The sequence below is a fragment of the Arthrobacter sp. UYEF3 genome (assembly GCF_040546245.1).
Classification (GTDB): domain Bacteria; phylum Actinomycetota; class Actinomycetes; order Actinomycetales; family Micrococcaceae; genus Arthrobacter.
On sequence record NZ_JBEPNK010000003.1, the window covers coordinates 1 to 112238 of the forward strand.

At 65.2% G+C, this 112238-nt stretch carries 118 protein-coding genes, 1 tRNA gene and 1 pseudogene (1 of these 120 running past the window's edge); 73 read left to right on the forward strand and 47 right to left on the reverse strand.

The features are described 5' to 3' along the window. A partial coding sequence (locus ABIB14_RS02540) for a M43 family zinc metalloprotease (RefSeq protein WP_354233855.1) occupies positions 1-2139 on the reverse strand: 2139 nt, incomplete at its 3' end. A gap of 205 nt (positions 2140-2344) precedes the next feature. Beyond that, the gene (locus ABIB14_RS02545; protein ID WP_354233856.1) at positions 2345-3574 is read right to left on the reverse strand and encodes an ROK family protein; all 1230 of its coding nucleotides are present in this window, start codon (positions 3572-3574) and stop codon (positions 2345-2347) included. 76 nt (positions 3575-3650) lie between these two features. Between ABIB14_RS02545 and ABIB14_RS02550 the strand changes: the two genes are divergently transcribed. The 4 genes and pseudogenes from ABIB14_RS02550 to ABIB14_RS02565 all read left to right on the forward strand — a co-directional run bounded on the left by ABIB14_RS02550 (position 3651) and on the right by ABIB14_RS02565 (position 7459). Beyond that, positions 3651-5357, forward strand: coding sequence for a glycoside hydrolase family 13 protein (locus ABIB14_RS02550; protein ID WP_354233857.1), 1707 nt, complete (start codon positions 3651-3653; stop codon positions 5355-5357). After that, positions 5354-6172, forward strand: a pseudogene (locus tag ABIB14_RS02555) (aldo/keto reductase). Before ABIB14_RS02550 ends, ABIB14_RS02555 begins: the two are co-directional and overlap by 4 nt. A gap of 119 nt (positions 6173-6291) precedes the next feature. After that, positions 6292-7155, forward strand: coding sequence for an HpcH/HpaI aldolase/citrate lyase family protein (locus ABIB14_RS02560; RefSeq protein WP_354233858.1), 864 nt, complete (start codon positions 6292-6294; stop codon positions 7153-7155). Between the two features lie 79 nt (positions 7156-7234). Beyond that, positions 7235-7459 (forward strand): DUF3188 domain-containing protein, encoded by a 225-nt coding sequence (locus ABIB14_RS02565; RefSeq protein ID WP_354233859.1) that lies wholly within the window; start codon positions 7235-7237, stop codon positions 7457-7459. Here the strand turns inward: ABIB14_RS02565 and ABIB14_RS02570 are convergent. After that, positions 7449-9128: a SulP family inorganic anion transporter gene (locus tag ABIB14_RS02570; RefSeq protein WP_354233860.1), complete on the reverse strand. Its 1680-nt coding sequence runs from the start codon at positions 9126-9128 to the stop codon at positions 7449-7451. The genes ABIB14_RS02565 and ABIB14_RS02570 overlap by 11 nt on opposite strands. Next, positions 9125-9502, reverse strand: a complete 378-nt coding sequence (locus ABIB14_RS02575; protein ID WP_354233862.1) for an ArsR/SmtB family transcription factor — start codon at positions 9500-9502, stop codon at positions 9125-9127. Before ABIB14_RS02575 ends, ABIB14_RS02570 begins: the two co-directional genes overlap by 4 nt. A 148-nt stretch (positions 9503-9650) precedes the next feature. On the opposite strand from ABIB14_RS02575, the gene ABIB14_RS02580 reads away from it, so the two are divergent. Genes ABIB14_RS02580 through ABIB14_RS02595 form a run of 4 tightly spaced genes read left to right on the forward strand, consistent with a single transcriptional unit; the run spans position 9651 to position 12973 of the window. Then, a complete protein-coding gene (locus ABIB14_RS02580; protein ID WP_354233864.1) occupies positions 9651-10148 on the forward strand; it encodes an FAS1-like dehydratase domain-containing protein in 498 nt (165 codons plus the stop codon). 2 nt (positions 10149-10150) lie between these two features. Next, a complete protein-coding gene (locus ABIB14_RS02585) occupies positions 10151-10588 on the forward strand; it encodes a MaoC family dehydratase (protein WP_354233866.1) in 438 nt (145 codons plus the stop codon). Between the two features lie 15 nt (positions 10589-10603). After that, entirely contained in the window at positions 10604-11881 is a 1278-nt protein-coding gene (locus ABIB14_RS02590; protein ID WP_354233867.1) for an MFS transporter, read from the forward strand. A gap of 24 nt (positions 11882-11905) precedes the next feature. Continuing rightward, on the forward strand, positions 11906-12973 hold the full coding sequence (locus ABIB14_RS02595) for a UDP-N-acetylmuramate dehydrogenase (RefSeq protein ID WP_354233868.1): 1068 nt from the start codon (positions 11906-11908) through the stop codon (positions 12971-12973). On the opposite strand, the gene ABIB14_RS02600 is transcribed toward ABIB14_RS02595, so the two are convergent. Both ABIB14_RS02600 and ABIB14_RS02605 read right to left on the reverse strand, forming a co-directional pair. Then, positions 12970-13281: a hypothetical protein gene (locus ABIB14_RS02600; RefSeq protein ID WP_354233869.1), complete on the reverse strand. Its 312-nt coding sequence runs from the start codon at positions 13279-13281 to the stop codon at positions 12970-12972. The genes ABIB14_RS02595 and ABIB14_RS02600 overlap by 4 nt on opposite strands. 89 nt (positions 13282-13370) lie before the next feature. Beyond that, positions 13371-13856: a hypothetical protein gene (locus tag ABIB14_RS02605; RefSeq protein ID WP_354233870.1), complete on the reverse strand. Its 486-nt coding sequence runs from the start codon at positions 13854-13856 to the stop codon at positions 13371-13373. Positions 13857-13986: 130 nt separating this feature from the next. Here ABIB14_RS02605 and ABIB14_RS02610 point away from each other — a divergent pair, with 130 nt between their 5' ends. Then, positions 13987-15102: a winged helix DNA-binding domain-containing protein gene (locus ABIB14_RS02610; RefSeq protein WP_354233871.1), complete on the forward strand. Its 1116-nt coding sequence runs from the start codon at positions 13987-13989 to the stop codon at positions 15100-15102. A gap of 6 nt (positions 15103-15108) precedes the next feature. Here the strand turns inward: ABIB14_RS02610 and asd are convergent, their stop codons facing one another. From asd to ABIB14_RS02650, 8 genes are all read right to left on the reverse strand, one after another. Then, a complete protein-coding gene (asd, locus tag ABIB14_RS02615) occupies positions 15109-16251 on the reverse strand; it encodes an aspartate-semialdehyde dehydrogenase (protein ID WP_354233872.1) in 1143 nt (380 codons plus the stop codon). Between the two features lie 68 nt (positions 16252-16319). Beyond that, positions 16320-16538, reverse strand: coding sequence for an NF038396 family protein (locus ABIB14_RS02620; protein ID WP_354233873.1), 219 nt, complete (start codon positions 16536-16538; stop codon positions 16320-16322). 2 nt (positions 16539-16540) lie between these two features. After that, complete coding sequence (locus ABIB14_RS02625; RefSeq protein WP_354233875.1) at positions 16541-17131, reverse strand: dihydrofolate reductase; 591 nt, start codon at positions 17129-17131, stop codon at positions 16541-16543. After that, positions 17128-17931 (reverse strand): thymidylate synthase, encoded by an 804-nt coding sequence (locus tag ABIB14_RS02630; RefSeq protein ID WP_354233876.1) that lies wholly within the window; start codon positions 17929-17931, stop codon positions 17128-17130. The genes ABIB14_RS02625 and ABIB14_RS02630 overlap by 4 nt, the downstream gene beginning before the upstream one ends. Before the next feature lie 80 nt (positions 17932-18011). Further along, entirely contained in the window at positions 18012-18977 is a 966-nt protein-coding gene (locus ABIB14_RS02635; RefSeq protein ID WP_354233877.1) for an NUDIX hydrolase, read from the reverse strand. 11 nt (positions 18978-18988) lie between these two features. Next, entirely contained in the window at positions 18989-21253 is a 2265-nt protein-coding gene (locus ABIB14_RS02640; RefSeq protein ID WP_354233878.1) for an RNA degradosome polyphosphate kinase, read from the reverse strand. A 104-nt stretch (positions 21254-21357) separates the two neighbouring features. Beyond that, positions 21358-22401, reverse strand: a complete 1044-nt coding sequence (mshD, locus tag ABIB14_RS02645) for a mycothiol synthase (protein WP_354233880.1) — start codon at positions 22399-22401, stop codon at positions 21358-21360. A gap of 294 nt (positions 22402-22695) precedes the next feature. Next, complete coding sequence (locus tag ABIB14_RS02650; RefSeq protein WP_354233881.1) at positions 22696-23394, reverse strand: winged helix-turn-helix transcriptional regulator; 699 nt, start codon at positions 23392-23394, stop codon at positions 22696-22698. Between the two features lie 365 nt (positions 23395-23759). Between ABIB14_RS02650 and ABIB14_RS02655 the strand changes: the two genes are divergently transcribed. The 6 genes from ABIB14_RS02655 (at position 23760) to ABIB14_RS02680 (ending at position 29239) form a co-directional block, all read left to right on the forward strand. Continuing rightward, positions 23760-24494 (forward strand): permease, encoded by a 735-nt coding sequence (locus ABIB14_RS02655; RefSeq protein WP_354233882.1) that lies wholly within the window; start codon positions 23760-23762, stop codon positions 24492-24494. A 180-nt stretch (positions 24495-24674) separates the two neighbouring features. Then, positions 24675-25289 carry a nitrobindin family protein gene (locus tag ABIB14_RS02660; protein ID WP_354233883.1) on the forward strand — a complete coding sequence of 205 codons (615 nt, stop codon included), beginning with the start codon at positions 24675-24677 and terminating at the stop codon, positions 25287-25289. Positions 25290-25330: 41 nt separating this feature from the next. Continuing rightward, the gene (locus ABIB14_RS02665) at positions 25331-26095 is read left to right on the forward strand and encodes a flavodoxin family protein (protein ID WP_502909587.1); all 765 of its coding nucleotides are present in this window, start codon (positions 25331-25333) and stop codon (positions 26093-26095) included. Positions 26096-26117: 22 nt separating this feature from the next. After that, on the forward strand, positions 26118-27200 hold the full coding sequence (ygfZ, locus tag ABIB14_RS02670; protein ID WP_354233885.1) for a CAF17-like 4Fe-4S cluster assembly/insertion protein YgfZ: 1083 nt from the start codon (positions 26118-26120) through the stop codon (positions 27198-27200). Further along, the gene (locus tag ABIB14_RS02675) at positions 27197-27586 is read left to right on the forward strand and encodes an ankyrin repeat domain-containing protein (RefSeq protein WP_354233886.1); all 390 of its coding nucleotides are present in this window, start codon (positions 27197-27199) and stop codon (positions 27584-27586) included. The genes ygfZ and ABIB14_RS02675 overlap by 4 nt, the downstream gene beginning before the upstream one ends. Before the next feature lie 117 nt (positions 27587-27703). Beyond that, complete coding sequence (locus ABIB14_RS02680; protein WP_354233887.1) at positions 27704-29239, forward strand: DHA2 family efflux MFS transporter permease subunit; 1536 nt, start codon at positions 27704-27706, stop codon at positions 29237-29239. Here ABIB14_RS02680 and ABIB14_RS02685 read toward each other — a convergent pair. The 5 genes from ABIB14_RS02685 to ABIB14_RS02705 all read right to left on the reverse strand — a co-directional run bounded on the left by ABIB14_RS02685 (position 29236) and on the right by ABIB14_RS02705 (position 33077). Further along, complete coding sequence (locus ABIB14_RS02685) at positions 29236-29949, reverse strand: GNAT family N-acetyltransferase (RefSeq protein ID WP_354233888.1); 714 nt, start codon at positions 29947-29949, stop codon at positions 29236-29238. The genes ABIB14_RS02680 and ABIB14_RS02685 overlap by 4 nt on opposite strands. A gap of 41 nt (positions 29950-29990) precedes the next feature. After that, positions 29991-31016 (reverse strand): 6-phosphofructokinase, encoded by a 1026-nt coding sequence (locus ABIB14_RS02690; RefSeq protein WP_354233889.1) that lies wholly within the window; start codon positions 31014-31016, stop codon positions 29991-29993. Positions 31017-31276: 260 nt separating this feature from the next. Next, positions 31277-31531, reverse strand: a complete 255-nt coding sequence (locus ABIB14_RS02695; protein WP_354233890.1) for a PspC domain-containing protein — start codon at positions 31529-31531, stop codon at positions 31277-31279. 3 nt (positions 31532-31534) lie between these two features. After that, positions 31535-31807 (reverse strand): hypothetical protein, encoded by a 273-nt coding sequence (locus tag ABIB14_RS02700; RefSeq protein WP_502909588.1) that lies wholly within the window; start codon positions 31805-31807, stop codon positions 31535-31537. Position 31808: 1 nt separating this feature from the next. Continuing rightward, positions 31809-33077 carry a PspC domain-containing protein gene (locus ABIB14_RS02705; protein ID WP_354233892.1) on the reverse strand — a complete coding sequence of 423 codons (1269 nt, stop codon included), beginning with the start codon at positions 33075-33077 and terminating at the stop codon, positions 31809-31811. A gap of 367 nt (positions 33078-33444) precedes the next feature. On the opposite strand from ABIB14_RS02705, the gene ABIB14_RS02710 reads away from it, so the two are divergent. Both ABIB14_RS02710 and ABIB14_RS02715 read left to right on the forward strand, forming a co-directional pair. Next, positions 33445-34794 (forward strand): ATP-binding protein, encoded by a 1350-nt coding sequence (locus ABIB14_RS02710; RefSeq protein WP_354233893.1) that lies wholly within the window; start codon positions 33445-33447, stop codon positions 34792-34794. Beyond that, entirely contained in the window at positions 34791-35480 is a 690-nt protein-coding gene (locus ABIB14_RS02715) for a LuxR C-terminal-related transcriptional regulator (protein WP_354233894.1), read from the forward strand. Before ABIB14_RS02710 ends, ABIB14_RS02715 begins: the two co-directional genes overlap by 4 nt. Before the next feature lie 87 nt (positions 35481-35567). On the opposite strand, the gene ABIB14_RS02720 is transcribed toward ABIB14_RS02715, so the two are convergent. Then, positions 35568-36785 carry a pyridoxal phosphate-dependent aminotransferase gene (locus ABIB14_RS02720; RefSeq protein WP_354233895.1) on the reverse strand — a complete coding sequence of 406 codons (1218 nt, stop codon included), beginning with the start codon at positions 36783-36785 and terminating at the stop codon, positions 35568-35570. 285 nt (positions 36786-37070) lie between these two features. Here ABIB14_RS02720 and ABIB14_RS02725 point away from each other — a divergent pair. The 9 genes from ABIB14_RS02725 to rplL all read left to right on the forward strand — a co-directional run bounded on the left by ABIB14_RS02725 (position 37071) and on the right by rplL (position 43725). Further along, positions 37071-37143, forward strand: a tRNA-Trp gene (locus ABIB14_RS02725). An 81-nt stretch (positions 37144-37224) separates the two neighbouring features. Further along, the gene (secE, locus tag ABIB14_RS02730; protein WP_354233896.1) at positions 37225-37509 is read left to right on the forward strand and encodes a preprotein translocase subunit SecE; all 285 of its coding nucleotides are present in this window, start codon (positions 37225-37227) and stop codon (positions 37507-37509) included. 113 nt (positions 37510-37622) lie between these two features. Continuing rightward, positions 37623-38450, forward strand: coding sequence for a transcription termination/antitermination protein NusG (nusG, locus tag ABIB14_RS02735; RefSeq protein ID WP_354233897.1), 828 nt, complete (start codon positions 37623-37625; stop codon positions 38448-38450). Between the two features lie 129 nt (positions 38451-38579). Continuing rightward, positions 38580-39011 (forward strand): 50S ribosomal protein L11, encoded by a 432-nt coding sequence (gene rplK, locus ABIB14_RS02740; RefSeq protein WP_003803853.1) that lies wholly within the window; start codon positions 38580-38582, stop codon positions 39009-39011. 188 nt (positions 39012-39199) lie between these two features. Continuing rightward, the gene (gene rplA / locus ABIB14_RS02745) at positions 39200-39907 is read left to right on the forward strand and encodes a 50S ribosomal protein L1 (protein WP_354233898.1); all 708 of its coding nucleotides are present in this window, start codon (positions 39200-39202) and stop codon (positions 39905-39907) included. 81 nt (positions 39908-39988) lie between these two features. Then, complete coding sequence (locus tag ABIB14_RS02750) at positions 39989-41101, forward strand: GNAT family N-acetyltransferase (protein ID WP_354233899.1); 1113 nt, start codon at positions 39989-39991, stop codon at positions 41099-41101. Positions 41102-41271: 170 nt separating this feature from the next. Next, a complete protein-coding gene (locus ABIB14_RS02755; protein ID WP_354233901.1) occupies positions 41272-42381 on the forward strand; it encodes a GNAT family N-acetyltransferase in 1110 nt (369 codons plus the stop codon). A gap of 294 nt (positions 42382-42675) precedes the next feature. Beyond that, on the forward strand, positions 42676-43272 hold the full coding sequence (gene rplJ, locus ABIB14_RS02760; protein WP_354233902.1) for a 50S ribosomal protein L10: 597 nt from the start codon (positions 42676-42678) through the stop codon (positions 43270-43272). A 75-nt stretch (positions 43273-43347) separates the two neighbouring features. After that, entirely contained in the window at positions 43348-43725 is a 378-nt protein-coding gene (rplL, locus tag ABIB14_RS02765) for a 50S ribosomal protein L7/L12 (RefSeq protein ID WP_354233903.1), read from the forward strand. Positions 43726-43977: 252 nt separating this feature from the next. On the opposite strand, the gene ABIB14_RS02770 is transcribed toward rplL, so the two are convergent. After that, positions 43978-44475 (reverse strand): aminoacyl-tRNA deacylase, encoded by a 498-nt coding sequence (locus tag ABIB14_RS02770; RefSeq protein ID WP_354233904.1) that lies wholly within the window; start codon positions 44473-44475, stop codon positions 43978-43980. Continuing rightward, a complete protein-coding gene (locus ABIB14_RS02775; RefSeq protein WP_354233905.1) occupies positions 44475-45674 on the reverse strand; it encodes an acetyl-CoA C-acetyltransferase in 1200 nt (399 codons plus the stop codon). Before ABIB14_RS02775 ends, ABIB14_RS02770 begins: the two co-directional genes overlap by 1 nt. A gap of 400 nt (positions 45675-46074) precedes the next feature. Between ABIB14_RS02775 and rpoB the strand changes: the two genes are divergently transcribed. The 7 genes from rpoB to ABIB14_RS02810 all read left to right on the forward strand — a co-directional run bounded on the left by rpoB (position 46075) and on the right by ABIB14_RS02810 (position 58766). Next, positions 46075-49590, forward strand: coding sequence for a DNA-directed RNA polymerase subunit beta (gene rpoB / locus ABIB14_RS02780; RefSeq protein ID WP_354233907.1), 3516 nt, complete (start codon positions 46075-46077; stop codon positions 49588-49590). Positions 49591-49709: 119 nt separating this feature from the next. Next, positions 49710-53609 (forward strand): DNA-directed RNA polymerase subunit beta', encoded by a 3900-nt coding sequence (locus tag ABIB14_RS02785; RefSeq protein ID WP_354233909.1) that lies wholly within the window; start codon positions 49710-49712, stop codon positions 53607-53609. 391 nt (positions 53610-54000) lie between these two features. Beyond that, complete coding sequence (gene rpsL, locus ABIB14_RS02790) at positions 54001-54375, forward strand: 30S ribosomal protein S12 (protein ID WP_011692814.1); 375 nt, start codon at positions 54001-54003, stop codon at positions 54373-54375. 1 nt (position 54376) lies between these two features. Continuing rightward, positions 54377-54847, forward strand: a complete 471-nt coding sequence (gene rpsG, locus ABIB14_RS02795; RefSeq protein WP_214960735.1) for a 30S ribosomal protein S7 — start codon at positions 54377-54379, stop codon at positions 54845-54847. A gap of 69 nt (positions 54848-54916) precedes the next feature. Further along, positions 54917-57031, forward strand: a complete 2115-nt coding sequence (fusA, locus tag ABIB14_RS02800; protein WP_354233910.1) for an elongation factor G — start codon at positions 54917-54919, stop codon at positions 57029-57031. A gap of 268 nt (positions 57032-57299) precedes the next feature. Then, the gene (gene tuf, locus ABIB14_RS02805) at positions 57300-58490 is read left to right on the forward strand and encodes an elongation factor Tu (protein WP_354233912.1); all 1191 of its coding nucleotides are present in this window, start codon (positions 57300-57302) and stop codon (positions 58488-58490) included. A 141-nt stretch (positions 58491-58631) separates the two neighbouring features. Beyond that, a complete protein-coding gene (locus ABIB14_RS02810; protein WP_354233913.1) occupies positions 58632-58766 on the forward strand; it encodes a hypothetical protein in 135 nt (44 codons plus the stop codon). 19 nt (positions 58767-58785) lie between these two features. Here the strand turns inward: ABIB14_RS02810 and ABIB14_RS02815 are convergent, their stop codons facing one another. Beyond that, a complete protein-coding gene (locus tag ABIB14_RS02815; protein WP_354233915.1) occupies positions 58786-60213 on the reverse strand; it encodes a GH1 family beta-glucosidase in 1428 nt (475 codons plus the stop codon). Positions 60214-60631: 418 nt separating this feature from the next. Between ABIB14_RS02815 and rpsJ the strand changes: the two genes are divergently transcribed. The 23 genes from rpsJ (at position 60632) to map (ending at position 73657) form a co-directional block, all read left to right on the forward strand. Beyond that, positions 60632-60940 carry a 30S ribosomal protein S10 gene (gene rpsJ, locus ABIB14_RS02820; RefSeq protein ID WP_038464699.1) on the forward strand — a complete coding sequence of 103 codons (309 nt, stop codon included), beginning with the start codon at positions 60632-60634 and terminating at the stop codon, positions 60938-60940. A 17-nt stretch (positions 60941-60957) separates the two neighbouring features. Then, positions 60958-61608 (forward strand): 50S ribosomal protein L3, encoded by a 651-nt coding sequence (rplC, locus tag ABIB14_RS02825; protein WP_024366134.1) that lies wholly within the window; start codon positions 60958-60960, stop codon positions 61606-61608. A gap of 4 nt (positions 61609-61612) precedes the next feature. Beyond that, on the forward strand, positions 61613-62233 hold the full coding sequence (rplD, locus tag ABIB14_RS02830) for a 50S ribosomal protein L4 (RefSeq protein ID WP_354233916.1): 621 nt from the start codon (positions 61613-61615) through the stop codon (positions 62231-62233). Next, positions 62230-62535: a 50S ribosomal protein L23 gene (rplW, locus tag ABIB14_RS02835; protein WP_018773664.1), complete on the forward strand. Its 306-nt coding sequence runs from the start codon at positions 62230-62232 to the stop codon at positions 62533-62535. Before rplD ends, rplW begins: the two co-directional genes overlap by 4 nt. A 29-nt stretch (positions 62536-62564) precedes the next feature. Continuing rightward, on the forward strand, positions 62565-63404 hold the full coding sequence (gene rplB / locus ABIB14_RS02840) for a 50S ribosomal protein L2 (RefSeq protein ID WP_354233917.1): 840 nt from the start codon (positions 62565-62567) through the stop codon (positions 63402-63404). A gap of 12 nt (positions 63405-63416) precedes the next feature. Beyond that, the gene (gene rpsS, locus ABIB14_RS02845; protein ID WP_354233918.1) at positions 63417-63698 is read left to right on the forward strand and encodes a 30S ribosomal protein S19; all 282 of its coding nucleotides are present in this window, start codon (positions 63417-63419) and stop codon (positions 63696-63698) included. 38 nt (positions 63699-63736) lie between these two features. Beyond that, positions 63737-64102 carry a 50S ribosomal protein L22 gene (rplV, locus tag ABIB14_RS02850; RefSeq protein WP_003803798.1) on the forward strand — a complete coding sequence of 122 codons (366 nt, stop codon included), beginning with the start codon at positions 63737-63739 and terminating at the stop codon, positions 64100-64102. Further along, positions 64103-64948 carry a 30S ribosomal protein S3 gene (gene rpsC / locus ABIB14_RS02855; protein WP_354233919.1) on the forward strand — a complete coding sequence of 282 codons (846 nt, stop codon included), beginning with the start codon at positions 64103-64105 and terminating at the stop codon, positions 64946-64948. Then, on the forward strand, positions 64949-65365 hold the full coding sequence (rplP, locus tag ABIB14_RS02860; protein ID WP_354233920.1) for a 50S ribosomal protein L16: 417 nt from the start codon (positions 64949-64951) through the stop codon (positions 65363-65365). 2 nt (positions 65366-65367) lie between these two features. Then, complete coding sequence (rpmC, locus tag ABIB14_RS02865) at positions 65368-65697, forward strand: 50S ribosomal protein L29 (protein ID WP_354233922.1); 330 nt, start codon at positions 65368-65370, stop codon at positions 65695-65697. Continuing rightward, entirely contained in the window at positions 65694-66002 is a 309-nt protein-coding gene (rpsQ, locus tag ABIB14_RS02870; RefSeq protein WP_354233924.1) for a 30S ribosomal protein S17, read from the forward strand. Before rpmC ends, rpsQ begins: the two co-directional genes overlap by 4 nt. Before the next feature lie 497 nt (positions 66003-66499). Next, positions 66500-66868, forward strand: coding sequence for a 50S ribosomal protein L14 (rplN, locus tag ABIB14_RS02875; protein ID WP_003803789.1), 369 nt, complete (start codon positions 66500-66502; stop codon positions 66866-66868). A gap of 3 nt (positions 66869-66871) precedes the next feature. After that, complete coding sequence (gene rplX, locus ABIB14_RS02880) at positions 66872-67231, forward strand: 50S ribosomal protein L24 (RefSeq protein ID WP_018773671.1); 360 nt, start codon at positions 66872-66874, stop codon at positions 67229-67231. Continuing rightward, positions 67231-67812, forward strand: a complete 582-nt coding sequence (gene rplE, locus ABIB14_RS02885) for a 50S ribosomal protein L5 (protein WP_354233927.1) — start codon at positions 67231-67233, stop codon at positions 67810-67812. Before rplX ends, rplE begins: the two co-directional genes overlap by 1 nt. An 81-nt stretch (positions 67813-67893) precedes the next feature. Then, entirely contained in the window at positions 67894-68292 is a 399-nt protein-coding gene (gene rpsH / locus ABIB14_RS02890) for a 30S ribosomal protein S8 (RefSeq protein WP_024366123.1), read from the forward strand. Between the two features lie 18 nt (positions 68293-68310). Continuing rightward, positions 68311-68847 (forward strand): 50S ribosomal protein L6, encoded by a 537-nt coding sequence (rplF, locus tag ABIB14_RS02895; protein ID WP_354233929.1) that lies wholly within the window; start codon positions 68311-68313, stop codon positions 68845-68847. A gap of 2 nt (positions 68848-68849) precedes the next feature. Continuing rightward, positions 68850-69233, forward strand: a complete 384-nt coding sequence (rplR, locus tag ABIB14_RS02900; RefSeq protein WP_018773674.1) for a 50S ribosomal protein L18 — start codon at positions 68850-68852, stop codon at positions 69231-69233. Positions 69234-69259: 26 nt separating this feature from the next. Beyond that, positions 69260-69946: a 30S ribosomal protein S5 gene (rpsE, locus tag ABIB14_RS02905; protein WP_354233931.1), complete on the forward strand. Its 687-nt coding sequence runs from the start codon at positions 69260-69262 to the stop codon at positions 69944-69946. 3 nt (positions 69947-69949) lie between these two features. Further along, a complete protein-coding gene (rpmD, locus tag ABIB14_RS02910; RefSeq protein WP_056626615.1) occupies positions 69950-70156 on the forward strand; it encodes a 50S ribosomal protein L30 in 207 nt (68 codons plus the stop codon). Further along, positions 70157-70651, forward strand: coding sequence for a 50S ribosomal protein L15 (gene rplO, locus ABIB14_RS02915; RefSeq protein ID WP_354233934.1), 495 nt, complete (start codon positions 70157-70159; stop codon positions 70649-70651). It abuts the gene before it with no gap. Positions 70652-70834: 183 nt separating this feature from the next. Then, the gene (gene secY / locus ABIB14_RS02920; protein ID WP_354233936.1) at positions 70835-72145 is read left to right on the forward strand and encodes a preprotein translocase subunit SecY; all 1311 of its coding nucleotides are present in this window, start codon (positions 70835-70837) and stop codon (positions 72143-72145) included. Between the two features lie 5 nt (positions 72146-72150). After that, positions 72151-72720 (forward strand): adenylate kinase, encoded by a 570-nt coding sequence (locus ABIB14_RS02925; RefSeq protein WP_354233938.1) that lies wholly within the window; start codon positions 72151-72153, stop codon positions 72718-72720. 109 nt (positions 72721-72829) lie between these two features. Continuing rightward, entirely contained in the window at positions 72830-73657 is an 828-nt protein-coding gene (map, locus tag ABIB14_RS02930; RefSeq protein ID WP_354233940.1) for a type I methionyl aminopeptidase, read from the forward strand. Positions 73658-73743: 86 nt separating this feature from the next. Here map and ABIB14_RS02935 read toward each other — a convergent pair whose 3' ends face one another. From ABIB14_RS02935 to ABIB14_RS02945, 3 genes are all read right to left on the reverse strand, one after another. Next, entirely contained in the window at positions 73744-75090 is a 1347-nt protein-coding gene (locus ABIB14_RS02935) for an ABC transporter substrate-binding protein (RefSeq protein WP_354233942.1), read from the reverse strand. A gap of 73 nt (positions 75091-75163) precedes the next feature. Further along, positions 75164-76102 (reverse strand): carbohydrate ABC transporter permease, encoded by a 939-nt coding sequence (locus tag ABIB14_RS02940; protein WP_502909591.1) that lies wholly within the window; start codon positions 76100-76102, stop codon positions 75164-75166. Beyond that, positions 76099-77049: a carbohydrate ABC transporter permease gene (locus ABIB14_RS02945; protein WP_354233944.1), complete on the reverse strand. Its 951-nt coding sequence runs from the start codon at positions 77047-77049 to the stop codon at positions 76099-76101. Before ABIB14_RS02945 ends, ABIB14_RS02940 begins: the two co-directional genes overlap by 4 nt. Before the next feature lie 234 nt (positions 77050-77283). On the opposite strand from ABIB14_RS02945, the gene ABIB14_RS02950 reads away from it, so the two are divergent. From ABIB14_RS02950 to ABIB14_RS02985, 8 genes are all read left to right on the forward strand, one after another. Next, positions 77284-78252, forward strand: a complete 969-nt coding sequence (locus ABIB14_RS02950) for a P1 family peptidase (protein WP_354233946.1) — start codon at positions 77284-77286, stop codon at positions 78250-78252. 169 nt (positions 78253-78421) lie between these two features. Then, complete coding sequence (infA, locus tag ABIB14_RS02955) at positions 78422-78643, forward strand: translation initiation factor IF-1 (protein ID WP_009358723.1); 222 nt, start codon at positions 78422-78424, stop codon at positions 78641-78643. A gap of 69 nt (positions 78644-78712) precedes the next feature. Further along, positions 78713-78826 carry a 50S ribosomal protein L36 gene (rpmJ, locus tag ABIB14_RS02960; RefSeq protein ID WP_009358722.1) on the forward strand — a complete coding sequence of 38 codons (114 nt, stop codon included), beginning with the start codon at positions 78713-78715 and terminating at the stop codon, positions 78824-78826. 183 nt (positions 78827-79009) lie between these two features. Then, a complete protein-coding gene (rpsM, locus tag ABIB14_RS02965) occupies positions 79010-79384 on the forward strand; it encodes a 30S ribosomal protein S13 (protein ID WP_024366110.1) in 375 nt (124 codons plus the stop codon). A 101-nt stretch (positions 79385-79485) separates the two neighbouring features. Beyond that, on the forward strand, positions 79486-79887 hold the full coding sequence (gene rpsK, locus ABIB14_RS02970) for a 30S ribosomal protein S11 (protein WP_018773682.1): 402 nt from the start codon (positions 79486-79488) through the stop codon (positions 79885-79887). A 125-nt stretch (positions 79888-80012) separates the two neighbouring features. Further along, entirely contained in the window at positions 80013-81023 is a 1011-nt protein-coding gene (locus ABIB14_RS02975; protein WP_307034754.1) for a DNA-directed RNA polymerase subunit alpha, read from the forward strand. A gap of 75 nt (positions 81024-81098) precedes the next feature. Further along, positions 81099-81710: a 50S ribosomal protein L17 gene (gene rplQ, locus ABIB14_RS02980; protein WP_354233949.1), complete on the forward strand. Its 612-nt coding sequence runs from the start codon at positions 81099-81101 to the stop codon at positions 81708-81710. 31 nt (positions 81711-81741) lie between these two features. Beyond that, entirely contained in the window at positions 81742-82632 is an 891-nt protein-coding gene (locus tag ABIB14_RS02985; protein WP_354233951.1) for a tRNA pseudouridine synthase A, read from the forward strand. A 38-nt stretch (positions 82633-82670) separates the two neighbouring features. On the opposite strand, the gene ABIB14_RS02990 is transcribed toward ABIB14_RS02985, so the two are convergent. After that, the gene (locus ABIB14_RS02990; protein WP_354233953.1) at positions 82671-84353 is read right to left on the reverse strand and encodes a sensor histidine kinase; all 1683 of its coding nucleotides are present in this window, start codon (positions 84351-84353) and stop codon (positions 82671-82673) included. A 245-nt stretch (positions 84354-84598) separates the two neighbouring features. On the opposite strand from ABIB14_RS02990, the gene ABIB14_RS02995 reads away from it, so the two are divergent. Continuing rightward, the gene (locus tag ABIB14_RS02995) at positions 84599-85363 is read left to right on the forward strand and encodes a response regulator transcription factor (RefSeq protein WP_354233955.1); all 765 of its coding nucleotides are present in this window, start codon (positions 84599-84601) and stop codon (positions 85361-85363) included. Here the strand turns inward: ABIB14_RS02995 and ABIB14_RS03000 are convergent. The 18 genes from ABIB14_RS03000 to ABIB14_RS03085 form a co-directional block, all read right to left on the reverse strand. Beyond that, on the reverse strand, positions 85360-85833 hold the full coding sequence (locus ABIB14_RS03000) for an Hpt domain-containing protein (protein ID WP_354233957.1): 474 nt from the start codon (positions 85831-85833) through the stop codon (positions 85360-85362). The genes ABIB14_RS02995 and ABIB14_RS03000 overlap by 4 nt on opposite strands. Positions 85834-85940: 107 nt before the next feature. Beyond that, positions 85941-86822 (reverse strand): type II secretion system F family protein, encoded by an 882-nt coding sequence (locus ABIB14_RS03005; RefSeq protein WP_354233959.1) that lies wholly within the window; start codon positions 86820-86822, stop codon positions 85941-85943. A gap of 7 nt (positions 86823-86829) precedes the next feature. Continuing rightward, positions 86830-87762: a type II secretion system F family protein gene (locus ABIB14_RS03010; protein WP_354233961.1), complete on the reverse strand. Its 933-nt coding sequence runs from the start codon at positions 87760-87762 to the stop codon at positions 86830-86832. 7 nt (positions 87763-87769) lie between these two features. Further along, positions 87770-89269, reverse strand: a complete 1500-nt coding sequence (locus tag ABIB14_RS03015) for a TadA family conjugal transfer-associated ATPase (protein ID WP_354233963.1) — start codon at positions 89267-89269, stop codon at positions 87770-87772. Position 89270: 1 nt separating this feature from the next. After that, on the reverse strand, positions 89271-90461 hold the full coding sequence (locus tag ABIB14_RS03020) for a CpaE/TadZ family protein (RefSeq protein ID WP_354233965.1): 1191 nt from the start codon (positions 90459-90461) through the stop codon (positions 89271-89273). Continuing rightward, positions 90458-91234, reverse strand: a complete 777-nt coding sequence (cpaB, locus tag ABIB14_RS03025; RefSeq protein WP_354233967.1) for a Flp pilus assembly protein CpaB — start codon at positions 91232-91234, stop codon at positions 90458-90460. Before cpaB (ABIB14_RS03025) ends, ABIB14_RS03020 begins: the two co-directional genes overlap by 4 nt. Positions 91235-91277: 43 nt before the next feature. Beyond that, positions 91278-92315, reverse strand: coding sequence for a pilus assembly protein TadG-related protein (locus ABIB14_RS03030; RefSeq protein WP_354233969.1), 1038 nt, complete (start codon positions 92313-92315; stop codon positions 91278-91280). Next, on the reverse strand, positions 92303-92677 hold the full coding sequence (locus ABIB14_RS03035) for a TadE/TadG family type IV pilus assembly protein (RefSeq protein ID WP_354233972.1): 375 nt from the start codon (positions 92675-92677) through the stop codon (positions 92303-92305). The genes ABIB14_RS03030 and ABIB14_RS03035 overlap by 13 nt, the downstream gene beginning before the upstream one ends. A 103-nt stretch (positions 92678-92780) precedes the next feature. After that, complete coding sequence (locus ABIB14_RS03040) at positions 92781-93011, reverse strand: Flp family type IVb pilin (protein WP_354233974.1); 231 nt, start codon at positions 93009-93011, stop codon at positions 92781-92783. Between the two features lie 250 nt (positions 93012-93261). Beyond that, positions 93262-94143: a type II secretion system F family protein gene (locus ABIB14_RS03045; RefSeq protein ID WP_354233976.1), complete on the reverse strand. Its 882-nt coding sequence runs from the start codon at positions 94141-94143 to the stop codon at positions 93262-93264. Positions 94144-94160: 17 nt separating this feature from the next. Continuing rightward, positions 94161-95108: a type II secretion system F family protein gene (locus ABIB14_RS03050; RefSeq protein WP_354233978.1), complete on the reverse strand. Its 948-nt coding sequence runs from the start codon at positions 95106-95108 to the stop codon at positions 94161-94163. 2 nt (positions 95109-95110) lie between these two features. Next, on the reverse strand, positions 95111-96583 hold the full coding sequence (locus ABIB14_RS03055; RefSeq protein WP_354233980.1) for a TadA family conjugal transfer-associated ATPase: 1473 nt from the start codon (positions 96581-96583) through the stop codon (positions 95111-95113). Next, positions 96580-97782 carry a CpaE/TadZ family protein gene (locus ABIB14_RS03060; RefSeq protein ID WP_354233982.1) on the reverse strand — a complete coding sequence of 401 codons (1203 nt, stop codon included), beginning with the start codon at positions 97780-97782 and terminating at the stop codon, positions 96580-96582. Before ABIB14_RS03060 ends, ABIB14_RS03055 begins: the two co-directional genes overlap by 4 nt. Then, positions 97779-98573, reverse strand: coding sequence for a Flp pilus assembly protein CpaB (gene cpaB / locus ABIB14_RS03065; protein WP_354233984.1), 795 nt, complete (start codon positions 98571-98573; stop codon positions 97779-97781). Before cpaB (ABIB14_RS03065) ends, ABIB14_RS03060 begins: the two co-directional genes overlap by 4 nt. Before the next feature lie 17 nt (positions 98574-98590). Continuing rightward, complete coding sequence (locus tag ABIB14_RS03070; protein ID WP_354233986.1) at positions 98591-99622, reverse strand: pilus assembly protein TadG-related protein; 1032 nt, start codon at positions 99620-99622, stop codon at positions 98591-98593. Then, positions 99610-100017 (reverse strand): TadE/TadG family type IV pilus assembly protein, encoded by a 408-nt coding sequence (locus tag ABIB14_RS03075; RefSeq protein WP_354233988.1) that lies wholly within the window; start codon positions 100015-100017, stop codon positions 99610-99612. Before ABIB14_RS03075 ends, ABIB14_RS03070 begins: the two co-directional genes overlap by 13 nt. Positions 100018-100132: 115 nt before the next feature. Beyond that, positions 100133-100339 (reverse strand): Flp family type IVb pilin, encoded by a 207-nt coding sequence (locus ABIB14_RS03080; protein ID WP_354233990.1) that lies wholly within the window; start codon positions 100337-100339, stop codon positions 100133-100135. A gap of 268 nt (positions 100340-100607) precedes the next feature. Continuing rightward, positions 100608-101273 carry a prepilin peptidase gene (locus ABIB14_RS03085; RefSeq protein ID WP_354233992.1) on the reverse strand — a complete coding sequence of 222 codons (666 nt, stop codon included), beginning with the start codon at positions 101271-101273 and terminating at the stop codon, positions 100608-100610. Between the two features lie 308 nt (positions 101274-101581). On the opposite strand from ABIB14_RS03085, the gene rplM reads away from it, so the two are divergent. From rplM to glmM, 3 genes are all read left to right on the forward strand, one after another. After that, positions 101582-102025: a 50S ribosomal protein L13 gene (gene rplM, locus ABIB14_RS03090; RefSeq protein ID WP_050684363.1), complete on the forward strand. Its 444-nt coding sequence runs from the start codon at positions 101582-101584 to the stop codon at positions 102023-102025. Positions 102026-102060: 35 nt separating this feature from the next. After that, on the forward strand, positions 102061-102570 hold the full coding sequence (gene rpsI, locus ABIB14_RS03095) for a 30S ribosomal protein S9 (RefSeq protein WP_354233995.1): 510 nt from the start codon (positions 102061-102063) through the stop codon (positions 102568-102570). A gap of 130 nt (positions 102571-102700) precedes the next feature. Then, positions 102701-104062 carry a phosphoglucosamine mutase gene (gene glmM / locus ABIB14_RS03100; protein ID WP_354233997.1) on the forward strand — a complete coding sequence of 454 codons (1362 nt, stop codon included), beginning with the start codon at positions 102701-102703 and terminating at the stop codon, positions 104060-104062. Between the two features lie 16 nt (positions 104063-104078). Here glmM and ABIB14_RS03105 read toward each other — a convergent pair whose 3' ends face one another. Next, complete coding sequence (locus tag ABIB14_RS03105; RefSeq protein WP_502909592.1) at positions 104079-104720, reverse strand: M15 family metallopeptidase; 642 nt, start codon at positions 104718-104720, stop codon at positions 104079-104081. A 251-nt stretch (positions 104721-104971) separates the two neighbouring features. After that, positions 104972-105937, reverse strand: coding sequence for a type I pantothenate kinase (coaA, locus tag ABIB14_RS03110; RefSeq protein ID WP_354233999.1), 966 nt, complete (start codon positions 105935-105937; stop codon positions 104972-104974). Between the two features lie 121 nt (positions 105938-106058). Between coaA and glmS the strand changes: the two genes are divergently transcribed. The 5 genes from glmS to treY form a co-directional block, all read left to right on the forward strand. Further along, positions 106059-107951, forward strand: a complete 1893-nt coding sequence (gene glmS, locus ABIB14_RS03115) for a glutamine--fructose-6-phosphate transaminase (isomerizing) (protein ID WP_354234001.1) — start codon at positions 106059-106061, stop codon at positions 107949-107951. 4 nt (positions 107952-107955) lie between these two features. Then, on the forward strand, positions 107956-108303 hold the full coding sequence (locus ABIB14_RS03120) for a holo-ACP synthase (protein ID WP_354234003.1): 348 nt from the start codon (positions 107956-107958) through the stop codon (positions 108301-108303). Positions 108304-108308: 5 nt separating this feature from the next. Next, a complete protein-coding gene (locus ABIB14_RS03125) occupies positions 108309-109862 on the forward strand; it encodes an NAD(P)H-hydrate epimerase (protein WP_354234005.1) in 1554 nt (517 codons plus the stop codon). Positions 109863-109953: 91 nt separating this feature from the next. After that, entirely contained in the window at positions 109954-112194 is a 2241-nt protein-coding gene (gene glgX, locus ABIB14_RS03130) for a glycogen debranching protein GlgX (protein ID WP_354234008.1), read from the forward strand. Beyond that, positions 112191-112238, forward strand: the 5' end (the start) of a protein-coding gene (gene treY / locus ABIB14_RS03135; RefSeq protein ID WP_354234010.1) for a malto-oligosyltrehalose synthase. The gene runs 2277 nt beyond the window's last position; 48 of the gene's 2325 nt are visible here — the first part of the coding sequence; it begins with the start codon at positions 112191-112193; the stop codon falls past the right edge of the window. The genes glgX and treY overlap by 4 nt, the downstream gene beginning before the upstream one ends.

Here is a 112238-nt window from a genome sequence, read left to right on the forward strand (position 1 = left end):
GATGGAGTTTCCGGGTGTTCCCGGGTCAACGGACCAGCCGCGGGCGGTTATGGTGCCTCCGGAGGCAGTGGTTTCGTCCAGCGATCCGATGGGCGAGGGTGTGGCTCGGGCTTGTACGGTTTGGCATCCGAGGAGGGTGTTGCCGTTGGAGAGTGGGGTGACGGGGATGCCGTAGGCGCAGACTTTGTAGGTGCCGGGCTGGGTGATGGGGATTGTGGCGGTGTAGCCGTGGGGGCCGGGGGCGCCGAGGGCCTGGTTGACGTCGGGGCGGGCTTGGTTGGCGGTGAAGGCGGTTCCTTTGGTGGTTCCGTCGGGTGCGGTGACGTAGATGTGGACGGGGATGGAGTTTCCGGGTGTTCCCGGGTCAACGGACCAGCCGCGGGCGGTTATGGTGCCTCCGGAGGCAGTGGTTTCGTCCAGCGATCCGATGGGCGGAGATACACCGACGATAGTTTTTGACTTACAGCCGAGCTGCGGATTGCCGAATTTTCCGATGGCATATACACAGACCTTGTACGTCCCGGCGGTCGAAACACTAAACGACTGGCTGAAGCCGTGATTTGGACCGACCTGCAAGACCTGGTCTACGTCGGGGCGGGGTCCGTCGGCCGGTATCCCGTAACCCGTAGTCGACCCGTCTGGCCCGGTAATGTAGACGTGCGCCTGGGCCGAGACGCTCGTGTCTGCCATGTCGACTGCCCAGCCCCGTACCCCTAGGGACCAGTTGGAACCCGACGTAACGATGGCGAGATCATCGAAGCTTCCCCGCGGCAGTTGCATCGCCGTAACCGTGACTCCGGCCGCTGACCCTGAGATCCAGTCAATAGATACCCTGGTGCCGGCATGGGTGGTGAATGTCGTGCCCGGCTGCCATGCTTGACGGGGACTGTAGTAGCCAGCTAGTGGCGTCGAGTCTGGTCGAAGGATCAGTGAACCGGCGCCCAACTGTTGAACAATCTTGACACCACGGTTCAGGTTCACGGCTGTCGCTGCGTCATAGCCGACCGGAAGGCGCAGCTCGAGAAAATAGACTTCACCGCTTATTGAATCCGTGAACTTAACGGCGCGGTTGGCGTCGGTGCCGCCCCATGCCGTCAGGGTAAAACTCTTGCGGTCCCTTATTGTGCCCGCGTTGAATATCTCGTCTCCGCGGCCGAAGCCGCCGAAGTCCCAGAGCGACGAACTGATAGTTGGTTGGCTCGTTTGAGAAATGCCCATCAGGTCCATGCTGTCGCCGTATTCACGGATGCTGCAGCTCGCGTCGGCGAAGGTTCCGTCGGGGTTGGTTCCAACGTCTTGGGCACCGCTTCCGCATTCCAGGCTGTTTGCGTGCATGAGTCCCAGGACATGTCCGAATTCGTGCGTCAATACGCTCTTGCTCAACGACCCCGGAAGCGGCATGAGCACGCGTCCGCTGGTTCCGTTGTAGCTCCAGCCCGCACCATAAGCGCCGTCGGAGAGCGTCGGTGACGAAACGAAGACTACAAGGGCGGAATATGAACTAGGCACCCACCCCAGTTCGCCGGCGATAGTGTTCATCATGTCGGGGTACCTCTGGGTCGAGGTGGCCTTGCTGGTGAAATTCTCGGCGCTAGCTACGTTGACGGATATCCGCCCCCCGGGCAACGCTGTCGTGGCAGACATTGTCTGCCAATATGCGCTGGTGGTACTCACAGCCGCCCTAGCATCGGCCTCCGAGATGGCGGCCTTCTTGTCCGCCAGTTGAACCATGACCAGCCGGACCTGGATGGTGCCGGTCCTGGCCGTTGAGTAGGCCTCCGTCGAGACACTTGGGCGCACCATGCCCTTGGCCGTCCGCAGCGGGGGCGTTTGGAAGGTATGAACGTCCATCGGCATGCCGCCGATGACTTCGGGTGCAGTGGTGGCGTCGGGAGACGGGCTATTGCCGCCGAGGACTTCAGTGAAGACAGCCGGGTCGACGGGAGCAGGCCGTGTCGTTGGCGCGGGAGTTGGCGCGGGAGTCGTCGTCGGGGTGCCTGACGGCGCGGCCGGCGCCGGGGATGTACTCGCCGTGGCCGTGGGTGCCGGTGCTGGTTCGGCCCAGGCCGCCGAACCTGCGACTGCCGGCAATGACGCCAGAGAAAGGACCAGCGCCGCGATCCACGCTGTCCTCTTCATTGTTGAATTCACTGTGTGTCTTTCATGAGACAGCCGCCCTGCTGAACGCTCAGCAAGGCGGCCGGGAGACCGGGAAGTGAGGCCAGTCTACGGACGGCAGTCGAACGGACCCGGCAAGCTGCAGCAAACTTTTGGCAAAGATCGAGAATCGTTGCCTAATCTTGAGCAGATCCTGCGGCGTCACCGGCAGGATGCCGTAGGAACCCTACGGGGCTACTGCGAGTTCCAGGGCATTCGCCTCGACGAAGTCCAGGGCATGCCGGATGGCGCCGACGGTGACGACCGTGTCGCCCAGCGGCGAGACCGTCACGCGCGGGGGAGTCGCGGTAAAGCGCGGCAGCGCTGCGGTGATGCCGGGCAGCAGCGCGTCCGCGGAATCCGCGACGGCGCCCCCGATCACCACGAGTTCGGGGTTGATCAGGCTGGCGATGGCAGCGATCACGCGCGCCATCCGCTCCGCGAGCCGGTCCAGGATCGCCAGCGCCGTGGCATTCCCGGCCGCGGCGTCCTCAAACACGCGCCGGGCGTTTACTTTGCCGCCACCGGCCGGTCCGCCGGCCTCGGCCAGCCATTGACGGGCCAGGCTCGCGATACCGTCGCTGGAGCCAACCCCCTGAACCATGTCCAGGAAGCCCATTTCGCCGGCTCCGCCGCCGCGTCCGTGCAACAGCCGGCCGGACTCGAGTACGCCCGCCCCGAGACGCTCACCGGCCAGGAGCACGACGAGGTCATCCACGCCGGGCGCGGACCCGCGCCAGCGCTCGCCGAGTGCGGCCAGGTTCGCGTCGTTTTCCAGCAGCACCCGCCAGCCGTGGAGGTCCGCCAGCGCCGAACGAAGGTCGACGTCGAACAGGCTCCAGAAGTGCTGGGCAGACAGCACGTTGCCGTCACGGTCCACCGGCGCGGCGATGCCGGCGCCCACGGCCAGGACCTTGCCCGGTCTTTCGCCCGCCGCTTCCAGCGCCTGCAGGCAGACCCGGTCCACCAGGCTGATCCGCTCGCCGGCCGGGATGTCCGCCGCGCGGAAGCTGGCGCCGGCGCGGGCGAGGACCGTGCCCCGGAGATCAGCGACGACGGCGGTCGTGGTGGCCGCGCCGATGTCGAGACCCAGGACGACGCCGGCGCGGGCGCTGAGTTCGAAGCGTCGGGCGGGCCGGCCTTTCTGCGGGCTGCCTGCGACCGGGGGGTTCTTCCGCGGTGCGTCCAGTTCACGGATCCAGCCCCGTTGGATGAGCTCCTCGCAGACGGCTATCACTGAAGCCCGGGTGAGTCCGGTGCCAGCCATCAGTTCGGTTCCGGTGGCCACGTCGGCGCCGCGGATGGCCGAGAGCACCGCCTGGGAGTTCACCCGGCGCAGCAGTTGGGGTGTGGCGGCTCGCTGCGGCTTCCGAATCTTGACCTCCCCGTGGAGCCGGACCCATAATTGTTCCGGCAATAGATTTACCTTCTATCTAAATTCTAAGACACACTGTTACCTGACCCAGACACCGCACCCGCCTAAAGGATTCCCCTTGTCGAACACCGCCACGCTGGCAACCCTGTCCGGTTCCGACCTCGCTGCCGACCCCAACTGGTGGCGGCAGGCCGCCGTGTACCAGATCTACCCGCGCAGCTTCTTCGACTCCAACGGTGACGGCCTTGGCGACATCAAGGGCATCTCCGCCAAGGTCCCGTACCTGAAGGCCCTCGGGATCGACGCAGTCTGGCTCTCCCCGTTCTATCCGTCAGCGCTCGCCGACGGCGGCTACGACGTCGACGACTACCGCGCCGTCGACCCTAAGCTGGGCACGCTGGCCGACTTCGACGAGCTGTCCGCCGCGCTGCACGCCGCCGGCATCAAGCTGATCGCGGACATCGTGCCGAACCACTCCTCCAACCGCCACGTTTGGTTCCAGGAAGCACTCGCCTCGCCGCGGGGCTCGGCCGCGCGGGAACGTTACATCTTCCGGGACGGCAAGGGCGAGCACGGCGAGATCCCGCCGTCGGACTGGGAATCCGTATTCGGCGGCCCGGCCTGGGAGCGAATCACCGAGCCGGACGGCACCCCAGGCCAGTGGTACATGCACATCTTTGCCAGGGAACAGCCGGACCTGAACTGGTCCAACCGCGAGGTCCGCGACGACTTCCTCACGACCCTGCGTTTCTGGTCCGACCGGGGCGTGGACGGCTTCCGCGTCGACGTGGCGCACGCCCTGACCAAAGACCTGACCGAGCCGCTGCTGTCCCGGCTGGAATTGGGTGGAGCCAGCGACGGCGCCGACGGCTTTGATGACGGCTCGCACCCGTTCTGGGACCGCGACGAAGTCCACGAGGTCTACCTCGAATGGCGCGAGGTCTTCAACGAGTACAACCCGCCGCGCACCGCCGTCGCCGAGGCCTGGGTGCATGCCAACCGCCGCGCTCGCTACGCCAGCCCGACCGGCCTGGGCCAGGCGTTCAACTTCGACCTGCTGCAGGCCGACTTCAAACCTGACGAGTTCCGCGAGATCATCACCCGCAATCTCGCCGAGGCGACCGATTCCGGCGCCTCGTCCACCTGGGTCTTTTCCAACCACGACGTCGTCCGGCACGCCACCCGCTACGGCCTGCCCCAAGGCGCGGGCCGTCACGCCAAAGGCCAGGACGGCAAGGGCTGGCTGCTGGCCGGCGCCCCGGCCGAGGAACTCGACATCGAACTGGGTCTGCGCCGTGCCCGCGCCGCGACCCTGCTGATGCTGGCACTGCCCGGTTCCGCCTACCTGTACCAGGGCGAGGAACTGGGTTTGCAGGAAGTCGGTGACATCCCGGACGCCCAGCGCCAGGACCCGACCTTCTTCCGCAACAAGGGCGTGGAGATCGGCCGCGACGGCTGCCGGGTACCGCTGCCATGGGCCGCGGAGGGTGCCTCCTTCGGCTTCGGCGCCGGCGGCGCCCACCTGCCGCAGCCGGCCTGGTTCGGCCGCTACGCCGTCGCGGCCCAGGACGGCACCGAGGACTCCACCCTGGAGTTCTACCGGAAGGCCCTGACGCTGCGCCGCGAACTGCAGAGCTCGGAGGACCTGGAATGGCTGGAGACCGGCCACGCTGAGGTGCTGCACTTCCGCCGGCACGGCGGCTGGCAGTCCGTGACCAACTTCGGGGATAACGCCGTCGAGCTGCCCGCCGGCGAGGTGCTGATCAGCAGCGAACCGCTCGACGGGCGGCTGCTCCAGGGCAACACCACCGTCTGGCTGCGGTGACTTTCCTCTCCGGTGAGCCCTCGGGCCGGCCGGGGCAGGAGCTGATTTATGGCTGCATAGGCCTGGGCGGCGGCTGGTCGGCGGTGCCGTACTCGTCCGCGCACGTGGACGAGGCGGCCGCAGCCGTCGACGCCGCACTTGACACCTGCATCACCCTCTTCGACCATGCCGACATTTACCGCAACGGCAAAACCGAGGCGGTCTTCGGCGGGGTGCTGGCCCAAACCCCGGGCCTGCGCGAGCGGATCCGGCTGCAGACCGACTAAGCGGACGTGCTGATGCTGCACCGGCCGGACCCCCGACTGGAGCCGGCGGAGGTGGCCTCCGCCGTACGGCAGCTCATGGCCGAAGGCAGAGTCCGCGCGGTGGGCGTTTCGAATATGTCGGCGCCGCAGATCGAGTTGCTGCGGGACCGGCTCGGGACGCCGGTGGTGGCCGATCAGCTGGAAATGCGCCTGTCCGCGCGGAGCTGGCTGGAAAGCACCGTGCAGGTCAACCATGCCGAGGGCACGGACTAGAGTTTCCCGCACGGCACCATGGAGCACTGCATCAGGCACGGGATCACCCCGCAGGCCTACATGGCGCTGTCCCGCGGACTGTACTCGGACGCGCCGCCCGCGGCGCCGTCGGCCGCAGAGGAGTCGACCGCCGCCCTCGTGGCCGGGATGGCCGCGGAGAAGAAGACGCCCGGGGAAGCGGTCCTGCTCGGCTGGCTGATGAAGCATCCGGCGGGGATCGCCCCGGTGATCGGCACCGCCAAGCCGAAACGGATCAGGGCCTGCGCCGCCGACGTCGCCGCCGCCATGACGTTCTGAGCCCTGAAAACGCGAACTAATGCGCGTCAGATCGTGCCGGAGGTGATTTTGGTCGTATTGGTCGCCCGAAAAGGGATATCGCTTGGCGGCGGACACCCCCGCGCGGCTAGCGTAGAGGCATGACCTCTACAACCACCGCCGGGATTGTCCGGCCCCAACGCAACATCCCGGCCGAAATTGCCCGCTCGTGGCTGCTGGTCAACGCCATGAAGCCGGAGATATTCGGACAGTCGGCAGAGTCCCGCGCCGACGCCATCATCCTGGACATCGAAGACGCGGTGGATCCCTCCCAGAAGGATGCAGCCCGCGAGCACGTCGTGGATTGGCTGACGGCCGGCGGCAGCGCCTGGGTCCGGATCAACGACGCCACCAGCCCCTTCTGGGCCGACGACCTTGCCGGCCTCCGCGGCACGCCGGGACTGCTCGGCGTGATGCTCGCCAAGACCGAGTCCGCTGACCAGGTCACCGAGAGCTTCCACCGCATGGACGGCAAAGTCCCGGTCATCGCGCTGGTCGAGTCCGCGGTCGGCATCGAGGAAGCCAACCAGATCGCCAAGGCCCAGGGCGCCTACCGGCTGGCCTTCGGTTCCGGCGATTTCCGCCGCGACACCGGCATGGCCGCCACGCCCGAGGCGATGGCCTACCCTCGGGCCAAACTCGTCGTCGCCAGCCGTGTCGGCAACCTCCCCGGCCCCATCGACGGCCCCACGGTCGGCACCAACCACCCGATCCTGCGCGAGCAGACCGGCATCACGGTGATGATGGGCATGACCGGTAAGCTCTGCCTCCAGATTGACCAGACCCACATCATCAACGAGGTCATCAGCCCCACGCCCTCCGACGTCGCCTGGGCCACCGACTTTATGGCCGACTTCGAGGCCAACGGCCGAGTCATCCGCGACGGCTCCGACCTGCCCCGCCTGGGCCGCGCCGAGAAGATCATGAAGCTCGCGGTAGCCTTCGGCGTGCAGCCGGCACTGTAGCCGGTACCGGCCCCGGCCCCGGCCCCGGCCCGGCCCGGCCCCGGCCCGGGGGCCGCCCGGCGCCACGTAGAATGGCACAGTGCTGAACGAATTCTGGGCCGCCGCCTCAACCACCTACAAGTTGCTCGTTTTCAGTGCCATGGGCCTGATTGCCGCCGGCATCATCCTGAACCTGGTAGGCAACAACACCGGCAACCAGGGCCTCGCCTTGGCCTCGCTGGCCGTCATCGGGCTCGGACTCGTGCTGCACATCGCCGGGATCGTAGTCCGCGGCCAAACGATCCGGAAACAGCTCAAGCGTTAGCGGCGGCGTTCCGTGACACGTGGCTCCGGGCGTGCCCCACGGCGTCTACCAGGCTGCTGAACAAATGCTTGTGGTGCCGCAGCGACCGGATCACGCCCACGTTGGTCACGAGATCCAGGTGCTGCGGCTGGACGCCCTTGAGCAGCACGGTGACGCCGCGCAGCTCCAGCGCGGAGATCACTTCGACCAGCGTGTGGGCGCCGGTCGCGTCGAGCATCCGGACCTGCGAGAGCCTGATGATCGCGACCTGGATGTCCTTGACCTGACTGATCTCCTGCAAAACCCGTTCAGCGGCGCCAAAGAACATGGCGCCGTCCAGCCGGAAGATGGCGATGTGCCCGTCGCCGGCCGCGGGAGGCCCGGGGATGTCTTCGCGCTGGACCCCGCTGAGTGAGGCGAACTTGCGTAGCGTGAAGAGCGCCGCGGCCACCAGCCCGATCTCGATTGCCACGATCAGGTCGAATGCCACGGTGATCAGCGCGGTCAGGACAAAAACGAACGCATCCGCCCGGGTGGAGCCCAGGACCGCCGCCACGGTCTGCCGTGAGACCATGCGGGTGGCCGTGACCATCAGGACTCCGGCCAGTACCGCCAGCGGTATCCTGCCCACCAGCCCTGCCGCCAGGTAGATGATGGCCAGCAGCACGAGGGCGTGGACGATCGCCGCGAGCCGGGTCCTGGCTCCGGAACGGACGTTGACGGCGGTTCGGGCGATCGCGCCCGTGGCCGGCATGCCGCCGAAGAACCCCGCCGCCACCGAGGCCAGCCCTTGGCCGGTGAGTTCGCGGTCGGGGTTGTACCTTCCGGTGGGCCGGCCGCCGGGACCGGCCGTGCCGGCGGCCACCCGTGCTGAAAGTAGGGACTCAATCGCCGCGAGCGTGGCGATGGACACCGCGGGCATCAGCAGGCCGCCCAGGGCCGACGGGTCCAGGGAAGGCAGCGCCGGCGCGGGCAGGGAATGCGGGAGTGCGCCGATCCGTGGGATCTGCAGATCCATGAGTTCGGCGGCCACGGTGGCGATCAGCACGGCGGTCAGGCTTGCCGGGATGGCCTTGCTGAGCCGGGGAAGCAGGAGCATCACCGCCGTGACGCCGGCCACCACAGCCAGGGTTTGCAATACGGTGGGAGCGGTGGCCCTGGACGCGCTTTCCACCGCTGCCAGCAGGGTGTTATGGCCGGGCGCCCCCGCCGTGCCCGTTGCCATCGGCACCTGCTGTAGAAAGATGATGGCGGCGATGCCCAGGGTGAAGCCCTCGACGACGGGCCACGGGATGAAGGCGACGGCGCGGCCCAGGCCGCTGAGTCCAAGTATGATGACCAGCAGCCCGGCCAGCACGCAGACCACGGCAATGCTGCCGACGCCGTGGGAGGCGACGACCGGGGCCAGGACCACCACCATGGCGCCGGTTGGCCCGGAAACCTGGACGTGGGAGCCGCCCATGACGGCGGCCACCAAGCCGGCCACTACCGCTGTGATGAGACCTGCCTCGGCACCCACCCCGGAGCTCACCCCGAAGGCGAGGGCCAGCGGGAGGGCCACGATGCCCACGGTGATGCCCGCGAGAAGATCCGTCCGCCACGAGGTGCGCAGACCGTCATAGTCGCGGCCGGAGGGCAAAAACCGGGCAAGGTAGCCGCGGGCGCCGCGGGCTGCTGTCCCGGCCGTCATGAGGCGGAGCCCGGGAGGTGCGCGGCCGGCAGTTCCTGCGCGAGCCGGAGTTGTTCGCCGGAATCCGCCAGGCTGTCCAGCAGGAACGTCCGGGAAATGGCGAGCAGTTCCGCAATTTTCGGGTGGGCCAGCCGGTAGGTCACGACGTTTGCGGTCCGGACCGAAGTCACCACCCGGTGCCGGCGGAGTGTGGCCAGATGTTGGGACAGATGCGAGGCTTCCAGCCCGGTCTCGGCCAGCAGATAGCTGACCTGCGCGGCGGTGTCCGGCGCGGCTGCCAGCAATTCCAGAACCCGGATCCGGGCCGGGTGGGCGAGGGCCTTGAACAGGTTGGCCTTGATTTCGTACAAAGGGGTTTGCGCTGCGGAAATCACGGCTGGCCTGCGCTTTCTCGGCATACGACGGAAATACGGCCGCATGAATTTATGAATTGATGTTTCCATCATATCAAGCGTGGGCAACGGGCCGCCGCCAAGCTGACACGCGGAGGGCCGGCCGGAGGCAGGGCGCTAGGCTGGAACCATGACTATAAATCCGGATCTGCAGGGCCGCAGTTACCCTGCCGCAGAGGTGTACGACGTTGGCCGCGAGAAGATCCGCGAGTTCGCGCGGGCGGTCAAGGCGACCCACCCCGCCCACTTTGAGGTCGACGCCGCCATGGCGCTGGGCCACCGTGACCTCGTGGCCCCGCCCACCTTTGCGATCATCGTGGCGCAACGCGCCGATGCGCAGCTGATCGAGGACCCGGAATCCGGTATTGACTTCTCCCGCGTGGTCCACGCCGACCAGCGCTTCGTCCATCACCGCCCGATTGTCGCGGGGGACCGGCTCGTCGCCGAACTGCACGTCGACGGCGTCCGCGCCATGGGCGGCGGCGCCATGATCACCACCCGCTCCGAAATCTTCGCCCTTTCCGGCACCGCGGCCGGCACCGAAGCGGGCAACGAGCCCGGTACCGTGGCGCGCGAAGCCGTCGCCACCGCCACCTCGTCCATTCTTGTCCGCGGAGAGGAACAGTAGCCATGCGCCCCACACTTTCAGACCTGACCGTCGGTCAGGCCCTCGGCAGCCGAAGCATCGAGGTCACCCGCACCGACCTGGTCAAATACGCCGGTGCCTCCGGCGACTTCAATCCGATCCATTGGAACGAGGGGTTCGCAACAGACGTGGGCCTGCCCGGCGTGATCGCCCACGGCATGTTCACTATGGGGGTGGCCGTCCAACTTGTGACCGACTGGGCCGGCGACCCGGCAGCGGTGGTGGACTTTCAGACCCGCTTCAGCAAGCCTGTCCCGGTGGCCGACACGACGGGGAACGCTGCCGCCGGTGCGGTGATCGAGGTCAGCGGCGCCATCGGAGCGCTCGACGCCGACGCCGGCACCGCCCGCGTGGACCTCGCCGTCGTCGTGGGCGGGGCGAAAGTTCTCATGAAGGCCCAGGCCGTCGTCAGGCTGGCCTGACCGGAGGAGGCTGCCGTGAGGGTGCGTGACGCGCCGTCCGACGAGGTTAGACGGTGGCGCAACGCCGTCGTGGTCGCCTATGGCTCCAGCGGCATCGCCTTCGCCAGCTGGGTGTCCCGGCTGCCGGCTATCCGTGACGGGCTGGACCTGACCCCCGGCAACGTCGGGCTACTGCTGTTGTGCATGACGCTGGGTTCCTTTGTCTCGGTGTCAGCGTCCGGGTTGATCGTTTTGCGTTTCGGGTCCAAGCAGACCATTCGGATCGGCAGCATCATGGTCGGTGCCGGGCTGGTTCTCGCCGGGTTCGGGACGTCGGTCCTGGTCAACCCGGTGGCGGTCGCGGCCGGACTGGCCGTGGTGGGTCTCGGCACCGCCAGTTGGAACACGGCCTCGAACGTGGAAGGCGCCGCCGTCGAGCGAGCGGTGCGACGGCACATCATGCCCCGGCTGCACGGCTCGTTCAGCCTGGGAACGGTCGCCGGGGCAGGAGCGGGCGCCTGGGCTGCCGGCGCGGGGGTGCCGGTCTTCTGGCACCTGGCCGTGGTCGGACTCCTGGTCGCGTGCTCCGTGGCCACGGCCGCCGGCTGGTTCCGTGCCGACATCACCCCGGTCTATGCGGAGAAGGCCTTCAGGCCGGCCGGCCCGGACACCTTCGATGATCCCTCCACCGGTCCGTTACCCATTGTCAGCCAGGCCACGCAGGGCCCTGAAGCGCCGCTGGATAACAAGCGGCAGATCGCACAGGCTTGGCGCGACCGCCGGACCCTGCTGCTGGGCGTCCTGGTGCTGGGGCTGGCACTGGCCGAGGGGGCAGCCGGGGACTGGGTGGCGCTGGCGCTCGCCGACGGCCACGGCCAGTCCGATGCCGCCGGAGCCGCCGGCTACGGTCTCTTCGTCACGTTCATGACAGTCGGCCGCTTTGCCGGCACCTTGGTCCTTGACCGCTACGGCCGGGTCCCGGTGATGCGCTGGTGCGCGGCGCTGGCCGTGGCGGGGCTGGGTCTGTTCGTCTTCGCGCCGGTTCCCTGGCTGGCGTACGTGGCGCTGGCCATCTGGGGGCTGGGCGCCTCGCTGGGCTTCCCGGTGGGCATGTCCGCCGCAGCGGACGATCCGGTCAAGGCCGCGGCGCGCGTCTCCGTGGTCTCCACCATCGGATACGGGGCGTTCCTCTGCGGACCGCCCCTGCTGGGCCTGCTGGCCGAACACGTCGGCATCCTGCATTCGCTACTGGCAGTCATGGTGATGCTTCTGGTCAGCTTCGTGCTCTCGCCGGTGGCCCGCAAGGCCGGCTGACCCGAACCCGGCTAGGCTGGAGAGGTGACCCAGACCCTGCTTTCCACCCTGACTACGGCCCGCGTCGGCGGCCCCGCCGCCAACTACATCGAAGCCGTGACCGAGGCGGGGATCATCGACGCCGTCCGTGAGGCCGACGCCGGCGGCGAGCCACTGCTGATCATCGGCGGCGGCTCCAACCTGCTGGTCGCCGACGCGGGGTTCCCCGGCACCGTCTTGAAAATCGCTTCGACGGGCTTCGCGGTCAACGCGGAGGACTCCTGTGGCGGGGTCGCCGTCGTGGTCCAGGCGGGCCACAACTGGGACGCCCTCGTGGAGCACGCCGTCAAGCATGCCTGGTCGGGCATCGAGGCGCTATCCGGTATTCCCGGTGCCACCGGCGCGACCCCGGTGCAGAACGTTGGTGCCTACGGCTCAGACGTGTCGCAGACCATCGCTGCTGTACGCACCTGGGACCGCGAACGCAATGCGATGCAGACGTTTACCAACTCGGAGCTGAAGTTCGGGTACCGCGATTCCATCCTCAAGCAGGCGACGTCCGGCGGGTCCCCGCGTTATGTGGTGCTTACGGTGGAATTCCAGCTGCCGCTGGGCCGGATGAGCGCGCCGATCCGCTATGCGGAGCTGGCCCGGACCCTCGGCGTCGAAGTCGGCAAGCGGGCCTACGCCAACGACGTCCGGCGCGAGGTGCTCCGGCTGAGGGCGTCCAAGGGCATGGTCCTGGACCCGGCGGATCGGGACACCTGGTCCACCGGCTCGTTCTTCACGAATCCGATCGTGCCGGCGGAGGTCGCCGCCGGTCTGCCGGAGGACGCCCCGCGCTACCCCGCTGGCCCCGACGGTTTGACCAAACTCTCCGCCGCCTGGCTGATCGACCACGCCGACTATCGAAAGGGCTTCGGGCTGGAAGCCGGGAGCGTCTCCGGAGGCCGGGCCTCGCTGTCGACCAAGCACACCCTGGCCATCACTAACAGGGGCGGGGCCAGCGCGGAAGACCTGCTGGCGATCGCCCGCGAGGTGCGCCGCGGCGTCGTCGAGCGTTTCGGCGTTGAGCTGCAGCCCGAGCCGCTGCTGATCGGCATGGAGCTCTAAATAAGACGCCCGGGTGCGCCGGCGGCAGCCATGAGCATGGCCGTTGCCGACGTCAGCGCCCCGAGAGCGGCAAGCAGCACGCGAATCCGGACAAGGCGTGGGTGCGTCCGCCAGTCGCGCAGCAGCCGGACCCTGACCGCCAGTCGGTTTGCCGTGCTGCCGCCCATAGCTGCCACCGCGCAACCTCCGGCCAGCCCAACTAGGCCGGCGGCCAGATAGGGTTCCGTATCCCGGCCAGCGGCCTGGCTGAGGAGTGCTCCGACCATTGCGGCAGCCCCGGCCAGCACGGCCAGGGTTGCCAAGGCCATCCAGCGGGTCCTGGCTCGATCTAACATCCTCAGCAAACTCCGCAAAATCATCCGGACAGCCTAATAGGCCGGACGTCGCTGTTGGAACCCTAGTTCCTACCTCGGCGCGGGGCCACCTTGCTGAAAAGCATGAAGGTGAAGCCGGACGCCGCCGCGCCAAGGAGGAAAACCTGGCAGAACGCCACCGACTGAGCGCTGGGGCCGCTGCGCAGCACGAGCCCGGCACAGGCGAAAGCCACCGCCCCGGCCAGCAGCACCACGGAGCCCAGCAGGAAACTCTGAACGGTGGCCGGGAACTCCGCGGCGGTGTCAAGCTCGACGTCGGGGGCTTCGGCCTCGTGCGGTGCCGGGGGTCGCGGCTGGAGCGTGGCCGCCGTGACGAAACTGGCAACCGCGACGGCCATGCAGACCGCGGAAAGCATCTGGAACGTCGCCATCAGGGACGAAAGGCGGGTGCCGCCGGCAATAGCGACGGCGAGGCCGGCCGCCATCCCGGCCGCGCTGGAAGCCCAGCCCAGCAGGGCCAGCCTCCTGCACAGAGGCCGCAGGCGCGGCCACACATCACCCAGAGTCATGCATCCACCTTAAGGAACCCGGCTGGGCACATGCTGGGAAGGCCCCGGGCACTTACCGGGCACTTACGGGCAGGTACCGGACCGGACCGGACCGGATCGGAAAGTCGGGGGACGGACCTAGGATGTTCCCATGGCAGCAGTGAGGCGTACGCGGCTGAGCCGGGCCGTCATGGGCCGGCTCCGCCTGGCCTCGCATGGGCTCGCCGGCCCCGGTTTCGGGTCCGCCCCTGGAGCCGTACGGTCGATGACCGCCCTGCAGGCACAGGACCTTCAGGCCTCGCTCTGGGCCGTGGGGCAGCGCGTCCCGGGCTCCCGCGTGTCCGACGTCCGTTCCGCCCTGGACCGCGGCGAGATCGTCCGTTCCTGGCCTATGCGCGGCACCTTGCACCTGCTCGCTCCGGAGGACCTGCGGTGGATCTTGGACATCACCTCCGGCCGTTTGATCAGGGCCCTTACCGGACGCCACCGGGACCTCGGCATCTCAGCCGCGGATGTTGACGCTGCCGCCGAGGCTGCGCTGCTGCGGGTCGCCGGACGGGCGGCCGCCAGCCGGGCGGAGCTGTTCCAGGCTTTCGAACAGGCCGGCCAGTCCACGGCCGGCCAGCGCGGCATCCATCTGCTGGCGGTGCTGTGCCAGCGCGGGCTGCTGGTTCAGGGCCCGCTGGCCGGGAACCAGCAGCTGATGGTGGCCTTTGACGACTGGATCACCGAGTCGCGGAGCTTGGGGCGCGCGGAAGGCATTGCAGAGTGGCTGTTGCGCTATTTCCGCAGCCACGGCCCCGCCACCGAACGCGACTTCGCCTGGTGGTCCGGAATTCCGCTGACGGAAACCCGGGCAGCACTCGCCGAGGTCCGGCACCAGCTGGCGGAGTTGCAATTCGAGGGGACGCGGTACTGGCTCTCGCCGGAGACGGCGGCCCTGCTCGACGAGGGCGTGCCCGGTGCGCGCACCGTGCTGGCCCTGCCCGGATTCGACGAATTCCTGCTGGGCTACACCGACCGGTCCATCGTGCTGCCCGCACAGCACGCGGACAGGATCGTCCCCGGCGGCAACGGGATATTCAAAAAAACCCTCGTGGCCGGCGGCGAAGTGGTCGGCACCTGGGCGGGCCCAGCAAAGGGCCGCGGCGCCGCCGTCGTGCCGGAGCCCTTTGACGGCGTTAACGGACTGCGGCCCGCGGCTCTTAAATCCTTCGAGCTGCAGGCCGCAAAATACCGCCGGTTCCTGGGAATTGATGCTCCCTAGCTGCGCCTAGAGCGTGCCGGTGGCGATGTTGAGCATACGCCGCAGCGGCTCCGCGGCGCCCCACAGGAGCTGGTCGCCCACGGTGAAGGCGCTGATGTATTCCGGGCCCATCTCCAGCTTGCGGATTCGGCCCACCGGGATGTCCAGGGTGCCGGACGCCGCCACCGGGGTGAGGTCCGCCATCGAGGCTTCCTTGGTGTTGGGCACCACCGTGGCCCATTCATTGTCCGCGTCGAGCAGCTTCTCGATCTCGGCGACGGAAAGGTCCTCGCGGAGCTTGAGCGTGAGCGCCTGGGAATGTGAGCGCATGGCGCCGATCCGGACGCACAGGCCGTCCATGATCACCCGGTCCGCGCCAGAGGTGCCCAGGATCTTGTTGGTTTCCACCCCGGCCTTCCACTCTTCCTTGGACTGGCCGTTGCCGAGGTCCGCGTCGATCCAGGGGATCAGCGAGCCGGCCAGCGGCACGCCGAACTGGGTGGCGTCGATCTCGGTGCGCTGGTGGGCCAGGACCTTGCGGTCGATTTCCAGGATGGCCGACGCCGGGTCCTCCAGTTCGCTGCTGACCTCGGCGTTGAGCGTGCCGAACTGGCTCAGCAGTTCGCGCATGTGCCGGGCGCCGCCGCCGGACGCGGCCTGGTAGGTCATGGAGGTGCCCCATTCGACCAGGCCGTTCTTGAACAGGCCGCCGAGGCCCATCAGCATGCAGGAGACCGTGCAGTTGCCGCCGATGTAGTCCTTCACCCCGCCGGAGAGGCCGGCGTCGATGACATCGCGGTTGATCGGATCGAGCACGATGATCGAGTCGTCGCTCATGCGCAAGGTGGAGGCGGCGTCGATCCACAGGCCGTCCCAGCCGCGGCCGCGCAGTTCGCCGTGGACTTGCTTGGTATAGTCGCCGCCCTGGGCGGTGACGATGATCGGCAGCTTCGCCAGCGTTTCAACGTCGAACGCGTCCTCGAGACGGCCGGCCGCGCCTGCCGCCGCGCCGGCAATGTCCGGGGCGGCGCCGCCGGCGTTCGAGGTGGAGAAGAAGACCGGGTTGATGTTGGCGAAGTCGCCCTCGTCCTGCATACGCTGCATCAGGACGGAGCCGACCATGCCACGCCAACCGACCAGTCCGACGGACGGGGTAGCTGCTGTAGTCATTGGGCCAGTTTAGACTTTGCGGCGGCGGGCCCGCAGTCGGTTACGTCACGGTCTGGTGGCCGGTACCGCTACTGGCCGTCGTGCTCCGCCAGCAGCGCGCTCTTTCGCCGACGCAGCGCGAATACCGCACCGAAAGCGAACACCTGGGTGACGATGACGAGCACCAGCGCGCCGGCGATCTTGTTGCCGCCGAGGATCATGGTCAGTCCCACGATCGCAGACAACAGCGCCAGCAGGGGCAGCAGCATGTAGCCGAGGACAAAGAGGGTTTCAGGCTTCCGAAGCACTATTACCCCTCCGTCCGGCGCCACAGGGTGACGCGGTAGCGGGTGCCGTTCGCGGCGGTCAGCCAGCCGTCCGCCGGCAGGCTGGCCTCAGCGGTCCAGTCGTAACCGAGTTCCGGCGCGAAGGTGTCGCCTTCCGTGGTGGCGTCGATGGTTGTTACCACGGCGACGTCGGCCAGGTCGAGGGACTGCGTGAAGATTTCGCCGCCGCCAATGATCCAGACCATTTCCTGGCCCGGCGCGAACTGGGACTCCAGCAGGGCGTCGTCGAGCGACCGGACCGCGACCGCACCTTCTGCCTCGGGCTTCCCGGCCCAGTCTTCCTGCCGGGTGATGACGAGGTTCGTCCGGCCGGGCAGCGGCCGGTACCTGTCCGGGAAGGAGTCCCAGGTCTTGCGGCCCATGACGACGGGGTGCCCGGCCGTGAGCCGGCTGAAGTGCGCCATGTCTTCGGGTAGGTGCCAGGGCATGGAACCGGCCAGGCCGATCACGCCCGTGTTCGTCTGCGCCCACAACAGTCCGAGCCCGGTGAGGGTGGCTCGGAGCTGTTCGGTGAAATCGACCGGTTCGATGGGGGGGCTGGTTTCGTTGTTCATACGGCTATCGGCGCCTTAATCGTGGGGTGGTGCTGGTAGCCGACCACCTCGAAATCCTCGAGGGTGTAGTCGAAAATGGACTCGGGTTTGCGGGTGATTTTCAGCTGCGGATAGTCGTACGGTTCCCGGCGCAGCTGGGTGAGGACCTGGTCCAGGTGGTTTTCGTAGATGTGGACGTCGCCGCCGGTCCAGACGAACTCGCCTGGTTCCAGCCCGGTCTGCTGGGCCAGCATGCAGGTCAGCAGTGCGTAGGAGGCGATGTTGAAGGGTACGCCCAGGAAGGTGTCCGCCGAGCGCTGGTACAGCTGGCAGGACAGTTTGCCGTCGGCGACGTAGAACTGGAAGAAGGCGTGGCACGGCGGCAGGGCCATGTTCTTGAGCTCGGCCACGTTCCAGGCCGAGACGATGTGGCGGCGTGAGTCGGGGTTGCTCTTGAGGTTTTCCACCAGCTCCGCGATCTGGTCGATGTGTCCGCCGTCGGGGGTGGGCCAGGAGCGCCACTGCACTCCGTAGACCGGGCCGAGTTCGCCGTCGGCCCCGGCCCATTCGTTCCAGATGGTGACGCCCTGGTCCTGCATCCACTTCGCGTTGCTGTCCCCGCGCAGGAACCATAGCAGCTCCACGGCGACGGACTTGAAGTGCACGCGCTTGGTGGTGATCAGCGGGAAGCTTCTGCCCAGATCGAAGCGGAGCTGCCGGCCGAACACGCTCCGGGTGCCCGTTCCGGTGCGGTCCGATTTGTGCGTGCCCTGCTCCAGGACATCGCGCAGCAGGTCTTCATAGGGCGTTGGGATGCTCACGCCCCCAGTCTACTGAAAACTGCCAGTCTGTTGAGAACTGCCAGCTACGCCGTGCTCAGACGGCGCCGGGGCCGAGGACCCTAGTCGTCGAACGGCCGGAACTGCTCCACGGCCACGATCTTACCCTTGGCACGTGAAACGTGGCAGACCAGGATTTCGCCGGGCGAGAGATATGGGTCGGTGGCCGGCAGGAGCGCCCGCAGCCGCGAGTTCATGTGCTTGCCCAGCTGTGCGAAGACCGTGGGCAGGACGGGACGGTGGGTGCACAGGGCCACGGCACGTTCTTTGTCGATAAGGGTCTCGATGACGTTCGCGGCTTTGTGCGGGGTCCGGCCATGCCGGTGCTCCGTCAGGGAATCGTCCAGCTTGACCTTCGCGTCGACGGCCTTGGCATACGGCGCGACGGTGGCCACGCAGCGAAGCCACGGGCTGGTCACCACCCGCGAGGGCCGCCAGGCCTGCAACAGCCGCCCCGCGGCCTGGGCCTGCCGGGTCCCCGTGGCAGCCAGCGGACGGTCGCCCTCGGCCTTGGACCAGGATGAGCGCGGCTTGGCCTTCGCGTGGCGGATGACCAGCAACGGCCAGGTCGTCAGTTCTCCGCGGGAATGGGCGGCGACGAGGTGCTCCAGCGGGACACGGTCGCCGGGGTTGCTCAGCAGGCCGGCTGCTCTCTCCGGCGAACACCACAGAACGCTGTCCACCTCCTTGCCGTCCGGGTGGAGCGGGGCGCCGTCGACGTCGACAGCCCAGTAGTGCACCACCTTCAACCCCGCCTGCACGTGGTAGTGGATCGGCGGCAGCGGGATGCCGAGGGGTGCCTGGAGGCCTATTTCCTCCTCCACCTCCCGGGCAGCGCACTCGGGAACGGTCTCGCCCGGGTCGAGCTTGCCCTTGGGCCAGGACCAGTCGTCATATCGGGGACGGTGGATCAGCAGGACCTCAAGCTCGTCCTTGTTGACACGCCACGGCAGGGCGCCGGCGGCCACGACCGCAATCGCCTCGCCGGGATGGTCCGTCTGGTCCGCAATCAGTGAATCGCTACTCACAACCGGCGGCCCTAACGCAGGCTCGTCGAGCGCTGCCGCGAACGGGACGCGAGCAGCCATGACTGGATGTCCAGCAACGGGGTGCCGTCCTCGGCGAGGTGGTGTCGGATCCAATCCCCGCTCGTGTCCAGATGCCAACTGGCGGTGCCCGGATCCATGTAGCGGCGCAGCAGGTCCAGCACGTACGAAGTGTCGTCCCCGCTGCGGAGTTGCACGAGGGCCTCCACCCGGCGGTCCAGGTTCCGGTGCATCATGTCCGCCGAGCCGATGTAGACCACCGGATCACCGGCGTTGGCGAACGCAAAGACGCGGGAGTGCTCCAGGAAACGGCCCAGCACGGAGCGAACGGTGATGTTATCGCTGAGACCCGGCACGCCGGGGCGCAGGGAACAGATCCCGCGGACAATGATGTCCACCGGCACTCCGGCCTGCGAGGCGCGGTAGAGGGAGTCGATGATGGCTTCATCCACCATCGAGTTCACCTTGATCTGGACCCGGGCGGGGATCCCGGCCCGGGCGTTGCGGATTTCCGTTTCAATCCTGTCGATCAGCCCTGAGCGCACCGACCGCGGGGCTACCAGCAGCCGCTTGAAGGTGGACTTCGGGGCGTAGCCGGAAAGCTGGTTGAAGAGCTTGGACAGATCCTCGCCCACCTGCTCATTGGCTGTGAGCAGGCCGAGGTCCTCGTAGTAGCGGGCAGTGCGGGGATGGTAGTTGCCGGTGCCGATGTGGCAGTACCGGCGCAGCCCGTCCACTTCCTGGCGGACAACGAGGGAGAGTTTGCAGTGGGTCTTCAGGCCCACGATCCCGTACACCACATGCACGCCGGCCTGCTCCAGTTTCCGGGCCCAGGAGATGTTGGCCTGCTCGTCGAAGCGGGCCTTGATCTCCACCAGGGCGAGCACCTGCTTGCCGGCCTCGGCGGCGTCGATCAAGGCATCGACGATGGGCGAGTCGCCGCTGGTGCGGTACAGGGTCTGCTTGATGGCCTGCACCTTCGGGTCCGCGGCCGCCTGTTCGAGGAAGGCCTGCACGGAGGTGGAAAAGGAATCGTAGGGGTGGTGCAGAAGGATGTCACGCCGGCGCATGGCCGCGAAGACGTTGGCCGGCTTTGCGGTCTCCGACTCGTTGAGGTGGCGGGAGGTGTGCGGGACGTGCTTGGGGTAGTGCAGGTCCGTCCGGTCGATCCCGGCGATGACCGAGAGCCCGCGCAGGTCCAGCGGGGCCGGGACGGAGTAGACCTCGGATTCCTCCACGCCAAGCTCGCGGATCAGCAGCGCCCGGATATTGGGGTTGATGTCGTTGGTCACCTCGAGCCGCACCGGCGGCCCGAAGCGGCGGCGCAGGAGTTCCTTTTCCAGCGCCTGCAGCAGGTTTTCGGCGTCGTCCTCTTCGACCTCGACGTCCTCGTTGCGGGTAACGCGGAAGCTGTGGTGTTCCAGCACCTCCATGCCGGCGAACAGCTGGTCCAGGTGGACTGCGATGACTTCCTCGAGCGCGATGAACCGTGCAACCCTGCCGGGCACCGAGCCGGCACGGGGGCCGTCGATGGAGATCAGCCGCGGCAGCTGGTCCGGGACCTTGAGGCGGGCGAAGAGCTCCTTGTCGCTGACCGGGTTGCGGACCACCACGGCGAGGTTCAGCGACAGACCAGAAATGTACGGGAAGGGATGGGCGGGGTCTACGGCCAGCGGCGTCAGGATCGGGAACACTTTCTCGGCGAACATGGCGCTGAGCTGGTCCTTGGCCTGGTCGTCAAGCTCTTGCCAGTGCATCAGGTGGATGTGTTCGTAGGCCAGCGCCGGGCGGATCTGTTCCGCGTAGACGCGGGCATGGCGTTGCTGGAGCCGGTGGGCCTCCTCGCCGATCTGCTCCAGGACCTGGATGGGACTCCGGCCGGCGGGGGAGGGGACCGCGAGGCCCGTGGCGATGCGGCGCTTCAGCCCGGCGACGCGGACCATGAAGAACTCGTCCAGGTTCGAGGCGAAGATGGAGAGGAAGCTGACGCGTTCGAGCAGGTAGAGGTCGGGATCTTCGGCCAGTTCCAGGACGCGCGAGTTGAATGCCAGCCAGCTCAGTTCCCGGTCAAGGAAGCGGTCGGGGCTAATGTCGCCTTCCGGTTCCAGGTTGGGAGCGAACTCGGGGATGTCGATCCGGTCCTGGGTGGCCCGCGAGGCCGGCACCTCGGAGGAGCCAAACTGTGCACGCGCCGGACGCGCCGCCTTGCCCTGGACAGCGGTCTCAGACGTGGCCGTCCCGGCAGATTCCCGTTGCATGGTCTCTCCTAATGCTGGCGCGATTTAGCTTCAACCTTACAAGCAATCGGGGCAGGACAAGCCGGGATTTCGCGCGTTCCCGGGCACCCGGGCGGTCGGTCCGACTACTGTCCGCCCGCCGGTGCGTACATGACGTCCACGTCCCAGCGGGAAAATCCGAGCCGCCGGTAGAGCGCGACGGCGGGGATGTTGTCGGCGTCGACGTACAGCATCACGGCGTGCAGCCCCTGCTGCTGGAGGTATTTGATGCCGGCGACGGTCAGGGCCTTGCCCAGGCCGGTGCCCTGCGCCTCTGGGGCGATGCCGACGACGTACACCTCGCCGATCGCCGGATGTCCGCCGTGCCCGGGGTGGACCTTGGTCCAGTGGAAGCCGAGGATCCTGCCCGTGGCGTCGACCGCGAGCAGGAAGCCGGCCGGGTCAAACCACGACTCGGATATGCGGGCGTCCAGATCGGTGCGGCTCATGTTTCCTTGTTCCGCGTGGTGGGCGAACGCGGCCCGGTTCACCGCCAGCCAGGCCTCCTCGTCAGCGCCGGGCACAAAGCTGCGCAGCGAGGTGCCCTCCGGCGGGGCGATGTCTGGCAGTTCCGAGGCCGCCGTGGCGAGCCGCATCTTCCACAGTTCGCGGACCGGGGCATAGCCGTAGCGGGCGGCCAGGTCCGCGGCGGCCTCGTGGTTGCCATGCGACCAAGCCTTGAGGCCCGCGAAGCCGCGCACCCTCCGCAGCTCGCCGACAAGTCGGTCGGCGACACCCTGGTTGCGGTAGCTCGGATGGACGGCCACCTCCAGAACCCCGGTGCCGTCCGGTTCTTCGACAACGACGGCGAAGCCCGCCAAATCGTTGCCCCGGACCCGCGCCCTGGGCGGAGCAGCGGCGCTGGCGGGACGAAGGAAGGCGGACTCATTCCCTGAATCCTCGGCGGCATCGTCGCCGGCGTAGTCAGGGGAGTACAGGGCCAGGGCCAGCACGGTGTGCGGCCCGACGTCCGCGGCGCGGAGCGTCACGAGGGTCTGCTCCGAAAGCGGCGGGTTCCCGTCGGACTCCTCGGCGGCTGCCACAAGGGTCTTGACGTCCCGCAGCAGCCGTTCGTCGACAGCCCCCTGCAGGGTGAGTACGGGCCAATTCTCCGGATGCGCGGGACTCATGGTGCAAGGCTATACGCCCGCGGCCTGCCGGCGCGTGGATCTCCGCCGGATTTGATGCACCCGGGCCGGGGACGTATAGTCGTTACGTCATCCGGCTCACCGGGTGCAAGGGGGATCCACCACTGGGGTGGCCTCGATACGTTCGACCCGTATGTCCTCCACCAAACCGCCTCGCGGCAGAGCAAAGCCCCGGACTCCTGAGTCCGGGGCTTTGTCGTGTCCTGGCGGCTGCGTCCAAGGGAAGGTAGCGGGCAACCGGAGGGCTCGACGGCGGGGGTTCCGGGACGGTGCCGCTCAGGCCTCGGAGAGTTCCTCGTCCGGCTGCCGTGCCAGCGTCAGGCGGTACCCGACGTTGCGCACCGTTCCGATCAGGTTTTCGTGGTCGGCACCGAGCTTGGCCCGCAGCCTCCGGACGTGCACGTCCACGGTGCGGGTGCCGCCGTAGTAGTCGTAGCCCCACACTTCGGTGAGGAGCTGCTGGCGGGTGAAGACGCGGCCGGGGTGCTGGGCCAGGTACTTGAGCAGCTCGAATTCCTTGAACGTCAGATTGAGCACGGCCCCGTTGACCCGGGCCGTGTAGCTTGCCTCGTCGATGACGACGCCGGCAGCCCTGATCTCCGAGGGCGTCTCGTCGTGGTCCGGCAGGGCGCGGGCCATGCCGAGTCGGATCCGGGCTTCGACTTCAGCGGGACCGGCGGATTCCAGCACGATGTCGTCCACGGCCCAGGCCGAGGAGACGGCCGCCATGCCGCCTTCGGTCAGGATCAGCATCAAGGGCGCGCTCAGTCCTGTCGCCTTGAGCAGTTGGGTGAGGGAGCGCGCACCGACGAGGTCCTTGCGGGCGTCGAGCAGCACGATGTCGCAGGGATCGGTTTCGAGCAGGGCCGTGGGCTCGGCCGGAAGGATGTGGACGCGGTGGTTCAGTAATTCCAGCGCAGGCAGGACGTCCACCGATGACCCGGTGCTGTTCGTCAATAGCAGGATGTGCGACATGATTCCTCCAAGGGTGTCCGCGCATCGTTGGGCGTCTGAGCCTGGCTTCCACCGGCGGGTACGACGCCTCGGGACGGCGCCCTGGCCGCCGCTGCCGGAGGAAACCTAGCTGAGTCTTGAGTATACCTAAACACCATTTCCCGGACACTGTTTCGCCCTTCCAACTTGGTTCTTTTGCGACACAAAACATTCAGATAGGGCAGGATTGACCCGTCGGGGCCTGCAGTCCCGGCGGAGTCGAGCAGGCCGAGTCAGGTCCGCAGTGAGCGAAGGTGCCGGTTGATCGTGGCTATGTTGAGCGTGGGGGACTGCGGCGTGGGCGCCCTCCCGGTGCGAGCGCCGGGGCAAATCGTGGGGGAAACGTCGTGAAGTCGTGGAGCGTCGGTGCCATCGGTCTGGCCGGACTCGCCGCTATCGTTGCCGGGACCTACTCCACGCCGGAGGTCCTGCTGGCCGTCGCCATCGTCACCGCCGCCTGCGTCGGCGTCGGCTGGCCGCACTTCCTTGGCATCCCCGCCAAGAAGACCCTCGCCGCCCTGATCGGATTGCCCGGGATCGGCTCGGCCGTGGCGGCCACCTACCTGCCCGCCCCGGGCTTCCTGAACTGGACCCCTGCGTTTATGGCGGCGGGCGTGATGGCCATCTTCGTCATGCAGCTGATCCGCGGCACCGGCCAGGCGCAGCGCCTCGAGTCCACGCTGGGATCCTGCGCCGGGGTCCTGCTTTCCTGCCTGGGCGCCGGCTGGATCGCGGGCTCGCGCTTCAACGGCGTCCGGGAAATGCTGCTCATCGCCGCTATCAGCGCCGCGATCGCCCTGATGGCGGGCCTGATCCGCTGGCCGGACCGGATCGTCGCGCCGCTGGGCATCGTCGGGGCGGGGCTCGCCGGTCCGATGGCCGGCCTCGTGCTCTCCGATATCGCCGTGCTTCCCGCCGCCATCGTCGGAATCGTCGTTGGGGCCGTCTTGGTCAGCTTCCGCAGGCTGGTGATTATCCGGGGTGAAACCTTGAACCTGCCGGCCGTTCTGGGCATGGGCCTGGGGCCGGTCTCCGCGGTCGGTTCACTGGCCTACTTCATAGACAAACTACTCATTCACTGAAGCGTTAGGATGGCATCATGTCCGTACTTGCATTTGAAATTTTCTTCCTTGTTCTGCTCGCCGTCGCCGGCCTCTCCATGGCCTGGTTCGCCGGGTTCGTGGTGTACCGGCTCTTCAAGGGCCAGAGGTAGGCCGCCAGGGCCCACACCGTCCAACCCGTAGTTCCCAGAGGTAGTTGCTGTGCCGATTGAAATTCCTAGCGATCTAACCCCGGAAATCGTTCCGCTGTCCTGGCTCATCGGTGAGTGGGAGGGAGCGGGACGCCTGGGCGCCGGGGACGAAGACTCCGAGCACTTCCTGCAGCACGTCTCCTTCACCCACAACGGCCTGCCGTACCTGCAGTACCGGGCCGAATCGTGGCTGACGGACGACCAGAAGACCAGGCTCCGTCCGCTGACCGTGGAAACCGGCTTCTGGGCCCTTGAGCGCAAACAGCGCGAGGAGGACGGCGGCCCCGGGCTCATTCCGGCCGACATCGTCCCCGTGCTCAAGAGCGCGGACGAAGTCGAGGAGTTGCGCAACAGCGACGGCGGCTTCGATATCTCCGTTTCCATCGCGCATCCGGGCGGCATTTCCGAGCTGTACTACGGCCAGATCAAGGGCCCGCAAATCCAGCTCAGCACCGACATGGTGATGCGCGGCAGCCATTCCAAGGAATACACAGCGGCCACGCGGATCTTCGGCCTGGTGGACGGGAATCTGCTCTGGCGCTGGGACGTGGCTGCCGCCAAGGGCTCGGCGCCGGGCGGTGGCCTGGAGGCCCACGCCTCCGCGATCCTCAGCAAAGTCGGCTGAACCGTCGGTCCGGCCGGAAACCGAGTCGCGCTGAATTTCCGATGTCCGCAGCGAACGCAGGGAGCACCCAAGTGAACGACACAGCAGACCGTACGAAGAAATCCGGCGATTTCAGCGGACTCAAGGCGGTCTTCTTCAACGGTACCCTGAAGAAGTCGCCGGAGACTTCTAACACGGATGGACTGATCGAGATCAGCCGCCGACTCATGGAGAAGCAGGGCGTGGCCACCCGCGTCATCCGGACGGTGGACCACGACATTGCCAGCGGCGTCTACCCGGACATGCGCGAGCACGGCTGGGCTATCGACGATTGGCCTGCACTGTACCCGGCCGTGCAGGAAGCGGACATCGTGGTGGTCGCCGGGCCCATCTGGCTAGGTGACAACTCGTCCCAGACCAAGAAATTGATCGAGCGGCTGTACGCCCACTCGGGCGAGCTGAACTCCAAGGGCCAGTGGGCGTTCTATCCCAAGGTGGGCGGCTGCCTCATCACCGGTAACGAGGACGGAATCAAGCACTGCGCCATGAACGTGCTCTACAGCCTCCAACACATCGGCTTCACGATCCCGCCGCAGGCCGATTCCGGCTGGATCGGCGCCGTCGGGCCCGGGCCCAGCTACCTGGACGAAGGCTCAGGCGGCCCCGAAAGCGACTTCACCAACCGCAACACCACCTTCATGACCTGGAACCTGCTGCACCTGGCCCGGATGCTCAAGGATGCCGGCGGCATCCCCGCCTACGGCAATCTCCCGGCTGAGTGGAAAGCCGGCACCCGATTCGACTTCGAAAATCCGGAATACCGCTGAGCGCTGAGGACTTCTACTTCATATGACTACCAAGAGCCCCCTGCTGTCGCGCCCGGGCGCCGTCGAAGCGGCCGGAGCGGACGCCGGCGTCGCAGCCCACTACGGCGAGCCGCTGCCGGAACAGCGCGCGCTGGCCGCCGGGACCGCCGTCGTTGATCTCTCCCAACGCGGCGTGGTCACCGTCACCGGGCCGGACCGGCTGAGCTGGCTGAACACCCTGTCCTCCCAGCAGCTCACCGCACTGGCTCCCGGCCAGTCCACCGAATTGCTGCTGCTCAGTGTGCAGGGCCGGATCGAATTTGATGCCCGGGTGCTGGATGACGGCGCCACTACCTGGCTGATCGTGGAGGCTGCCGAGGCCGCGCCGCTGGCCGAATGGCTCACCCGGATGAAGTTCATGCTCCGGGTCGAGGTCGCCGACGTGTCGGCGGACTGGGCCGTGCTGGGCAGCACCCGGCAGGTTCCGGAGTGGTCCGGGCTCCAGGTCTGGGAAGACCCATGGCCGCACGTCGGCGCCGGCGGATACTCCTACGCCGTGGTCGGCGAGGACTCACACCCCGGCCTGGAGCGGCCGTGGCTCGAGTACCTCGTGCCGGCCGCCGCCCTTGAGGCGACCGTGGCGGGACGCCCGCTTGCCGGCGTTTTGGCCGCCGAGGCGTTGCGCATCGCGGCCTGGCGGCCCCGCTGGGGAGCGGAGACGGACGACAAGACCATCCCGCACGAGCTGGACCTGCTGCGCACCGCCGTGCACCTGGCGAAGGGCTGCTACAAGGGCCAGGAAACAATAGCCCGGGTACACAACCTGGGCCATCCGCCGCGGCGGTTGGTTTTCCTCCAGCTGGACGGTTCGCAGCACACTATGCCAGCCGTCGGCAGTGAGGTCCGGGCCGGCGAGCGGAAGGTAGGAACGGTGACCTCCGTGGCGCAGCATTACGAGATGGGTCCGGTGGCCCTGGCCGTCATCAAGCGATCCGTCGCCCCGGGCGAAGTGCTGACGGTGATGGACGGCGAGGAACCGTACACCGCGGCGCAGGAGCTCATTGTGGCGCCCGACGCAGGGCAAGTCGTGGGGCGCCAGTCCGGATTCCTCCGGGGGACCCGATGAACGGCGGAGCGCCCGACGACGAGACTCTCGCCTTGGCCCACGCCCTGTTCGACGCCGCCCGCGAGGGCAACTCCGCGTTGCTCGGCGACTATCTGGCTGCCGGCGCACCGGCCACGCTGACCAACACGGCAGGCGATTCGCTGCTCATGCTTGCGGCCTACCATGGCCATGCCGACACCGTCGGGTTGATTCTGGCCCACGGCGGCGACGCCAACACGGCAAACGACCGGGGCCAGACGCCGCTGGCCGGGGCCGTGTTCAAGGGCTACGCGGACGTCGTGAAGGTGCTGATCGACGCCGGCGCCGACCCCGACGCCGGCAGCCCGTCCGCCCGGGCGGCCGCCCAAATGTTTGCCCGGCACGATATTCTTTCTCTCCTCGGATAGTTCAGCCGCCGGCCTACCGGCCAATGGCTGAACCACCGCCCACAGGCTGTACCACGGCCAGGGCGCCCCTGTTTCACCCCACCTCCAGCCCGGTAACACGCACGGTAAGGACCCCCGATGGAAAACGTAGCGAGGCCGTGGGCCGCCCTGTGGTCCCTGGTGATCGGATTCTTCATGATCCTGATCGACACCACCATTGTCTCGGTGGCCAACCCGCGGATCATGGAAGGCCTGAACGCCGACATCAACTCGGTGATCTGGGTGACCAGCGCGTACTTGTTGGCGTATGCCGTCCCCTTGCTCATCACGGGCCGGCTGGGGGACCGGTTCGGGCCGAAGAAGCTCTACCTGGCCGGCTTGGTCGTATTCACCGCGGCATCCCTGTGGTGCGGGCTGTCCGGCGATGTCCAAACCCTGATTGAGGCCCGCGTGCTGCAGGGCCTTGGAGCTGCGATGATGACGCCGCAGACCATGGCCGTCATCACGCGGATCTTCCCGCCGGACCGCCGCGGCGCGGCCATGGGCATCTGGGGTGCGACGGCGGGCGTGGCCACTTTGGTCGGACCGATCCTGGGCGGCGTCCTGGTGGATGGACTGGGCTGGGAATGGATCTTCTTCATCAACATTCCGGTGGGGGTCATTGGCTTCATCCTCGCCCTGCGCTTCGTGCCCTCACTCAGCACGCATCCGCACAAGTTCGACATCCCCGGCGTGCTGCTCAGCGCCGTCGGCCTGTTCCTGTTGGTGTTCGGGATCCAGGAAGGGGAGACTTACAACTGGGGCACTATCACCGGCCCCATCACCGTTTGGGTCCTGATCATTGGCGGCATCGTCGTCCTCGCGGCATTCGTTGCCTGGCAGCGGGTCAACAAGGGGGAACCGCTGCTGCCGTTGGGGCTGTTCAAGGACCGCAACTTCTCGCTGGCCAACGTGGCCATCACCGCCGTGGGATTCTCCATCACAGCCTTCACCCTCCCGCTGATCTTCTACTACCAGATTGTCCGGGGTCTTACCCCGACGCAATCCGCGCTCATGATGATCCCGATGGCCGTGATCTCCGGCGGCCTGGCCCCGGTCGTGGGCCGGATCATCGACAGGGTCAACCCGAAGTTCATCACGGCCGGGGGCCTGACCCTGATGTCCGTGGCGCTATTCTGGAACGCCGCGCTGATGCACACTGACACCCCCATCTGGCTCTTCCTGCTCCCCAGCGCCGTGCTGGGCGTCGCGAACGCCGGCATCTGGGCGCCGTTGAGCTCCACCGCCACCCGCAACCTGCCGCCGCGCCAGGCCGGGGCCGGTTCCGGCGTCTACAACACCACCCGCCAGATCGGCGCGGTTTTGGGCAGCGCCGCTATTGCCGTGCTGATCCAGGCCCGGCTTGCAGCGGAACTCACTGCGGCCCCGGGTTCGGCCGGGGGAGCGAGCCCGATGGCCTTCGGCGGCCATCTGCCCGAGGCGCTGCACGACGGATTCTCGGCCGCAATGAGCCAGTCGATTCTGCTGCCCGCGGCCGTGATCCTGCTCGGCACGGCCGCGGCCCTGTTCTTCGCCAAGCCCCAGCCTCCACGGGGCTGGGGCACCCCGGGCGCGGTTCTGGCGGCGGACAGCGGACAGGCCGTGGCGGACGGCGCCGAGGCCAAGCGCAGCTAGGCGCCCAGCAGCACGCTGGTCTGGATCCCGCCGGCGGTAAAGCCCAGGCTTCGCGCCAGGGCCAGCGAGCCCTTGTTGCTGACGTCGGAGCGCCACTGCAGTGTGAGGCCGGACGCCAGAGCCTCGTGCGACGCTATCGAGGCGGCCAGTGCGCCGACGCCGCGGCGCCGCCACTCCGGCGCCACCAGCACCCCCAGTTCCGCCAGGATGCCCTCCCGTTCGGTGTAGGCGCCGCACGCGACCGGCGTCCGGCGGCCGTCGTCCACGTGGATGATCGTGAAGCGGTGTTCGAGGTCCGCGAGGCCCGCCTCGTTGACGTCGTCCGGCGGGCAGAGCGCTTCGAGTTCGATCGCTTCCGGGTTTCCGTGCGAGACGGTCAGCTCCTGAGCAGGCTGTTGCAGCGGCAGGTCGTCGGCGAAGAACAGCGCGGCGGCGCCCAGCCCGTGGCCGCCGTGCCCGCGGGTGATGGTCAACAGCGTGACATGCTGCGCCAGCTCCTCATCGGAATAACCGGCGGCCGCGTCCAGAGCCCACTGCGGCCCGACCAGGGCGGAGCTGCCAAACAGGCGGACAAACTGCAGAGTACGGGCCGCCTCATGGGTGCGGGTCAGGCGGCGTCCCGCGGCGGTGCCGAAAGCGCCGTCGTCGAAGCCCATCCGGCGCGCCCACGCGAGCTGGATAATTTCAGCGGAACCGGGCTCAAGAGTCATGATCCAACCCTACCCAGCACGGGACCGCCGGCCGGGACGCCTCAGCCGAAGAGGACCGCCGCTTCGTCATAACGGTTCTGCGGCACGCTCTTAATGTTGCCCAAGGCGGCGTCGAAGCCGACGTGGACAATGTCGGTGCCGTTCAGCGAGACCATGGTTCCCCAGCGCTGCTCAACGACCGAATCGATCGCGGCCAGGCCGAGCCGGGTCGCGAGTACCCGGTCAAAAGCCGTCGGAACACCGCCGCGCTGGATGTGTCCCAGCACGGTGGCCCGGGTTTCGATGCCGGTCCTGGCCTCCAGCTCGGGCGCCAGGAGCTCGGCGATGCCGCCGAGGCGCGGCCGGCCGAAGGTGTCCAGTCCGCGCTCGGAGTGCGGGGACACCTGCCCCTCGGGGACGAAGCCCTCCGCGACGACCACCAGCGGGGCCCGGCCACGGTCCCGGGCCGAGAGGACCCACTCGGTGATCTGCTCCATTGAGGCCTTCTGCTCCGGGATCAGGATGGCATGGGCGCCGGAGGCCATGCCGGCATGCAGCGCGATCCAACCGACATGGCGGCCCATCACTTCGGCGATCATGGTGCGGTGGTGCGATTCCCCGGTGGTCCGGAGCCGGTCGATTGCCTCGGTGGCGATCTCGACGGCGGTATCGAAGCCGAAGGTGTAGTCGGTGGCGTCGAGATCATTGTCGACGGTCTTAGGCACGCCGACGATCTTCAGGCCGGCGTCGGTCAGCCGCTTCGCGGCCGCAAGGGTGCCTTCGCCGCCGATGGCGATGATGGCGTCGATGCCGAGCCGCTCCATGTTGGCCTTGATAACCTCGGGGCCGCCCTTGTTCTCAAAAGGGTTGGTCCGGGACGTGCCAAGGATGGTTCCGCCCTGCTTGGCGATGCCGCGGACCAGGGTGCGGGGGATGCCGATCACATCGCCCTCGACCACGCCGCGCCAGCCGTCCAGGAACCCCACGAATTCCTGGCCATGGACCGCAATACCTTTAAGGACGACGCCGCGGATGACGGCGTTCAGCCCCGGGCAGTCCCCGCCGCTGGTGAGGATTCCAATTTTCATGTGTCGGCTCAAATCCTGGTTCGAAGGGGTACAGGCAGAGCGCCACGCTGAGCTCACCTGGAAGTCTACTGGCGGATGTGGGGCAGCGCACAACCGTTTCCCAGACCCAAGATCCCAGACCCAAGATCCCAGACCCCAGACCCCAGACCCCAGACCCCAGATCCCAGACCCAAGACCGAAGACCCCACACCCACGACCCAAGGCCCGGCCGCGGCATTGGGTCTTGGGGCGTTTGGCGGTGTGGCTTTCGGCGGCCCGGCTCAGGGCCGCCCGGCGCGCCGGGCGAGCAAGGACTCCGCGATGATCGCAGTCCGCTGGTCCGGCAGGAGCAGCCAGGCTGCCAGGTAGAACACGAAGGCGGGGCCGGGGAGCAGGGCGAACAGCAGAAACGCGATCCGGACGTACGCGACGTCGACGTTCAGCTTGGCGGCGATGCCACCGCAGACGCCGCCCAGCCAGCGCTGCGGACCGCGTTTCAGGCCGAGGCCCCGGACGATGCTGAAGAACTTTTCCATGGGTCAAGACTTCCCTGTAATAGTGTCTTTGTCACGCCCGCGGGCGGACAGCAGGCCGCCGATCACCAGGGCAGCGCCGGCCCCGATCATCAAGCCGATCAGCACGTAGGTTCCGTTCAGGGCGATGAGGCCGAGCCGGGAGATGATGATCAGCGCGGCTAGGGCCAGCACTATCAGCCCCCAAACGACCGTGCCCACGCGGGCCCGCGGGTTGCCGGACATGAAGGCTCCCCCGGGGGATTCCTTCGATTCCGCCGCTGGATCGTAGCTGCTCATATCAGTTCCCTTCCTTCACAGTGATATTGCTGAAAGTTCCGGAGACCTTGACGATCAGTCGTCCGCCGGCCTTGTCGGTGTTGTAGTTGCTCTGTTGGGTCGTCGTGCCGCTGTGGTCGCCGCGGCCGTCATTGAAGTTGCCCATCGTCATGTCCGCCTGGACCTGGACCGGGACGGTGCTGGGGATGGCCACGGTGACGTTGCTCGCGGTGGTATCAAGCCGGACCACGACGTCGGAGCCCAGCGGCGCACTCAGGTTCAGTTTGGTCAGGTCCACGGTGCCGGCGCCGCCGGTGAGGTCGAAGCCGTCCCGGGCCTGCTCAATGCTCACCGGACTCCAGTCGACGTTCTGGAAACGGGCCCGGTCGGCATTGGGAACCAGGTTGAAGATTCCCCCGATGATCAGTGCGACGACGGCGAAGAAGCCCAGGATGCCGGCCGTACGTCCACGGAGCCCGGAAACGAGGATGCCCAGCCCCAGCACGGCCGCGCCGCTGGCCCACACCACGGCATTGCCGGCCGTGCCGAGATTGATCGCGTGGGCCGCATCGAGTGCCTTGATGCCGCCACCCGCCAGCAGGGCAAGACCGGCGGTGACGGCCACCGTGGGGGTACCGGGACCCAGGTGGCGGGTCTTTGGGGCGGGCACGGGGGGCGGGGCCTGGCCATAGCCGCCACCGTACCCGCCGCCGAAAGGCGGAACGGTGTCCGACGGGGGAGGTGCAGACCAGCCGGGCGCGCCGAACTCGGTGGTGCCGTAGCTGGTGGCGTTGGCGGTGTCTCCGCCGGGGCCGCTGTAAGGGCCGGTTCCCCCGCCGGACACGGCGCGCGCGGACAGGGGGGTTCCGTGCCGGGCCTTGTTGCGGTGGGTCAGGTAGTAGATGACGTAGATCGCGCTGCCAACCCAGAACACCGTCCAGACAAAAGCACCAAAGCCGTAACGGTCCCAGCCCCACACGCCGCCGCTCAGGCTGGGGAACCCGATCACGGTGGTGATCAGGGCGCCCGTCATTCCCGAGCTCCAGCGTCCCGCAGCCGCCTCCTGGACGTGGATGCGTCCGTCGGGTTCCGGCAGCAGGGCCCATGCCAGCCCGTAGAGCAGGACGCCGACGCCGGCGAACACCGCCAGGACAATCAGGATGCCGCGCACGATCAGCGGGTCGATGCCGAGCCGCCGGGCGATGCCGCTGGCGACGCCGCCGACCCAGCGCTCGCGCCCCCGGTAGATGCCGTGGCTGCGGATCCAGTCGAAGAAATTCTGCGGCTGCACGGCCGGGCCCGGGGCTGCGCTGCTGTCGGGCCAAGGGGTAGAGGGCGGTGGCGTGGGCCCGGTCTGGGACGGGTACGGACCGCCCGGCGGGTAGAGCGGCGGCGCCTCTCCGGACGCCCCGCCTGGCGCCTCGCCGGCCGGTGTGGGGTTTTCTGCGGAGCTGCCGGATACGGCGTCCTGAGTGACTTCCGGACGGCCTGGAGGGCTCGGTTGTTCATTAGGGCGCGGAGTGTGCGGGTTCATACTTTGATCCTCCTGCCTTAGGGGGCGACGCTCTACCGGGGAAGACCCTGAATGACCCCTGAGTGGCCCCCGGTTCAGGCCGACCGGGGCTCCCGGAAGCCCCGGTCCATGTTTGGATTGACTTATGACAACAGCCGCTTTCCGCCCGCCGTTGGCCCGAAGCAGCGACCGTTTGATTGCCGGTGTCTGCGCGGGCCTCGCCCACCACCTGGGCTGGCCGGTGCGGATGGTCCGGATCGGAATGGTGGTGGCGGCGCTCGCAGGCGGGGCCGGCGTCGTCTTTTATGCGTGGCTCTGGATCATGGTCCCCACCGCGGACGAGAGCGCCAAACGCAATGCCCGGCAGCCGGCGTCGCCGATCGCCCCGGCGGTGAGCGACCCGGCAGCGGCTGAGAGTTACGCCGGCGGCCGCGCCGGCGCACCGGCCGGCTCCTGGCGGACGCGGTTCCGGGGCATGCCGTTCGGCAAGGAAATCCTGCTCGGCGCGGGGCTGCTGCTGGCGGCCGGCATCCTGATCGCCAGGCTCTTTGGCTTGGACGTCCCGCTGGGCACCCTGATCCCGGTCGCGGCGATCCTTGGCGGCGCCGCGATCGCCTGGATGCAGCTGGACGAGACCCGGCGCGCGGGCATTGTGGATAAAACCAAGGCGGATCAAGCCGGCGGGTGGGCCAGGCTCGCGGCGGGACTCGGCCTGGTGGTGGCCGGGGTGCTGCTGATGGTCTCCGGCTCGGGCTCCTGGGAGCAGACCTGGCTCGCGCTGCTGGCCTCCGTCGCCGTCCTGGGCGGCGTGGTGCTGGTGCTGCTGCCCTGGGGGCTGAAGTTCTGGCGCGACCTGGAGGCCGAACGTGCCGGTCTGGTGCGCGCCACCGAAAGGGCCGAGATCGCCGCCCACCTGCACGACTCGGTGCTCCAGACGCTGGCGTTGATCCAGCGGCGGGCCGGCAGTGAACACGACGTCGTCCGGCTCGCCCGTGCGCAGGAACGGGAGTTGCGGGGTTGGCTCTACCGGGACCCGGGCCGGGACTCGGGACTTCTCTCGGACGGGCTCCGGGCCGCGGCCGCGGATGTGGAGGACTCGCTGGGGCACGCCGTGGAGGTCGTGACCGTGGGGGACTGCGCCATGACCGAACGCCTCGAAGCCCTGGTCCAGGCGGCGCGCGAGGCCATGCTCAACGCGGCCCGTCACGGTGGCGGCGGCGTCTCGGTGTACCTGGAGATCACCGACAACGCCGCCGAGGTCTTCGTCAAGGACCGCGGTCCGGGCTTCGATCCGGCGTCCATCCCCGCCGACCGCCTGGGCGTCCGGCAATCTATGATCGGACGGATGCGGCGCCACGGCGGCACCGCAACCATCGTCAGCAGTCCCGACGGTACCGAAGTCCGGCTCCGGCTGCCGCTCGCGGCCGCCGGCGGAGCCAGTGGAACCACCGGCGCCGGCGGACCCAACGGACCCAACGGAGAGGACAAGCAGTGAGCAGCCAGCCACTCGGCAGCAGCGGGGCGGGACCCGCACCCGGGGCCACCCGCGTCGTAATCGTCGATGACCACGCCATCTTCCGTTCCGGGCTGAAGGCCGACCTGGATCCCGCGATCCTCGTCGTCGGCGAGGCAGGAACAGTGGAAGAAGCGGTAGCCGTCATCGCCCGGACGCAGCCCGACGTGGTCCTGCTGGATGTCCACCTCCCCGGCGGGCTGGGCGGCGGCGGGCGCGAGGTCCTGGCCGGCTCCGCGCCGCTATTGGGGAGCACCAGGTTCCTGGCGCTGAGCGTTTCGGACGCCGCCGAGGACGTCGTAGCAGTGATCCGCGCCGGCGCCCGGGGCTACGTCACCAAGACCATTTCCGGGGCCGAGATCAGCGACGCGGTACGCCGTGTGGCCGGCGGCGACGCCGTCTTCTCCCCCCGGCTGGCCGGCTTTGTCCTCGACGCCTTCGGCACCGCCCCGGCGGACATCGCCGACGACGAACTGGACCGGCTTTCGGCCCGCGAACTCGAGGTGATGCGGCTGATCGCACGCGGCTACAGCTACAAGGAAGTGGCCAAGGAGTTGTTCATCTCAATCAAGACTGTCGAGACCCACGTCTCCGCCGTGCTGCGCAAACTTCAGCTCTCCAGCCGGCACGAACTGACCCGCTGGGCGGCGGAACGCCGCCTCCTCTAGGCCACCAGGAGATCGGAAGTTCCCGCAGCACCGGTAGGCATCCGACGGACGCTCTCGCAGCCGAAGGCGACGGCTGCGGGAGGATTCCTACTTGGCCTTGCCGAGGAAATCCTGGAGGCGGCCGACGCCGGTGGCGAGGTCCTCATCGCCCAACGCGTAGGACAGCCGCAGGTAGCCGGAGGGGCCGAAGGCCTCGCCCGGTACCACGGCGACCTCAACCTCATCGAGGATCAGGGCGGCCAGTTCGGCCGACGTCGAGGGCCGGACCGGGCCGTTCGCGGCGGGAAACTCCCTGCCCAGCAGCGCCCGGACGTCGGCGTACACGTAGAACGCACCCTTGGGCGTGGGGCAGTCCACGCCCTCGATGGCGTTGAGCCCGGCCACAATGGCCTTCCGGCGGCGGTCGAAGGCCACCTTCATCTCATCGACGGCAGTGAGCGGACCGGATACCGCCGCCAGGGCAGCGATTTGCATGATGTTGGAAACGTTGGAGGTGGCATGTGACTGCAGGTTGGTGGCGGCCTTGATGACGTCGGCCGGGCCGATCATCCAGCCCACCCGCCAGCCGGTCATGGCGTAGGTCTTCGCGACGCCGTTGAGGATGACTACCTTGTCGCCCAGTTCGGGAACCGCGGTCGCGATCGAGGTGAAGGGCACGCCGTCGTACGTCAGGTGCTCGTAGATCTCGTCGGTGACCACCCAGAGGCCCTTGGCGGCAGCCCACTGGCCGATTTCCTTGACCTGTTCGGGGGAGTACACGGCGCCGGTGGGGTTGGACGGGGAGACGAAGAGCAGGATCTTGGTGCGGACCGTGAGCGCCGCTTCCAGCTGCTCCACGGTGACCAGATAACCCTGCTCCGGGCCGGCGAAAACCTCGACCGGAACACCGCCGGCCAGCCGGATCGCTTCCGGGTAGGTGGTCCAGAACGGCGTCGGGACAATCACCTCGTCGCCCGGATCCAGCAGCGTCGCGAAGGTGTTGTACACGGCCTGCTTGCCGCCGTTGGTCACCAGCACTTGGGAGGCCTGGGCCCGGTAGCCGGAGTCCCGGAAGGTTTTGTCCGCGATGGCCTGCTTCAGCTCGGGCAGGCCGCCGGCAGGGGAGTAGCGGTGGAACTTCGGCTGGCTGGCGGCCTCGATGGCGGCCTGGACGATGTAGCCGGGAGTCGGGAAGTCAGGTTCGCCGGCGCCGAAGCCGATGACCGGCCGGCCGGCCGCCTTCAACGCCTTAGCCTTGGCATCGACAGCCAGTGTGGCGGATTCGGCTATGGCGGAAATGCGCTGGGAAATGCGGGCGGCGGGCATTGCGGGTCCGTTCTTCGCGGCAGCTCGTAGCTGGTTGTGGGATTCGACGGAATCTACTCTATGCTGTTCAGCGGATCCTCCGGGGTGCCGGGGTCGTGAATGCGACCCGATGCGGGAAAGTGGCTGCAGAGTCCGCCGACTTCCGCGTACGGCCCGGGATCTGCGAGGCCGGTTCGACGTGGACGCAGTTGTTGCGTAGACTGGATCTCCGGTGTTGAAAACACGATGATGGCGTGCGCCTCAGGGAAGCCTGCGGATAAGCGCAGCCATCGGTTTTCGATCCATAGGGTAGTGGCGCAATTGGTAGCGCAGCGGTCTCCAAAACCGCAGGTTGCAGGTTCGAGTCCTGTCTGCCCTGCGCAAGCTGTTTCGGGGGTATCACCGGAACAGGCGCAGCAACCATGGTTCAGTTCAGAGCCGGGTATCCGACATCGCGAGGATGAGTGAGGATCAGGTGACCGAAACAGCTGCCAGCAGCTCCAAAGGCCGCCCCGCCAAGAATGCCCCCAAGGCAGGATTCTTCGCTCGGATTGCACTCTTCGTCCGTCAGGTCATCGGTGAACTGAAGAAGGTCGTCGCACCGACCCGCAAAGAACTGATCAACTACACGCTCGTGGTGCTGGTGTTCGTGGTCATCATGATGGTGATCGTCACCCTGCTGGATCTGGCCTTCGGGACCGGAGTGAGCTGGGTCTTCGGCGGAACAGGCGCCACGAACCGCTAAGGCGACCGGTCCGCAGACTGCGTGGATTTCCGGCAAGCCCGGTGCTTCCGTGGGGTCTGCGGAATTGAGTCATTTAAATAGGCATGTTAGGCAATGAGGAAGCAGGAGACCAAGTGTCTGAGCAGGAGCTCGAGGTAACTGAGACTGAGCCGGATAAGGGCCAGGACGCCGCGGTGGAAGCCGCGGAAGAGTCCGGGGCTGTGTCTGCTGCGCCCGAATCCGACGCCGACGATGACGACGCCGACGATGACGCCGCCGATGAGGCGGTAGTTGCCGAGGAGACCGAGGCCGGCGAAGGCGAAGAGGGCGACGCACTGGCGGCGGCCGCCGCCGCGGCTGAGGTCGACCCTGCCGATGAGTTCAAGGCCAAACTGCGCCGCCAGGAAGGCGACTGGTACGTCATCCACTCCTACGCAGGCTACGAGAACCGCGTCAAGGCCAACCTTGAAACCCGCATCCAGACGCTGGACATGGAAGATTACATCTTCGAGATCCAGGTCCCGATGGAGGAAGTCGTTGAGATCAAGAACGCTCAGCGCAAGGTCATCAACCGCGTCCGCATCCCCGGCTACGTGCTGGTCCGCATGGACCTGACGGATGCCTCCTGGGGCGCCGTCCGCCACACCCCCGGCGTTACCGGCTTCGTGGGCAACGCCCACGACCCTGTGCCGCTGCGCCTCGACGAGGTCTTCTCCATGCTCGCGCCGATCTTCGAAGAAGAGCAGGCCGAGAAGGGCAAGCCGGTCAAGCACGCCGCCGCTGCGGTCGACGTCGACTTCGAGGTCGGCGAGTCGGTCATCGTCAAGGAGGGACCCTTCGAGACCCTTCCCGCCACGATCTCCGAGATCAAGGTGGATTCGCAGACCCTCGTGGTGCTGGTCTCCATCTTCGAACGCGAGACCCCGGTCACCCTGGCGTTCAACCAGGTCAGCAAGATCTAGGTTTATTCACAGAATTCGCCCCGGGCTGCCCGCTTAGCAGCCTTGGTGCGGTCGGCCGCCTCGCCATGGCGGCCAACAACCTGAGGCACGCTCCTGTGTCCCAGGACGTAATTGAGAGAAGGACCTACATTGGCTCCCAAGAAGAAGGTCACCGGCCTCATCAAGCTGCAGATCCAGGCAGGCGCCGCTAACCCGGCCCCGCCGATCGGTCCTGCGCTTGGCCAGCACGGTGTCAACATCATGGAATTCTGCAAGGCGTACAACGCTGCAACGGAAGCCCAGCGCGGCAACGTTATTCCGGTTGAAATCACGGTCTACGAAGACCGTTCATTCACGTTCATCACCAAGACCCCGCCGGCTGCAGAGCTCATCAAGAAGGCTGCAGGCGTCGCCAAGGGTTCGGCTACCCCGCACACCGTCAAGGTAGCCAAGCTGACCCAGGCCCAGGTCAACGAGATCGCGTCCACCAAGATGGAAGACCTCAACGCCACCAGCCTGGAAGGCGCCGCGAAGATCATCGCCGGCACCGCCCGCTCCATGGGTATCACCGTCGAGGGTTAATCGCCCCCCGCTGATGCGGCGACGGGTTCGGGAAACCGAGCACGACGCCGGGCAGCACCGCCGGGCAACCGGCACCACCTAAACACTGAAATGTTGGAAACCCCGGACGGATAAACCGGCCGGAACCCCAACTGTGGCAGGGCCCAGCGCGGTCCGCAGACCACAACTGCACAAGGAGAATAAGCAGCATGGCAAAGCGCAGCAAAGCATATGAGGCAGCCGCCGCCAAGATCGACGCGGAGAACTTCTACGCGCCGATCGAGGCACTGACCCTCGCCAAGGACACCAACCCGTCCAAGTTCGACGCCACCGTTGAGGTCGCCTTCCGCCTCGGCGTCGACCCGCGCAAGGCAGACCAGATGGTGCGCGGCACCGTCAACCTGCCGCACGGCACCGGCAAGGTTGCCCGCGTCCTGGTCTTCGCCACGGGCGAAAAGGCTGAAGCCGCAATCGCCGCCGGCGCCGACTTTGTTGGTTCCGACGACCTGATCGAAAAGATCGCAGCCGGCTGGACCGACTTCGACGCCGCGGTCGCCACCCCCGACCTCATGGGCAAGGTTGGCCGCCTCGGTAAGGTGCTCGGCCCGCGTAACCTGATGCCGAACCCGAAGACCGGCACCGTGACCGCTGACGTCACCAAGGCCGTCAACGACATCAAGGGCGGCAAAATCGACTTCCGCGTCGACAAGCACTCGAACCTGCACTTCATCATCGGCAAGGTGTCCTTCGACGTCGCCAAGCTGGCCGAGAACTACGCAGCCGCACTGGAAGAGGTTCTTCGCCTCAAGCCGTCCGCTTCCAAGGGCCGCTACATCCAGAAGGCCACCGTCGCGACCACGTTTGGCCCGGGCATCCCGGTTGACCCCCAGGTCACCAAGGTCCTGACCGAGGCGTAAGCGTCCCCAGGCACCGAGAAGGCCGTCCCGCTTGCGCGGGGCGGCCTTTTCTGCGTGGCGGCCGGCGGTTAGGCTGTCCCGGTGACCGCAGCGACGCAAGGCATTGAACCTCTATCCGTCCCGGGCGCCATCGACGGCCCGGACGCTGCGGAATTCCTCGAATTCGGCAGGCTCTATGACGCGCTCACCCTTGAGATCTGGGGAGATCTTGACCGGGCCACCGACGCCGCAACGCGGCTGTGTTTTTGGCGGGACGACGCCTACACCAGGATGAAGCTCTTCTTCGTCCGCATCGACGGTGCCATGGTGGCGCGTTCCTGGATCCGCTTCGAGCAGAAGGAGAACCTCGGCCGCGCGCTCCTGCACGTTGCAGTGCTGGAGGCCTACCAAGGCCGTGGGATCGGGCGGGCGCTGCTGGATCACGCCGAGGCGTTGGCCGCGGGCGAGGGCCGCACCTTACTACTGACGTTCACGGAACATCCGGCGGCCTTCGACGTCACTGGTCCGGGCGTGATCACCCCGCTGACCGGCGCCGGCGCCCTGCCGGCGGCCGACCGCAGCGTTCGCTTCGCCGCTGCGGCCGGTTACCGGCTCGAACAGGTAGAGCGGTACAGCAGCCTGGACGCCGTCGCGGCTGCAAAGGAGCTGGACCGCTTGGAGCGCGAAGCGATGAGCAAGGCTGCCGGGTATGAGCTGCTGTCCTGGACAGACCGCTGTCCGGACAACTACGTGGAGCAGCTTGCCGCCCTAATGGCGCGGATGAGCACTGACGCGCCGACGGGCGGCCTCAGCTATGACGAGGAAACCTGGGACGCCGCGCGTGTCCGCCACGTGGAGGACACCTGGCAGCGGGCCGGCAACATCTCGCTCGTCACGGTGGCGCGCCACCGGAACAACGGCCAACTGGCGGCATACACCGTGCTCGAACTGGCTCCCAGGAAACCGTGGCTGGCCGAGCAGGACGACACGCTGGTAGCCGCAGGGCACCGCGGCCACCGCCTCGGCATGTTGCTCAAGATCGCCAACCTCCGGCGCCTGGCGGATTACCCGGAGGTGAAACGCGTCACCACTTTCAACGCGGCCGAAAACGATCACATGTTGGCCATTAACGGCGCCCTTGGATTCCGGCCCGCCGGTTGGGACGGGGAATGGCAGCGGTCCTTCTGGGCGGCCGGAACCGCGCCGTCCGGGTGATGCCCGCCCATGGCGCGGGAGGGCACGAATCCCCCCGGCGCCGGCCATGGAATGCGGCCCGAAACAGGCATATGCTGACGCTTGAAACACGGTCTGAGCCGGGCCATACATTGGGCAGAACATTGGGGGGCAGAGCCGTGAGCGGCAGGATGGCTGGGAAGATGTCCGCTATGGCAAACGAAGTACGGGTTGAGCAACTTTGGATCCCGGATTCGGTGGACGGGCCGGATGCGGCGGACTTCCTTGCCGCCGTCGAAGTAGGGCGCAAGGTGCGGATGCAGACCTGGGGGAGTGACGACCTCGCCTACGCCCCGCTGGAGAAACTGCTGGAAATGGCCGACCCCTACGAACGCCAAGTAATTCTGGTAGCCAAGGTAGACGGCGAGATCGTCGGAACCGTGGACATAGCGCTGCCCCTCGCGGATAACCTTGACGTCGCCGAATTCGCCCTCGACATCCTGCCGGAGTTCCAGGGCCAGGGTGTCGGCCGGCAGTTGCTGGAGGCCGCTGAGCATTTCGCCCGGGACGAAGGCCGGAGCACCATCCTGATCGACACGAACCACCCCGGCGCGACGCTCGCGGACGGCATGGCCGGGCAGTTGATACCTGGCTCGGGACTCGGCTTCGTACCGCTCAAGAGCAGGGAGGTGGAGTTCGCACAGCACACCGGCTACACCCTGCAGCACATCGAACAGTTCAGCTCCTGCGCCCTTCCGCTCGACAGCAAGCTTGTCGCCGACCTGCAGGCCGAGGCCGAGGCGGCCAACGCCGGACGATACCGCGTGCATCACTGGACGGACCGTTGCCCCGAGCAGTGGGTTGAGGCGGTCGCGGCATTGGAGAACCATGCCCGGGAGGACGGTATTCCGGGCGCAGACGACGGGGATATGGTGTTCGATGCCCACCTCCTTCGCGAAGCCGAAGAGGCTGCCATCGCGCAGGGCCGCCGAACGGTGGTGACCGCCGTCGAACACCTTCCCAGTGGCACGCTGGCCGGGTTGACGACCATCAGCGTCCTGGCCCTGCGCCCCGACGTCGTCTTCCAGGATGACACCGTGATCCTGGAAGAGCACCGCGGTAACAAGCTGGGCCTCCTGATCAAGGTGGCCAACATGGAACGACTCACCGAGCAGTTCCCGGACGCGCGTGTGCTCTACACCTGGAACGCCCCGGAAAACCGCTACCTTCTGACCGTCAACCAGCAGCTCGGGTTCACCACCGCCGGCGTGACGGGCATCTGGCAAAAGGAGCTGCCGGACTTCGGGCCCACCGTCAGCTAGGCCGATTTGGAGCACCCGGTCCCTTTCACGTAAGCTGGAGAAACCAAAGACCGTCGGTTGTTGGAAATCCACTCTCCCAAGCAAGGCTCAATTCTGCAGCCGCGCCGGGAGAACCAGTGGATTTCCGGACGAAGGACCCTGAACATAGGGCGGCCGGCGCAGGTGAACGAAGCAAAGCTCCGCGGCATGGCCGCGTTGAGACAAGCCCCGTGCATCTGCGCGGGGCGTTTTTAGTTTTTAGCTCATCCGAGCGGGGACCCGGAACAAACCGGCACTATCCCCGGAAGGAGGGTTATGGCAACGCCTAGCAAGGTTTCAGCAGTAGCTGAGATCACTAACGATTTCAAGGAATCGAACGCCGCTGTCCTGACCGAATACCGCGGGCTCACCGTTGCACAGCTCAAGCAGCTGCGTGTCTCTCTCGGCCAGGAAACCAAGTTCTCGGTCGTCAAGAACACCCTGACCGCCATTGCAGCCAAGGAAGCTGGCGTCGAAGCATTCGACGGTCAGCTCGCCGGCCCCACTGCAATCGCGTTCATCAAGGGTGACGCAGTTGCCGCTGCCAAGAGCCTGACGGATTTTGCCAAGGCCAACAAGCAGCTGGTCATCAAGACCGGTTTCTTCGAGGGCAAGGCACTGAACGCCAGCGAAGTTGCTGCCCTGGCAGCACTCGAGTCCCGCGAGCTGCAGCTCGCTAAGGTTGCAGGCATCCTCAAGGCTCCTGCTGCCGCTGCTGCACGCACCATTGACGCACTGCGCCTCAAGCTTGAAGAAGAGAACGGTGCACCGGCAGCTGCCGAAGCGCCCGCCGCTGAAGAAGCCGAAGCCCCCGCAGCTGAGGAAGCCGCAGCAGCAGCTCCGGCCGAAGCCGCAGCTCCCGAAGAGAACTAACTCTCTTTCAAACCAGACTCCGGTGCGAAGGCACGGCCCAGGCCGCCAAGCACCACTATAGGAAGGACGCCAACCATGGCGAAGCTCACCAACGAAGAGCTCATTGAAGCTTTCAAGGAACTGACCATCATCGAGCTCTCCGAGTTCGTCAAGCTCTTCGAAGAGACCTTCGAAGTTACCGCTGCTGCTGTTGCTGTTGCCGGCCCCGCCGGCGGCGGCGCAGCTGAAGAGGCTGAAGAGCAGACCGAATTCGACGTCATCCTCGAATCTGCTGGCGAAAAGAAGATCGCAGTGATTAAGGAAGTTCGCGCCATCACCTCCCTCGGCCTCAAAGAAGCCAAGGACGTTGTCGACAGTGCACCGAAGGCTGTTCTCGAAGGCGCCACCAAGGAAGCCGCAGAGAAGGCCAAGGCCCAGCTCGAAGAGGCCGGCGCGACGGTTACTCTCAAGTAACTCGCCTGCCCGGGAAGCTCGACGCGTTCGAGTGACCGAGTCTTTCCAGGAAAACCCCGTCCACTCCGGTGGACGGGGTTTTCCTGCGTTCCGCCCCGACGCCCAGCCGCTGACGGTCACGGCCTGACCCGGCGCGACGCCGTCGATTGCTCAGTAACCGCCGTTTTCAGCTCCAATAGCGGCAGTTACGGAGCAATCGACGGCCCTGCAACGCCAAGGCGGGTGTTCCTTTAGCCGGGCTGGGGTACTCTGTCAGTCCGATTGCGCCGGTTCGGTGATGTCCGCGACGACGGCACCGAGGGCAGCGGTGAGGGCGTCGGCCTCGACGAAGGCGCTGCAGCCGTGGTCACCGGCACCCATCGAAATCCGGCGGCCGGTGATGCTGCTGTCGGCGTAGACGGGCCAGGCGGAGGTGCTGCCGAGCGGGGTGATCGTGCCGCGTTCGTAGCCGGTGGCAGCAAAGGCCGCGTCGGCGCTGGGTAGCGAGAGCTTGTTGACCCCGAGCAGCTGGCGGAGTTTGGGCCATGAAATTTGGCGGTCGCCGGGGACGAGCGCGAACAGGAAGCTGCCGTCCTTGTGCTTTACCACGAGGGATTTCACGATGTCGGCGGGGCGGATGCCGAGGATGCCGGCGGCTTCGGCCAGGCTGTCCGCGGCCTGCCGTTCCACCAGCTCCACCGTGATCCCGCGCGCGGCGGCGTCGGCCAGGAACCGATGCCTGCCGGCACCGTCGCGTGCTTGGTCGCCCATCAGTCGCGGTACAGCAGCAGGGCCTCGCCTTGGCCGCCGCCGCCGCAGAGCGACACGGCTGCCTTGCCGCCGCCGCGCCGCTTCAACTCGTGGGCCGCATGCAGGGCCAGTCGGGCTCCGGAAGCGCCGATCGGGTGTCCCATGGCGATCGCGCCGCCGTGGATGTTGCACTGCTCCAGCGGGTAGTCCAGGTCCTTGAGGGACTGGACTGCCACCGAACCGAAGGCCTCGTTGATCTCGATGAAATCCAGGTCCGCGGTGGACCAGCCGGCCTTCTCCAGAGCGCTCTTGATCGCGTTGGAGGGCTGGGAATGCAGCGAATTGTCCGGTCCTGCGACCTGCCCGGTCCGGCCGACCACGGCCAGGTATTCCAGTCCGTTGTCCTCGGCGAACTTCCGGGAGGTCAGAACCAGCGCGGCGGCGCCGTCGGAGAGCGGGGAGGAGTTGCCGGCGGTGATGGTGCCGTCGGTGGCGAAGGCCGCGCGCAGGCGGGTTAGGGAGGAGACGGACGTGTCCGGACGGACACCCTCGTCGGTGCCGACCTGGATCGGATCGCCCTTGCGCTGCTTGACGCTGATTGGAGCAATTTCGCCGTCGAACACCCCGTCCTTGGCAGCGGTGGCGGCACGCTGGTGGGAGGCAGCGGCCACCTCGTCCTGGGCGGCACGGTCGATGCCGAGCGAAACGTTCCTGTTCTCCGTGGACAGCCCCATGGACTGCCCGTCGAAGGCGTCGGTGAGGCCGTCGTGGGCGGCGGCGTCGAGCGCCTGGACCGAGCCGTAGGTCCAGCCCTGGCGTGAGCCGGGCAGGAGGTGCGGTGCCCGGCTCATGGATTCCTGGCCGCCGGCGATGACGACCGTGGCGTCGCCGGCGCGGATCGTCCGGGCGGCGTCGATCACGGCGGTGAGGCCGGAGAGGCAGACCTTGTTGATGGTGACGGCGGGGACGTTCCAGCCGATGCCCGCTCCGATGGCGCTCTGCCGGGCCGGGTTCTGGCCCGCGCCGGCCTGCAGGACCTGGCCCATGATGACCGAGTCAACCTGGTCCGCCTTCACTCCGCTGGCAGCCAGGGCGGCGCGAATGGCATGGGCGCCCAGTTCGACGGCGGTGAAACTGGCCAGTTGCCCGTTGAGCCGGCCCTGCGGGGTGCGTGCGGCGGCGAGGATGACAACATCATTGTTGTCCGTGGAGTTGCTCATGGTTGTCTCTTCCGATCTCTATGGACGTGTCTTCAAGGTTATCGTGAGCCAAGTCACGGGCCTATTCGGCGGAGGGGGGCTGTGCGGCGTAGTCGCCCTGGGGGAGCCGGGGCGGGCGGCCGTCGTGCTTGCAATAAGCACTGAAGTGGGGTAGACAAGTAGGTTACTTTGCCGTAGTGTGGATATTTGCGTCTTCCCTGTTTACCTTCAGCCTTCATATAGCGGTGGGCTTAGCCTGACAGCTGCTCCATCAATGTGCCGTCTACAACGTGCACCAGCATGGACAATGCGGGTTCCGGGTCATATAGCGGAACCGGACTGGTAGCACTGCGGAGTCACTTCGCAGGGTGCATAGCGGGGGAGATCTGAAAACGCCTGAAGGTCTGTGGAAGGATCCCTCTTGGTCGCCTCGAGCACCTCTAATGTAAACAACGCTACCGCTATCAATGCCGACAGCACCGACGGTGCAACCCGCCGGCTCTCCTTCGCAAAGATTCACGAACCGCTTGACGTTCCGAATCTGCTTGCCCTGCAAACCGACAGTTTTGACTGGCTGGTCGGAAACGAACGCTGGCAGGCACGCGTCGCGAAGGCCGTCGAAGAAGGCGACCTCAGCGTCGCCACCTCGTCGGGTCTGTCTGACATCTTCGAAGAGATCTCCCCGATCGAGGATTTCCAGGGCACCATGTCCCTGAGCTTCTCCGAGCCGGAGTTCGCTGATCCGAAGTACACCATGGCCGAATGCAAGGACCGGGACGCCACGTACTCCGCTCCGCTGTATGTCAAGGCCGAATTCATGAACAACAACACGGGCGAAATCAAGCAGCAGACCGTGTTCATGGGTGACTTCCCGCTGATGACCGAAAAGGGCACCTTCGTCGTTAACGGCACCGAGCGTGTCGTCGTGTCCCAGCTGGTCCGTTCCCCGGGCGCCTACTTCGAGCGCACCGCGGACAAGACCAGCGACAAGGACATCTTCACCGCGAAGATCATCCCGTCCCGCGGCGCCTGGTTCGAACTAGAAATCGACAAGCGCGACCAGGTCGGCGTTCGCCTCGACCGGAAGCGCAAGCAGTCCGTCACGGTGCTGCTGAAGGCCCTCGGCTGGACCGAAGGCCAGATCCTCGAAGAATTCGGCCAGTACGACTCCATGCGCGCGACGCTGGAGAAGGACGCCACCGAAACCCGCGAAGACGCCTTGCTGGACATCTACCGGAAGCTGCGACCGGGCGAGCCGCCCACGGTCGAGGCTGCCCAGTCCCTGCTGGACAACCTGTACTTCAACTCCAAGCGCTACGATCTGGCCAAGGTTGGCCGTTACAAGATCAACCGCAAGCTCGGCATCGACCGCTCCCTTGGCGACAAGGAAGCATCCGTGCTGCACGTTGAAGACATCGTTGCCATGATCAAGTTCCTGGTTGCCCTGCACGCCGGTGAGAAGACGCTCACGGGCAAGCGCGACGGCCAGGACCACGAGCTGCGTGTCGAGATCGATGACATCGACCACTTCGGCAACCGCCGCATCCGCGCCGTCGGCGAGCTCATCGAGAACCAGGTCCGCACCGGCCTGTCCCGTATGGAGCGCGTTGTTCGCGAGCGTATGACCACCCAGGACGTCGAGGCCATCACGCCGCAGACGCTGATCAACATCCGCCCGGTGGTGGCAGCCATCAAGGAGTTCTTCGGAACCTCCCAGCTGTCGCAGTTCATGGACCAGAACAACCCGCTCTCGGGTCTGACCCACAAGCGCCGCCTGTCCGCGCTTGGCCCGGGCGGCCTGTCCCGTGACCGTGCAGGTATGGAAGTCCGAGACGTGCACCCGTCCCACTACGGACGCATGTGCCCCATCGAAACTCCTGAAGGCCCGAACATTGGCCTGATCGGTTCGCTGGCTTCCTACGGCCGCATCAACCCGTTCGGCTTCATCGAGACCCCGTACCGGCTCGTCTCCGAAGGCGTTGTTGCCGACGAGGTCCAGTACCTCACGGCCGACGACGAGGCGGAGGTCCTGATCGCACAGGCCAACGCCCCGCTGGATGAGAACAAGCGGTTCGCCGAAGAGACCGTCCTGGTCCGCGCCCGTGGTGGTGGAGGCGAGCCCGTGCTGGTTCCCGCTGCCGAGGTCGAGTTCATGGACGTTTCCCCGCGCCAGATGGTGTCCGTGGCTACGGCCCTGATCCCGTTCCTCGAGCATGACGATGCCAACCGCGCCCTCATGGGTGCCAACATGCAGCGCCAGGCCGTGCCGCTGGTCCGTTCCGAGGCACCGTTTGTGGGCACCGGCATGGAGCGCGCCGCCGCTGTCGACGCGGGGGACGTCACCATCGCGAAAAAGGCCGGTGTGGTCACCGAGGTCTCCGCTGAGCTGGTCATCATGCTCAACGATGACGGCACGGAAACCAACTACCGCATCAACAAGTTTGCCCGCTCCAACCAGGGCAACTGCTATAACAACCGCGTGCTGGTCAACGAAGGCCAGCGCCTTGAGGTCGGCGGCATCATCGCCGACGGTCCGGCAACGGACCAGGGTGAACTTGCCCTCGGTAAGAACCTGCTTGTGGCATTCATGTCATGGGAAGGCCACAACTTCGAGGATGCCATCATCCTGTCCCAGCGGATCGTGGCCGAGGACGTCCTGTCCTCGATCCACATCGAGGAGCACGAGATCGATGCCCGCGACACCAAGCTTGGTGCCGAGGAAATCACCCGTGACATCCCGAACGTGTCCGAGGAGGTCCTGGCAGGCCTGGACGAGCGCGGCATCATCCACATCGGTGCCGAGGTTGAGGCCGGCGACATCCTGGTCGGTAAGGTCACCCCCAAGGGCGAGACCGAGCTGACCCCGGAAGAGCGCCTGCTGCGCGCCATCTTTGGTGAGAAGTCCCGCGAAGTGCGTGACACCTCCCTGAAGGTTCCGCACGGCGAGTCCGGCACCGTCATCGGTGTCCGCGTCTTCGACCGCGACAACGACGACGAGCTGCCCCCGGGCGTGAACCAGCTGGTCCGCGTCTACGTGGCCGCCAAGCGCAAGATCACCGACGGCGACAAGCTCGCCGGCCGTCACGGCAACAAGGGTGTTATCTCCAAGATCCTGCCGATCGAGGACATGCCCTTCCTTGCCGACGGTACCCCCGTTGATATCGTCCTGAACCCGCTGGGTGTTCCGGGCCGTATGAACGTCGGCCAGGTGCTGGAAACGCACCTCGGCTGGGTTGCCAAGACCGGCTGGAAGATCGAAGGCGAGCCCGAGTGGGTCAAGCAGCTGCCGAACCTGCCGCGTGAGAGTGGCCAGACCACTGTCGCGACGCCGGTCTTCGACGGTGCTCGTGAAGAGGAAATCACGGGCCTGCTGGACTCCACCAACGTCACCCGCGACGGCGACCGCCTGATCAACTCTTCGGGCAAGACCCGCCTGTTCGACGGCCGCTCCGGCGAGCCGTTCCCGGATCCGATCTCGGTCGGCTACATGTACATCCTGAAGCTCCACCACCTGGTGGACGACAAGATCCACGCACGCTCCACCGGCCCGTACTCCATGATCACCCAGCAGCCGCTGGGCGGTAAGGCACAGTTCGGTGGCCAGCGCTTCGGTGAAATGGAAGTGTGGGCGCTCGAAGCTTACGGCGCCGCCTACACGCTCCAGGAACTCCTCACGATCAAGTCGGATGATATCCATGGTCGTGTGAAGGTCTACGAAGCCATCGTCAAGGGCGAGAACATCCCCGAGCCGGGCGTTCCTGAGTCATTCAAGGTCTTGATCAAGGAAATGCAGTCGCTGTGCCTGAACGTGGAAGTGCTGTCCACGGACGGAACCACAATTGAAATGCGTGACTCTGATGACGCAGTCTTCACGGCTGCGGAAGAACTGGGCATCGATCTGTCTCGTGCAGAGCCCAGTTCCGTAGAAGAGGTCTAGCAGGTGACGTCCCGGGAAAACCACACGGCCCCGCCGCGCTGCTTTTCCCGGGGCGCTACCTCCCTCTTCCCGTAACCCAAGACTTCAGAATTTAGAGAACAAGAGAGAACAGGGACCCTATGTCCAGCGAATCCTCCTTCGGCCTCATGCAGATCGGCCTCGCCACCGCGGAAGACATCCGTGGCTGGTCTTACGGCGAGGTTAAGAAGCCGGAAACCATCAACTACCGCACGCTCAAGCCGGAGAAGGACGGACTCTTCTGCGAGAAGATCTTCGGCCCGTCCCGCGACTGGGAATGCTACTGCGGCAAGTACAAGCGCGTGCGCTTCAAGGGCATCATCTGCGAGCGGTGTGGCGTTGAGGTCACCCGAGCCAAGGTGCGCCGTGAGCGCATGGGCCACATTGAGCTGGCCGCCCCGGTAACGCACATCTGGTACTTCAAGGGTGTTCCGTCCCGCCTGGGCTACCTCCTTGACCTGGCACCGAAGGACCTTGAGAAGGTCATTTACTTCGCCGCCTACATGATCACCAGCGTTGATGCTGATGCTCGCCACGAAGAACTGCCCAACCTCCAGGTTGAGCACGACATCGAGAAGAAGCAGCTGATCGACAACCGCGACTCGGACATCGCCACGATCGCCCGCGACCTTGAGAACGAGCTTGCCCGTCTCGAAGGCGAAGGCGCCAAGGCTGCCGACAAGAAGAAGGCCCGCGACTCGGCGGACCGCCAGATGGCCAACGTCCGCAAGCGCGCGGATGCCGAAATTGAGCGCCTTGAGCAGGTCTGGGACCGCTTCAAGAACCTCAAGGTCGCCGACCTCGAAGGTGACGAGGGCCTGTACCGGGAACTGCGTGACCGCTACGGCATGTACTTCGAAGGCTCCATGGGTGCCGAGGCCATCAAGAAGCGCCTTGAGGGCTTCGACATGCAGGCCGAGTCCGACCTGCTGCGCGACATCATCGCCAACGGCAAGGGCCAGCGTAAGACCCGGGCGCTGAAGCGGCTCAAGGTTGTCAACGCGTTCCTGACCACCGACAACAGCCCGCTCGGCATGGTGCTGGACGCCGTCCCGGTGATCCCGCCGGAACTGCGCCCGATGGTCCAGTTGGACGGCGGCCGCTTCGCGACTTCCGACCTCAACGACCTGTACCGCCGTGTGATCAACCGCAACAACCGTCTCAAGCGCCTGCTGGACCTCGGCGCCCCGGAGATCATCGTCAACAACGAGAAGCGCATGCTTCAGGAAGCCGTTGACAGCCTCTTCGACAACGGCCGCCGCGGCCGTCCGGTCACCGGGCCGGGCAACCGTCCGCTGAAGTCCCTGAGCGACATGCTCAAGGGCAAGCAGGGTCGTTTCCGCCAGAACCTCTTGGGTAAGCGCGTTGACTACTCCGGCCGTTCCGTGATCGTCGTCGGCCCGCAGCTGAAGCTGCACCAGTGCGGCCTGCCCAAGCAGATGGCTCTGGAGCTCTTCAAGCCGTTCGTGATGAAGCGCCTGGTTGACCTCAACCACGCACAGAACATCAAGTCGGCCAAGCGCATGGTCGAACGCTACCGCCCACAGGTCTGGGACGTTCTCGAGGAGATCATCACCGAGCACCCCGTGCTGCTGAACCGTGCACCTACCCTGCACCGTCTCGGCATCCAGGCGTTCGAGCCGCAGCTCGTCGAAGGCAAGGCCATCCAGCTTCACCCGCTGGTTTGCGGCGCCTTCAACGCCGACTTCGACGGCGACCAGATGGCAGTCCACCTGCCGCTGAGCCCCGAAGCGCAGGCCGAAGCCCGGATCCTGATGCTGTCCTCGAATAACATCCTGAAGCCGTCCGACGGCCGCCCGGTGACGCTGCCTTCACAGGACATGATCATCGGTCTCTACCACCTGACCACCAAGCGCGTCGGATCAGCTGGCGAAGGCCGGATCTTCTCCTCCGTGGCGGAAGCCATCATGGCGTTCGACCTGCACGAGCTGCACCTGAACTCCAAGATCAAGCTCCGGCTCGAGGGCTTCGTGCCCTACGCCGGCTGGGAAGCCCCCGAAGGCTGGGAGCCCGGTCAGGTCGCACTGGTCGAGACCTCCCTGGGCCAGGTCGTCTTCAACCAGACCCTGCCGGCCGATTACCCTTGGGTTGAGAACGTTGCGGACAAGGGCGAACTGTCCACGATCGTCAACGATCTCGCCGAGCGCTACCCGAAGGTTGTGGTGGCGGCAACGCTGGACAACCTGAAGGATGCCGGTTTCTACTGGGCGACCCGCTCGGGCGTCACCGTCGCCATCTCCGATATTGAGGTCCCGAAGAACAAGCCGGAGATCCTTGCCGGCTACGAGACCATGGCTGCCAAGATCCAGGGCCAGTACGACAAGGGCCTGATCGACGACGACGAGCGTCGCCAGGAACTGATCGAAATCTGGAACAAGGCAACCAACGAGATCGCCCAGGCGATGCGTGACAACCTGTCCCCGATGAACACCATCAACCGCATGGTGTCCTCCGGCGCCCGTGGAAACTGGATGCAGGTCCGTCAGATCGCGGGTATCCGTGGCCTGGTGGCCAACCCTAAGGGTGAAATCATCCCGCGCCCCATCAAGTCCTCCTACCGCGAGGGCCTGTCGGTGCTGGAATACTTCATCGCCACGCACGGTGCCCGTAAGGGTCTGGCCGACACCGCGCTGCGTACCGCCAACTCGGGTTACCTGACCCGTCGCCTGGTGGACGTGTCGCAGGACGTCATCGTCCGTGAAGAGGACTGCGGCACCGAACGCGGTCTCGTCACCCCGATCGCGGTGGCCGACGCCAACGGCGAGCTGGTCCTGGACGAAAATGTCGAGAACAGCGCCTACGCCCGCACGCTGGCCGTGGATGTCGTTGACTCCAAGGGCAAGGTCCTGGCCGAGGCCGGCACCGACTGCGGCGACGTCGTCATTGCCGAACTGTTCGCAGCCGGCGTCACCGAGGTCAAAGTCCGCTCCGTACTCACCTGCGAGTCCAGCGTCGGTACCTGCGCCCTGTGCTACGGCCGTTCGCTGGCCACCGGCAAGACCGTGGACATCGGCGAGGCCGTGGGCATCATCGCCGCACAGTCCATCGGTGAGCCGGGTACCCAGCTGACCATGCGTACGTTCCACACCGGCGGTGCAGTTTCCGCCGGCGGTGGCGATGACATCACCCAGGGCCTGCCCCGTATCCAGGAGCTCTTCGAAGCCCGTACTCCGAAGGGTGTCGCACCGATTGCTGAAGCAGCCGGCCGCATCACCATTGAAGAGTCCGAGCGCCAGATGCGCCTGGTTATCACCCCGGATGACGGATCCGAAGAGATCGCCTACCCGGTGCTGCGCCGTTCACGTCTCCTCATCGAAGACGGCGATCACGTCAGCGTCGGACAGAAGCTCATCAACGGACCGGTCGACCCCAAGCAGGTTCTGCGCATCATGGGCCCCCGTGCCGCGCAGAAGTTCCTGGTTGATGAAGTCCAGGGCGTATACCGCAGCCAGGGCATCGGTATCCATGACAAGCACGTCGAGGTTATCGTCCGGCAGATGCTGCGCCGCGTCACGGTCATCGAATCCGGTGAATCGGATCTGCTGCCCGGCGAGCTCGCCGAACGCAGCCGCTTCGAAGATGCCAACCGCCGCGTGGTTTCCGAGGGCAAGACGCCGGCCTCCGGCCGTCCCGAGCTTATGGGTATCACCAAGGCGTCCCTGGCGACCGAGTCCTGGCTGTCCGCAGCTTCCTTCCAGGAGACCACCCGCGTCCTGACGCAGGCCGCTATGGAAGGCAAGAGCGATCCGCTGCTTGGCCTCAAGGAAAATGTCATCATCGGTAAGCTCATCCCGGCCGGCACGGGTCTCCCGCGCTACACCGAGGTCACGGTCGAGCCGACTGAAGAAGCGAAGGCCAATCTGTTCACCGGCCCGAGCGCGTTCAGTGACTTCTCCTACGATTCCCTGGGCGGCGACGGAGCTCCTGAGTTCCACGCCATTCCGCTGGATGACTACGACCTGGGCACCGACTTCCGCTGACGGATCGTTCGGCTAGGTGACAAGGCCCCGTTCCCGCCTCGGTGGGGGCGGGGCCTTTCCCGTGGACGGCCCCGCGGATTAAGGGGCGGGGCCTGCCGTGGTAGACTTGAGACTAATTGTTATTGTGGCAGTGGATGAGGGCGCCGGTTGCAGCTGAAAAGCTGAACTAGGACGACGTTTCCGGTTTGCAGGGTTCTTGTGCAACGTATGCCACATTTTCGCATGCCTAGGGGCTATTCCGGACGGAAATACGGAGCCCCGGCACGCGGTCCGACTATTAAGGCTTCGCCTCAGCTGCTTTGGAGAGAACTTCAAGGCTCGAGCGGCGGGGCGCAGCGACAAGAGAGCGGTCGCCTAAACGGCCGCTCCGGATAAAACGGAGAACACGAGAGTGCCTACGATCAACCAGCTGGTCCGTAAGGGCCGCACGCCGAAGGTCAAGAAGACCAAGGCCCCCGCTCTTAACGGCAGCCCGATGCGCCGCGGTGTTTGCACCCGCGTGTACACGACGACCCCGAAGAAGCCGAACTCGGCTCTGCGTAAGGTTGCACGTGTACGCCTGAATGGTGGCGTTGAAGTCACCGCGTACATCCCCGGTGTTGGCCACAACCTGCAGGAGCACTCCATTGTGCTCGTCCGTGGCGGCCGTGTTAAGGACCTTCCCGGTGTCCGTTACAAGATCGTCCGTGGCGCCCTCGATACCCAGGGTGTGAAGAACCGTAAGCAGGCCCGCAGCCGCTACGGCGCAAAGATGGAGAAGAAGTAATATGCCTCGCAAGGGTCCGGCCCCCAAGCGGCCGCTAGTCATTGATCCCGTTTACGGATCCCCGCTGGTCACGCAGTTGATCAACAAGGTTCTCGTTGACGGCAAGAAGTCCACGGCAGAGCGCATCGTTTACGGTGCACTTGCCGGCGCGCAGGAAAAGTCCGGCGGCGACCCCGTTGCCGCGCTGAAGAAGGCTATGGAGAACATCAAGCCGAGCCTCGAGGTTAAGTCCCGCCGCGTCGGCGGCGCCACCTACCAGGTTCCTGTCGAAGTCAAGCCGGGCCGCGCAACGGCGCTGGCTCTGCGCTGGCTCGTCGGCTACTCCAAAGCGCGCCGTGAGAAGACGATGACCGAACGCCTCCGGAACGAAATCTTGGATGCCTCCAACGGTCTTGGCGCCGCCGTGAAGCGCCGCGAAGACACCCACAAGATGGCCGAGTCCAACAAGGCCTTCGCACACTACCGCTGGTAATACTTCCCGGACGCCGCCGGCTCAACCGAGTCGGCGGCGAACGTGCAGTCCATCCGAAAGGGAGACACCGTGGCACAGGACGTGCTTACCGACCTCAGCAAGGTCCGCAACATCGGCATCATGGCCCACATTGATGCTGGCAAGACCACAACTACCGAGCGCATTCTGTTCTACACAGGTGTGAACCACAAGATCGGCGAAACGCACGACGGCGCGTCGACCACCGACTGGATGGAACAGGAGAAGGAGCGCGGCATCACCATCACGTCTGCCGCCGTGACCTGCTTCTGGGAAAACAACCAGATCAACATCATTGACACCCCCGGTCACGTGGACTTCACGGTTGAGGTTGAGCGCTCGCTGCGCGTCCTCGACGGTGCAGTCGCCGTGTTCGACGGCAAGGAAGGCGTGGAGCCGCAGTCCGAGACTGTCTGGCGCCAGGCTGACAAGTACAACGTCCCGCGGATCTGCTTCGTCAACAAGATGGACAAGCTCGGCGCTGACTTCTACTTCACCGTCGACACCATCATCAGCCGCCTCGGTGCCAAGCCGCTCGTCATGCAGCTGCCGATCGGCGCCGAGAACGACTTCGTCGGCGTCGTCGACCTGTTGTACATGCGCGCACTGGTCTGGCCCGGCGACTCCAAGGGTGACGTCACCATGGGTGCCAAGTACGAGGTCCAGGAGATTCCGGCCGACCTCAAGGAAAAGGCCGAGGAGTACCGCGCAAAGCTCGTTGAGACCGTTGCGGAGGCCTCCGAAGAGCTGATGGAGAAGTACCTCGAGGGTGAAGAAATCTCCGAGGACGAGCTCAAGGCCGGCATCCGCAAGATGACGATCAGCTCCGAGCTCTACCCGGTCTTCTGTGGCTCCGCGTTCAAGAACCGCGGCGTGCAGCCGATGCTCGACGCCGTCGTGGACTACCTGCCGAACCCGCTCGACGTTCCCCCGATGATCGGCCACGATCCGCGCGACGAAGAGAAGGAACTGACCCGTAAGCCGTCCGCTGACGAGCCGTTCTCCGCACTGGCGTTCAAGATTGCTACGCACCCGTTCTTCGGCCAGCTCACCTTCATCCGCGTGTACTCCGGTCACGTGGAAGCAGGCACCCAGGTGGTCAACTCCACCAAGGGCAAGAAGGAGCGAATCGGCAAACTGTTCCAGATGCACGCCAACAAGGAGATGCCGGTCGACGGCGCTACCGCCGGCCACATCTACGCGGCGATTGGCCTCAAGGACACCACCACGGGCGACACCCTGTGCGATTCGGCCAACCAGATCGTCCTCGAGTCCATGAGCTTCCCGGAGCCCGTGATCTCGGTTGCGATCGAGCCGAACACCAAGGGTGACCAGGAGAAGCTCTCCACGGCCATCCAGAAGCTCTCCGCTGAGGACCCGACCTTTCAGGTCTCCCTCAACGAGGACACCGGCCAGACCATCATCGCCGGCATGGGCGAGCTCCACCTGGACATCCTGGTGGACCGCATGCGCCGCGAATTCAAGGTCGAGGCCAATGTCGGCAAGCCGCAGGTTGCTTACCGCGAAACCATCAAGCGTGCTGTAGAGCGTCACGACTACACGCACAAGAAGCAGACCGGTGGTTCCGGCCAGTTCGCTAAGATCCAGATTGCGATCGCGCCCTTGGACACGTCCGAAGGCGAGCTGTACGAGTTCGAGAACAAGGTCACCGGTGGCCGTATTCCGCGCGAATACATCCCGTCGGTGGACGCAGGTATTCAGGATGCACTGAACGACGGCGTCCTGGCCGGTTACCCGGTTGTCGGCATCAAGGCCACGCTGATTGACGGCGCCTACCACGATGTTGACTCCTCGGAAATGGCGTTCAAGATCGCCGGCCGTATGGCTTTCAAGGAAGCCGCACGCAAGGCGAACCCCATCCTGCTCGAACCGCTGATGGATGTCGAGGTCCGCACCCCTGAGGAATACATGGGTGAAGTTATCGGTGACCTCAACTCCCGCCGTGGCCAGATGCAGTCCATGGAAGATGCCCAGGGCGTCAAGGTCATCCGCGCACACGTCCCGCTGTCCGGCATGTTCGGCTACATCGGTGACCTGCGCTCGAAGACCCAGGGCCGCGCTGTGTACTCCATGACGTTCCACAGCTACGCGGAGGTCCCGAAGGCATTTGCCGACGAGATCATCCAGAAGAACCGCGGCGAGTAGCCCCCAGGGTCTCCCGTAGCAGCGACATAAAACTCGGGTGCTGTCCCCTAACGGGGCTCCACTTGGTGCTGGCGGCCGGTTTCCGGTCAGATGCAGTCCGGTCAAGCCGGGCACCGTCCGCCAGCACGACCAGGCACTAGGCACTAGTATTAGTACCTGAATCAGCAATTTCACCAATCCAAAGCCCCCCAAGTAGACTTGCTGAAGTTTCGGCCGCGACAAGCGCGGGCGGAGGGTAAGTCATTTGAAAACGTTCTAGGAGGAACCTGTGGCAAAGGCAAAGTTCGAGCGGACTAAGCCGCACGTTAACATCGGCACCATTGGTCACGTTGACCACGGTAAGACGACGCTGACGGCCGCCATTTCCAAGGTGCTGTACGACAAGTACCCGACTCTCAACGAGAAGCGTGACTTCGCGTCTATTGACTCTGCTCCCGAAGAGCGTCAGCGCGGCATCACCATCAACATCTCCCACGTTGAGTACCAGACCGAAAAGCGCCACTACGCACACGTAGACGCCCCCGGTCACGCTGACTACATCAAGAACATGATCACCGGTGCTGCTCAGATGGACGGCGCGATCCTCGTGGTTGCCGCAACTGACGGCCCGATGGCTCAGACCCGTGAGCACGTTCTGCTCGCCCGCCAGGTTGGGGTTCCCTACCTGCTGGTCGCACTGAACAAGGCTGACATGGTTGACGACGAGGAACTCCTCGACCTCGTTGAAATGGAAGTTCGTGAGCTGCTCAGCTCGCAGGGCTTCGATGGCGACAACGCACCGGTCGTTCGCGTTTCGGGCCTGAAGGCTCTGGAAGGCGACCCGGAGTGGGTCAAGTCTGTCGAGGAGCTCATGGCTGCCGTCGACGAGTCCGTTCCGGACCCGGTTCGTGACCGTGACAAGCCGTTCCTGATGCCCATCGAAGACGTCTTCACGATCACCGGCCGTGGCACCGTTGTTACGGGCCGCGCTGAGCGTGGAACCCTCGCCATCAACTCCGAGGTCGAGATCGTCGGTATCCGTCCGATCCAGAAGACCACGGTTACCGGTATCGAGATGTTCCACAAGCAGCTCGACGAAGCATGGGCCGGCGAGAACTGTGGCCTGCTGCTTCGCGGTCTGAAGCGCGACGATGTCGAGCGTGGCCAGGTTGTCGTCAAGCCGGGTTCCATCACCCCGCACACCGACTTCGAGGCCAACGTCTACATCCTTTCCAAGGACGAAGGCGGGCGTCACAACCCGTTCTACTCCAACTACCGCCCGCAGTTCTACTTCCGCACCACGGACGTAACCGGCGTTATCACCCTGCCGGAAGGCACGGAAATGGTTATGCCCGGCGACAACACTGAGATGAGCGTTGCGCTGATCCAGCCCATCGCCATGGAAGAGGGCCTCGGCTTCGCAATCCGCGAAGGCGGCCGGACCGTTGGTTCGGGACGTGTCACAAAGATCGTCAAGTAATTACTTGCCGACCTAGCTTGAATCCTCGGCCCGTTTGACGGCCGCCATGAGGATGGAACAGCCTCGCTGCACTGCAGCGGGGCTGTTCCTTTTAACCTGGCTACCCCCTGCTACGGTTGCAGTTGACGAAGGGAGGTCGACATGGAGTGGGTCTTTTTCCTGATTTTGGCTGTCTCAGTTGTCGCCGCTATCGCGGCCGGTCTGTGGGCCAGGAAGTATTTTTGGCACGAGATTAAGCGCGCTAAGCGGATCGACCGGGCCAACAAGAACCAGTAGTGCGGGCGGCGTAACCGCGCTAGCGCAGCCTGGCCCGGCTTAATGCCTGATACCAGTAGAAGGACTCCTTGGGGGTCCGTTCCTGGGTCTCGAAGTCGACGTGCACCAGGCCGAAGCGCTGGGAGTAGCCAGCGGCCCATTCGAAGTTGTCCATCAGGGTCCAGACGTAATAGCCGAGGAGTTCGACGTCGTCGGCGACACCGCCGGGCGCGGTAGCCGCAAGGGCCTGGCCGAGATGGCTGGCCAGATAGCTGATCCGGTCCGTGTCGGCGATCGGGCCGTCGACGTGGTCGGGCTCGGGGAAGCTTGCCCCGCTCTCGGTGATGTAGAGCGGCGGGAGCGCGTCGCCGTACCGGTCTTTCAGCTCCCGCAGCAGCGGACCCAGATGGTCCGGCGCCACCGGCCAACCGAACCCCGTAGTCTCATATTCCGGGAAGGCCGCTAAGTGGAACGGCAACCTCACCATGGCTTCCGCCGAGCCGACCGGGCTGTCAGCCGGTCCGCGGCCCGTGGCCACCTTCACCGGGTAGTAATAATTTACGCCATAGAAGTCCAGCGGCTGGTGGATGGTGCGCAGGTCCGCGTCGGAGATTTTCCCCAGCGAACGGAACCAGGGGCGCGCCAGCAGCGGAGGCTTGGGGTAGTTACCCAGCAGGATCGGATCGGCGTAAATCCGGTTCAGCGCCAGATCGAAAACTTTCGCCAGCATTCGGTCCGTGACCGAGCCCGTTGCCGGACTAACGGGGGAGTGCAGGTTGGTGACGCCGACCCCGCCGCTGACCCCCGCTGCCCGCAAGGCCTGCACCGCGAGTCCATGGGCGAGCAGTTGATGGTGCACGGAAGGCAGGGCGTCGAAGAGCAGATCGTGCCCCGGGGCGTGCACGCCGAGGGCGTACCCATTGAGGGTGACGGAGGCCGGTTCGTTCAGCGTCACCCACTGTGTGACGCGGTCACCGAACCGGGCGCCGGCCGCGGCGCTGTACTCGGCGAAGCGCTCCGCGGTCGTCCGGTTCATCCAGCCGCCGCGGTGCTCGAGCGGAAGCGGGGTGTCCCAGTGGTACAGGGTCGCCATCGGCGCAATGCCGGACTCAAGTAGCCGGTCGATCAGCCGGTCGTAGAAGTCGAGGCCTTCGGCGTTGAACGGTCCGGTGCCGTCCGGCTGGATCCGCGGCCAGGAGATCGAGAAGCGGTAGGAGTCGATGCCCAGCTCGCGCATCAGCCGGACGTCGTCGTCCGAGCGGTGATAGTGGTCGCAGGCGACGGCGGGGGAGTGGCCGTCCAGGATGCTCCCGGGCTTTTCGGCGAAAGCGTCCCAGCCGGAGGGCCCGCGGCCGCCGGCCGCGAGGGCGCCCTCGATTTGGAAGGCCGCCGAGGCAACTCCCAGCATGAAGCCGTGCGGCAGGCGCGCTGCGAGGTCCTGGACGGCTGGGGTTTCCTGCACGGTCATGCCCCTATCTTCGTATTGACCGTTGCTGAAGGCAATGAGCAGGGCAATCTTCCGGGGGCACCGGGCGGGCGCCGTCGACGGCTGATTCGCTTCTGCCGATTAATTCCGGCATACTAGATGAGTTGTTCAAGCGCTCTTTCGTGTCCCGACCCGGATAATGCCGGGTGCCAGGGTCCAAGTTGGAGCCCAAACATAACCCACTTCCCAAGGAATAGCGGGCGAGTATGCGCGGAATGCGCGACACGCCCGACCGCGGGGGTCGGTTACGCTGGCAGGTTGAGGAACCCGGATTCATCCGGATTCAGTTTGTGCAGCGGGTGGTAGTTACGACTTCAAATGCTTCGGCAGCCGCACAACAGGTAAGTGAACAGGGCAGCCCTAACCAGGGGAAGCACAGACTGAAAGAGAGTCAGGCGACATGGCGGGACAAAAAATCCGCATCCGGCTGAAGTCATACGACCACGAGGTCATTGACGTTTCAGCACGGAAGATCGTTGAGACGGTCACGCGCGCAGGCGCAACGGTAGTTGGCCCCGTGCCGCTGCCGACGGAGAAGAACATTTACTGCGTAATCCGCTCTCCGCACAAGTACAAGGACAGCCGCGAGCACTTTGAAATGCGCACGCACAAGCGTCTTATCGACATTATCGATCCCACGCCCAAGGCTGTTGATTCGCTCATGCGTCTCGACCTGCCGGCCGACGTGAACATCGAAATCAAGTTGTAGGGAGGTGCTGAGAGACTATGACCGCAACCCGTAACGTAAAGGGACTGCTGGGCACGAAGCTCGGCATGACCCAGGTCTGGGACGAGAACAACAAGCTCATCCCCGTCACTGTGGTCCAGGCTGACTCAAACGTCATCACCCAGCTGCGCAACGCAGACACTGATGGCTACGTCGCCGTTCAGATCGGCTACGGCCAGATCGACCCCCGCAAGGTCACCAAGCCGCTGGCTGGCCACTTTGAAAAGGCAGGCGTCACGCCTCGCCGCCACGTCGTAGAACTGCGTACCGCAGATGCTGACTCTTACGAGCTGGGCCAGGAGCTCTCCGTAGAGCTCTTCGAAGCCGGCCAGAAGATCGACGTCGTTGGCACCACCAAGGGTAAGGGCTTCGCCGGTGTTATGAAGCGTCACGGCTTCCACGGCGTCGGAGCTTCCCACGGTGCCCACAAGAACCACCGTAAGCCCGGTTCAATCGGTGGCGCATCCACCCCGAGCCGCGTCTTCAAGGGCATGAAAATGGCCGGCCGCATGGGCGCCGTTCGTCACACCACGCTGAACCTCACGGTCCACGCGGTTGACGTCGAGAAGTCGCTGCTCCTGATCAAGGGCGCCGTCCCCGGCGCCCGCGGCCAGGTCGTACTCGTACGCACCGCCGTGAAGGGAGCCTAGTTCAATGACTAGCACTGTCAAGGTTGACCTGCCCGCAGAGATCTTCGACGTACAGACCAACGTGCCGCTGCTGCACCAGGTCGTCGTTGCACAGCTCGCTGCTGCTCGCCAGGGTACCCACAAGACCAAGACCCGCGCCGAGGTTTCCGGTGCCGGTCGCAAGCCGTTCAAGCAGAAGGGCACCGGCCGCGCCCGTCAGGGTTCCATCCGTGCCCCTCACATGACCGGTGGTGGCGTAGTCCACGGCCCGACGCCGCGTGACTACAGCCAGCGCACCCCCAAGAAGATGATTGCTGCTGCACTGCGCGGCGCGCTTTCTGACCGCGCCCGTAACGGCCGCATCCACGTCGTTGCTGAACTGGTCGCCGGCACCAAGCCGTCCTCCAGCGAGGCATTGGCAACGCTGCGTGGCGTCTCCGAGCGTAAGAACCTGCTCGTGGTCATCGACCGCGCCAACGATGTTGCTGCACTCTCCGTGCGCAACCTCCAGGATGTTCACGTTCTGTACGCAGACCAGCTGAACACGTACGACGTGCTCGTTTCTGACGACATTGTCTTCACCAAGGCTGCCTACGAAGCATTCGTTGCTGACAAGGCAGCAAAGACCGAGGAGGATGCCAAGTGAGCGCAGCCACCATCAAAGACCCGCGCGACGTCGTGCTTGCACCCGTCGTCTCGGAAAAGAGCTACGGCCTGATCGACGAGGGCAAGTACACCTTCCTGGTGGACCCCCGCTCGAACAAGACCGAGATCAAGCTGGCCGTGGAGAAGATTTTCTCCGTCAAGGTCGAATCGATCAACACCATCAATCGTGCCGGTAAGCGCAAGCGCACCAAATTCGGATGGGGTACCCGCAAGAACACCAAGCGTGCAATTGTGAGCCTCAAAGAAGGCACTATCGACATCTTCGGCGGTCCGCTCTCGTAGCGGAGACCACTTTAACGAGGAAATAAATTATGGGAATCCGTAAATACAAGCCGACTACCCCGGGCCGTCGCGGCTCGAGCGTAGCGGACTTCACCGAAATCACACGGTCGACACCGGAAAAGTCGTTGGTACGTCCCCTCCCGAAAAAGGGTGGCCGTAACAACACCGGTAAGATCACGACCCGTCACAAGGGTGGTGGGCACAAGCGCCAGTACCGTCTGATCGACTTCCGTCGCCACGACAAGGACGGCGTCAACGCCCGCGTTGCCGAAATCGAGTACGATCCGAACCGCACGGCTCGAATCGCCCTCCTGCACTACGTTGATGGCACCAAGCGTTACATCATCGCCCCGAACAAGCTGGTCCAGGGCGACACCGTGGAAGCAGGTGCCGACGCTGACATCAAGCCCGGCAACAACCTGCCGCTGCGCAACATCCCGGTCGGTACCGTGATCCACGCAGTCGAACTGCGTCCGGGTGGCGGCGCCAAGATGGGCCGCTCCGCCGGCGCATCGATCCAGCTCGTAGCCAAGGAAGGCCGTTTCGCCCAGCTGCGTCTGCCTTCCGGCGAAATCCGCAACGTTGACGTGCGCTGCCGCGCTACTGTCGGCGAGGTCGGCAACGCCGAGCAGTCGAACATCAACTGGGGCAAGGCCGGCCGTATGCGCTGGAAGGGCGTTCGCCCGACCGTCCGTGGTGTCGCCATGAACCCGGTTGACCACCCGCACGGTGGTGGCGAGGGTAAGACGTCCGGTGGACGTCACCCCGTCAACCCGAACGGTAAGCGCGAAGGCCGCACCCGCCGTCCCAACAAAGAGAGCGACAAGCTTATTGTTCGTCGCCGTCGTACTGGCAAGAACAAGCGATAGGAGCCTGGACACATGCCACGCAGCCTGAAAAAAGGTCCTTTCGTTGACCAGCACCTCTTTGCGAAGGTAGCCAGGGAAAACGAAAAGGGCACCAAGAACGTCATCAAGACCTGGTCCCGCCGTTCGATGATCGTCCCCGACATGCTCGGCCACACGATCGCCGTACACGACGGACGCAAGCACATCCCCGTGTTTGTCACTGAGTCGATGGTCGGGCACAAGCTCGGCGAATTCGCTCCCACGCGGACATTCCGCGGCCATGTCAAGGACGACCGTAAGGGCAAGCGCCGCTAGGCGCCTGCACTTACGTCAAAGACGAGAGAAGGAAAGCAATGGAAGCCAAGGCAATTGCGCGTCATATCCGCGTAACGCCTATGAAGGCCCGGCGCGTCGTCAACCTTGTTCGTGGTAAGCAAGCGAATGAGGCTCTGGCAATTCTGAAGTTTGCCCCACAGGCAGCTTCAGAGCCGGTATTCAAGGTAGTTCAGTCGGCAATCTCCAACGCCCGGGTCCTCGCGGACCGCGACGGCGTGGCGTTTGACGAAGGTGACCTCATCATCAGCGAAGCGTTTGTTGATGAAGGCCCGACCATGAAGCGGTTCCAGCCGCGTGCCCAGGGTCGTGCATTTCAGATCAAGAAGCGCACGAGCCACATCACCGTGGTAGTCGCTACCCCGGAGAAAGAGGAGGCTCGCTAAGTGGGACAGAAAGTTAACCCGCACGGGTTCCGACTCGGTATCACCACCGATCACGTATCGCACTGGTTCGCCGACAGCACCAAGCCCGGCCAGCGGTACAAGGACTTCGTCCGCGAAGACATCCGCATCCGCCAGCTCATGTCCACGGGCATGGAGCGCGCCGGCATCGCCAAGGTTGAGATCGAGCGCACCCGCGACCGTGTCCGTGTGGATATCCACACGGCGCGTCCGGGCATCGTGATCGGCCGCCGCGGCGCCGAAGCAGACCGCATCCGCGGCGAGCTCGAAAAGCTCACCGGCAAGCAGGTCCAGCTGAACATCCTCGAGGTCAAGAACCCCGAGATGGAAGCGCAGCTTGTTGCCCAGGGTGTTGCAGAGCAGCTGACTTCCCGCGTGGCGTTCCGCCGTGCGATGAAGAAGGCAATGCAGTCCGCGCAGCGCGCCGGTGCCAAGGGCATCCGGATCGCTTGCTCGGGTCGACTGGGTGGCGCAGAAATGTCCCGCTCGGAGTTCTACCGCGAAGGCCGTGTGCCCCTGCACACCCTGCGCGCGAACATCGACTACGGCTTCTACGAGGCCAAGACCACCTTCGGCCGCATCGGCGTGAAGGTCTGGATCTACAAGGGTGACGTCACCGCCAAGGAACTGGCTCAGCAGGCAGCTGCTGCTCCGTCCCGCGGCCGTGGTGCCAGCGATCGTCCGGGCCGCCCGGGTGGCGCTGACCGTGGTGACCGCCGTCGTCGTAACGACCGCCCGGCAGCCGACGCAGCACCTGCTGCCGAGGCTCCGGCAGCTGAAGCAGCTTCTGCCGCACCGGCACAGGCAGTAGAAGGAGGACAGGCTTAAATGCTTATCCCACGTCGAGTCAAGCACCGTAAGCAGCACCACCCGGGTCGTTCCGGCGCTGCCACGGGCGGCACCGAGGTCTCGTTCGGTGAGTGGGGTATCCAGGCTCTGAGCCCGGCATACGTCACCAACCGGCAGATCGAATCTGCCCGTATCGCGATGACCCGCCACATCAAGCGCGGCGGAAAGGTCTGGATCAACATCTACCCGGACCGCCCGCTGACGAAGAAGCCGGCCGAAACCCGCATGGGTTCCGGTAAGGGTTCTCCGGAGTGGTGGATCTCAAACGTCAAGCCGGGCCGGGTTCTCTTCGAACTCTCCGGTGTCAGTGAAGAGGTAGCTCGCGAGGCCCTGCGCCTGGCAATCCACAAGCTGCCGTTGAAGGCACGCATTGTGCGTCGCGAAGGTGGTGAGTAGAAATGGCAGTAGGGTCGAAGGATCTCGCACCCGCACAGCTGGACGGTTTCGACAACGAGCGTCTCGTTGAAGAACTCCGCAAGTCCAAGGAAGAGCTGTTCAACCTGCGTTTCCAGTCCGCCACCGGCCAGCTGGAGAGCCACGGTCGTCTGCGCGCGGTAAAGAAGGACATCGCACGCATCTACACCGTCCTCCGTGAGCGCGAGCTGGGCATTCGTGCCGAGGTTGCCGCGCCGGTTGTGGAAGCCAAGGAAGAAAAGAAGTCCAAGAAGGCTGCAACCAAGAAGGCCGACAAGGCTGAAACGGTTGAAACCGAGGAGGATGCCAAGTGAGTGAAAAGGACGAGAACGTGACGGAAACTGTTTCCGGCGCAGCCAAGGCTGACGAGCGCGGTGACCGTAAGACTAAGCGCGGCTACGTCGTCTCGGACAAGATGGAAAAGACCATCGTGGTCCAGGTCGAAGACCGCGTGAAGCACGCCCTCTACGGCAAGGTCATCCGCCGCAACACGAAGATCAAGGCTCACGACGAAGAGAACTCCGCCGGCATCGGCGACCTCGTTCTCCTCGCCGAGACCCGCCCGCTGTCCGCTACCAAGCGGTGGCGCCTGGTGGAGATCCTCGAGAAGGCCAAGTAGCACCTGCAGGTCCCCGCGCAAGGGGATCTGTGCGAAACCCCCGTTCCCTTCTGGGAGCGGGGGTTTCGCCGTTTCAGGGCTGGGTGACTACGGTGTCCCGTCTGGACGCTGTCCCTTTTTTGACCGTGGTCCGGCGAGTTTCGGGGGAGTGGCTCGCCGGCGGGATGAGCGCCCGCCGCGGGTCACGCCGCCGCCCCTGCTTGGCCTGTGCGGAGCGAGCATGTCTGTGATATGGGAATCTGGCGAAAACATGCTAGGATTTTGAGTTTGTATGGCGCCGTTCGTGCGTCATCGTCAACCTCGTAAACCATCGTGCCACGGCATAGTGCCCCCTCGCGCCCCGCGCGCTAGGGAAGCAACTGTTTTTGGCACGGGCGTTTAGGCCTGGTCTGGCAAAATCCAGGCAGGTCAAGAGACACCCCGATCAACCGTTCCGCAAGGCTCATTCCGTAGGAAGATTTTCGGTCTGAGAACCGGCGCGACGCAAGGAGTAAATAGTGATTCAGCAGGAGTCGCGACTCAAGGTTGCCGACAACACGGGTGCTAAGGAAATCCTTACCATTCGCGTTCTCGGTGGCTCTGGCCGTCGCTACGCAGGCATTGGCGACGTGATCGTCGCTACCGTCAAGGACGCAATTCCGGGCGGCAACGTAAAGAAGGGCGACGTCGTCAAGGCGGTCATCGTCCGTACCAAGAAGGAACGCCGCCGTGCGGATGGTTCCTACATCAAGTTTGACGAGAACGCAGCTGTGATCCTGAAGAACGACGGTGACCCCCGCGGTACCCGTATCTTCGGACCGGTTGGTCGTGAACTTCGCGACAAGAAGTTCATGAAGATCGTTTCTCTGGCTCCGGAGGTGCTCTAGTCCATGGCTAAGATCAAAAAGGGTGACCTCGTTCAGGTCATCACTGGCGCCAAGGCTGAGCGCGGCGGCGACAAGGGCAAACAGGGCAAGGTTCTGCGCGTCTACCCGGAGACCAACCGCGTGTTGGTCGAAGGCATTAACCGCGTAACCAAGCACACCAAGGTCGGTCAGTCGCAGCGCGGCACCAAGACCGGTGGCATCGAGGTCGTTGAGGCTTCAATCCACATCTCCAACGTGGCCCTGGTTGACCCCTCCACCAAGAAGCCCACCCGCGTCGGTTTCCGCACCGAGACCGTTGAGCGCGATGGCGTTAAGCGTGAAGTGCGCGTCCGCGTGGCCAAGAGCTCAGGGAAGGACATCTAATGACTGAGACTCTCGAGACTCCGGCAAGCAAGATCGTTCCTCGTCTGAAGACCAAGTACGCGGATTCCATCAAGAGCTCGCTCGTTGAGGAATTCAAGTACGAGAACGTGAACCAGGTTCCCCGTCTGGTGAAGGTCGTTGTGAACATGGGTGTTGGAGATGCCGCCAAGGACTCCAAACTGATCGACGGCGCTGTCCGCGATCTGACCCTGATCACCGGCCAGAAGCCGCAGGTGACCAAGGCCCGCAAGTCGATCGCACAGTTCAAGCTGCGCGAAGGCATGCCGATCGGTGCGCACGCAACTCTGCGTGGCGACCGCATGTGGGAATTCCTGGACCGTCTGGTCACGCTGGCACTGCCGCGTATCCGCGACTTCCGGGGCCTCAGCGGCAAGCAGTTCGACGGCAACGGCAACTACACCTTCGGTCTGACCGAGCAGGTTATGTTCCACGAGATCGATCAGGATGCCATTGACCGCGTTCGCGGCATGGACATCACCGTCGTGACCACTGCCAAGACCGACGACGAAGGCCGCGCGTTCCTTAAGGCGCTTGGCTTCCCGTTCAAGACCGAAGATTAATCTAGCTACGTAAAAGGTCCGGCTGCCGGGTGTTGAACACCACGGCAGCGGAAACCGTTATGAGGAAGGGCAAGAGCCCACATGACTATGACAGATCCTGTCGCAGATATGCTTACGCGTCTGCGCAATGCAAACTCGGCATACCACGAATCCGTGTCTATGCCTTACAGCAAGCTCAAGGCACGCGTTGCTGACATCCTGAAGGCAGAAGGCTACATCGCCTCCTGGAAGGAAGAAGACGCGGAGGTTGGCAAGAAGCTGACCCTCGAGCTCAAATTCGGTCCGAACCGCGAGCGTTCCATCGCTGGTGTTCGTCGTATTTCCAAGCCGGGACTGCGCGTTTACGCAAAGTCCACCAACCTGCCGCACGTGCTCGGTGGCCTGGGTGTCGCAATCCTGTCCACCTCTTCCGGCCTCTTGACTGACAAGCAGGCCGGCAAGAAGGGCGTGGGCGGCGAAGTCCTCGCTTACGTCTGGTAACGGGAAAGGAAGAGAATAATGTCACGTATTGGACGTCTCCCCATCACCGTTCCTGCAGGCGTTGAGGTCAAGGTTGACGGCTCTGTCGTCAGCGTCAAGGGTTCCAAGGGCGAGCTGAGCCACACTGTGGCCAGCCCGATCGAGGTCACCCTGGATGAAGGCACCCTGACTGTCGCCCGCCCGAACGACGAGCGCGCCTCCCGTTCGCTGCACGGCCTGACCCGCACCCTGATCGCCAACATGATCCAGGGTGTTACCGCAGGCTACGAGAAGAAGCTTGAGATCGTCGGTACCGGTTACCGCGTCCAGGCCAAGGGTTCTGACCTGGAGTTCGCTCTGGGCTACAGCCACCCGGTCAACGTCTCGGCTCCGAACGGCATCACCTTTGCAGTTGAGACCCCGACCAAGCTCTCTGTTTCAGGTATTTCCAAGCAGCAGGTCGGCGAGGTTGCTGCCAACATTCGCAAGCTGCGGAAGCCGGACCCCTATAAGGGCAAGGGCATCCGCTACGCCGGCGAAGTCATCCGCCGCAAGGTCGGAAAGGCTGGTAAGTAACCATGGCCATCGCAATTAACAAGAAGCGTACGAACAAGAGCAAGTCTGCCCAGCGCAGCCGCCGCCAGCTTCGTATCCGCAAGCGCATCTCCGGTACGGCCGTACGACCGCGTCTGGTCGTCAACCGTTCCGCCCGCCACGTATTTGTCCAGGTTGTCGATGACACCAAGGGCCTGACCGTTGCGAGCGCATCCACTTTGGAAGCCGACCTTCGTGCATTCGACGGTGACAAGACCGCCAAGGCCAAGCGCGTTGGCGAGCTCGTCGCCGAGCGTGCCAAGGCTGCCGGTATCGAAGCTGTTGTCTTCGACCGCGGTGGTAACAAGTACCACGGCCGGATCGCCGCCGTCGCTGACGGCGCACGTGAAGGTGGGCTGGCACTGTGACCGAAAATAACGAAAAGGACATCCAGGTGACTGAAGCTGTAGCTGCTCCGGCAACTGAGACCGCTGCGCCTGCTACCACTGACGACCGCCGTGGTGGCGCGCGTCGTGGCGAGCGTGGCGACCGCGGCCAGGGCCAGGGCCGTGGCGACCGTGGTGGCCGTGGTGGCCGCGACGGCGGCCGCGAAGCCGAGAAAAGCCAGTTCGTAGAGCGCGTCGTTACCATCAACCGCGTTTCCAAGGTCGTCAAGGGTGGTCGTCGCTTCAGCTTCACCGCCCTCGTCGTCGTCGGTGACGGCAACGGCATGGTCGGCGTCGGCTACGGCAAGGCCAAGGAAGTTCCCGCCGCCATCGCAAAGGGCGTTGAAGAGGCCAAGAAGTCCTTCTTCCGCGTTCCCCGCATCGGCAGCACCATCCCGCACCGCGTTCAGGGTGAAGCCGCCGCAGGCGTTGTCATGCTGCGTCCGGCGTCCGCCGGTACCGGTGTTATCGCCGGCGGTCCGGTCCGTGCAGTACTGGAGTGCGTGGGCATCCACGACATCCTCTCCAAGTCGCTGGGTTCCTCCAACGCCATCAACATCGTTCACGCGACCGTTGATGCGCTGAAGCGCCTCGAAGAGCCGGCAGCAGTGGCAGCACGCCGCGGCCTCCCGCTCGACGAGATCGCTCCGCCGGCAATGGTGAAGGCGATCATGAACCAGAAGGCAGGTGTCTGAGTCGTGGCTAAAAACCTGATTCCCTCCGACGCCCAGTTGGAGATCACTCAGATCAAGTCCGCCATTGGCGGCAAGCAGAACCAGCGCGACACCCTGCGGTCCCTCGGCCTGAAGCGGATCGGACACACCGTTGTCCGCACCGCCGATGCCGTGACCGTTGGAATGCTCAACACGGTTCCGCACCTGGTAAAGGTAGAGGAGGCGAAGTAAATGGCAGAGAAGAACACCGCCGAGAAGGCACAGGGCGCCGCTGCTGAGAAGCAGAACGCACTGAAGGTTCACCACCTGCGTCCCGCCCCGGGTGCCAAGACCGCCAAGACCCGCGTTGGTCGTGGTGAAGGTTCCAAGGGTAAGACCGCTGGCCGCGGTACCAAGGGTACGAAGGCCCGCTACCAGATCAAGGCTGGCTTTGCCGGCGGCCAGCTGCCGCTGCACATGCGCCTGCCGAAGCTGCGCGGCTTCAAGAACCCGTTCCGGGTTGAGTTCCAGGTTGTAAACCTGGACAAGCTCAACGAGCTGTTCCCGGAAGGTGGCGCAGTCACCGTGGAGAACCTGGTCGAAAAGGGTGCGGTTCGCAAGAACCAGCCCGTCAAGGTGCTTGGCACCGGCGACATCACCGTCAAGGTTGACGTCTCCGTCCACGCATTCTCGGCCAGCGCCGCAGAAAAGATTGCCGCAGCCGGCGGAAGCACCACCGCCCTCTAAGGAGGCGGCGGGACATTCGCCCGTTGTTGAAACTCCCGGCACCGGGGCTCCGGCCCTGGTGCCGGGAGTTTTTTCATTTCCGGGCCCATCCGATTGTTCGGCTGGCGCATCCACCCGTTAGACTCGGTTGTTGGGTTCATTTGACCTGTCTCACACGACTTTACTTATTCCTCAGGAGGACGCTTGCTTAGCGCATTCGGCCGGGCCTTTCGCACGCCTGATCTGCGACGCAAGTTGTTGTTCACGCTGGCAATCATCACAATCTTCCGCTTGGGTGCTTTCATCCCCTCGCCTGGTGTGAGCTACCAGAATGTCCAGCAATGCTTGCAGAACGGTCAGACCTCGGGCGGGATCTACCAGCTCGTCAACCTGTTCAGCGGCGGCGCGTTGCTGCAGGTCTCAATCTTCGCGCTCGGGATCATGCCGTACATCACGTCCAGCATCATCGTTCAGCTGCTCCGCGTGGTCATTCCGCGGTTCCAGCAACTCTACGAAGAGGGCGCCACGGGCCAGTCCAAGTTGACGCAGTACACGCGTTACCTGACGATCGCCCTCGGCCTGCTTAACGCCACGACGCTGGTGTCGCTGGCACGTTCCGGCCAGCTGCTGCCAAACTGCCAGCTGCCGATCATTCCGGATACAAGCATCATCACCACGATCCTCCTCATCATCACCCTGACGGCCGGTACCGGCCTGATCATGTGGATGGGCGAGCTCGTGACGGAAAAGGGCGTCGGCAACGGCATGTCGCTGCTCATCTTCACGTCCATTGCGGCCGGCTTCCCGACCTCGCTGGGCGCGATCTGGAAGGCCCAGGGGCCGGGCACGTTCTTCATGGTGCTGGTCATCGGTCTGCTGACCGTGGCACTGGTCGTTTTCGTTGAACAGTCCCAGCGCCGCATCCCGGTGCAGTACGCCAAGCGTATGATCGGCCGCCGGACCGTGGGCGGCACCAGCACCTACATCCCCATCAAGGTGAACATGGCCGGCGTCGTTCCCGTCATCTTCGCGTCCTCGATGCTGTACCTGCCGGGGTTGATTTCGCAGTTCAACCGGCCCAAGCCGGGCGAGTCCTTGGCGCCGTGGGTCGAGTGGATTAACAACAACCTGACCCGCGGTGACCACCCCATCTACATGGCTCTCTACTTCTCCATGATTGTCTTCTTCACGTACTTCTATGTCGCGATTACTTTCAACCCTGAGGAAGTTTCTGACAACATGAAGAAGTACGGCGGCTTCATTCCGGGTATCCGTGCCGGTAAGCCGACCGCAGATTACCTGCAGTATGTGCTTTCCAGGATCACTTTGCCCGGCGCGATCTATTTGGGTCTCGTGGCCCTGATCCCGTTGATTGCCTTGGTCCTGATCAACGCCAACCAGAACTTCCCGTTCGGCGGCACCTCGATCCTGATCATGGTGGGCGTCGGTTTGGAGACCGTCAAGCAGATTGACGCGCAACTACAGCAGCGTCACTACGAAGGGCTTTTGCGATGACGAGAATGTTGATTATCGGACCTCCCGGTTCGGGCAAGGGGACGCAGGCGGAGCGTATTTCGGAGCGCCTCGGTGTCGTGGCGATCTCCACCGGCGACATCTTCCGCGCCAATGTCAAGGGTGAGACCCCGCTGGGCGTCGAAGCCAAGACGTTCATGGACGCCGGAGACTTCGTCCCGGACAGCGTGACCAACAAGATGGTCCGTGACCGCCTCACCGAGGCCGACGTCGAGCCGGGCTTCCTGCTCGACGGCTACCCGCGGACCACCGCCCAGGTGGACTACCTGGACGCGATCCTGACCGACGGCGAGCAGAAGCTCGACGTCGTCCTGCAGCTCACGGCCGACGACGAGGAACTCGTCACGCGCCTGTTGGGCCGCGCCAGGGATACCGGGCGCAGCGATGACAACGAGGCCGTCATCCGCCACCGTCTGGACCTCTACCACGGCCAGACGGAGGCTGTGGTGGCGAAGTATGCCGAGCGCGGCATCCTCACCCGGGTTGACGGCATCGGCGGCATAGACGAGGTCACCGACCGCGTCATGCAGGCCATCAAAGCGGCGCAGTCCGCCTGAGCCGGTCCCGTATCCATCGAGGCTCCTCCCGCAGCGCCGGGAGGAGCCTCAGGCATTTGTCCGCACACCCCACGCGGGGCGGCGCGGCCCCACCGAAAGGACGCTGAGGATGGCATTCGGCCAGACCCGCATCGAATACAAGACCAACGCCCAGATGCGAACCATGCATGAGGCCGGGCTGGTCCTCAGCCGCGCCCTCGACGCCGCCGTAGCAGCGGCTGTCCCCGGGGTGAGCACCCGCGACCTCGACGCCGTGTTTGCTGGCGTGCTACAGGACGCAGGAGCCAAGTCCAACTTCCTTGGCTACCACGGCTTCCCGGCGACTATCTGCACCTCTGTCAACGAGGAAGTGGTACACGGCATCCCGGGCGACCGCGTCCTGCGGGACGGGGACATCATCTCGGTCGACGGCGGCGCGATCGTGGAAGGCTGGCACTCCGACTCGGCCCGGACAGTGATCGTGGGCACGGCCGATCCCGAGGACCAGCGGCTCTCCGACGTCACCGAGGCCGCCATGTGGCATGGGATTGCGGCGCTCGCGACCGGCAAGTTCGTCGGCGACGTCGGGGCCGCCGTGGATGATTACGTCTCGTCCGTGCCGGGCAAGCCGCTGGGCATCCTGGAGGACTACGTGGGCCACGGGATCGGATCGGAGATGCACATGGCCCCGGATGTGCTGAACTACCGCACGAGCCACCGCGGACCCAAGGTCCGGCCCGGGCTGTGCCTGGCCATCGAACCGATGCTGGTTCGCGGCAGCATCGACACCGCCGTCCTCGAGGACGACTGGACGGTTGTCACCACCGACGGCAAGCGGTCCTGCCAGTGGGAGCACTCCGTGGCCGTCCACGAGAACGGTATCTGGGTGCTCTCCGCGCCCGACGGGGGAGCCGCTAAGCTTGCTCCGCTGGGCGTCGTACCGGTCCCGATTCCCTGAGACGCCCTTAAACCCAAGCGGCCCGCAATTGTTGTCGTCGTGAGGGCTCAAAACGACAACAGCTGCGGGCCACGCGGCCGGCGGGACTAGCTCCTGAGCTTCGGCTTCACGTCCTTGGTGTAGATACCCTCCAGGGTGGCCCTGAGCTCGCTCATGGTGGCCTTGACATCACCCTGCTGGGTGAGGATCTTCGCGGCCGACTTGGCCATCTCCTGGTCAGCGCCGGGCAGGAATACCCGGGCGTTGTCCTGGACCCGGGTCTCCGCGAGCTGGTCCATGGCGGTCTTGATCTGCGGCGTCTTGGCAAGCACCGAGCCCATGTCGGCGGACACCCGGGTCGGCATATAGCCGGTGGCGGCGGAGAACGCAGCGGTGTTCTCCGGCTCGGTCATGAACTTCAGGAAGGTAGCAGCGGCGAGCTGGACTTCCTTGCTGGCGCCGCTCGGGATACCCAGCCCGGCGCCGCCGGTGGGGCAGACGCCGCTCTCGTTCTTAGGCCCGCCCGGGAGGAACCCGACGCCGACGTTGAACTTGGCGGACTTCAGTACGCCCAGAAGCGAGCCGGTGGAGGAGATCGTGGTGGAGGTGATGCCGGCGGCGAAGTCGTCGGCGGCCTCCTTCGACGAGACCCCCGCCCACTTGTCCTTGAAGATCGAATCCTGGGCCCACTGGAGGGCTGCCACGGACTCGGTGGAGTCACAGTTGAAGTCCCAGCCGTTGGACCAGCTGCCGCCCCAGGCCCACAGATTGTTCTGCAGCGTCCAGCCGGCATACCCGGCAAGTGCGGGGTAGATGTATGCGTACTGGGCGTCCGAGCTGGCCTTGAGCTTCGGCGCCCATTCGCCGAATTCCTGCCACGTCTTCGGCGCGCGGTCCGGCAGGCCTGCGGCTTTGAAGTGGTCCTTGTTGTAATAGAACAGCGGGGTGGAGCGGCCGTAGGGGAGCGCCCACTGTTTGTCCGCGTACCTGTAGTCCGCGACGAGCGACTTCTGGAAGTCGTCGACCTTGATGTCCAGCTGCTTGATCAAGCCGTCGAGCGGGATGATGTTGCCGTTGGTGTAGTAGCGGAACCACCAGACATCGGAGAGCACCAGAAGGCCCGGCAGGTCCGACTTCGCGGCCTGGGAGGTCTGGAACTTCTGCGCGATTTCCTCGTAGTTGGCGCCAGCTGTCACCAGATTGACTTGGATCTCCGGGAACTTCGCCTGAAACTTCCCGATGATCGCTTTTTCCACGTCCTGGGACTTGCCCGGGTGGTTGGTCCAGAAGTCGATGGAAGCGGCGGCCTTCACCCCGCTGAAGTCGATGTCGGCCGCGCCGGAGGTTGCGGTGGCGGCTCCCGTGGACGGGCCGCCGCAGGCTGCCAGTGCGGCCGCGCCTGCGCCGGCGCCGGCCAGGCCAAGGAAGTGTCGGCGGTCAAGATTTAGCGCCATGGTGGGTCCTTTCGGGGGTGGTGACTGGTTGTCATGCTTGAGGTGCTGTGGGGTGTCTGGGGCGGAATCCGCCTTAGCCGGTGACGCTGCCCTGGGTGAGCCCGGCCACGATGTAGCGCTGTAGGGCCGCGAAGACCAGCAGGATGGGAACGATGACCAGCACGGCGCCGGCCATCAGGATGCCCCAGCCGGAGCCGTTGCCTTCCGAGTTCTGCAGCAGGGTCAGTCCCACCGGCAGGGTCATGGTTTCGGGCCGGTCGGTAATGATGAGCGGCCAGATGTAGTCATTCCATTCGCTCACCACGGTGACCAGCGCGACGGTCGCGATGGAGGGGCCGGAGACCGGGACGACGACCTGCCACAGCCGCCGCCAGTGTCCTGCGCCGTCGATCTCCGCGGCCTCCAGGATGGAGCCTGGCAGCGTCATGAAGTGCTGGCGCAGCAGGAAGGTGCCGAAGGCGGTGCCCAGCCCGGGCACGATGATGCCCCACAGGGTGTTCTTGCCGCCCAACCCCGCGATCAGGATGTAGTTGGGCAGGATGGAGACCTGCGGTGGCACCATCAGCGCGACCAGGATGAGGATGAAGATGACGTTCTTGAAGGGGAAGCGGACAAAAACCAGGGCGTAGGCCGTCAGGACCGCCAGGATCACTTTCACGGTGGCGCCCACCGTGGTGACGATCAGGCTATTCACAAAAAACCGCCCAAACGGCACCGTCGTCATCGCCACATGGTAGTTGTCCAGGTTCACGCTCTCAGGCAGGATATTCAGGTCCATCGTGATGATTTCGCCGGGCTGCTTGAAGGAGCTCAGCACCATCCAGAGCAGGGGAAGCACCACCACCAGGGTCGCGAGGATCAGCGGGAGATAGCCGCCGGCGATGGTCTGGACGAGGCTTGCGCGGGACAACGGCCGGTGGCGCTGCGGCGGCACGTCGGGGCCCGAAAGGGGGCCGGCCGCGGACCCGGCGCCGGCGGCGGGATCGGGGCTGACCGGAGAGAATGTGCTCACGAGTAGTGCACCTTTCGCTCGACGAACCGCACCTGCAGCACAGTGATGACCAGCAGGATCGCGAAGAGGACCACGGAGATGGAAGCGGAGTAGCCGGCCCGGTTGAAGGCGCCAAAGGCCTGCAGGTACGCCTCATAGATCAGGGTGGACGTGCCGTTGCCCAGCGGGGTCATGATCCGGATCAGATCAAACGCCTGCAGGGAACTGAGCATGGTGGTGATCAGCAGGAAGAAAGTAGTGGGGGAAAGCAACGGAACCGAGATGCTGATTAAACGGCGGAAACCATTGGCGCCGTCCAGCGAGGCCGCTTCCATGACGTCCTGGGGGAGCGACTGGAGGCCCGCCAGGTAGACGACGGCGCAGTAGCCGAGGTTCTTCCAGACGTAGACGATGATCACCATGACCAGGGACAGTTGCGGGTCGTTGATCCACTGCGGGCTTTGCTGGCCGATCCCGCGGAACAGCCAGGACAGCACCCCGTAGCCGGGGTCGAAGATGAACAGCCACACCAGCCCGACGCCGACCCCGCTGAGCACGTAGGGGGCGAAGACTGCGGTCCGGGCGAAGGTGGTGCCGCGGACTTTGGAGTTCAGGGCGAGGGCCACCAGCAGCCCGAGGACCATAGAACCGCCGACCGTGATGACCGTGAAGACGGCCGTGGTCCCCAGTACTTTGGGGGCGTCGGCACTGGTGAAGAAGTTGATGTAGTTGTCGAAGCCGACGACTGTGGCGGAGGCGGAGCCGAGGGTCCAGTCCAGGGTCGAGTAGTAGATGTTGTTGATCAGCGGGAGGTAGGTGAACACCGCAATCAACGCGAGGTTTGGCAGGGCCAAGGCCAGGAACACGATGAAGTCCCTGCGGGCCCGGACCGACCAGCGTCCCCTGCGCTGGTCCGGCGTGACGGTCGCGGCGGTAGCCGCAGGACTGTCCAATAATTGTCTTGTCATAGGGTCTCTAACGGATCCGGGCCTGGCGGTGCCAGGCTGGTGGGCGGGGGGATCAACAACACTTCACCACACTGGTGGTGGCCGGAACCCCGCATGGGGCCTTGTCAGATCTTTGTTATGCCAGGCTTCGTTGCCTGTTTACCCCCTCGTTGGTTGCAGTATTCCCCGGCGCCCGTTTGGGGACGGGGAGATCGACGCGGTCAGTTTTGCCGGCTCGGGGAGCACAATGGAGCCATGACAGCGATCACAGACGTGCCCGGAATCCGCGTGGGCCACGTCTCCCGGACCGGGGAAGGCTGGTTGAGTGGCGTGACAGTGGTCCTGCCACCTCCCGGCACGGTCGGCTCCGTTGACGTCCGCGGCGGCGGCCCCGGCACTCACGAGACGGACGCACTCGACCCCACCACCCTGAGCACCGCCGTCGACGCCGTGGTCCTCACCGGCGGCAGCGCCTTCGGGCTGGTGGCCGCACACGGCGCCCAGCTCTGGTGCGAGGAGAACGGCCGAGGATTCGCCGTCGCCGGCGGAGTGGTGCCGATCGTTCCGGCCGCGGCGATCTTTGACCTCGGCCGCGGCGGGGACTTCTCCGCCCGCCCGACGCCGGACATGGGCTACGCGGCAACCGCGGCCGCCGCGGCCCATCATGACGGCCACGACGTCGAACGAGGCAACGTAGGAGCCGGCACCGGAGCCCTTATCGGCCGGGGAACCTTCAAGGGCGGAATCGGCACCGCCTCCATCACCCTCAACAAAATCCCAGGGACAGCCCCCGTCGTCGTGGGCGCTCTGGCGGTCGTCAACGCGCTGGGCCTTCCCTTCTACCCATCGGCGGCGAACGCCGCAGACGTTGGGAAACCCGAACAGGCTCCGCCCGCACTGAACACCACGATCGTCGTCGTCGCGACCAACGCCATCTTGGACAAGGCCGAGTGCAAACGGACAGCGTCGGCAGCCCACGCCGGACTGGCGCGGGCCTTGAATCCGAGCCACACACTGGCCGACGGGGACACGGTGTTCGTGCTGGCCACGGGTGCCGTCGCCCTGGACCGGGGCACGGAAGCGGCGCGGCAGTTGAGCCTGATTACCCTGCAGAGCGCAGCCGCCGACGTTGTTCGGCTGGCCATCATGGACGGGATCGCGGCCGCCGACGAAGTGGGAACTCCTGCGGGGCATTTTCGTGCATACCGGGACGGAGTGCGCTAGCATGGCTGGATTTAACATTCGGCCTGCGATGCCGTAGTGTTATCTGTTGGTTGTCTGCCCTGTTGTGCCCTTTTGTGGGCCGGCCGCAGCAACCAAGCAATCAAAAAACGTCCACAGCGATCGCCGGTGCAAGCCGGAGGGGCTGTGGCAACAACAGTTAGCGGAGGGTATGGCCAAGAAGGACGGGGTCATTGAGATCGAGGGCGTTGTGACTGAGGCGCTGCCCAATGCGATGTTTCGCGTTGAGTTGACCAACAAGCACATCGTTCTGGCACACATCTCTGGAAAGATGCGCCAGCACTACATCAGGATTCTCCCTGAGGACCGCGTAGTGGTGGAACTGAGCCCCTACGACCTGACACGTGGTCGTATCGTCTACCGCTACAAGTAAACACTGGGCGGCCCTGGCAATAACCGTGGGCCGGTCCAGCCGACCAACTGCAACACGCAAAGGAACGCCATGAAGGTCAAGCCGAGCGTCAAGCAGATCTGCGAAAAGTGCAAAGTGATCCGCCGTAATGGCCGGGTCATGGTGATCTGCGAGAACCCGCGCCACAAGCAGCGCCAGGGCTAATTCCCTTCACGGGAAACCTTGGGTTGCTAACCCACGCAAGTAAATAAAAGGCAGCACAAGCTGATCTGGGACACTGAGCTAGAACGAGTCCGGACAGCTAACCCCCGGTCGGAGGCTGGGGCCGTACGGATTGTACGGGTGTACTGCCTACGACCTCCGGTTTATTCAAGGAGCACTGCCTCTATGGCTCGTCTCGCTGGCGTAGACATTCCCCGCGAAAAGCGGCTGGAAATTGCGCTTACTTACATCTACGGCGTGGGCAAGACCCGTGCACACGAAACCCTGGCTGCCACAGGCATCAGCGCGGACGTTCGGGTCAAGGACCTGTCCGACGCCGAGCTCGTCCAGCTGCGTGATTACATTGAAGGCAACTACAAGGTTGAGGGTGACCTTCGCCGCGAAGTAGCAGCAGATATCCGCCGCAAGGTTGAAATCGGCAGCTACGAAGGTATTCGCCACCGTAAGGGCCTGCCAGTGCGCGGACAGCGTACGAAGACGAACGCGCGTACCCGCAAGGGCCCGAAGCGCACCGTCGCAGGCAAGAAGAAGACCCGCTAATCCCCACTTGCTCCCTAAAATCGCTGGCGCGATTTCAAGGAACCCGGCAAGTGTGGGCCCAGTAAACGGACTTCCCCCAATAACTTTCTGTAGGAGAAATAATGCCCCCGAAGACTCGTGGCGCGGTTCGCAAGCCGCGTAAGAAGGACAAAAAGAACATCGCGCTGGGCCAGGCGCACATCAAGAGCACCTTTAACAACACCATCGTTTCCATCACGGATCCGAATGGTGCCGTCATCTCCTGGGCTTCGTCCGGTGAGGTTGGCTTCAAGGGCTCACGCAAGTCCACTCCGTTCGCTGCCCAGATGGCGGCCGAAGCCGCTGCCAAGCGCGCACAGGAGCACGGCATGCGCAAGGTTGACGTATTCGTCAAGGGACCGGGCTCCGGCCGCGAGACCGCCATCCGTTCACTGCAGGCCGCTGGCCTTGAGGTTGGATCCATTCAGGATGTAACCCCCAGCGCGCACAACGGCTGCCGCCCGCCGAAGCGCCGCCGCGTCTAAGTCTTAGCCGGAGCTTGCCCGGGCCCTCACCGGCCCGGGCAAGCCCAGCCGCGTTAAGTCTCAGACCGATCTTTCCACCACCTGTGTTGCGTCATATAGCGGATGCTCGCCGAAAGGAAACCTAAGTGCTCATTGCACAGCGCCCCACCCTCTCCGAAGAGGTCGTCTCCGATAACCGCTCGCGTTTCATCATTGAACCGCTGGAACCGGGCTTCGGCTACACCCTCGGAAACTCCCTCCGCCGTACCCTGCTCTCCTCCATTCCCGGTGCTTCTGTAACGAGCATCCGGATCGATGGCGTGCTGCATGAGTTCACCACGGTTCCGGGTGTCAAGGAAGATGTCACCGAGATCATCCTGAACATCAAGAACCTGTCGGTCTCCTCCGAGCACGACGAGCCGGTTGTTGCCTATCTGCGCAAGCAGGGCCCGGGAGTCGTCACCGCCGCGGACATCGCTCCGCCGGCCGGCGTCGAATTCCACAACCCGGATCTGCACATCGCCACGCTGAACTCGAAGGGCAAGTTCGAACTCGAACTGACTATCGAGCGCGGCCGCGGCTACGTTTCGGCAGCTCAGAACAAGTCCGGCGACTCCGAGATCGGCCGCATCCCGGTCGACTCGATTTACTCGCCGGTGCTGAAGGTTACTTTCCGCGTGGAAGCCACCCGTGTTGAGCAGCGCACTGACTTCGACAAGCTCATTGTCGACGTCGAGACCAAGCAGGCCATCGCACCGCGCGACGCGGTCGCTTCGGCAGGTACCACCCTGGTGGAACTGTTCGGTCTGGCCCGCGAGCTGAACACCGCAGCTGAAGGTATCGAGATTGGCCCGTCGCCGACGGATGCTGCCCTGGCAGCAGACATGGCGCTGCCGATCGAGGATCTGGACCTCACGGTCCGTTCCTACAACTGCCTCAAGCGTGAGGGCATCCACAGCGTGGGTGAACTCGTTGCCCGCTCCGAGGCGGACCTGATGGACATCCGTAACTTCGGTGCGAAGTCCATCGACGAGGTCAAGGCAAAGCTCGTTGAACTGGGCCTGTCCCTCAAGGACTCCCCTCCCGGTTTCGACCTTGCAGCCCGCGCCGCAGCCATCGAAGAGGACGACGCCGCGTTCAGCGACGACGAGCTCTAAAACAGATATTGGCCAGCAGGTTGGACGCACCGCAGCGTGCACAGCCCGCAGGCTTCCATATGAGGAGAAATAGTTATGCCTACCCCCACTAAGGGTCCGCGCCTCGGAGGCGGAGCGGCTCACGAGCGTCTTATGCTCGCGAACCTGTCCGCTGCCCTGTTCGAGCACAAGCGGATCACCACCACGGTGACCAAGGCCAAGCGACTGAAGCCCTACGCCGAGCGCCTGGTGACTTTCGCCAAGCGTGGCGACCTGGCTTCCCGCCGTCGTGTACTCGGCCTGATCAGCAACAAGGGCATCGTCCATGAGCTGTTCACCGACATCGCCCAGGCAGTGGAGAACCGCAACGGTGGCTACACCCGCATCACCAAGATCGGCAACCGCAAGGGCGACAACGCTCCCATGGCTGTCATCGAACTGGTTCTCGAGCCGGTTTCCGCAAAGCAGGCCGTGGTAGCCGAGGCTACCTCCGCCGCCCAGCGCGACGCCGACAAGAAGGACGCCGACAAGGCAGAAGCCGCTCCGGTTGCTGAAACCGAAGTTGCCGAAACCGAAGAGGCTCCCGAGGCTGAGGTTGCAGAGACCAAAGCAGCAGAGACCGAAGAGGCAGAGACCAAAGCAGCAGAGACCGAGGAGGCTCCGGCCGCCGAGGAAGCTGCCGCCGAGTCCGAGAAGGACGCGAAGTAATTCGCTAAAACCTTCTTATAGACTCAAGTCTATGAACGAGCTCAAACCCGCTGCCCCCGACCTGGGGGGCGGCGGGTTTTTGCGTATCCGGCTGGACCTTTCGTACGACGGCGGCCCCTTCAGCGGCTGGGCTATCCAGCCCGGGCTCCGCACCGTCCAGGGCGTGCTGGAGGAGGCCCTGGCGCTGTTGATCCGCCGCCAGGTCCGGGTCACCGTGGCGGGCCGCACCGACGCGGGCGTGCACGCCCGCGGACAGGTGGTCCACCTGGACCTGACTGAAACGGAATGGCGCGGCCTGAACCGCGGCGTGGAACTCGACCCGGCGGTGGCTCTGCTGCGGCGGCTCCGTGGCGCACTGAGCCGCGGGCTAGGGGAGCTCAGCGGGGCAATCGAGGTGCACAGGGTCTCGGTGGCCCCGGAAGGCTTCGATGCCCGCTTCTCGGCTCTCTCGCGGCGCTACAGTTACCGGATTGCGGACGGCCCCGCGCTGTGGGACCCGCTGGGCCGCTTCTCGACGCTCTGGCACCCGGAGCTACTGGACACTGCGCTGCTCAACGAGGGCGCCTCCCGCCTTCTGGGCCTGCAGGACTTCCGCTCGTACTGCAAGCCCCGCGCGGGTGCCACGACCATAAGGGAACTGCAGCGTTTCGAATTTACCCGCGGCGCGGACGGGATCATCATGGCGACCGTGCAGGCGGACGCCTTCTGTCACAACATGGTCCGTTCGCTCATTGGATCCGCGCTCTACGTGGGGGCTGGGGTGGAACAGCCCGAGTGGCTATATGAACGCCTGATCGCCCGGCAGCGTGACGCGCGGTCCGTCCTGGCGGCCCCGCACCCCCTGGTTCTGGAAGCGGTGGACTACCCGTCAGCGACCGGGCTGTTGGCCCGGGCAGAGCTGACCCGCGCCCGGCGCGGATAGCGGGCAACTTCGCGTCGTGACCGCCTGCCGCGTCGGCGTCAAAATGCGCGCGGTGCTCCCTCGGCCGGCAACTCGACGGTAAAGGTGCTCCCGCGGCCGGGGAGGGTACTGCACGAGATGGAGCCCCCGTGGCCCTCCACAATCGCCTTGGTGATGGACAGGCCGAGCCCGGCCCCGGGGATGGAGCCGTCGCGCACGGCCGGGCTCCGGAAGAAGCGGGTGAAGATTTTACCGGCGTCGGCGGCGGTCATCCCGATGCCGCTGTCCTCCACCAGCAGCAGCACCCGGCTCCCCTCGGCCCGGGCGGAGACGGTCACGGCGCCGCCGTGTGGGGAATACTTGATCGCGTTGGAAACGAGGTTGTCCAGGGCCTGGCCGATCCGCAGCGGGTCGACTTCCGCCCACAACGGCGCGGAAACGTCCATCGCCAGCGAGACCCGGGAGGATTGCGCGTGGGCCTGCGCTGAACCCAGGCTCGCCTCCACCAGCCCGGCCAGGTCGGTCTTCCGCGGCTGGACCTGGACCGCGGAGTTGGCGGACATTAGCAGGTCCGAGACAAGAGCCAACAGGCGCTCCGCATTGCGCTGCGCTACTTCGATCCGGCGCAGCACGGGCAGCGGCAGCTCCTCGCCCAGGACCAGGTCCAGGTTGCCGATGATCGACGTCAACGGAGTGCGGAATTCGTGCGAGACGGTCGCGACGACGTCCTCCTTGGCGGCGAGGGCATTGACCAGGCCGGTGACCTCGTTGTAGACGACGACGGCGCCGCGGAAGTCGCCGTCGTCGGCCTGCAGCGGCCGCGCGCCGGTGGACACCACCCGGCTGTCCTGCGCCGCCCCGAAACAGACCAGATGGTCAGCGAAGGACTCGCCCGCCAGCGCCCGGCGGAGCGGGCGGCGTCCGGGCGGCAGGGGCGTTGCCTGGTCCCGGCCGGTCAGCAGCAGCTGTTGTTCCCATCCAGGATCCGTGACGCTGGTATGCCCGACGGGCGTGGCGGAAGCTTCCAGTGTGGCCTGCCAGCTGTTGGTGAGCAGCCGCCGTCCGTCCGCGTCGATCGCAACGATGCCGACGTCAACGGTGTCCAGAATGGTGTTGAGCAACCGTTCGCGCTCACGGCTCCCCGCTAGGAGAGTCTGCAGCTCCGCTTCCTTGGCGTCGACTGTGCGCTGCTGCCGCCGCACTTGCGCCCGGATGAACTGCATGGCCAGCGAAACGGCCAGGGTGGCCAGCGCCAGGAGCGTGATCGAGGCTATGCGCCCGGGGCGGTCCTCGGCGGCGGCCGCAAAGTACCAGGGCAGGCCCGCCAGTAGCGGTCCAAAAAAGCTGACGGAGACGATGGCGGCCGGGGATAGCTGCGAGGAGGAGATCCAGACGACGGGAAGCACCGAGAGGACGCCAAGGCCGGGCAGTTCCTCAGCGGCCGCAAGCTGGCTCAGTCCGATGGCGGCCAAATCGAGGAACGGAATGGCGAGGGACGCCAAGGGACCCCACCGGTGCCATGGCACGACGCCGGAGGCCAGAAAAATCAGGGAATGCAGGGCCAACGCCGTTTGGCCCCAGCCGCCGGCTAGATGGAGGCCCCAGGCGGCGGGCGCGGCCGCCACGCCTGCGGCCAACAGGAGGGTGAGAGGCAACTGGCTGGCCAGCACGAGCGCGCGGGGATGCCGGACGCCAAAGCCGCCGTGCGCGCCTGCGTCCTGAATCAGCTGCGGTTCACTCAAGACAGGGCCCCTTCCTCGCAACTGGAGTTTACATTGCTGTCACACTAACTTGACACAAATGGCACTGCTGTTGCCCTTTGTTTGCGCCTTACTGAGCCGGAGCCCGAAATTGGAGTCCGGCTTGGGTATTGTGACAGGACGGGGGAAGCTTCGCAGATTTGTCGCAATGTTTAAGTCGCAGTGTGTAAATGGTCGGCCGGCTCCGCTCCGGCAGAGTGCGGAACAGCATCGGATGTGAGGGTGGCATGACTGACCTTGGAGTAGCCGTCGTGGTTGAGGATGACGCGGACGTGCGGAACCTCGTCGAGGCCGTGCTCCGGCAATCGGGCTTCGAGGTGCATTCGGCATCCGAGGGCCGGGAAGGGGTGGAAGTCGTCCGGCGGCGGGAAGCCACTGTGGTCACTCTGGACGTGGGACTTCCCGATATCGACGGCTATGAGGTGCTGCGCCGGATCCGGCAGTTCAGCGATGCCTACATTGTCATGCTCACCGCGCGGACGGACGAACTGGACACACTGACGGCCCTGCACACCGGCGCCGATGACTTCCTGACCAAGCCGTTCCGGCCACGTGAGCTGCGGGCCAGGGTGGCCGCGATGATGCGCCGCCCGCGGCATGAGGGGCAGCGCGCCGCGAGCCCGGACGTGGCCCAACCGGCCGGGACTCCCGCCGCAGCCGACAGCGGGCTGCACCACAACGGCCTGGCCCTGAATCCGGACACGCGTTCGGTGACGGTCGACGGCGACCTGGTCGCCTTGACGCGCAGCGAGTTCGAACTCCTGCACGCTCTACTTCTAGGTGCCGGCGCGGTGAAGTCCAAAGTCGAGCTGGTGCGCGTGGTGCGCGGCGAGTATTACCGGGCGGATGCCTATATCAGCGAGTCCGATGAGCGGGCCGTGGAGGTTCACATGGGCAACCTGCGCCGGAAACTTCGGGAGGATCCGGCGCAACCGCGCTGGCTGCAGACGGTCCGCGGCGTAGGCTACCGGCTGGCGCCGGTCTGTTCCTAGCACTCCCGGAGGATGGAGCTGAACTGCAATTCATCCACGGTGTCGCTGCCACGGGCTGCGACGTCGCCCAGAAAGGAAGCGGCCAGTTCCAGCTTGCCGGCGCGGATCATTTCTTCAAGTTCGGCGGCGAGTTCGGCCAGGCGCAGGCCTCCGACCATCGAAGAGGACGTCTTGAGGCTCAGCACCGCGTCGAGCGCAGCTGTCTGGTCGCGGCCGGACAAAGCTGTGGCCAGGGAGGCGTAGCGCCGGCCCCACAACTGAGCGAAGTCGCGGGCGAATCCTTTTGCGACGGCGGCGCTGTTCAGCTGCTCGCCCAGGTCCTGGAGCGCGGCCGGGTCCACCAGCGGCGCCCTGTCGGAGGGGGCCACGGCGGCGCAGGGTGCCGCCAGTCCGGCTCCGCCAGCGGGGGCGTCGGCGGTGAGTGCGGCGGCCGCATTTCCGTCATCGGGGCGGGCAGCTATAAGAGACATGGCACTACGGTACTAGGTGCCCGGTCCGGCGCTGGAAGCGTTCGGGCCATCCTGCGGAAACCTTGTGGCTATCCTTGTCCGCCCTGTGACCCGGAGCCGGTTGCCGCTTAGTGGCCGCTGAACGTCGCGATGGCGTTGATCACCGCGGGCCCCAGAATGGCGATAAACAGCACCGGAAAGATGAAGAACAGCAGGGGGAACAAGATGGTGACCGGCAGCTTCATCGCCTTCTCCTCGGCCCGCTGGCGTCGCTTGACCCGCATCACCTTGGCCTGGATTCGGAGCACCCGGCTGATGGCGATGCCGTAGGTGTCCGCCTGCACCACTGCCTGGACGAAGCTGCGGAGTTCGGGGATGTTGGTGCGCTCGGCCAGGGCCTGATAGGACTCGCGGCGGCTGCGTCCCACCTGCATGTCCTGCAACGTGCGGACCAGTTCCTCGGCGAGGGGGCCCTTCCCGTTTTCGCCCGCCCGCGCCATGGCCCCTTCGAAGCCCAGGCCGGCCTCGACGGAGATGAGCATCTGGTCCAGGGTGTTGGCCAGTTCCAGCTGCATGATCTTCTGCCGCTCCTGGCCCTTGCTGTACAGCAGGAGGTCTGGAATGAAGTAGCCGAGCAGCATCACGAACAAGCCGACCAGCTTCAGGACCGGTGCCGGTGCGCTGGCCAGCCACAGCCCCAGCAAGGCGCCCACCAGCCCCAGCAAGGGTTTGGCGGCCAGCACCCGACCCAGCGGGAGCGAGGCCGGACGGCCCGCCAGGGACAGCAGCCTGTCGAGTTTGCGGACATAGGCGGGAGGTGTCATCCGGTGGCCAATCCGCTCCAGCAGGGCCGTCTCCTTGAGCCCGGAGGACTCGGCCGGGCCGGTGCCCAGCGAGAGCATCTCATGGATGGCGCGCTGCGATTTCCGGTCCACGGAAAGCAACGACCACACCAGGTACGCCAAAGGAAGACAGATCAGCAGAAGCGCGCACAGAATCATGGGGCTCATCCGGACCTCAGAACTTCAGATCGATGATCTTGCGCATCCACAGACCACCAATCGTCATCAGGATCACGGAAGCCGCCATCATCATCCAGCCCAGCGGGTTGGTGAACATGACATTCATGTAGCCGGGGTTGACCAGCATCAGCATGACCACGATGCCGACCGGCATAGCCATCAGGATGTAGGCGGAGAACTTGCCTTCGGCCGCGAGCGACTTGATGTGGCCCTTGATCTCGCTCCGCTCGCGGATGGTCTCATTCACTTGGTCCATCACCTCCGCGAGATTCCCACCCACCTCCCGGTTGATCTGAATGGCCTGGGCGACCCAGACAAAGTCTTCATTGCGCATTCGCTCGGCGGTGTCGGTCAGCGACGCCAGCAGATCGCGGCCGAGGCTGGTCTCGGTGATGACGCGCCGCATTTCTTCCGCGGTGGGGCTCTGCGATTCCGCGCCGGCGGCATCGATGGCCCGCAGGATGCTGTGCCCGGCCCGCAGGCCGCCGGACAGCAACTGCAGGGTGTCGCCCAATTGTTCGTCGAACTTTGCGCGGCGTTTGCCGGCCAGGACGCTGAGGACCAGGTGCCCGGCGATCGGAGACAGTAGGACCAGCAGGAGCGAGAGCAGGAAACCGCCGACGACGAAGCCGGCCAGGGCGCCCAGGAAGCCGCCGATCAGCAACAGGACATAGAAGTCACCCTGGCCCATGCGCAGTCCGGCCTGTTCCAAGGCATCGCGGTTGAACAGCCGGACCTTCCGTTGCGCGAAGTAGCCGTCGGCCAGGTTGACCGCGGATCCCGCGAACCGGCTAAGCGAGGATTCCGAGGATGCCTGGACCGGCCGCCGCCGGTCCAGCGGAACGCTGGCTGCCCCCGGCGCGAGCAACGCAACGCCCAGCAGAAGAAGGGCAGCCGCCAGGAGGACGACGCCGATGGTCAGGGTCATGGCCGGCTCACGTCCGGCCGGCAGATGCCAGCGGTGTCGCAAAGACGGCGGGGGAGACGTAGATTCCCATGTCCTCGAAGCGGTCGATGAAGCGCGGCCGGATCCCGGTGGCTACCGGCTTGCCGAGGAACCGGCCGTGGGCGTCAACGCCGGCGGAGTAGTCGAAGACGAACGCATCCTGGAGGGTGACGATGTCTCCCTCCATGCCCTGGACCTCGGTGATGTGGGTGATGCGGCGGGTGCCGTCCCGGAGGCGGGAGATCTGCACGATCAGGTTCACCGCGGAGGCTATCTGTTCACGGATGGCGCGCAGCGGGAGGTCCATTCCGGCCATCAGCACCAGGGTCTCCAGCCGGGCGACGGCGTCGCGCGGCGAGTTTGAGTGAACCGTGGAGAGCGAGCCGTCGTGGCCGGTATTCATGGCCTGGAGCATGTCGAGGGACTCACCCCCGCGGACCTCTCCTACCACGATCCGGTCCGGCCGCATACGCAGGGAGTTGCGCAGCAGGTCGCGGATGGTGACCTCGCCTTTGCCCTCGGTGTTCGGCGGCCGGCTTTCGAGGCGCACCACGTGTTCCTGCTGAATCTGGAGTTCCACCGCATCCTCGATGGTGACAATGCGCTCGTCGCGCGGCAGGAAGGAAGAGAGGACGTTGAGCAGCGTGGTTTTGCCCGTGCCGGTGCCGCCCGAGACGATGATGTTCAGCTTGGCCCGGACGCAGGCATTCAACAGCTCCGCCATCTCTGGGGTCAGGGTGCCGAAATCGATCAGATTCCGTACCGTAAGCGGCACCTTGCTGAACTTTCGGATGGTCAGCGAGGATCCGCCGACCGCCAGCGGGGGGATGACTGCGTTAACGCGGGAACCGTCCTCCAGCCGTGCGTCGACCAGCGGCGATGACTCGTCGATCCGTCGCCCCACCTTGGAGACAATCCGCTCGATCACTTTGCGCAGGTGGTCCTCGGAGCTGAAGCGCGAATCGGTCAGGGTCAGCTGGCCCTTCCGCTCGACATAGATCCGGTCCATCCGGTTGACCATAATCTCGGTGACCGCAGGGTCATCCAGCAGCCGCTGGAGCGGGCCGTAACCAAGCACATCATCCGCGACGTCGCGGACCAGCCGGGTGCGTTCCTCGGCGGAGAGCGGTACCTGTTCGGCATCGATGATGCGGATCAGTTCGTCGCGGGCGGTGGCCCGCAGTTCGTCCTCCTTGAGCGCCGAATCGTTGAAGCGTGTCCCCATCCGCTCAAACAGGGCCGTGGCCGCACGCTCCTTGAGCGCGGCGAAGGCGTCTACTGGCTGCTGGACCTTGGTGCGGGCGGTGTCCGGATGTTCCGCGAACGCCTGAGCGGCCGCCGCGGCAAGGCGTGACGGCTCGGAGCGCGCCGGTTCCGGCCGGGGGGATGGGGGCTGGGCCGCTGGCCGTGTGGGCGCTGCCGGCGACGGCGGTGCCGAGCTCGCCAGGGGACCCGCTTCCGCCGCGGAGAGGCGCTCGGAGAGCTTCACTTTAGACCACCACCCGTCGGTGCAGCTTCTTTTGGGCGGTGGCCCGCCAAGCAGGGTCGAAGCGTGTGACCAGCTGGCGGAGGCCTTTCACCGCGGGATCCTTACGGCCGTCTTGGAGCACCGGAATCCCGCGGTTGGTGGAGTACGCCACGGCTTTGGAGCGCGGAATACTAACGTCGACCGGGGCACCGATGGTGGCCTCGACGTCCTGGACGCTGAGCCCGGACTTGGAGTCGGCCATATTCAGGACCACGTGCCGGGTCTCCGGAAGGAGGTCCAGCCGCCGGAGGATTTCGAGGCCAGAGCGCAGCCCGCGGATGCTGGGGACATCCATCGCACTGACCCAAACGACGTCGGTGCACTGTTCCATCGCGGCCAAGCCCACCTCCGGCAGGCCCGGGGCGGTGTCCACGACGACGTACTGGAACTGCTCCGCAAGTTGTTCGATCAGCCGGCTGACCTGCTGAGGGGTGATGTCATCCGCTTCCACCGGGGTCCGTGGCGCACAAAGGGCGTAGATGCTGCTGGGGTGGACGGTGAGGAACGCCTTGAGGACGAGGGAGTCCTGGCTGGCCGACGCCGAGACGGCGTCGGTGACGGTGTGCTCCGGGTTCAGGTACAGGCCGGAGGCCACGTCGCCGAACTGGAGGTCCAGGTCCACGATGACAACGCCCATCGGGGCGACTCGTCCCAGCCCGATGGCGATGTTGGTGGCGATGGTGGTCTTGCCGACGCCGCCCTTGGGGGAGAAGACGCCGATCACCAGGCCTTTGGGAGCGTCCGGGCTAACCACTGTCGTGCTGCGGTTGCGGCTGGCGAACGACTGGCAGGCCCGTTCCAGCAACACTCGGATCTGGGCCGGATCGGCCGCGGGGCTAAGGATGTCCCGGATTCCGGCGCGCATGGCCAGCAGCACGAAGTCCGGGTCGGCTTCAGCGACCAGAATGACGCTCAGCTCGGGGAGTTGAACGTCGAAGACGGTGGCGAGCCGGAGGGCGTCCTCGACCGGCACATCCGGGCCCAGGATCAGCACCTCGGGACGTTCCTGGTTAAGGTTGGCGAAAAGTTCGCCGGGGTCCGCGGGGTTGACGAAGGCAAAAGTCTGGACCCCGCCCGGCAGCCCGCCGGCGACTGCCTGGCGGACCCGTGCGTCGAAGTCGGTGTTGGGGGTGATCAGGACGAAGCGGCTCACTTGTAGACCTCCGGGCGGGTGATGATTCCGGGTCGGCCGCTGTCAGTTGCGTCCAGCGGTTCCCTGCTGAGCCAAATGCTTGCCACCTCAGTGAAGTTCGAAGCGTAAACGATCTTCGCGGCGTCCACATCGTTTACGGCGACGGTCACAATCATCGATCCGACGGGTAGTGACGTGTCCGCCGGTGGTGCGGCCGAACCGTTGGCCGAAGGCTGTGGACTGGGGGCCGCGAGGGGTGCACGCTGCACCGCTGTCACAAGTGCCTTGTGAACGGTCAACTGGGTGGTTTGCTTGTCAGTTTTTCCCTCGATCCCACCGTCCTTCAGGTTGATGAAGACGCCCACATGGTCGCCGGCCGCGATGCGGCCACCAACGACACGTTGCGGTTCCAACTGGAAGGAAACTTCCTGCAGGCCCTTCGGGATATCCACGGTTCCACTGGTCTTCAGCGCCTCCGGTTGAATGAGCCGCTCGGCCACCAGCTGCTCACCTGGCAAGAGCTCGACTGCGGTGACCTTGCCGGCCTGCCCGTCGAGATTCTTCAGCGCCGTCTTCGAGACAGCCTTGCCAGGGAGTTCCTGGCTGGTGATGAAAGCCTGCAGCGTGGCGACAGGGGTCCCAGCGGGGACGGCCTTCTGCACCACCATCACACTGACCGGTTCCAGGTTCTGCACCGCACGGCTGTCGGCGCCCTGGGCGTAGCTGACGACAAGGAAGGCACCGATGATGGCCAGCACGACGGCGGCCAGTCCTGCCAATAAGCGTGACTTCAAAAACTGCTCCTGAACAGGGTAGGGGACTGCTGGTGTGAAACTGCTATTGGGTGAGGCGGACTACTGTGGCCCCGTTGGCGTCGACGGGACCGAGTGTGAAACCGTCCGCAAGGGAAACATATTTGATGAAGCCGCCGATGATGCCGCGGCAGTCACCGCCGCAGGCCACCGACGCCGCGACCGTGGGGGTCGTGTTCTGAAAGGTGTCCGGCAGGGTGCTGTTGCCGCTGAATTTCCACCCCTTAACCTTGAACGCGGCGAAGCTCGTCAGCCCGTAGACGGCGCCGGAACCGGTTCCGGTGACGCGGTTGAATACGGGAAGCAGAACGATGACTTCTTTTCCGGCATTGATATCGGCGGCCCAGCGATTCAGGGTGGCTGCACAGATGGTCGGAGAGCTGTTACCCGGGTCGCTGCCACTCTCCGCCAAAGCAAGATCGATCAGTCCGCCGCACACGCCAGGATCGCTGACCAGCCAGCCGAAGCCACCTTGCACGGCCGCTCCGGATGGCCCGTAGTTGCAGTCCGCGTTCGCGTTGCTGCCATGGTTCTGCAGCAGTTGCAGAGTGCCGTCGACGTGCCCTTGGACTTGGCAGATCGAGAACGCGACCGGAAACGGCGTCGGACCCTTCACCGGACTGCCCCAGGTGACACCTGAGGTGGCGGAGACTTCGGCGGAGTTGTAGCCGAGGGCCCGCGCGAAAAACAAAGAAACCTGGTTGGGCACCTTGCCGGGTTCCTGGGCTCCAGCGGCGACAGTGACTGTGCGATTTGCTTTGTCTAGCAGCAGCGACTTAATGTTGCTGGCCCCATCGCCGGCATTGCCGTTGGCCAAGCCCGCCGCTAGTGTCGAGCCGGCGGAACAATCGGGGTCGTTGACGTCTTTGGCGCACTTCTGTGCGACGGCGAGGGCCGCCGCATCGGATCCGTTGCGCAACTGGGTCCGCTCGGCGTACAGCATGCCGACGTCTACGGCGAGGGCACCGAAACCAAGCAGAGTCACCATGAGGATCGCGACAATTATCGCGATCCCGCCGCGCTCGCGGTCCTCGCCCACGCTTTGACTAACTAGCCGCCGCACAGCATGACTCCTTTGCCTTCCATCGGGAAAGGCCCCGCAATGCCTGTCATGGTGGCGAGCGTGTAGGTGATCTTGACCGTCACCTGTGCTCCGGAAGTGCAGGTGACGGGGTTGATAGTGATGTTGGAATCAGACAGGGCGGGCTGCAATCCCGTTGCAGCGCCCTTGACTGCGGTCCGGGCGGCAGTGGCACTGTTATTGATGGCCATGATCCGGACGCCTTCACGGGCGGCAGCAGAGAGGGATATCTGGACGTTGTAGGCGCGTCCGAATTCCATGATGCCGAGCAGAATGATGATGAGGACAGGGGCCAGCAGAGCAAACTCCACTGCGACGGCTCCCCGTTCGTTTGTCTTGGACAAGGGGCCGCCTTCCTGAGCTTTGATTTGCCGGCGCCGGAAAACAGTCAGGGTTGGGAAAGGCCGGAGCCTTCCCCGGCCCTGACTGATGGATCGTCCACGTGGGCTACGAGCAGGAAGCCTTACCGCCACCGCCATTTTCTGCATAGACATGCGGTGCACCTGCGATGTCGCACTGAACCTTGGTGAAAGTGTCCTTCATGGTGCCGCCGAGCATCGTGACAGCGACGATGATCACGACGGCGATGAGGGAGACCATGATGCCGTATTCCACGGCGGTGGCGCCGCGCTGGTCACGGCGAAGGCGGGCTGCGATGTTGGAGAGGTAGGAACGCATTGGGAACTCCTGAGCGAGTTGGGCGGCTGGCCCTGCACCAGCACTGAATGGAACTTAGCAAGCGCCGACACGCCGTCAATCCGACTTTGGCACATCCTGTGCCAAGGCTTCCCAAGCTGCCCATTTCCTGTACTTTCGCTGCGCAGATTCTGCGCTAGGGACTGCGGAAAAGTCCCTCGGACGAAGGAGGACCCCTCGGCTCTGGGGTCCAAGGGGGTCCGGTCTTTGGGGGCCGAATTGGACCCCGCGATTATTTGTTGGCGAAAAGCTCCATGATGCTCATCACGGTCGGTCCCAGCACCACGATGAACAGCGTGGGGAGGATCGAGAAGATGAGTGGAAAGAGCATCTTAACCGGCATCTTCATGGCGTGCTCCTCCGCCCGCTGGCGCCGTTTGACCCGCATGTCCTTGGCCTGCGAGTTCAGCACATTGGCGATCGCGATGCCATAGGCGTCCGCCTGCACCACGGCCCGGACGAAAGATCGCAGATCCGGCACGTCCACGCGTTGGGCCATGGCCAGATAGGCGTCCTTGCGGGAGCGGCCCACCTGGATGTCCTGAAGCGTCCTGATCAGTTCCTCGGCGAGCGGACCCTTGCCGTTTTGGCCCGCCCGGGCCATAGCGGATTCGAAACCCAGGCCGGCTTGGACCGAAATGAGCATCTGGTCCAGCGTATCCGGCAGTTCGAGCTTGATTTTCTCGCGCCGCTTCTGGGCGTGGTTCCGGACCAGGATATCGGGGACGAAATAGGCCAGCGCCGTGATGCCCACCATCAACACAAAGTTGATAGGCGTTGGGCTTCCGGCCACGAGGAAGATTCCCATGACCGCGCCAGCGAGGGCCAACAGGGGCTTGACCATGACGACTCGACCCAGCGGCCAATCCTTTGGTCGGCCGGCGGCGGCGAGCTGCTTGTCCAGCCACACCGCATAGCCTTTCGGGGTGACCCTTTGGCTGAACGCGGCGAATTGTCCGGTGGCGGAAAGCGCGGACCCGGCGGCCTGCGGTCCCAGCCCAAGATTAGACTGAATATTTCGCAGGCCAGCTCGGTCTCCCGTGAAAGCAAACCAGGTCATGATCGAGAGCGGGGCGATGACCGCCAGGATTGCTGCGTAGGCAATAGTTTCCACAGTTCTCTCCCTTCGTCTCAGAACTTCGGCTTGATGAGTCGGCTGAGCCAGAAGCCGCCAACTGACAGCAAAACGACGGCGGCCAGGATCATCAGGAAGCCCGGAAAGGTGGTCAGGAATACCTTGGAATACAGGGGGTTGAAGAGCGTCAGCCCGATGAACATCACGACCGGAAGTGCCATCAGGACTATGGCCGACATCCGGCCTTCCGCGCTGAGTGCTCTGACCTGGCCCCGGAGTTGGTTGCGGTCTCGGATGGTCTCACCGACGTTGTCCAGAACCTGAGCGAGGTCTCCGCCGACTTCCCGGTGGATCTCGATGGCACGGGTTATCGAGGCAAAGTCTTCGTTGTCCGTACGCCGGGCAACTTCTGCGAGCGACTCGCCGAGGTCCCTGCCGATCCGCGTTTCATTAACAACGCGGTTGAGCTCCTCTTTCCTCGGCGCCTCATTTTCTTCGGCCGCAGCGTCTACGGAACGAAGCAGGCTGTGCCCGGCGCGCAGGCCGCCGGCGAGCATTTGCAAGGAATCGGGTACCTGCTCGTCGAACTTCTTGCGTCGCCGCGCGACCAGAACGTTCAGGAAGAGGACGAGGCCCACCGGTGCCAGCAAGAGCATTAGCACTGCGAAGAGGGCGCCGCCCAACAGGAATGCAAAGACCACCGTCACGAAGGCGAAGGCCCCGGCCATCAGGAGGTAATCGCCCGGCTGTTTCTTCAGCCCGGCACTATCTAGCTTCTCGCGGCTGAGCAGCCCGGAACCGCGGACGCGGAGCCGCTGGTTTAGCGTTTGCACGGCGTGATCTGTGAGCTTGGTCAGGTTGGAAGAATGGACGGTCGCCTCGTCGGGGCGGCGCCGGCTCAGGGGTACCGAGCGTGACCTGAAGACGACGGCGACCAAAATCGCCAACGCGCCGTACGCCAGGAGGAGCCCGACAACAAAGATAAGGGGGGACTGGTCCGGCACGGTTACCGCCCCCTGACCGGAGCAGCGCCGAAGACAGCCGGCGAAATCGGAATGCCCAGTTCGGCGAAGCGATCCGTAAACCGCGGTCGTACCCCGGTGGGAATGGGCTTGCCGAGGAACCTGCCGCTGGCGTCGACACCAGCGGAGTAGTCGAACACAAAGGCATCCTGGAGGGTAACGATGTCCCCTTCCATGCCCTGGACCTCTGTGATGTGCGTGACGCGCCGCGAGCCGTCGCGGAGCCGGGAGATGTGCACGATCAGGTTTACCGCCGAGGCAACTTGCTCTCGGATGGCCCGCAGGGGTAGGTCCATGCCGGCCATCAGCACCAGGGTTTCGAGCCGGGCAATAGCATCCCGGGGCGAGTTCGCGTGGACCGTTGAGATGGACCCGTCGTGGCCGGTGTTCATGGCCTGCAGCATGTCCAGGCACTCCCCGCCGCGGACTTCGCCCACCACAATCCGGTCCGGCCGCATGCGCAGTGAGTTGCGGACCAGGTCGCGGATGGAGATTTCGCCTTTGCCCTCGATGTTCTGGGGTCGGCTCTCCAACCGGACCACGTGGTTCTGTTGCAACTGCAGCTCCACCGCGTCCTCGATCGTGACGATGCGGTCCGAGCTGGGTATGAAGGAGGAGAGCACATTCAGCAGGGTCGTTTTGCCGGTGCCAGTGCCACCCGAAACGATGATGTTCAGTCGGGCCAGCACGCAGGCCTGGAGCAGCTCCGCCATTTCCGGTGAGAGGCTGCCCATCGAAATCAGGTCCTTGACGGTTAGCGGATCCCGGCCGAACTTGCGGATGGTCAAGGCGGGCCCGTTGACGGCGAGCGGCGGGATGATGGCATTGACGCGGGATCCGTCCGACAGCCGGGCATCCACCAGCGGGGACGATTCGTCGATCCGGCGGCCCACATTGGAGACGATCCTCTCAATGACCCGACGAAGGGCGTCATCTGAAGTGAATTTGGAGTCTGTCAACTGGAGCTGGCCTTGGCGTTCGACGTAGATCTGGTCGAAGCGGTTGACCATGACTTCGGTGACCGTGGGATCGTCCAGGTACCGTTGAATGGGGCCGTGGCCCAGAACGTCGTCGATGATTTCCCTGATTAGCCGCTGGCGTTCGACGGCGGTGAGGGGAATCTGTTCCTCGTCCACGACGGCTTTGAGCTCGTCCTTGACCGACTGACGGAGTTCCGTTTCGTCGATCGAGGAATCCGTGATGCGGGAACCGAGTCGTTCGAAGAGCGCTTGGCTGGCGCGCTCCTTGAGCGCGTTCAGCGCTTCGCTGGCGACGGACGCTGTCTGGTGGACCTCCGTGAACTCGGGCTGCGACTCTGCCGCCGTCTTGGCCTCGAGGATTCGCCCCAATGTTGCGGGCGCGGTGGCCGACGCGAAGACGTCGATGGCGGGCTGGTTAGCGGTGTCGGGAAGCTGGGTCCCGCTACGCAACTGCTGGAATCGGTCCGTGAGGCTCACTGGACTACCGCCCTTCTGTGGAGTTGTTTGCGCGGTCTGGCTTCCCAATCCGGCTTAAAGCGATCGACCAGTTGGCGGAGCCCCTTGATTGTGGAGTCCCGGCTCCCGTCCTGGAGGACTGGAACTCCCTTGTTGGTGGAGTACGGAAGCGTCCGGGAACGAGGCAGCACCACGTCCACGGGGGCTCCGATAGTGGCTTCAACATCTTTGAGTGACAATCCGGCCCGTCGGTCGGCCATATTGAGCAGGATGTGACGGTGGGCTGGCACCAGGTTGAGTTCGTCGAGGATTTGGAACCCGGTCCGAACGCCCCGAATGCTCGGCACATCCATGCCGCAGATCCACACGGCGTCCGTGGCTTGCTCAAGCGTGGCCAAGACATGTTCGCCCAGTCCCGGCGCGGTGTCCACGACGACGTAGCGGAACTCCTGCCGCAACTGCTCTAGCAGGTGAGAGACGTGGGCCGCGCTGATGCGGTCCATTTCTATAGGTGTCCTGGGTGCGCACAGCGCGTAGATTCCTGCCGGATGGACCGTGAGGTAGGTCTTGAGCACCATGGAGTCCTGGCTGGCGGCACCCTTCACGGCATCGGTGATGGTGAACTCCGGTTCCAGCAGCAGCCCGCTGGCAACGTCGCCGAACTGGAGGTCGAGATCCACGATGACCACGGTCATGGGCGCAGTCTTTCCAAGACCCACTGCAAGGTTGGTCGCCACCGTCGTCTTGCCGACGCCGCCCTTGGGCGACATCACCGCGATGACGCGGCCGGAGCCATGGTCGGCGTGCTCGGTGGCCTGCGGACCGAGGCCGCGACGCCGACCGGCAGCCGCGAGGCTGGCCCGCTCCAGCATGACCCGGATAGTGTCACGGTCCGCACCTGGGTCCAGCAGGTCGCGGACGCCGGCGCGCATCGCCTGGACTACGGTTTCAGGGCTGGCGGTGAGGGCCAGTACTACGCTGATTTCAGGATATTGGAGGTCCATGACGGCCGCCAATTTCAACGAGTCGGCCACGGGTACGCCGGGACCGAGGATCAGGACCTCGGGCGGGTCGCCGACCATTTGACGCATGATGTCGGCGGGACCTTCGGGGACGTAGTCGGCTTTGAAGACGTGGAGGTCGCCGTGCATTCCGCCGATCGCCAAGCGGACCAGCCGTTCGAAATCGCCGTTGGGCGTGATCAGCACGAAGCGGCTCATCGGAACAGCCCTGCCGCGTCTACCGTGCCGGTGCCTGATTCGACAGCATTGCCCGGCTCCTTGGACAGGTAGATCTTGCCGAACTCAGCGGCGAAAACGAGCCGCTCCGCATCGGCCGAGCTCCTGGCCACGGTGATGAGGTAGCTGCCGTCGCCCTGGGATTTGGTGGACGAGGTGGACGAAACTTGGCTTGCTCCGGCTGCGGTGTCGGAGGTGCCAGTCTGCGTGGCTGCGCCGTCGCTGAACTGCGCCGCTGTAACTAAAACTTTGTGGAAGGTCTGCTGCGTCTTGCTCAGCTTGGTGCCGGCGGCACCGTCCGCCCCGGTGGCTGGCACCTCCACGGACAGGAAGATGCCGATGGTGTCCCCGGCCTTCAGGATGCCGCCGGCGACGCGCTCGATGGGCAGCTTGAGCGTGATTTCCTGGAGGCCCGCGGGCACTTGGACCCGAGACGGGCCAAGGAAAGCCGCTTGTTCCACCATTCGGGTGGACAGCAACTGCTCGCCAGGCTCCAAGGTTACGGCGGTGACCTTGGAGCCCAATGATGCAAGATCAGTAACACCGCCGTCGGCCAGCGCCAGCTTAGGGACGTCCTTCTTTGTTACCATGGCCGCGATCTTGTCTGCGGCAGTGCCGGCCGGAATGGCCTTTTGTACTACGTAAATCGATTCTGTTTCCGTGCCGGACAATGCGCGTTTATCAGCATTTTGAACATATGAGACCAGCAATACGGTTCCGATAATTGCCACAAGTAACGCGGCGATGCCCCCCAGCAGGCGTGTTTTCATCATAACTCCTTAGACATTGCTTATTTGATGATGTTGATCTCGACGGTTCCCAAGTCAGTGCTGCCGCTTGGAGGCCCTCCAGTGGAATTAATTGTTTCGAACTTCACGAATTGGCCGATGATGCAGCGATCCTGGCCGCGGGGGCAGGCCAGGGCGCTGGTCATGTTGGGATCGCTCGCCTTGTTCCGGAATTCGTAGTTCCCGTTGTTGCCAAACTTCCAGCCCCAGATCTTGAAGGTGGCGTAGCCAATGAGGTGGAAGTAGCCGTTCTGGCCCTGGTTCGTGGCGTCATCGAAAACAGGGAATACTACTTTGACCTCCCCGCCGGCAAGGATGGTGGTCTTCCAGCCGCCCAAGATGGTGTCGCAATCGCTCGGGGGATTGTTGCCGGGATCTGATCCGACCCGGTTGTTGCCCGTCGCTGTCACCGCGACGCACGGTGAGCTCCGGTCGAGCCAGCCCCAGCCGCCCGGGATCTGCGTACCGGACGGACCGGTGCAGGTTCCTCCGGGCTTGTAGGAGATTTTCTGGACCTGTGCCGTGGTGGCCGCAGTGGACAGGTTGAAACAGTTGTCGGAGATGGCCAGCGGAAACCCGGATCCGCTTGACGGCGGTGTCCAGGCTGCGGTGGCGCCGGCACGGACTGTGGCAGGCGGGGCGTTCAGCGCGCTGGCAAACATCTTGGTCAGGAAGCCGGCTCCGTTGGTGCCCAGGGTGGACGTGACCACCTTGACCTGACCGTTGGAGACGTTTGCCGAATCGACTGCCGAGACGCCATCGTTGGAGTTGGGGCCGGAAAGTTCGCGGGCCCACCCCAGCGCTTGGGATTGCGAGCAGGTTCCGGCGGCGTGGCACCGCTGCGCCGCCGCCAGGGCGCCGGCGTCCGCTGCGTTCTGCAGCTGTGCCCGTTCGGCGTAGATTTGGCCGGTGTCGACTGCCAAGGCACCGGCGCCGATAAGCACCAGCATCATCACCGCAACGAGGACGCCGGCGGCGCCGCGCTCGCGTTCTTTGCCGCGCGCGTTACTCGATGTACGCCTCAGCCGTGGCATCGCATGGCTCCTGTTCCCCTGACTGTGACGGAACGACCGAAGATTCCGGTCAGGGAGTTTGCCGTGTAGCCAACCGCCACCTGGGCGTTGCCAGTGCCGCCGGCGGGGCAAGCCCCCGTGAACGTGTAAGTGAAGCCAGCAGCGCTCAGTCCGGGCGCACCAGCCACAGCGGCGGCCTGCGCGCGGGCCGGATCGTTGAAGATCGCCATGGTCCGGGCTGCCTCGCGGGACGCCTGGGTAACGGAAATCTGCAGGTTGTAGGTGTACGAGAATTCGATGATGCCGCCCACGAGGGCGAGGAGGATGGGGGCAACGAGGGCGAATTCGACGGCGGCGGCCCCCCGCTCCCGTCCCGGCGCCTTGGACCGGCGCGTGGGTAAATTGCTGCGCTTCATTGGATCCCCCCAGGGATAGATGCAGCCGAAGGATTAAGAACTGTGCCGCGTCCGCGGATACGGACGCGGCACAGCGGGTAGTGCAGAGACCAGCGGTTGTGTTTGACGCGACTAGTTAGCGCCCCCAACCCCCGACGGTTCCCGCGAGACCTGTGAACCAGGTGTTCAGCGCGCCACCGAAGAGGGTGACGCCGCCGATGATGGCGAATGCGATGAACGCGACCAGCAGCGAATATTCCGTCGCGGTGGCTCCCTTTTCGGGGGTGAGCTTGTCCTTGACGCCGGCGACGAATGCGAGCATTGAGACCATGAGACCAGTCATTGTAATTTTCCTTTTCCAGAGTTGGAGTAAATGTACGGAGTTCCAGCAAATCCCCTTTTGCTATCCCCTGAAGCTCCGCTGGGACAACAATTGCACGCCGATTAACGGCCCGGCAATAAAACCGGATACTCGACTTTTTTGAAAGAAAATTACGGGTACTACCGAGGTCAAATGAACGTGTACTCAGTTCCGCGCGGGCGCCTGGCAGAACCACTTGTTTTAATAAGCATGCTTCCTGGTTCGCCCGCGTTGAAGGCAGGGCGGCGTGCTACCAGGAAAGCAAAATGACCGCGAGGGCGGCGGCCAGCATGGACGGCCCGAACGCCACTTCCCTCGGCTTGTTTCCGCGGTTTTTGAGCACGAATGCCAGGGAGACCAGGCCCCCGGCGATGAAGCCCAGGGCGCCGCCATAAAACAGCTGGGACCAGCCCAAGTAGCCCAAGTACAGGCCGAGCGGGGCGGCGAGCTTAACATCGCCCATTCCGAGGCTCTTGGGGCTGATGAGAGCCAAGATGAAGTAGATAAGGAAGAGAATGACACCGCCGGCAAGCCCCCGGGCCAGGTTTTCCCACCCTCCGAGCGCTGCCGCGGCGCCCGCGAGCAGGACGGTTCCGGCTCCCAGGAGGGGCACAACCAGCCGGTTGGGCAGCAAATGATGAATGACATCGATGCGCGCCAGCTGCACTCCAACAATTGCAAGAAATAGAAATGCCGGCAGGTCAGGCGACGCGCCGAAGCGCCAAGCGAGTAGTGCGCACAGCGCGGCGGCAGCAAGCGCCGTCGTCGTTCTCAGCGCGGGGGAGGGGCGGAGTGCCAGTTGCGGCAGGGTGCGTCGAACCAGGACGTCACCCAGCAGGCCCAGGCACAGTCCAACGACGGCGATTCCCGCGTCGAACAGCGGCGACGCGGAGCCTGCAAGGGCGGGATCGGGCACGGTACCTCCAGGAACGCGGCGGGCCGGAACTGCGCGGCACGCAGGGCAGCATGCCACCGGACCCTCTATTTTGACCCACACCCCCGGCATCGGCTATTCTTGGTAGTCGTTGTGCGTGTCCTATCTCGATGATGCGTGCCCGCTTGAGAATCCGGTTGCAGGATAGCTACTCAACGTGCACATTCGAGACCACTGGATGACTGGATATATGGAGTCCTCACCTCTGTTCCGGTAGCGCATAGATAGTAGGTGCACCTCTTGCGTGACGCCTAAAACAAGAACGCCAGAACAAGAACGAGGCAAACACCGTGCGTACGTACACCCCGAAGCCCGGCGATATCAACCGCCAGTGGCACGTCATTGACGCCACCGACGTTGTCCTTGGTCGTCTCGCCAGCCAGACCGCAATCCTGCTGCGCGGCAAGCACAAGGCCACTTTTGCGTCCCACATGGACATGGGCGACTTCGTCATCATCATCAACGCTGAGAAGGTTGCCCTCACCGGCGCCAAGCTGGAGCAGAAGCGCGCATACCGCCACTCCGGCTACCCGGGCGGCCTGACCTCCGTCAACTACGCGGAGCTGCTGGAATCCAACCCGGTCCGCGCCGTGGAGAAAGCCATCCGCGGCATGCTCCCGAAGAACTCCCTCGCTGCGCAGCAGCTGGGCAAGCTGAAGGTGTACCGCGGTGCAGAGCACCCGCACGCCGCCCAGCAGCCCAAGACTTTCGAAATCACCCAGGTCGCCCAGTAGTCCTGGCCACCAACCAACTTTAATCAAGGAGAATCGTGGCTCAGAACGAAGAACTGACCACCGAGGCCGTCGTGGCCGAGGAAAACCTGACCAGCTACACCTCGGAAAGCGGTCCTGCGGAAGCAGAAGCGCCCAAGAAGGAACGCCCGGCCCTCACGGTTGCCGGCGCAGCAGTCGGCCGTCGCAAGGAAGCCATTGCACGCGTTCGCATCGTGCCCGGCACCGGCAAGTGGACCATCAACGGCCGCGCGCTGGACAACTACTTCCCGAACAAGCTGCACCAGCAGGACGTCAACGAACCCTTCAAGATCCTCGATCTTGATGGCGCCTACGACGTCATTGCCCGCATCCACGGTGGCGGCATCTCCGGCCAGGCCGGTGCCCTGCGCCTCGGCATCGCCCGTTCGCTGAACGAGATCGACACCGAGAACAACCGCGCCACCCTGAAGAAGGCCGGTTACCTGCGTCGTGACGCCCGCGTCATTGAGCGCAAGAAGGCCGGCCTCAAGAAGGCACGCAAGGCTCAGCAGTACTCGAAGCGCTAAATCCGCTTTCCCAACCCACGGTTGGTATGGATGCCCGTCCCGCATTTTGCGGGGCGGGCTTCCGTCGTTTAGGAGACTTCCGGCCTCGTGGAAGAGGCGCCGGGAGCCTGATCGGCTAAACTGGGTCGCGATGTCAAGATTATTTGGAACAGATGGTGTCCGAGGCCTGGCTAACGGTCTGCTGACCGCAGAGCTGGCATTGCAGCTGGCGCAGGCCGCCGCCGTCGTGCTGGGGCACGACCGCAACATGAGCGGCAACCGGCCGCGCGCCGTAGTTGCCCGCGACCCGAGGGCCAGCGGCGAGTTCCTCGCTGCCGCCGTGGAGGCGGGACTCTCCAGCTCCGGAATCGACGTGTACGACGCCGGAGTGCTGCCGACGCCCGCCGCCGCCTACCTCGTGGCCGACCTAGACGCCGACTTCGGCGTGATGATCTCCGCCTCCCACAACCCGGCGCCGGACAACGGCATCAAGTTCTTCGCCCGCGGCGGCCAGAAGCTTCCGGATGAGGTCGAGGACGCGATCGAGGAGCAGCTGGCCAAGGAGCCCTACCGCCCGGTTGGCGGCGAGGTTGGCCGCATTCAGCGCTTCGCCGACGCGGAAGACCGCTACATCGTGCACTTGCTGGGCACCCTCCCGCACCGCTTGGAGGGGGTCAAAGTGGTGGTGGACTGTGCTCACGGTGCCGCGAGCGGCTGCTCGCCCCAGGTGTTCAAGACCGCCGGGGCCGACGTCATCATCATCGGTGCCGAACCGGATGGACTCAACATCAATGATGGTGTGGGGTCCACGCACCTGTCGCCACTCAAGGCCGCCGTGGTTGCCCACGGCGCAGACCTCGGCATTGCGCACGACGGCGATGCGGACCGGTGCCTGGCCGTAGACCATGAAGGCAACGAGGTCGACGGGGACCAGATCATGGCGATCCTGGCACTCGCGCTCAAGGAGGCCGGCAAGCTCAAAGACGACGTTCTTGTGGCGACGGTGATGAGCAACCTCGGACTCAGGATCGCGTTGCGGGAAGCCGACATCACGCTGCGGGAAACCGGCGTCGGCGACCGCTATGTTCTGGAAGCCATGCGGGAAGGCGGCTTCAGCCTCGGCGGCGAACAGTCCGGCCACGTGATTTTCGCCGAATACGCGACCACCGGCGACGGGGTGCTCACCGGTCTTCAGCTGGCCGCCCAGGTGGCGCTTACCGGGCGACCGCTCAAGGAACTGGCCACAGTCATGACCAAGCTTCCGCAGGTGCTGATCAACGTCAAGGATGTGGACCGCAGCCGCGTCAACGGAGACGAAGCGGTGGCCGAGGCCGTCGCCAAGGCCCAGCTGCGCCTCGGTGACACCGGACGTGTGCTGCTGCGGCCGTCCGGGACCGAACCGGTGGTACGGGTCATGGTGGAAGCCGCCGACCACGAAACCGCCCAGGAAGTCGCCGAAGGCCTGGCCCAGGTGGTCCGGACCGAACTGGCCCTGGCCCTCGTCACCGACTGACCGCAAACCAACGGAACTAGGGGTAGGCCGGCGCCGGTTCCAGGCCGAAATACTCCTCGAGGGTCCCGATGCCCCGGCTGTGCATGTCACCGGCGGCCTCGACGCCGATATAGCGCAGGTGCCATGGTTCGTAGTAGTAGCCGGTGATCGGGTGGAGCATCCAGGGGTAGCGGACCACGAAGCCGAAGCGGTGCGCGTTTTCCTTTGCCCACCCTGCAGCCGGCTGATCCGCGAAGCACGGCTGGAAGCTGCAGGCGCCGCCGCCGTCGCCGATGTCGAAGGACCAGCCGGTCTGGTGCTCGGAGTAGCCCGGCCGGGCCGAGGCGGTGTCCGCCTCGTCGCGCCCACGGGTATTCACGTAGCCGTTGTAGGTGGCCGTCTGGGTGGCGTACGAGCGGTACCCGCTCGCCAGGGTGAGGACAACGCCGGCCGCCGCCGCATCCGCGAACATGTGTTCGGCCGCCGCCGCCGTCGACCTGTTCAGCAGGGCCGCGTCACCGGAAACCGCCAGCCGGACCGCCGGCTGCACGAGGTCAGCCGGGGCGAAGTCAGCCGGGGAGAGCGGCCGGTGCTTGTTCACCACCACCCACTGGCTGGCCGGATCCGTCAGCGAGTACTTCAATCCCGGCGCGGAGGCCGCCGGGGAGTTGTCCGGCACCGGAGTTCCTGACGCGGGACCCGTGCCGGCTGATGGTGATGTGGGCGCGGCCGAGGGTAAGGCGGAGGCCGGGGAGGGCGGTAAGGCATCAGTTGGCACGGCTGTGCCGGGCCCTAGTCCGGGCGCTTCCTGGGGGCTGCAGCCGGCCAGGGCCAGGGCCGCAAAGCCTGCCCCTGCGCCGAGGGCCCGGCCGAATGCGCGCCGGCTGGGCGCTTCCGGGATAACTGGCGTGGCGTTGTGGCCCACCTGTGCTAGACCTTCCGCAGCAGCATGCGCCGGATGGAGTGGTCCGCGTCCTTCGTCAGCACCAGCTGGGCCCGGCCGCGGGTAGGAAGGACGTTGTCCTCCAGGTTCGGTTCGTTGATGCGCTTCCAGATGTCCCGGGCGGTCTGCTCCGCCTCGGAGTCGGACAGCGTCGCGTAGCGGTGGAAGTAGGATTCCGGCTGCGCAAAAGCAGTGGTCCGCAGCTTACGGAAGCGGTCCACGTACCATTCCTCGATGTAGGCGGTCTTGGCGTCCACATAGAGCGAAAAGTCGAAGAAGTCGCTCAGGGCCAGTCCCTGCCGGCCGTCGTTCCGCGGGCGGGCCGGCGCCAGGACGTTGAGCCCCTCGACAATGAGCACATCCGGCCGACGGACCACGATTTCCTCGCCGGGGACAATGTCGTAGGTGACGTGCGAGTATTTGGGCGCGCGCACTTCCTCCGCGCCGCCCTTGACCTCGCTGACAAAGCGCAGCAGGGCGCGGCGGTCGTAGGACTCCGGAAACCCTTTGCGCTCCAGCAGCTGCCGGCGTTGCAGCTCGGCGAGGGGGTAAAGGAAGCCGTCGGTAGTGATGAGCTCAACGTTCGGGGTGCCCGGCCAGCGCCGCAGCATTTCCCGCAGCACACGGGCGATAGTCGACTTCCCCACGGCGACCGAGCCGGCCACGCCGATCACAAACGGCGTGCGCTGGGTCTTTTCGCCCAGGAAGGTGGTGGTCGCCGCATGGAGCTGGTTGGCTCCCTCGACATAGAGGTGCAACAACCGTGACAGCGGCAGATAGACGTCCCGGACCTCATTTATATCGAGAGGATCGCCCAGGCCGCGGAGCCGGAGCACGTCCTCTTCGTTAAGCGGTTGCTCCATTTGGGCAGCCAGCCGGGACCAGGTCTGCCGGTCCAGCTCAACGAACGGGGAGACGCCCTCGCCATTCGCGTCGTTGCGTTGCACAGTCACCCTAGAGATTCTGCCCTTGACCAGGCCGAGAGCGAAATGGACCTCCCCGTGGGCCGCGGCGGCGGCCGCAAGCCGGTGCATCATACGCCGGATGGTCCGGAAACCCGCTAGGCTAATCCCCATGTGTGGAATCGTTGGATATGTAGGCCCCTCGACCGGCCGGGTAAATATTGAGCACAAAGCCCTGGACGTCGTCCTGGAAGGGCTGCGGCGCCTCGAGTACCGCGGCTACGACTCGGCCGGGATCGCCGTGGTGGCTGATGGCGGCATTGAGTCACGCAAGAAGTCAGGGAAACTGAGCAATCTGGTCGGCGAGCTGGAGGCCCATCCGCTGCCGGAGGCAACCACCGGCATCGGCCACACCCGCTGGGCCACGCACGGCGGACCCACGGACCAGAACGCGCACCCGCATCTGGCCGACGACGGCAGGCTGGCGCTGATCCACAACGGCATCATTGAAAACTATGCGGAACTGAAGCTGGAACTGCTCGACAAGGGCGTGAAGTTCCTCTCGGAAACCGACACCGAAGTCGCGGCGGCACTCCTCGCCGACATCTACCGGAACCAGCTCGGCGGGGACAACTCCAACGGCGGGCTGACCAAAGCCATGGAGCTTGCCTGCCAGCGCCTCGAAGGCGCCTTCACCCTGCTTGCCGTGCATGCCGACCAGCCCGACGTCGTCGTCGCCGCCCGCCGCAACTCGCCGCTCGTGGTGGGACTGGGCGAAGGTGAGAACTTCCTGGGCTCTGACGTTTCCGGCTTCATCGACTACACCCGCCGGGCCGTGGAACTTGGCCAGGACCAGATCGTTACCATCACGGCCGATACCGTGGTAATAACGGACTTCTTCGGCGCTGCTGCCGAAGGCAAGGAATACTACGTTGACTGGGACCCGGCCTCCGCGGAAAAGGGTGGCTTCCCGTCCTTCATGGAAAAGGAAATCCACGACCAGCCGGACGCGGTCGCACAGACCCTCCTCGGACGGTCGGACCTCGACGGCAAGCTGACCCTCGATGAGATGCGGATCGACCCGGAACTGCTGAAGCACATCGACAAGATCATCGTGCTCGCCTGCGGCACGTCGGCGTACGCCGGCCAGGTGGCGAAATACGCGATTGAACGCTGGTGCCGGATTGCCACCGAGGTGGAGCTCTCGCACGAATTCCGTTACCGGGACCCGATTGTCGATGAGAACACCCTGGTGGTTTCCATCTCCCAGTCCGGCGAGACGATGGACACCCTGATGGCCGTCCGCTACGCCAAGGAGCAGGGCGCCAAGACGATCTCCATCTGCAACACCAACGGCTCCACCATTCCGCGTGAATCCGATGCCGTGCTGTACACCCACGCCGGCCCGGAAATCGCGGTGGCCTCGACCAAGGCGTTCCTTGCCCAGATCACCGCCGCGTACCTGCTGGGCCTGTACCTGGCCCAGCTGCGCGGCAACATGTTCCAGGGCGAAATCAAGGACGTCCTCGCGGACCTCGGCAAGATCCCGGCGAAGATCCAGCAGATCCTCGATAACGAGGACCGGATCAAGGACCTCGGCGTCCAGATGGCGAACGCCAAATCGGTTCTCTTCCTGGGCCGCCACGTAGGATTCCCGGTGGCCATGGAAGGTGCGCTCAAGCTCAAGGAGCTCGCCTACATCCACGCCGAGGGCTTTGCCGCCGGCGAGCTTAAGCACGGTCCGATCGCCCTGATTGAAGACGGCCAGCCGGTCTTCGTGATCGTCCCCTCGCCCCGCGGCCGGGATTCCCTGCACGCCAAGGTTGTCTCCAACATCCAGGAAGTGCGGGCCCGCGGCGCGAAGACCATCGTCATCGCGGAAGAGGGCGATGAAGCGGTGAAGGCCTACGCCGAGCACGTCTTCTACATTCCGACGACGCCGACGCTGCTGGCACCGCTGCTGTCCACCGTGCCGCTGCAGATCTTCGCGCTCGCCCTCGCCAGTGCCAAGGGTTACGACGTGGACCAGCCGCGGAACCTGGCCAAGAGCGTGACCGTAGAATAGCCGCATGATTGTTGGCATTGGCGTAGACGTCGTAGACATTGAGCGGTTCGGCCGGCAGCTTGAGCGCACCCCCGGGCTGCGCGACAGGCTGTTCGTCCCGGCCGAGCGGGACCTGAACACCCGGTCCCTGGCCGCGCGGTTTGCCGCAAAGGAGGCCGTGGCCAAGGTGCTCGGCGCCCCGGCCGGGATGAACTGGCAGGACTGCTGGATTGGGTTGGACGAGCACGGCCCCACGGTCCAGGTCAAGGACACGGTGCTGGCCGTGGCCCAATCGAAAGGCGTCAAACGCTGGCACCTCTCGATCAGCCACGACGGCGGCATCGCCACCGCCACGGTGATCGCCGAAGGCTAATCACCATGATCAGCGCCTATACCGGAACCCACATCCGAGAAGTCGAACGGCGGCTTCTCGAGGCAAGTGCGGACACTGATATGGGCGCTGTTCTCATGCAGCGAGCGGCCTACGGGCTCGCCAATACTGTGATCCGCGAACTGCAGGGCCGGGGACTGCGGCCCTACGGCTCCAGCGTCACCGTCCTCGCCGGCAAGGGAAACAACGGCGGCGACGGCCTCTACGCAGCGGCGCTGCTCGCCCGCCGCGGCCTGCGGACGACGGCGGTGCTCACTGCCGGGCAAGCCCATCCTGCCGGGCTGGAGGCGTTCCGCGCCGCCGGCGGCCGGGTCACAAGCCTGGCTGGGGCCGACGCCAGAGAACTGGCCGCGGAGGCCGCCCGGGCCGACGCCGTGATTGACGCGGTCCTCGGAACCGGCGCCCGGGGCGGCCTGCGCGGCGCCGCGGCAGTCCTCTTTGAAGAACTCCAGCGCCTGCAACGACAGCGTCTGGAACTCCGGTGCACCCGCCACGGACTCGTGGTGGCCTGCGACATTCCCAGCGGCGTCGACGCCGACACCGGGGAGGCCCACGGCCCGGTCCTCGCCGCCGACGTCACCGTGAGCTTCGGGGCCGCGAAAGCCGGCCTGCTCGCCGACCCCGGCGCTGACTTCTGCGGCCGGCTCCGAATCATCCCCATCGGCATCGAGGACGGGTTGGCGGCCCCGGAGCTGAGGCGCCTCGAAGACGGCGACCTGGACGCGCTGCTGCCGCACCCCGGCAGGCGCTCCCACAAGTACTCCCGCGGGGTCCTTGGCGTCGTGGCCGGATCCGCGCGCTACCCGGGCGCCGCCGTGCTCGCCTGCCGGGGCGCCCTGGCCGCCGGGGCCGGAATGGTCCGCTACGTCGGCCCTCCCGAGGTCGCCGACCTGGTCCGGCAGTCATGCCCCGAGGTGGTGTGCGGCACCAACGTCGTGGACGCGCACGTCCAGGCCTGGCTGCTCGGCCCGGGTCTCGACGACGGCGCGCAGGAGCAGCTGGACCGCGTCCGTGAGGCGGCGGCGTCCGGACTCCCTACCGTGGCCGACGCCGGTGCGCTCCCGGCGCTGCCCCGTGAACTTACGCCCCGGACCGTGCTGACCCCGCACGCCGGCGAGCTTTCCGCCCTCCTCAGCCGGTACGGCGACGCGCCGGCGCGCTCCGGCGTGGAGAACGCGACGCTGGCTGCCGTCCGGCAGGCCGCCGGTCTGACCGGCGCGACCGTCCTGCTCAAGGGCGCGACTACCCTGGTCGCCGCCCCCTCGGGCGCCGTATTCAGCCAAGCCGAGGCCAGTCCCTGGATGGCCACCGCCGGCAGCGGCGACGTCCTGGCCGGCGTGCTCGGATCCTTGCTGGCCCAGCTCGCCGATGACACGGGCACCTTCAGCGCCCGAGGCATCGCCGCGCCGGACCGGTGGGCCGCCGTCGCGGCGATGGCGGCGAGCCTGCACGGCCGCGCCGGGACCCTGGCGTCAAATGGCGGTCCGCTCACTGCGTCGGCCATCTCCGAAGCGCTGCCGCAGATCATGGCCCAGCGGTAACAAACGCGCAGGAACCGTGGGCCGAGTCAGGTAGTAACCCTACTTACAAGTAGTCTGTCTAGAGTTTGTTCGCCACGCATGAGGAGTACACATGGAAGTCTGGCCCGGAACGGCTTACCCGCTGGGAGCCACCTTTGACGGCACCGGCACCAATTTTGCCCTGTTCAGCGAACTCGCCGAGCGGGTGGAGCTCTGCCTTCTGGCCGACGACCTGAGCGAGACCCGGTTCGAGCTGACCGAGGTGGATGGCTACGTCTGGCACTGCTACCTGCCGCAGGTCCAGCCGGGCCAGAAGTACGGTTACCGGGTTCACGGCCCGTACGATCCGGCGAGCGGCAACCGCTTCAACTCCAACAAGCTGCTGTTGGACCCCTACGCCAAGGCCATCCAGGGCCAGATCGACTGGGACCCGGCGCTCTTTTCTTACGACTTCGGCGACCCCGACTCGCGCAACGACGGCGACTCAGCGCCGCACACCATGCACGGCGTGGTCATCAATCCGTTCTTCGAATGGGACGGGGACCGCCAGCTGCGCATCCCCTACCACCAGTCGGTCATCTACGAGGCGCACGTGAAGGGCCTCACCGAACTGCACCCGGAAGTCCCCGAAGAACAGCGCGGCACCTACGCCGGCGTCGCGCACCCGGCCGTGATCGAACACCTCAAGAAACTCGGCATCACGGCGATTGAACTCATGCCGGTGCACCAGTTCATCAACGACGGAACCCTGGTGGAAAAGGGCCTCAACAACTACTGGGGCTACAACACCATCGGCTTCTTTGCCCCGCAGAACAGCTACAGCTCCTTGGGCGACGTAGGGAACCAAGTCCAGGAATTCAAGGCGATGGTCCGCGACCTGCACCGGGCCGGCATCGAAGTCATCCTCGACGTGGTCTACAACCACACCGCGGAAGGCAACCACCTCGGCCCCACGCTTTCCTTCAAGGGCATCGACAACCAGGCGTACTACCGCCTGGTCGACGGCGACCTGAAGCATTACATGGACTACACCGGGACCGGCAATTCGCTCAACGTCCGGCACCCTCACTCGCTGCAGCTGCTGATGGACTCGCTGCGGTACTGGGTCACCGAGATGCACGTGGACGGCTTCCGCTTCGACCTCGCTTCCACGCTGGCCCGTGAGTTCTACGACGTCGACAAGCTGTCCACCTTCTTCGAACTGATCCAGCAGGACCCGATCGTTTCCCAGGTCAAGCTGATCGCCGAGCCCTGGGACGTCGGTCCGGGTGGCTACCAGGTGGGCAATTTTCCGCCGCAGTGGACCGAGTGGAACGGCAAGTACCGCGACACGGTCCGGGACTTTTGGCGCGGCGAACCGTCCACGCTGGGGGAATTCGCTTCCCGGCTGACCGGCTCCGCTGACCTGTACGAAAGCTCGGCCCGCCGCCCGGTGGCGTCGATCAACTTCGTCACCGCGCACGACGGGTTCACCATGCGCGACCTGGTCTCCTACAACGAGAAGCACAATGAGGCCAACGGCGAAGGCAACAACGACGGCGAATCGCACAACCGCTCCTGGAACGGCGGCGAAGAGGGCGACTCCGACGACGACACCGTGCTGACCCTGCGCGCACGCCAGCAGCGGAACTTCATTGCCACGCTGCTGCTCTCGCAAGGAGTGCCGATGCTGCTCCACGGCGACGAACTCGGGCGCACACAGCAGGGCAACAACAACACCTACTGCCAGGACTCCGAACTGAGCTGGGTGCACTGGGAAGCCATGGACCAGCCCCTCGTTGAGTTCACGGCCTTCGTCAACAAAATCCGCCACGACCACCCGACCTTCCGCCGCAGCCGGTTCTTCGAAGGCCGCCCGGTCCGCCGCGGCGAGGGCGAGAAGCTGCCCGACATCGTCTGGCTGAAGACCGACGGCACCGAAATGCTGCCCGAGGACTGGGACAGCGGTTTCGGCCGGACCATCGGCGTGTTCTACAACGGTGACGGCATCCAGGAACAGGATTCACGCGGGCGCCGGATCACCGATGACAGCTTCCTGCTGGGCTTCAACGCCCACGACGACACCGTGGACTTCGTCCTGCCCACCGACGAGTACTCGCCCTTATGGGACCTCCTGGTGGACACCGCCGACCAGGCTGACACGGATGAACCGCTGAAGGCCGGGTCCGTGCTGGCACTCGCGGCCAAATCCATGGTGGTGTTGCGGGCACATTCCGGCCCTGAGGTCGAGGTAGACCACTCCGCCGCCGCGTCGCTGGCCTCCATGGCCGAGCACGAGGACGCGCAGGAGGAGATGGCGGAGGCACAGACCAAGGCGGCGGAAACCAGCGCCGCGAAGGCCTCCGCTTCATGAGGACCCCCGCCTCGACCTACCGCTTGCAGATCCGGGCCGGCTTC

Excerpts from the sequence above, each read along its gene's own strand:
- ABIB14_RS02560 (WP_354233858.1), top strand. The coding sequence starts at position 6,292 with ATGACCTCTACAACCACCGCCGGGATTGTCCGGCCCCAACGCAACATC.
- ABIB14_RS02570 (WP_354233860.1), bottom strand. The coding sequence starts at position 9,128 with ATGACGGCCGGGACAGCAGCCCGCGGCGCCCGCGGCTACCTTGCCCGG.
- ABIB14_RS02580 (WP_354233864.1), top strand. The coding sequence starts at position 9,651 with ATGACTATAAATCCGGATCTGCAGGGCCGCAGTTACCCTGCCGCAGAG.
- ABIB14_RS02585 (WP_354233866.1), top strand. The coding sequence starts at position 10,151 with ATGCGCCCCACACTTTCAGACCTGACCGTCGGTCAGGCCCTCGGCAGC.
- ABIB14_RS02600 (WP_354233869.1), bottom strand. The coding sequence starts at position 13,281 with ATGGCCTTGGCAACCCTGGCCGTGCTGGCCGGGGCTGCCGCAATGGTC.
- ABIB14_RS02605 (WP_354233870.1), bottom strand. The coding sequence starts at position 13,856 with ATGACTCTGGGTGATGTGTGGCCGCGCCTGCGGCCTCTGTGCAGGAGG.
- ABIB14_RS02610 (WP_354233871.1), top strand. The coding sequence starts at position 13,987 with ATGGCAGCAGTGAGGCGTACGCGGCTGAGCCGGGCCGTCATGGGCCGG.
- asd (WP_354233872.1), bottom strand. The coding sequence starts at position 16,251 with ATGACTACAGCAGCTACCCCGTCCGTCGGACTGGTCGGTTGGCGTGGC.
- ABIB14_RS02625 (WP_354233875.1), bottom strand. The coding sequence starts at position 17,131 with ATGAACAACGAAACCAGCCCCCCCATCGAACCGGTCGATTTCACCGAA.
- ABIB14_RS02640 (WP_354233878.1), bottom strand. The coding sequence starts at position 21,253 with ATGCAACGGGAATCTGCCGGGACGGCCACGTCTGAGACCGCTGTCCAG.
- mshD (WP_354233880.1), bottom strand. The coding sequence starts at position 22,401 with ATGAGTCCCGCGCATCCGGAGAATTGGCCCGTACTCACCCTGCAGGGG.
- ABIB14_RS02650 (WP_354233881.1), bottom strand. The coding sequence starts at position 23,394 with ATGTCGCACATCCTGCTATTGACGAACAGCACCGGGTCATCGGTGGAC.
- ABIB14_RS02665 (WP_502909587.1), top strand. The coding sequence starts at position 25,331 with ATGTCCGCAGCGAACGCAGGGAGCACCCAAGTGAACGACACAGCAGAC.
- ygfZ (WP_354233885.1), top strand. The coding sequence starts at position 26,118 with ATGACTACCAAGAGCCCCCTGCTGTCGCGCCCGGGCGCCGTCGAAGCG.
- ABIB14_RS02675 (WP_354233886.1), top strand. The coding sequence starts at position 27,197 with ATGAACGGCGGAGCGCCCGACGACGAGACTCTCGCCTTGGCCCACGCC.
- ABIB14_RS02680 (WP_354233887.1), top strand. The coding sequence starts at position 27,704 with ATGGAAAACGTAGCGAGGCCGTGGGCCGCCCTGTGGTCCCTGGTGATC.
- ABIB14_RS02685 (WP_354233888.1), bottom strand. The coding sequence starts at position 29,949 with ATGACTCTTGAGCCCGGTTCCGCTGAAATTATCCAGCTCGCGTGGGCG.
- ABIB14_RS02690 (WP_354233889.1), bottom strand. The coding sequence starts at position 31,016 with ATGAAAATTGGAATCCTCACCAGCGGCGGGGACTGCCCGGGGCTGAAC.
- ABIB14_RS02695 (WP_354233890.1), bottom strand. The coding sequence starts at position 31,531 with ATGGAAAAGTTCTTCAGCATCGTCCGGGGCCTCGGCCTGAAACGCGGT.
- ABIB14_RS02700 (WP_502909588.1), bottom strand. The coding sequence starts at position 31,807 with ATGAGCAGCTACGATCCAGCGGCGGAATCGAAGGAATCCCCCGGGGGA.
- ABIB14_RS02710 (WP_354233893.1), top strand. The coding sequence starts at position 33,445 with ATGACAACAGCCGCTTTCCGCCCGCCGTTGGCCCGAAGCAGCGACCGT.
- ABIB14_RS02720 (WP_354233895.1), bottom strand. The coding sequence starts at position 36,785 with ATGCCCGCCGCCCGCATTTCCCAGCGCATTTCCGCCATAGCCGAATCC.
- secE (WP_354233896.1), top strand. The coding sequence starts at position 37,225 with ATGAGTGAGGATCAGGTGACCGAAACAGCTGCCAGCAGCTCCAAAGGC.
- rplA (WP_354233898.1), top strand. The coding sequence starts at position 39,200 with ATGGCAAAGCGCAGCAAAGCATATGAGGCAGCCGCCGCCAAGATCGAC.
- ABIB14_RS02755 (WP_354233901.1), top strand. The coding sequence starts at position 41,272 with ATGGCAAACGAAGTACGGGTTGAGCAACTTTGGATCCCGGATTCGGTG.
- rplJ (WP_354233902.1), top strand. The coding sequence starts at position 42,676 with ATGGCAACGCCTAGCAAGGTTTCAGCAGTAGCTGAGATCACTAACGAT.
- rplL (WP_354233903.1), top strand. The coding sequence starts at position 43,348 with ATGGCGAAGCTCACCAACGAAGAGCTCATTGAAGCTTTCAAGGAACTG.
- ABIB14_RS02770 (WP_354233904.1), bottom strand. The coding sequence starts at position 44,475 with ATGGGCGACCAAGCACGCGACGGTGCCGGCAGGCATCGGTTCCTGGCC.
- ABIB14_RS02775 (WP_354233905.1), bottom strand. The coding sequence starts at position 45,674 with ATGAGCAACTCCACGGACAACAATGATGTTGTCATCCTCGCCGCCGCA.
- ABIB14_RS02785 (WP_354233909.1), top strand. The coding sequence starts at position 49,710 with ATGTCCAGCGAATCCTCCTTCGGCCTCATGCAGATCGGCCTCGCCACC.
- rpsG (WP_214960735.1), top strand. The coding sequence starts at position 54,377 with ATGCCTCGCAAGGGTCCGGCCCCCAAGCGGCCGCTAGTCATTGATCCC.
- ABIB14_RS02810 (WP_354233913.1), top strand. The coding sequence starts at position 58,632 with ATGGAGTGGGTCTTTTTCCTGATTTTGGCTGTCTCAGTTGTCGCCGCT.
- ABIB14_RS02815 (WP_354233915.1), bottom strand. The coding sequence starts at position 60,213 with ATGACCGTGCAGGAAACCCCAGCCGTCCAGGACCTCGCAGCGCGCCTG.
- rpsJ (WP_038464699.1), top strand. The coding sequence starts at position 60,632 with ATGGCGGGACAAAAAATCCGCATCCGGCTGAAGTCATACGACCACGAG.
- rplC (WP_024366134.1), top strand. The coding sequence starts at position 60,958 with ATGACCGCAACCCGTAACGTAAAGGGACTGCTGGGCACGAAGCTCGGC.
- rplD (WP_354233916.1), top strand. The coding sequence starts at position 61,613 with ATGACTAGCACTGTCAAGGTTGACCTGCCCGCAGAGATCTTCGACGTA.
- rplB (WP_354233917.1), top strand. The coding sequence starts at position 62,565 with ATGGGAATCCGTAAATACAAGCCGACTACCCCGGGCCGTCGCGGCTCG.
- rpsS (WP_354233918.1), top strand. The coding sequence starts at position 63,417 with ATGCCACGCAGCCTGAAAAAAGGTCCTTTCGTTGACCAGCACCTCTTT.
- rplV (WP_003803798.1), top strand. The coding sequence starts at position 63,737 with ATGGAAGCCAAGGCAATTGCGCGTCATATCCGCGTAACGCCTATGAAG.
- rplP (WP_354233920.1), top strand. The coding sequence starts at position 64,949 with ATGCTTATCCCACGTCGAGTCAAGCACCGTAAGCAGCACCACCCGGGT.
- rpmC (WP_354233922.1), top strand. The coding sequence starts at position 65,368 with ATGGCAGTAGGGTCGAAGGATCTCGCACCCGCACAGCTGGACGGTTTC.
- rplX (WP_018773671.1), top strand. The coding sequence starts at position 66,872 with ATGGCTAAGATCAAAAAGGGTGACCTCGTTCAGGTCATCACTGGCGCC.
- rplE (WP_354233927.1), top strand. The coding sequence starts at position 67,231 with ATGACTGAGACTCTCGAGACTCCGGCAAGCAAGATCGTTCCTCGTCTG.
- rpsH (WP_024366123.1), top strand. The coding sequence starts at position 67,894 with ATGACTATGACAGATCCTGTCGCAGATATGCTTACGCGTCTGCGCAAT.
- rplF (WP_354233929.1), top strand. The coding sequence starts at position 68,311 with ATGTCACGTATTGGACGTCTCCCCATCACCGTTCCTGCAGGCGTTGAG.
- rplR (WP_018773674.1), top strand. The coding sequence starts at position 68,850 with ATGGCCATCGCAATTAACAAGAAGCGTACGAACAAGAGCAAGTCTGCC.
- rplO (WP_354233934.1), top strand. The coding sequence starts at position 70,157 with ATGGCAGAGAAGAACACCGCCGAGAAGGCACAGGGCGCCGCTGCTGAG.
- ABIB14_RS02925 (WP_354233938.1), top strand. The coding sequence starts at position 72,151 with ATGTTGATTATCGGACCTCCCGGTTCGGGCAAGGGGACGCAGGCGGAG.
- map (WP_354233940.1), top strand. The coding sequence starts at position 72,830 with ATGGCATTCGGCCAGACCCGCATCGAATACAAGACCAACGCCCAGATG.
- ABIB14_RS02935 (WP_354233942.1), bottom strand. The coding sequence starts at position 75,090 with ATGGCGCTAAATCTTGACCGCCGACACTTCCTTGGCCTGGCCGGCGCC.
- ABIB14_RS02945 (WP_354233944.1), bottom strand. The coding sequence starts at position 77,049 with ATGACAAGACAATTATTGGACAGTCCTGCGGCTACCGCCGCGACCGTC.
- ABIB14_RS02950 (WP_354233946.1), top strand. The coding sequence starts at position 77,284 with ATGACAGCGATCACAGACGTGCCCGGAATCCGCGTGGGCCACGTCTCC.
- infA (WP_009358723.1), top strand. The coding sequence starts at position 78,422 with ATGGCCAAGAAGGACGGGGTCATTGAGATCGAGGGCGTTGTGACTGAG.
- rpmJ (WP_009358722.1), top strand. The coding sequence starts at position 78,713 with ATGAAGGTCAAGCCGAGCGTCAAGCAGATCTGCGAAAAGTGCAAAGTG.
- rpsM (WP_024366110.1), top strand. The coding sequence starts at position 79,010 with ATGGCTCGTCTCGCTGGCGTAGACATTCCCCGCGAAAAGCGGCTGGAA.
- rpsK (WP_018773682.1), top strand. The coding sequence starts at position 79,486 with ATGCCCCCGAAGACTCGTGGCGCGGTTCGCAAGCCGCGTAAGAAGGAC.
- rplQ (WP_354233949.1), top strand. The coding sequence starts at position 81,099 with ATGCCTACCCCCACTAAGGGTCCGCGCCTCGGAGGCGGAGCGGCTCAC.
- ABIB14_RS02985 (WP_354233951.1), top strand. The coding sequence starts at position 81,742 with ATGAACGAGCTCAAACCCGCTGCCCCCGACCTGGGGGGCGGCGGGTTT.
- ABIB14_RS02995 (WP_354233955.1), top strand. The coding sequence starts at position 84,599 with ATGACTGACCTTGGAGTAGCCGTCGTGGTTGAGGATGACGCGGACGTG.
- ABIB14_RS03000 (WP_354233957.1), bottom strand. The coding sequence starts at position 85,833 with ATGTCTCTTATAGCTGCCCGCCCCGATGACGGAAATGCGGCCGCCGCA.
- ABIB14_RS03005 (WP_354233959.1), bottom strand. The coding sequence starts at position 86,822 with ATGAGCCCCATGATTCTGTGCGCGCTTCTGCTGATCTGTCTTCCTTTG.
- ABIB14_RS03010 (WP_354233961.1), bottom strand. The coding sequence starts at position 87,762 with ATGACCCTGACCATCGGCGTCGTCCTCCTGGCGGCTGCCCTTCTTCTG.
- ABIB14_RS03040 (WP_354233974.1), bottom strand. The coding sequence starts at position 93,011 with ATGCGTTCCTACCTCTCCAACATCGCAGCCCGCCTTCGCCGTGACCAG.
- ABIB14_RS03060 (WP_354233982.1), bottom strand. The coding sequence starts at position 97,782 with ATGAGCCGCTTCGTGCTGATCACGCCCAACGGCGATTTCGAACGGCTG.
- cpaB (WP_354233984.1), bottom strand. The coding sequence starts at position 98,573 with ATGATGAAAACACGCCTGCTGGGGGGCATCGCCGCGTTACTTGTGGCA.
- ABIB14_RS03070 (WP_354233986.1), bottom strand. The coding sequence starts at position 99,622 with ATGCCACGGCTGAGGCGTACATCGAGTAACGCGCGCGGCAAAGAACGC.
- ABIB14_RS03075 (WP_354233988.1), bottom strand. The coding sequence starts at position 100,017 with ATGAAGCGCAGCAATTTACCCACGCGCCGGTCCAAGGCGCCGGGACGG.
- ABIB14_RS03080 (WP_354233990.1), bottom strand. The coding sequence starts at position 100,339 with ATGACTGGTCTCATGGTCTCAATGCTCGCATTCGTCGCCGGCGTCAAG.
- glmM (WP_354233997.1), top strand. The coding sequence starts at position 102,701 with ATGTCAAGATTATTTGGAACAGATGGTGTCCGAGGCCTGGCTAACGGT.
- glmS (WP_354234001.1), top strand. The coding sequence starts at position 106,059 with ATGTGTGGAATCGTTGGATATGTAGGCCCCTCGACCGGCCGGGTAAAT.
- ABIB14_RS03120 (WP_354234003.1), top strand. The coding sequence starts at position 107,956 with ATGATTGTTGGCATTGGCGTAGACGTCGTAGACATTGAGCGGTTCGGC.
- ABIB14_RS03125 (WP_354234005.1), top strand. The coding sequence starts at position 108,309 with ATGATCAGCGCCTATACCGGAACCCACATCCGAGAAGTCGAACGGCGG.
- glgX (WP_354234008.1), top strand. The coding sequence starts at position 109,954 with ATGGAAGTCTGGCCCGGAACGGCTTACCCGCTGGGAGCCACCTTTGAC.